Source organism: Streptomyces sp. NPDC033221 (genome assembly GCF_055577005.1).
In genome coordinates this window covers 56,101-171,443 of record NZ_JBVIQN010000016.1, presented here as the reverse complement: position 1 = coordinate 171,443, position 115,343 = coordinate 56,101, and the positions used below count along the sequence as shown (strand labels likewise).

At 73.1% G+C, this 115,343-nt stretch carries 87 protein-coding genes and 2 pseudogenes (2 of these 89 only partly in view); 48 read left to right on the top strand and 41 right to left on the bottom strand.

Translation table 11 applies throughout. The features are described from left to right. Positions 1 to 1,965: the start of an HAD-IC family P-type ATPase gene (locus tag ACZ53K_RS22270; protein WP_468839249.1), read on the bottom strand. Its footprint begins 2,595 nt before the window's first position; 1,965 of the gene's 4,560 nt are visible here — the first part of the coding sequence; it begins with the start codon at positions 1,963 to 1,965; its stop codon lies off the left edge, out of view. A gap of 238 nt (positions 1,966 to 2,203) precedes the next feature. Here ACZ53K_RS22270 and ACZ53K_RS22265 point away from each other — a divergent pair, with 238 nt between their 5' ends. The 7 genes from ACZ53K_RS22265 (at position 2,204) to ACZ53K_RS22235 (ending at position 18,180) form a co-directional block, all read left to right on the top strand. Further along, on the top strand, positions 2,204 to 2,890 hold the full coding sequence (locus tag ACZ53K_RS22265) for a formylglycine-generating enzyme family protein (RefSeq protein WP_468839296.1): 687 nt from the start codon (positions 2,204 to 2,206) through the stop codon (positions 2,888 to 2,890). 120 nt (positions 2,891 to 3,010) lie between these two features. Then, positions 3,011 to 4,258: a GNAT family N-acetyltransferase gene (locus ACZ53K_RS22260; RefSeq protein ID WP_468839246.1), complete on the top strand. Its 1,248-nt coding sequence runs from the start codon at positions 3,011 to 3,013 to the stop codon at positions 4,256 to 4,258. Positions 4,259 to 4,404: 146 nt separating this feature from the next. Then, positions 4,405 to 5,019 carry a hypothetical protein gene (locus ACZ53K_RS22255; RefSeq protein WP_468839243.1) on the top strand — a complete coding sequence of 205 codons (615 nt, stop codon included), beginning with the start codon at positions 4,405 to 4,407 and terminating at the stop codon, positions 5,017 to 5,019. A gap of 304 nt (positions 5,020 to 5,323) precedes the next feature. Next, positions 5,324 to 9,079 (top strand): nSTAND1 domain-containing NTPase, encoded by a 3,756-nt coding sequence (locus ACZ53K_RS22250; protein WP_468839241.1) that lies wholly within the window; start codon positions 5,324 to 5,326, stop codon positions 9,077 to 9,079. 138 nt (positions 9,080 to 9,217) lie between these two features. Continuing rightward, complete coding sequence (locus tag ACZ53K_RS22245) at positions 9,218 to 12,856, top strand: hypothetical protein (RefSeq protein ID WP_468839238.1); 3,639 nt, start codon at positions 9,218 to 9,220, stop codon at positions 12,854 to 12,856. 3 nt (positions 12,857 to 12,859) lie between these two features. Continuing rightward, positions 12,860 to 17,092, top strand: coding sequence for a hypothetical protein (locus tag ACZ53K_RS22240; protein ID WP_468839235.1), 4,233 nt, complete (start codon positions 12,860 to 12,862; stop codon positions 17,090 to 17,092). Between the two features lie 263 nt (positions 17,093 to 17,355). Then, on the top strand, positions 17,356 to 18,180 hold the full coding sequence (locus ACZ53K_RS22235; RefSeq protein WP_468839232.1) for a SigB/SigF/SigG family RNA polymerase sigma factor: 825 nt from the start codon (positions 17,356 to 17,358) through the stop codon (positions 18,178 to 18,180). 147 nt (positions 18,181 to 18,327) lie between these two features. Here the strand turns inward: ACZ53K_RS22235 and ACZ53K_RS22230 are convergent, their stop codons facing one another. Both ACZ53K_RS22230 and ACZ53K_RS22225 read right to left on the bottom strand, forming a co-directional pair. Beyond that, entirely contained in the window at positions 18,328 to 18,588 is a 261-nt protein-coding gene (locus tag ACZ53K_RS22230) for a hypothetical protein (RefSeq protein WP_468839229.1), read from the bottom strand. A 220-nt stretch (positions 18,589 to 18,808) separates the two neighbouring features. After that, positions 18,809 to 19,153: a trypco2 family protein gene (locus ACZ53K_RS22225; RefSeq protein ID WP_468839227.1), complete on the bottom strand. Its 345-nt coding sequence runs from the start codon at positions 19,151 to 19,153 to the stop codon at positions 18,809 to 18,811. A 62-nt stretch (positions 19,154 to 19,215) separates the two neighbouring features. Here ACZ53K_RS22225 and ACZ53K_RS22220 point away from each other — a divergent pair, with 62 nt between their 5' ends. From ACZ53K_RS22220 to ACZ53K_RS22205, 4 genes are all read left to right on the top strand, one after another. Next, entirely contained in the window at positions 19,216 to 23,226 is a 4,011-nt protein-coding gene (locus ACZ53K_RS22220; RefSeq protein WP_468839224.1) for a tetratricopeptide repeat protein, read from the top strand. Further along, a complete protein-coding gene (locus ACZ53K_RS22215) occupies positions 23,223 to 24,374 on the top strand; it encodes a hypothetical protein (protein WP_468839221.1) in 1,152 nt (383 codons plus the stop codon). Before ACZ53K_RS22220 ends, ACZ53K_RS22215 begins: the two co-directional genes overlap by 4 nt. Beyond that, positions 24,371 to 25,651, top strand: coding sequence for a hypothetical protein (locus ACZ53K_RS22210; RefSeq protein WP_468839218.1), 1,281 nt, complete (start codon positions 24,371 to 24,373; stop codon positions 25,649 to 25,651). The genes ACZ53K_RS22215 and ACZ53K_RS22210 overlap by 4 nt, the downstream gene beginning before the upstream one ends. A gap of 286 nt (positions 25,652 to 25,937) precedes the next feature. After that, positions 25,938 to 26,561, top strand: coding sequence for a ScbR family autoregulator-binding transcription factor (locus tag ACZ53K_RS22205; RefSeq protein ID WP_468839215.1), 624 nt, complete (start codon positions 25,938 to 25,940; stop codon positions 26,559 to 26,561). 22 nt (positions 26,562 to 26,583) lie between these two features. On the opposite strand, the gene ACZ53K_RS22200 is transcribed toward ACZ53K_RS22205, so the two are convergent. From ACZ53K_RS22200 to ACZ53K_RS22145, 12 genes and pseudogenes are all read right to left on the bottom strand, one after another. Beyond that, positions 26,584 to 27,456 (bottom strand): carbohydrate ABC transporter permease, encoded by an 873-nt coding sequence (locus tag ACZ53K_RS22200; protein WP_468839212.1) that lies wholly within the window; start codon positions 27,454 to 27,456, stop codon positions 26,584 to 26,586. Then, a complete protein-coding gene (locus tag ACZ53K_RS22195; RefSeq protein ID WP_468839210.1) occupies positions 27,453 to 28,481 on the bottom strand; it encodes a carbohydrate ABC transporter permease in 1,029 nt (342 codons plus the stop codon). The genes ACZ53K_RS22200 and ACZ53K_RS22195 overlap by 4 nt, the downstream gene beginning before the upstream one ends. A gap of 62 nt (positions 28,482 to 28,543) precedes the next feature. Further along, positions 28,544 to 29,863: an extracellular solute-binding protein gene (locus ACZ53K_RS22190; protein ID WP_468839207.1), complete on the bottom strand. Its 1,320-nt coding sequence runs from the start codon at positions 29,861 to 29,863 to the stop codon at positions 28,544 to 28,546. Next, positions 29,860 to 30,846, bottom strand: coding sequence for a GNAT family N-acetyltransferase (locus ACZ53K_RS22185; RefSeq protein ID WP_468839204.1), 987 nt, complete (start codon positions 30,844 to 30,846; stop codon positions 29,860 to 29,862). Before ACZ53K_RS22185 ends, ACZ53K_RS22190 begins: the two co-directional genes overlap by 4 nt. Positions 30,847 to 31,036: 190 nt before the next feature. Then, entirely contained in the window at positions 31,037 to 32,029 is a 993-nt protein-coding gene (locus ACZ53K_RS22180; protein WP_468839201.1) for a zinc-dependent alcohol dehydrogenase family protein, read from the bottom strand. Continuing rightward, the gene (locus tag ACZ53K_RS22175; RefSeq protein ID WP_468839198.1) at positions 32,026 to 32,892 is read right to left on the bottom strand and encodes a carbohydrate ABC transporter permease; all 867 of its coding nucleotides are present in this window, start codon (positions 32,890 to 32,892) and stop codon (positions 32,026 to 32,028) included. The genes ACZ53K_RS22180 and ACZ53K_RS22175 overlap by 4 nt, the downstream gene beginning before the upstream one ends. Next, complete coding sequence (locus ACZ53K_RS22170) at positions 32,889 to 33,884, bottom strand: carbohydrate ABC transporter permease (RefSeq protein ID WP_468839195.1); 996 nt, start codon at positions 33,882 to 33,884, stop codon at positions 32,889 to 32,891. The genes ACZ53K_RS22175 and ACZ53K_RS22170 overlap by 4 nt, the downstream gene beginning before the upstream one ends. Beyond that, a complete protein-coding gene (locus tag ACZ53K_RS22165; protein WP_468839293.1) occupies positions 33,865 to 35,241 on the bottom strand; it encodes an ABC transporter substrate-binding protein in 1,377 nt (458 codons plus the stop codon). The genes ACZ53K_RS22170 and ACZ53K_RS22165 overlap by 20 nt, the downstream gene beginning before the upstream one ends. A 186-nt stretch (positions 35,242 to 35,427) precedes the next feature. After that, the gene (locus ACZ53K_RS22160; RefSeq protein WP_468839192.1) at positions 35,428 to 36,189 is read right to left on the bottom strand and encodes a DeoR/GlpR family DNA-binding transcription regulator; all 762 of its coding nucleotides are present in this window, start codon (positions 36,187 to 36,189) and stop codon (positions 35,428 to 35,430) included. 244 nt (positions 36,190 to 36,433) lie between these two features. Then, positions 36,434 to 36,628 (bottom strand): helix-turn-helix domain-containing protein, encoded by a 195-nt coding sequence (locus ACZ53K_RS22155; RefSeq protein WP_468839189.1) that lies wholly within the window; start codon positions 36,626 to 36,628, stop codon positions 36,434 to 36,436. Between the two features lie 1,196 nt (positions 36,629 to 37,824). Next, positions 37,825 to 39,144, bottom strand: coding sequence for an erythromycin esterase family protein (locus tag ACZ53K_RS22150; RefSeq protein WP_468839186.1), 1,320 nt, complete (start codon positions 39,142 to 39,144; stop codon positions 37,825 to 37,827). Between the two features lie 32 nt (positions 39,145 to 39,176). Beyond that, positions 39,177 to 39,514, bottom strand: a pseudogene (locus tag ACZ53K_RS22145) (SDR family oxidoreductase); the annotation flags it as partial. 153 nt (positions 39,515 to 39,667) lie between these two features. On the opposite strand from ACZ53K_RS22145, the gene ACZ53K_RS22140 reads away from it, so the two are divergent. Continuing rightward, positions 39,668 to 39,895, top strand: coding sequence for a DUF5133 domain-containing protein (locus ACZ53K_RS22140; protein WP_468839183.1), 228 nt, complete (start codon positions 39,668 to 39,670; stop codon positions 39,893 to 39,895). 103 nt (positions 39,896 to 39,998) lie between these two features. Then, the gene (locus ACZ53K_RS22135) at positions 39,999 to 40,157 is read left to right on the top strand and encodes a hypothetical protein (protein WP_167745392.1); all 159 of its coding nucleotides are present in this window, start codon (positions 39,999 to 40,001) and stop codon (positions 40,155 to 40,157) included. Positions 40,158 to 40,262: 105 nt separating this feature from the next. Here the strand turns inward: ACZ53K_RS22135 and ACZ53K_RS22130 are convergent, their stop codons facing one another. Continuing rightward, positions 40,263 to 40,598 carry a hypothetical protein gene (locus tag ACZ53K_RS22130; RefSeq protein ID WP_468839181.1) on the bottom strand — a complete coding sequence of 112 codons (336 nt, stop codon included), beginning with the start codon at positions 40,596 to 40,598 and terminating at the stop codon, positions 40,263 to 40,265. 307 nt (positions 40,599 to 40,905) lie between these two features. Between ACZ53K_RS22130 and ACZ53K_RS22125 the strand changes: the two genes are divergently transcribed. Next, positions 40,906 to 42,783: a sigma-54-dependent Fis family transcriptional regulator gene (locus ACZ53K_RS22125; RefSeq protein WP_468839179.1), complete on the top strand. Its 1,878-nt coding sequence runs from the start codon at positions 40,906 to 40,908 to the stop codon at positions 42,781 to 42,783. Here ACZ53K_RS22125 and ACZ53K_RS22120 read toward each other — a convergent pair. Beyond that, complete coding sequence (locus ACZ53K_RS22120) at positions 42,747 to 43,376, bottom strand: EamA family transporter (RefSeq protein ID WP_468839177.1); 630 nt, start codon at positions 43,374 to 43,376, stop codon at positions 42,747 to 42,749. The genes ACZ53K_RS22125 and ACZ53K_RS22120 overlap by 37 nt on opposite strands. Positions 43,377 to 43,422: 46 nt before the next feature. Between ACZ53K_RS22120 and ACZ53K_RS22115 the strand changes: the two genes are divergently transcribed. The 4 genes from ACZ53K_RS22115 to ACZ53K_RS22100 all read left to right on the top strand — a co-directional run bounded on the left by ACZ53K_RS22115 (position 43,423) and on the right by ACZ53K_RS22100 (position 56,936). Next, a complete protein-coding gene (locus ACZ53K_RS22115) occupies positions 43,423 to 44,025 on the top strand; it encodes a LysR substrate-binding domain-containing protein (protein ID WP_468839175.1) in 603 nt (200 codons plus the stop codon). Positions 44,026 to 44,137: 112 nt separating this feature from the next. After that, positions 44,138 to 50,158 (top strand): amino acid adenylation domain-containing protein, encoded by a 6,021-nt coding sequence (locus tag ACZ53K_RS22110; protein ID WP_468839173.1) that lies wholly within the window; start codon positions 44,138 to 44,140, stop codon positions 50,156 to 50,158. 92 nt (positions 50,159 to 50,250) lie between these two features. Beyond that, a complete protein-coding gene (locus tag ACZ53K_RS22105; protein ID WP_468839171.1) occupies positions 50,251 to 55,941 on the top strand; it encodes a condensation domain-containing protein in 5,691 nt (1,896 codons plus the stop codon). After that, complete coding sequence (locus tag ACZ53K_RS22100) at positions 55,938 to 56,936, top strand: 3-oxoacyl-ACP synthase (protein ID WP_468839168.1); 999 nt, start codon at positions 55,938 to 55,940, stop codon at positions 56,934 to 56,936. Before ACZ53K_RS22105 ends, ACZ53K_RS22100 begins: the two co-directional genes overlap by 4 nt. 38 nt (positions 56,937 to 56,974) lie before the next feature. Here ACZ53K_RS22100 and ACZ53K_RS22095 read toward each other — a convergent pair whose 3' ends face one another. After that, positions 56,975 to 58,525 (bottom strand): peptide ligase PGM1-related protein, encoded by a 1,551-nt coding sequence (locus tag ACZ53K_RS22095; RefSeq protein WP_468839165.1) that lies wholly within the window; start codon positions 58,523 to 58,525, stop codon positions 56,975 to 56,977. A 211-nt stretch (positions 58,526 to 58,736) separates the two neighbouring features. Here ACZ53K_RS22095 and ACZ53K_RS22090 point away from each other — a divergent pair, with 211 nt between their 5' ends. Continuing rightward, positions 58,737 to 59,564: an aldo/keto reductase gene (locus ACZ53K_RS22090; RefSeq protein WP_468839291.1), complete on the top strand. Its 828-nt coding sequence runs from the start codon at positions 58,737 to 58,739 to the stop codon at positions 59,562 to 59,564. Between the two features lie 30 nt (positions 59,565 to 59,594). On the opposite strand, the gene ACZ53K_RS22085 is transcribed toward ACZ53K_RS22090, so the two are convergent. Beyond that, complete coding sequence (locus ACZ53K_RS22085) at positions 59,595 to 60,521, bottom strand: ANTAR domain-containing protein (protein WP_468839162.1); 927 nt, start codon at positions 60,519 to 60,521, stop codon at positions 59,595 to 59,597. Positions 60,522 to 60,885: 364 nt separating this feature from the next. Here ACZ53K_RS22085 and ACZ53K_RS22080 point away from each other — a divergent pair, with 364 nt between their 5' ends. Then, a complete protein-coding gene (locus tag ACZ53K_RS22080; RefSeq protein ID WP_468839159.1) occupies positions 60,886 to 61,623 on the top strand; it encodes a dienelactone hydrolase family protein in 738 nt (245 codons plus the stop codon). Positions 61,624 to 61,826: 203 nt separating this feature from the next. Here the strand turns inward: ACZ53K_RS22080 and ACZ53K_RS22075 are convergent, their stop codons facing one another. Further along, positions 61,827 to 62,732 carry an aldo/keto reductase gene (locus ACZ53K_RS22075; protein ID WP_468839156.1) on the bottom strand — a complete coding sequence of 302 codons (906 nt, stop codon included), beginning with the start codon at positions 62,730 to 62,732 and terminating at the stop codon, positions 61,827 to 61,829. A gap of 73 nt (positions 62,733 to 62,805) precedes the next feature. On the opposite strand from ACZ53K_RS22075, the gene ACZ53K_RS22070 reads away from it, so the two are divergent. Further along, on the top strand, positions 62,806 to 63,786 hold the full coding sequence (locus ACZ53K_RS22070) for an ArsR/SmtB family transcription factor (protein WP_468839154.1): 981 nt from the start codon (positions 62,806 to 62,808) through the stop codon (positions 63,784 to 63,786). 109 nt (positions 63,787 to 63,895) lie between these two features. On the opposite strand, the pseudogene ACZ53K_RS22065 reads toward ACZ53K_RS22070, so the two are convergent. After that, positions 63,896 to 64,258, bottom strand: a pseudogene (locus ACZ53K_RS22065) (TetR family transcriptional regulator C-terminal domain-containing protein); the annotation flags it as partial. On the opposite strand from ACZ53K_RS22065, the gene ACZ53K_RS22060 reads away from it, so the two are divergent. The 3 genes from ACZ53K_RS22060 (at position 64,146) to ACZ53K_RS22050 (ending at position 67,035) form a co-directional block, all read left to right on the top strand. Further along, complete coding sequence (locus tag ACZ53K_RS22060; protein ID WP_468839152.1) at positions 64,146 to 64,925, top strand: SDR family NAD(P)-dependent oxidoreductase; 780 nt, start codon at positions 64,146 to 64,148, stop codon at positions 64,923 to 64,925. The pseudogene ACZ53K_RS22065 and the gene ACZ53K_RS22060 sit on opposite strands and share 113 nt — an antisense overlap. Positions 64,926 to 65,067: 142 nt before the next feature. After that, complete coding sequence (locus tag ACZ53K_RS22055; RefSeq protein WP_468839149.1) at positions 65,068 to 65,550, top strand: nitroreductase family deazaflavin-dependent oxidoreductase; 483 nt, start codon at positions 65,068 to 65,070, stop codon at positions 65,548 to 65,550. A 435-nt stretch (positions 65,551 to 65,985) separates the two neighbouring features. Beyond that, positions 65,986 to 67,035 carry a transposase gene (locus tag ACZ53K_RS22050; RefSeq protein ID WP_468839147.1) on the top strand — a complete coding sequence of 350 codons (1,050 nt, stop codon included), beginning with the start codon at positions 65,986 to 65,988 and terminating at the stop codon, positions 67,033 to 67,035. A 107-nt stretch (positions 67,036 to 67,142) separates the two neighbouring features. Here the strand turns inward: ACZ53K_RS22050 and ACZ53K_RS22045 are convergent, their stop codons facing one another. Further along, a complete protein-coding gene (locus tag ACZ53K_RS22045; protein ID WP_468839144.1) occupies positions 67,143 to 69,938 on the bottom strand; it encodes an AAA family ATPase in 2,796 nt (931 codons plus the stop codon). A 194-nt stretch (positions 69,939 to 70,132) separates the two neighbouring features. On the opposite strand from ACZ53K_RS22045, the gene ACZ53K_RS22040 reads away from it, so the two are divergent. The 5 genes from ACZ53K_RS22040 (at position 70,133) to ACZ53K_RS22020 (ending at position 74,701) form a co-directional block, all read left to right on the top strand. Further along, on the top strand, positions 70,133 to 70,894 hold the full coding sequence (locus ACZ53K_RS22040; protein WP_468839141.1) for a hypothetical protein: 762 nt from the start codon (positions 70,133 to 70,135) through the stop codon (positions 70,892 to 70,894). Positions 70,895 to 70,916: 22 nt separating this feature from the next. Beyond that, complete coding sequence (locus ACZ53K_RS22035) at positions 70,917 to 73,388, top strand: CHAT domain-containing protein (protein ID WP_468839138.1); 2,472 nt, start codon at positions 70,917 to 70,919, stop codon at positions 73,386 to 73,388. Next, entirely contained in the window at positions 73,385 to 73,849 is a 465-nt protein-coding gene (locus ACZ53K_RS22030; protein WP_468839135.1) for a hypothetical protein, read from the top strand. The genes ACZ53K_RS22035 and ACZ53K_RS22030 overlap by 4 nt, the downstream gene beginning before the upstream one ends. A gap of 73 nt (positions 73,850 to 73,922) precedes the next feature. Next, a complete protein-coding gene (locus ACZ53K_RS22025; RefSeq protein ID WP_468839132.1) occupies positions 73,923 to 74,324 on the top strand; it encodes a CD225/dispanin family protein in 402 nt (133 codons plus the stop codon). Between the two features lie 2 nt (positions 74,325 to 74,326). Further along, positions 74,327 to 74,701 carry a DUF2752 domain-containing protein gene (locus ACZ53K_RS22020; RefSeq protein WP_468839130.1) on the top strand — a complete coding sequence of 125 codons (375 nt, stop codon included), beginning with the start codon at positions 74,327 to 74,329 and terminating at the stop codon, positions 74,699 to 74,701. Positions 74,702 to 74,748: 47 nt separating this feature from the next. Here ACZ53K_RS22020 and ACZ53K_RS22015 read toward each other — a convergent pair whose 3' ends face one another. Beyond that, a complete protein-coding gene (locus ACZ53K_RS22015; RefSeq protein WP_468839128.1) occupies positions 74,749 to 75,939 on the bottom strand; it encodes a cytochrome P450 family protein in 1,191 nt (396 codons plus the stop codon). Positions 75,940 to 76,280: 341 nt separating this feature from the next. On the opposite strand from ACZ53K_RS22015, the gene ACZ53K_RS22010 reads away from it, so the two are divergent. From ACZ53K_RS22010 to ACZ53K_RS21995, 4 genes are all read left to right on the top strand, one after another. After that, on the top strand, positions 76,281 to 77,438 hold the full coding sequence (locus ACZ53K_RS22010) for an acyltransferase family protein (protein ID WP_468839125.1): 1,158 nt from the start codon (positions 76,281 to 76,283) through the stop codon (positions 77,436 to 77,438). 277 nt (positions 77,439 to 77,715) lie between these two features. Continuing rightward, entirely contained in the window at positions 77,716 to 78,759 is a 1,044-nt protein-coding gene (locus tag ACZ53K_RS22005; RefSeq protein WP_468839122.1) for a polyprenyl synthetase family protein, read from the top strand. Between the two features lie 26 nt (positions 78,760 to 78,785). Beyond that, on the top strand, positions 78,786 to 79,844 hold the full coding sequence (locus ACZ53K_RS22000; protein ID WP_468839119.1) for a terpene synthase family protein: 1,059 nt from the start codon (positions 78,786 to 78,788) through the stop codon (positions 79,842 to 79,844). Between the two features lie 31 nt (positions 79,845 to 79,875). Next, entirely contained in the window at positions 79,876 to 81,222 is a 1,347-nt protein-coding gene (locus ACZ53K_RS21995) for a cytochrome P450 (RefSeq protein ID WP_468839117.1), read from the top strand. 1 nt (position 81,223) lies between these two features. On the opposite strand, the gene ACZ53K_RS21990 is transcribed toward ACZ53K_RS21995, so the two are convergent. Beyond that, on the bottom strand, positions 81,224 to 82,291 hold the full coding sequence (locus ACZ53K_RS21990; RefSeq protein WP_468839114.1) for a type I phosphomannose isomerase catalytic subunit: 1,068 nt from the start codon (positions 82,289 to 82,291) through the stop codon (positions 81,224 to 81,226). A gap of 192 nt (positions 82,292 to 82,483) precedes the next feature. Here ACZ53K_RS21990 and ACZ53K_RS21985 point away from each other — a divergent pair, with 192 nt between their 5' ends. Next, positions 82,484 to 82,657 carry a CsbD family protein gene (locus tag ACZ53K_RS21985; RefSeq protein WP_365846780.1) on the top strand — a complete coding sequence of 58 codons (174 nt, stop codon included), beginning with the start codon at positions 82,484 to 82,486 and terminating at the stop codon, positions 82,655 to 82,657. Positions 82,658 to 82,855: 198 nt separating this feature from the next. Here ACZ53K_RS21985 and ACZ53K_RS21980 read toward each other — a convergent pair whose 3' ends face one another. Next, positions 82,856 to 83,515, bottom strand: a complete 660-nt coding sequence (locus ACZ53K_RS21980; RefSeq protein ID WP_468839110.1) for a response regulator — start codon at positions 83,513 to 83,515, stop codon at positions 82,856 to 82,858. Positions 83,516 to 83,671: 156 nt separating this feature from the next. Here ACZ53K_RS21980 and ACZ53K_RS21975 point away from each other — a divergent pair, with 156 nt between their 5' ends. Next, complete coding sequence (locus ACZ53K_RS21975; RefSeq protein WP_468839107.1) at positions 83,672 to 84,637, top strand: ABC transporter ATP-binding protein; 966 nt, start codon at positions 83,672 to 83,674, stop codon at positions 84,635 to 84,637. 3 nt (positions 84,638 to 84,640) lie between these two features. Continuing rightward, the gene (locus ACZ53K_RS21970) at positions 84,641 to 85,438 is read left to right on the top strand and encodes an ABC transporter permease (RefSeq protein ID WP_468839104.1); all 798 of its coding nucleotides are present in this window, start codon (positions 84,641 to 84,643) and stop codon (positions 85,436 to 85,438) included. A 43-nt stretch (positions 85,439 to 85,481) separates the two neighbouring features. Here ACZ53K_RS21970 and ACZ53K_RS21965 read toward each other — a convergent pair whose 3' ends face one another. Next, a complete protein-coding gene (locus tag ACZ53K_RS21965) occupies positions 85,482 to 87,113 on the bottom strand; it encodes a sensor histidine kinase (protein ID WP_468839101.1) in 1,632 nt (543 codons plus the stop codon). A gap of 98 nt (positions 87,114 to 87,211) precedes the next feature. After that, positions 87,212 to 87,598, bottom strand: coding sequence for a VOC family protein (locus tag ACZ53K_RS21960; RefSeq protein WP_468839098.1), 387 nt, complete (start codon positions 87,596 to 87,598; stop codon positions 87,212 to 87,214). Between the two features lie 346 nt (positions 87,599 to 87,944). Between ACZ53K_RS21960 and ACZ53K_RS21955 the strand changes: the two genes are divergently transcribed. Then, complete coding sequence (locus ACZ53K_RS21955) at positions 87,945 to 88,619, top strand: hypothetical protein (protein WP_468839096.1); 675 nt, start codon at positions 87,945 to 87,947, stop codon at positions 88,617 to 88,619. A gap of 116 nt (positions 88,620 to 88,735) precedes the next feature. On the opposite strand, the gene ACZ53K_RS21950 is transcribed toward ACZ53K_RS21955, so the two are convergent. The 4 genes from ACZ53K_RS21950 to ACZ53K_RS21935 form a co-directional block, all read right to left on the bottom strand. Beyond that, positions 88,736 to 89,152, bottom strand: coding sequence for an SRPBCC family protein (locus tag ACZ53K_RS21950; RefSeq protein WP_468839093.1), 417 nt, complete (start codon positions 89,150 to 89,152; stop codon positions 88,736 to 88,738). A gap of 227 nt (positions 89,153 to 89,379) precedes the next feature. Beyond that, positions 89,380 to 90,750 (bottom strand): hypothetical protein, encoded by a 1,371-nt coding sequence (locus ACZ53K_RS21945; RefSeq protein ID WP_468839090.1) that lies wholly within the window; start codon positions 90,748 to 90,750, stop codon positions 89,380 to 89,382. Positions 90,751 to 91,243: 493 nt separating this feature from the next. Then, complete coding sequence (locus ACZ53K_RS21940; protein WP_468839087.1) at positions 91,244 to 91,954, bottom strand: ribonuclease H family protein; 711 nt, start codon at positions 91,952 to 91,954, stop codon at positions 91,244 to 91,246. Positions 91,955 to 92,051: 97 nt separating this feature from the next. Further along, entirely contained in the window at positions 92,052 to 93,053 is a 1,002-nt protein-coding gene (locus ACZ53K_RS21935) for an esterase/lipase family protein (protein ID WP_468839084.1), read from the bottom strand. Positions 93,054 to 93,412: 359 nt separating this feature from the next. Here ACZ53K_RS21935 and ACZ53K_RS21930 point away from each other — a divergent pair, with 359 nt between their 5' ends. Then, entirely contained in the window at positions 93,413 to 94,621 is a 1,209-nt protein-coding gene (locus ACZ53K_RS21930) for a PucR-like N-terminal domain-containing protein (RefSeq protein ID WP_468839082.1), read from the top strand. A 114-nt stretch (positions 94,622 to 94,735) separates the two neighbouring features. Here ACZ53K_RS21930 and ACZ53K_RS21925 read toward each other — a convergent pair whose 3' ends face one another. The 5 genes from ACZ53K_RS21925 to ACZ53K_RS21905 form a co-directional block, all read right to left on the bottom strand. Next, positions 94,736 to 95,065, bottom strand: coding sequence for a DUF3140 domain-containing protein (locus ACZ53K_RS21925; RefSeq protein WP_468839079.1), 330 nt, complete (start codon positions 95,063 to 95,065; stop codon positions 94,736 to 94,738). A gap of 73 nt (positions 95,066 to 95,138) precedes the next feature. Further along, complete coding sequence (locus ACZ53K_RS21920; protein ID WP_468839076.1) at positions 95,139 to 96,104, bottom strand: endonuclease/exonuclease/phosphatase family protein; 966 nt, start codon at positions 96,102 to 96,104, stop codon at positions 95,139 to 95,141. Beyond that, positions 96,101 to 96,391 (bottom strand): hypothetical protein, encoded by a 291-nt coding sequence (locus ACZ53K_RS21915; RefSeq protein WP_468839073.1) that lies wholly within the window; start codon positions 96,389 to 96,391, stop codon positions 96,101 to 96,103. Before ACZ53K_RS21915 ends, ACZ53K_RS21920 begins: the two co-directional genes overlap by 4 nt. A 74-nt stretch (positions 96,392 to 96,465) precedes the next feature. Beyond that, a complete protein-coding gene (locus tag ACZ53K_RS21910) occupies positions 96,466 to 97,788 on the bottom strand; it encodes an ABC transporter ATP-binding protein (RefSeq protein ID WP_468839070.1) in 1,323 nt (440 codons plus the stop codon). A gap of 99 nt (positions 97,789 to 97,887) precedes the next feature. Next, a complete protein-coding gene (locus ACZ53K_RS21905) occupies positions 97,888 to 99,621 on the bottom strand; it encodes an ABC transporter permease (protein WP_468839067.1) in 1,734 nt (577 codons plus the stop codon). Between the two features lie 484 nt (positions 99,622 to 100,105). On the opposite strand from ACZ53K_RS21905, the gene ACZ53K_RS21900 reads away from it, so the two are divergent. Then, positions 100,106 to 100,291 carry a hypothetical protein gene (locus tag ACZ53K_RS21900; protein ID WP_468839064.1) on the top strand — a complete coding sequence of 62 codons (186 nt, stop codon included), beginning with the start codon at positions 100,106 to 100,108 and terminating at the stop codon, positions 100,289 to 100,291. A gap of 58 nt (positions 100,292 to 100,349) precedes the next feature. Here ACZ53K_RS21900 and ACZ53K_RS21895 read toward each other — a convergent pair whose 3' ends face one another. The 3 genes from ACZ53K_RS21895 to ACZ53K_RS21885 form a co-directional block, all read right to left on the bottom strand. Continuing rightward, positions 100,350 to 101,405 carry a chitinase gene (locus ACZ53K_RS21895; RefSeq protein WP_468839061.1) on the bottom strand — a complete coding sequence of 352 codons (1,056 nt, stop codon included), beginning with the start codon at positions 101,403 to 101,405 and terminating at the stop codon, positions 100,350 to 100,352. A 213-nt stretch (positions 101,406 to 101,618) separates the two neighbouring features. Then, positions 101,619 to 102,911, bottom strand: coding sequence for an MFS transporter (locus ACZ53K_RS21890; protein WP_468839058.1), 1,293 nt, complete (start codon positions 102,909 to 102,911; stop codon positions 101,619 to 101,621). Further along, a complete protein-coding gene (locus tag ACZ53K_RS21885; RefSeq protein WP_468839055.1) occupies positions 102,908 to 103,549 on the bottom strand; it encodes a helix-turn-helix domain-containing protein in 642 nt (213 codons plus the stop codon). The genes ACZ53K_RS21890 and ACZ53K_RS21885 overlap by 4 nt, the downstream gene beginning before the upstream one ends. A 247-nt stretch (positions 103,550 to 103,796) precedes the next feature. Between ACZ53K_RS21885 and ACZ53K_RS21880 the strand changes: the two genes are divergently transcribed. Beyond that, positions 103,797 to 106,142 carry a HelD family protein gene (locus tag ACZ53K_RS21880; RefSeq protein ID WP_468839287.1) on the top strand — a complete coding sequence of 782 codons (2,346 nt, stop codon included), beginning with the start codon at positions 103,797 to 103,799 and terminating at the stop codon, positions 106,140 to 106,142. Between the two features lie 190 nt (positions 106,143 to 106,332). After that, on the top strand, positions 106,333 to 107,346 hold the full coding sequence (locus ACZ53K_RS21875) for an alpha/beta fold hydrolase (protein ID WP_468839052.1): 1,014 nt from the start codon (positions 106,333 to 106,335) through the stop codon (positions 107,344 to 107,346). Between the two features lie 31 nt (positions 107,347 to 107,377). Here ACZ53K_RS21875 and ACZ53K_RS21870 read toward each other — a convergent pair whose 3' ends face one another. Beyond that, positions 107,378 to 108,184 (bottom strand): SDR family oxidoreductase, encoded by an 807-nt coding sequence (locus tag ACZ53K_RS21870; protein WP_468839049.1) that lies wholly within the window; start codon positions 108,182 to 108,184, stop codon positions 107,378 to 107,380. Between the two features lie 220 nt (positions 108,185 to 108,404). On the opposite strand from ACZ53K_RS21870, the gene ACZ53K_RS21865 reads away from it, so the two are divergent. The 7 genes from ACZ53K_RS21865 (at position 108,405) to ACZ53K_RS21835 (ending at position 115,258) form a co-directional block, all read left to right on the top strand. Further along, positions 108,405 to 109,136 carry a methyltransferase domain-containing protein gene (locus ACZ53K_RS21865; RefSeq protein WP_468839046.1) on the top strand — a complete coding sequence of 244 codons (732 nt, stop codon included), beginning with the start codon at positions 108,405 to 108,407 and terminating at the stop codon, positions 109,134 to 109,136. A 227-nt stretch (positions 109,137 to 109,363) separates the two neighbouring features. Next, a complete protein-coding gene (locus tag ACZ53K_RS21860) occupies positions 109,364 to 110,563 on the top strand; it encodes an AAA family ATPase (protein ID WP_468839043.1) in 1,200 nt (399 codons plus the stop codon). A gap of 20 nt (positions 110,564 to 110,583) precedes the next feature. Further along, positions 110,584 to 112,203 (top strand): VWA domain-containing protein, encoded by a 1,620-nt coding sequence (locus ACZ53K_RS21855; RefSeq protein ID WP_468839040.1) that lies wholly within the window; start codon positions 110,584 to 110,586, stop codon positions 112,201 to 112,203. 248 nt (positions 112,204 to 112,451) lie between these two features. After that, positions 112,452 to 113,309, top strand: coding sequence for a hypothetical protein (locus ACZ53K_RS21850; RefSeq protein ID WP_468839037.1), 858 nt, complete (start codon positions 112,452 to 112,454; stop codon positions 113,307 to 113,309). Positions 113,310 to 113,407: 98 nt separating this feature from the next. Next, positions 113,408 to 113,905, top strand: coding sequence for a DUF2975 domain-containing protein (locus tag ACZ53K_RS21845; RefSeq protein WP_468839034.1), 498 nt, complete (start codon positions 113,408 to 113,410; stop codon positions 113,903 to 113,905). Beyond that, positions 113,905 to 114,144 carry a helix-turn-helix domain-containing protein gene (locus ACZ53K_RS21840; protein WP_468839031.1) on the top strand — a complete coding sequence of 80 codons (240 nt, stop codon included), beginning with the start codon at positions 113,905 to 113,907 and terminating at the stop codon, positions 114,142 to 114,144. Before ACZ53K_RS21845 ends, ACZ53K_RS21840 begins: the two co-directional genes overlap by 1 nt. 289 nt (positions 114,145 to 114,433) lie before the next feature. Then, on the top strand, positions 114,434 to 115,258 hold the full coding sequence (locus ACZ53K_RS21835; RefSeq protein ID WP_468839028.1) for a YhjD/YihY/BrkB family envelope integrity protein: 825 nt from the start codon (positions 114,434 to 114,436) through the stop codon (positions 115,256 to 115,258). Here ACZ53K_RS21835 and ACZ53K_RS21830 read toward each other — a convergent pair. Then, positions 115,250 to 115,343 carry the 3' end of a DUF2252 domain-containing protein gene (locus ACZ53K_RS21830; RefSeq protein ID WP_468839025.1) on the bottom strand. It continues 1,310 nt past the right edge of the window, so only the last 94 of its 1,404 coding nucleotides appear in the window; the start codon falls outside the window, past its right edge; the stop codon is at positions 115,250 to 115,252. The two genes, ACZ53K_RS21835 and ACZ53K_RS21830, sit on opposite strands and share 9 nt — an antisense overlap.

Below are 115,343 nucleotides of genomic sequence, written 5' to 3'. Positions count from 1 at the left end.
ATGCCAGGGCGTGCTCTGCGCGGGCGGTACCGGCGGCCGGGCCAGCAACTGCCGGGCGCGCCAGGCACCGAGGCAGAAGGCGGCGGACCCGGCGGTGTGCCCGGCCGCCGCCGCGCGCCGGGTGGCGTGGAACGGGCGGGCCTGTACGGCGGCCACGGCCCCCACCCCGCTGCCGCCCGCCGCCAGCATCGCGCTCTCCCGGTCCACCTGCGCCGCCACGGCCACCGCGTCCACGATCAGCCCGGCCGCGTTCAGGTCGCCACCGACCAGCAGATGCGCGCCCCAGGCGGGTGCCTGCCCCTTGTGGTGCACCCCGATGCCGCAGTCGGACGTGCCCAGCGCGCGGCGGTTGCCGGAGACGAGCAGTACGACCGCGCCGTTGCCCTGGAGTTCCCGTACGGAGGCGACCAGCCGTTTACCGCCGGGCAGCACGGCGTCGGCGTATCCGCACTCCGGGTCCGGCCGGTCGGAGGCCAGGACGATCCGGGTCCCGGCGCGGCGCGCGGCCGACGCCACGGCCTGTGCGCCGGGGGCCGTCTGCGCGACCAGGCCCGCCACTGCCCGGAGCCGGCCGTGCTGCGCCAGGCCCAGCAGGTGGTCGCACTTCTTCCGCCGCAACCGCCGTACGGCGTCCTCTCCGGCGGCGTCCTGGCCGCTGTCTTCGGCGCCCGGGAGGTCCGCCAGCGGGCCGAGCGTCCAGCCGTCCGCGGCCCGCCGTGTCTCCAGCGGATCGTCGGCATCGAACAGGTCGAACAAGTGGCCGGTGGCGGTGTCCGGATCGGTGCCCGGCAGCAGCTCCAGGTCGGACAGGTCGTACCGGTCGGCGCGCAGCGCCGTCTCGTCCAGCACCACGCAGTTCACCTGCCCGAGCCGGCGCAGCACACCCCGGTCCATGGCCACCACGCCGCGCAGCGCCAGGGACCGTCCCAGGTTCGTCGCGAACCCCTCACGCCCGGCCTCCGGCGCCTTCGGCACACCGGCCAGCGCGACGGCCAGCCCTCGGCGCGGCCCGGTGAACGGCACGGCCGCCGCCCCGGCCGCCAGCCCCACGGCCGCCGACCGCTCGGCATAGCGGTCCACCGAGTCCTTCGGCGCCGGCAGCGGCCGCTCGACCACGATCGGTTCGGCGGCGGCGTCCTGCGGACCGCGCACCATCCGCGGCTCCACCGCTTCCCATGCCTTCCGGTACGCGTCGGCCTCCCGCCACTGGGCGACCCGCTGCACCACGTCCAGCACCAGCCCGCCGCCCCGCGTCGCCACTCCCTGCGCCAGCGCGCTGACCGCCGGCAGCAGCGACTCGGCCCGCTCCGGACCGGCCAGACCCCGCTCCGCCCACGCACGCAGCCGGGGATGGTGCTGGAAGAGCCCCGCCAGTGATCCGACCTCGGCGGGCAAGGGGGCCCATGGGGCGAGACGTGTCAGTGTGGCGATGCCCAGTCCGACCGCGTCGGCGGCCAGTCCCGTCATGGACTGGCGGGTCCGCGGCCCCTCGCACGGGTGGTGCGGCTCCTGGCACCACTCACCGTGCTCGTCGCAGCCGGGGTCCGCGCCGGTGTCCGTGCCCGTACCGGTGCCGGTACCTGTGCCCGTGCCGCCCGCTTCGGCCTTCGCCACCAGAGCGACCAGTTCCGCCTGGCGCGGCGCCTGCGGCCCCAGCGCGATCGCCACCCGCCCGGACGGCCCGTTCACCCGGGCCCACTCCACCCCCGGCTGCCGCTCCAGCGCCCGTTCCACCCGCCGCGCGACCCGCTCGCCGTCCGCCGTCTGCACCCCGTGCACCGCGATGTAGCAGCGCCCCGGCCGTGACCAGACGGCCCGGCCCGGCACTCCCGCCAGCTGCCAGGCCAGCTCCAAGGCTCCCCGGGCACCCGTCCGCACCCCTTCCACGACCGGGCCGGGCAGCGGCAGCGGCGGCTTGGGCACGCGCAGTCCCGACAGCCCGGGTACCCCTGACAACAGCGACATCGGAGGCCTCACCTCGAAGGTTCCCCGGCGGACCGCACAGGGGTTCCCGGATGGGTAACCCTCCCGCCGCCAACTACACCTGGCCTGTCCCCGTGTCGGCAGCATGACCGGAACCGGCGGTTCATGAAGATCACGTGACGGTTGTACGGCGCGGCCCGTACGCCCGTACGGATTCGCCGGAAGGGCGGTCCCGGCGCCGCCGCCGGACCGGTAGAAAGAGCCCGTGACGAGCCCAGGAATGACACCGCGCCAGATGACGGCCGCCCCTGAGCCCTTGACCGCGATACCGGCGGGGGAGGTCGTCCTCCGGGACGAGGCTGCGAAGACCAGCCGGCGGACCGAGGTCGCGGCCTTCCGGCTGGCGCCGTACCCGGTGACCCGCGAGCTGTACCTCGCCGTGCTGGGCGAGGCGCCCGAGAGCCCGGCGGGCCCCCGTACGCCAGTGACCGACGTCTCCTGGAAGGACGCCGTGCGCTTCTGCAACCGGCTCTCGCGGGCGTCGGGGCTCGACCCCTGCTATTCGACCGGCGAGGACCCCGACGCGCAGGACGTGACCTGCGACCGGTCGGCCGACGGTTACCGACTCCCGACCGAGGCGGAGTGGGAGTACGCCTGCCGGGCCGGTTCCCCCGATGTTCGCTACGGGGAATTGGACGCGATCGCCTGGTACCGGGAGAACTCCGGCGGCCGGGTGCACGACGTCGCGGCCAGGACGCCGAACGCCTGGGGCCTGTACGACATGATCGGCAATGTGTGGGAGTGGTGCTGGGACGTCTACGACCCCCGGGTCTACGGCCCGTACCGCACGTTCCGTGGCGGCGGGTGGCAGGACCCGCCGCGCGGCTGCCGCGCTTCCTGCCGCCGGAAGAGCCACCCGACCCTGCGCATAGACGATCTGGGGTTCCGGCTGGCCCGGTCGGGCTGAGAGCCTGTCTTTGAAGCGCGCCGGGGCGCCGCCTGCCGGGGCCGCGGCCGTGGCCGGTACCCGAGGTACCGGCCCGGAAATCCGATAGTGCGACCGCCCGGCGTCCGCTAGACAGACGTGGTGACCGCTTCGTACGCACTCCGTCCCGTCACCGACGACGAGTTCGGCGACTGGGCCAGGATGATCGCCGACACCTACGGCGCCGACCGCTCCGACGAGGAGATCGCCGCCCAGCGCGCCGCCACCGAGCTGGACCGCACCCTCGCCGCGTTCGACGGAACGACGCCCGTGGGCGGCGCGTCCGTCTACCACCGGCTGCTGACGGTTCCCGGAGCCGTCCTGCCGACGGCGGGCATCGCCTCGGTCGGCGTGGCTCCCACCCACCGGCGCCGCGGCATCCTCACCGCGATGATGCGGCGCCAGCTGACCGGCCTGCACCAGCAGGGCGCCGAGCCGATCGCCGTACTGCGCCCCCTGGAGGCCGCGATTTACGGGCGCTACGGCTACGGCCCGGCCACGCAGGGCATCCACATGCGCTGCCACAAGGCAAGCATGGTCTTCCGCCCCGGCACCGACTTCGGCGACGGCACGGTCCGGCTCCTCAGCCGTTCCGAAGCCCTTCCGCTGCTGGCGGAGATCTACGACCAGGTCCGGCAGGCCACGGTCGGCTGGCCCGACCGGACCGCCGCCCACTGGCGGGTCCGCCTCTTCGACGCGCCGTCCGCCCGCCCGGGCGCCACCGCGCTGCGCTTCGCCGTCCACCAGGAAGCCGACGGCCGCACCAGCGGCTACGCCCTGTACCGGCACCACAGCGCCCAGGACGCCTGCAACGACGACAGCGCCGTACGGGTCGCGGAACTCGCCGCGGTCTCGCGGCAGGCGTACGCCGCCCTCTGGCGCTACCTCGCGGGCATCGACCTGGTGCAGTGGATCGGGTACGAAGGCGCGGTGGACGAATCGCTTCCGCACCTGCTGACGGACGGCCGGGCCACCCGCCCGGCCGTCGTGGACCGGCTGTGGGTGCGGCTGGTCGACGTGGACCGGGCCCTGGCCGGCCGCCGCTACGCCGTCCCCGTCGACCTCGTCCTGGACGTCGAGGACACCTTCTGCCCCTGGAACATCGGCCGCCACCGCCTGCAGGCCGACGGTGACTCGGTCACCTGCGAGCGTACGGACGCCCCGGCCGACCTGCGGATGACCTCCGCCGAACTGGGCGCGGCCTTCCTCGGGGGCACCACCCTGGCGTCCCGCGCGGCCGCGGGCCTGGTCGAGGAGGTGCGGCCGGGCGCGCTGGCCCGCGCGAGTCTCGCGTTCCGGGGGGAGCGGGAGCCGTTCTACCCCGGCGGCTGGGCGTTCCCGCTGTACTGACGCCTCTGCCCACGCCCACACGGCCGCCCGCCGGTATCCGTACCCCCTTCCTCCGCTTCGCCCCGCGCGTCCTAAGATCGGTCGGTCCGGAAACACCGCGCGGGCCGGCGCAGGCCCGCGCGCAACGGGGAATCGGTGGAAGAGCAGTGCAGCGCGACAAGTGGATACGTACGGCGGCGATGGTGGCTCTCATGGTCTCGGCGGCCAGCGCCTGCGGATCGTCGGAGGACCCGGCGCTCACCAAGGGCACACCGGTCCCGAGCCCGACGGCGCCGCCGCCCGGGAAGGCCTCCCCGCAGCACCCGGCACCCGGCAAGGACGCGCCGGTGCTGGATCAGATCAAGTACGACCTGGAGAGCCGGGTGCTCCAGATGGGCGGCGCGGTCCCCAAGCCGACCAGTAGCACCTGTGACACCCGAGAGGTCGGTGACAAGCCCCAGACCTTCACCTGCACGGTGAAGTACATGGGAGTCGACGTGCCCTTCCGCGTCGAGACCAAGGGCGGCTACATCCTGATGCAGTACACGGCCACACCGACCAAGGGCGGCGTGCTGACCGCCGAGGGCATGCGGGCCCGGGCGTGGAAGCAGTACGGGATGTACGGGGGCAAGGCGGCCAGTTCGCTGCGCTGCGACAAGGCCCCCGAGGTCCAGCTCGTACCGATCGACAAGCCCAGCGGCTTCCGCTGCTACGTCGGCCAGGGCGGCCTGAAGGGCTCCTACGACGCGGTCGTCACGGCCAACGGGATGCGGCTGACGTGAGCCGGGCGGGCGGTGCCGCGCCCGGCCCGCCGGGGTGCCCGGAGGTGCCGGGCACCCTACCCCCGTAAAGGTGCCCGTCCACCCACCGGCCGCACAGTGGTGCGATCGTGCGCCGTCCCTGTCCGGTCCGAGACGCGGGCATGGCGGGACGGCGCGTGTACTGCCCACTTCACCGCACGGGCGATTGATTGGCAGCCCGTTTCCGTGCACGTAATCAATGGCGCGCACGGCCGGAACCGTCCTTGTGGCACCCCGCCGGGCTTCGTACCGTGGCGGTTTGCCGGTCGGTTCGGCGGAGGGCCGCATGGGGCGTCGCGAAAAGCCTGTGGATCCCGGTGCGGGCCCGGTACAGCGGTTCGCTTACGCGCTGCGCAAGCTGCGTCTGGAGGCGGGCAGTCCGACCTACCGGGTCATGGCGGAACGGGTGACCTACTCGGCCGCCGTACTGTCCCAGGCGGCGGCGGGGGAGAAGCTGCCGTCCCTCCCGGTCACCCTGGCGTACGTGGCGGCGTGCGGCGGGGACGCCGAGCAGTGGCGGCGGCGCTGGCACGAGACCGTACGGGAGGACGCGGCCCGCGCCCTCGCACCGGACGCGGACGGAGCCGTTCCGCCCTACCGCGGCCTGGCCCGCTTCGAACCGGGCGACCACGCGCGGTACTTCGGCCGCCGCCGGCTCACCGACGACCTGGTACGGCGGGTGCGCGAGCGCCGGGTCGTCGCGGTGTTCGGCCCGTCCGGCAGCGGAAAGTCCTCCCTGCTGCGCGCCGGGCTCATCGCCCGCCTCCGGCAGCCCGCCGCCGAACCGTCCCCCGGCCTTCCCCGGCCCGCCGCGATCCGCGTCCTCACCCCCGGCGCCCACCCCGCGCGCGACGCCGGGCGGCTGTTCACCCCCGCCGCGGCGCCGGGGGACACCTGGCTGGTGGTGGACCAGTTCGAGGAGATCTTCACGCTCTGCGCCGACCCCGACGAACGGAACGCCTTCATCGGCCGGATCGTGGCGGCCCACGACCCCGCCGCCCGGCTGCGGGTGGTGCTGGGCGTACGGGCGGACTTCTACGGGAGGTGCCTGGCCCACCGGGAACTGGCCGGTGTGATCCAGGAGGCGAGCCTGCCCATCGGGCCGATGTCACCGCAGGAACTGCGGGAGGCGATCGTCAAGCCCGCGGCCGCCGAGGGACTGATCGTCGAACGCGCCCTGACCGCCCGCCTCATCGAGGAGATGGCCGACGAGCCCGGCAGCCTGCCCCTGCTCTCGCACGTCCTGCTGGAGACCTGGCGCCGCCGCCGCGGCCGCACCCTGACCCTCCAGGCGTACGAGTCGGCGGGCGGCGTCCACGGCGCGGTCGCCCAGACCGCCGAACACCTCTACGCCCGGCTCACGCCGCGGCAGGCCGGGACGGCCCGCCGGATGCTGCTGCGCCTGATCACACCGGGCGAGGGAACCCCGGACACCCGCCGTCCCGCCGCCCGGGACGAGCTGGACGCCGGCGACCCGGCCGCGGCCCAGGTGGTCGAGCAACTGGCCCTGGCCCGGCTGATCACGGTGGACCAGGACACCGTGGACCTGGCACACGAAGCGCTGATCACCTCCTGGCCCCGGCTGCGCGGCTGGATCGAGGAGGACCGCGGCCGCCTGATCGTGCACCGCCGGCTGACCGAGGCGGCCGGGCTGTGGGACGAACTCGACCGCGACCCCGGGGCGTTGTACCGGGGCACCCGCCTGGACGTGGCCGAGGAGACGTTCGACCAGGCAGCACCGGCCGCCGCGGCGCCCGGCCCCGCGCCCGCCGCCACACCCGACGAACTCACCCCACTGGAACGCGCCTTCCTCACCGCCAGCTCCGTGGCATGCGACCGCGAGCAGCGCGCGACCGCCCGCACCACCCGGCGCCTGCGCCAGTTCGCCACCACCCTGTCCGTCCTCCTCGTCCTCGCCCTGACCGCTGGGCTGCTCGCCTGGGACCAGTTCCGCACCAGCGAACAGCAGCGCGACGCGGCGCTCGCCGCCCAGCGGATCTCCCTGTCCCGCCAGCTCGCCGCCCAGTCGTCCGCCCTCATCGAGGACCGGCCGGACCTGGCCTCCCTCCTCGCGGTGCACGCGTACCGGACCGCCCGTACCCCGGAGGCAGTCGCCGGCCTGTTCACCGCCGCGGACGTGCCGCTGCGGCGCCGGCTCGACGCGCACGCCGGCGGGGTGCGGGCGGTCGCGTTCGGCCCGGACGGCCGCACCCTCGCCACCAGCGGCGGACGCGACAACGCCGTACGCCTGTGGAACGTGGCCACCGGCACGGCCCGCGCCACCCTCGCCGGGCCCGCCGGACCCCTCGTCGCGCTGGCCTTCGGCGCCGGCGGACGCACGCTGGCCGGCAGCACCCGCGACGGCAGCTGGCGGGTGTGGGACGTGGCCACCGGCCGCACCCGCGCGACGTTCACCGGGCACGGCGGCCCGGTGGCGACCACGGCGTTCAGCCGGGACGGGCGGATCCTGGCCACCGGCGGCACCGACGGCACGGTACGCCTGTGGAACGCCGCCACCGGCGCGCTCTCCGCGACGCTCCGCGGTCACACCAAGGAGGTCGTCTCGGTGGCCTTCGCCCCCGACGGCCGTTCGGTGGCCACCGGCAGTCTCGACGGGACCGTCCGCCTGTGGGACGTGGCCACCGGCACCGCCGGGGCCCGGCTCGTCTGGCCCGCGGGCAGCAACAGAGCGGTGGCGTTCGGCCCGGACGGGCGCACCCTGGCCGTCTACGGGAAGAACGACGCCGCGGTCCGGCTGTGGGACGTGACCGCGGGCAAGGCCCGCTCCACCCTCGCCGGACCCGCCGGATACGTGATCACGATGGCCTTCGCCCCCTCCGGCCGCATCCTGGGCGGCGGCAGCGACGACGGCATCGTACGGCTGTGGGACGTGGCCACCGGCGCGATGCTCGGGACCCTGCCCGGACACGCCCGCCGCGTCAGCTCGGTGGCATTCAGCCCGGACGGGCACACGATGGCCAGTGGCAGCGACGACGGTACGGTCCGGCTGTGGAACACCGCCCTCGGCGACGTGCTCACCACGCTGAAAGGCCACGCCGGGCCGGTGGGCACGGTGGCGTTCGGCCGGGGCGGCCGCACCCTGGCCAGCGGCGGCGACGACGGCACCGTACGCGTCTGGGACCTGGCCACCCGCGGCAGCCGGACCCTTGGCGCCGGACCCGCCGACGGCGGCCGGCGCGACCGCGTGCGCGCGCTGGCCTTCGGCCCCGACGGCCGTACCCTCGCCGCCACCGGCAGACGCGGCGGCCTGCGGATCTGGGACGTGGCCACCGGCGAACTCCGCGCCACCCTGCCGCGGTTCAAGGGCGAGGCGGTGGCCTTCAGTCCGGACGGCCGGACCCTGGCCGGTACCAGCGGGAGCGGAGCGCTGCGGCTGTGGGACACCGTCACCCGTAAGACCCGCACCCTCGCCACCTCCCGTACCGACCGGACCACCTCGGTCGCCTTCAGCCGGGACGGCCGGACCCTGGCGAGCGGCAGTCTGCACGGCCCCATACGGCTCTGGGACGTGGCGACGGGCCGGGTCCGCACCGTCCTGACCGGCCCCCGCGGCGACGCCGGGGCGGTCGCATTCAGCCCGGACGGCCACACCCTGGCCGGTGGCGGCGCCGACGGGTCGGTACGGCTGTGGGACGTGGCCACCGGCACGGTCCGCACCACCATCACCGGGCACACCATCGGCACCCTGGGCGCGGTGGCCTTCACCCCCGACGGCCGGACGCTGGCCGCCAGTGGACGCGACACCGGATCCGTACGGCTGTGGGACGTCGCCACCGGGCAGTCCCGCGCCACCTACACGGGACAGACCGGCCTCGTGCGGTCGGTGGCGTTCAGCCCGGACGGCCGCAACCTGGCCAGCGGCAGCTCCGACGGAGCGGTACGCCTGCGGGAGGTGAGCCTGCCCGGCCCCGCCGAGTCGGCCAAGCGGATCTGCCGCGCCGTCAACCGCGAACTCACCCCCGCCGAGCACGCCAGATATCTGCCGGACGAGGCGCCGGGCAAAGCCTGCGGGAGCTTCTAGGAGACAACCCCGAACAAACTTACCCCTGTTGGAGTGCTGCATACCGTCTGGTGCGGGGGCGCCGTTGGAGATAGGAGGTAGGCGGGGCTGCGCGTGCGGAGGGGAGAGCCCAGCCGACGCGCGGGACGAGGGGGCGTCATGAGCACTCCGGCACCGCTGCGGCTGCTGCGCGGGACCGACCTGCTGGACCTGTCGTTCGGCTTCGCCGGGCTGACGGTCGAAGGCACCGGCGGGGACCGGCGGCTGGTCCGCGCCGACGCGCAGGCGGACGGCTGGATCGCCGTCACCTTCGGACCGCAGCACACGGTGGAGCAGGCCTTCAGCGACGAAGTGCCGGGGGAACCCCGTGACCTGCCCGTGGGCTCCATGATCAGCGGCCGGAGCGTTCTCGTCTTCGAGGTCGGCCCGCGGGACGCGGTGCCGTTCACCGAGGACGGGCTGCTCGACGCCATGCGCAGGCTCCCGCTGCGGGTCGTGGACGCCGCACGCGAACCGGCCCCGGCGCCCGCGGCCCTGACACTCCGCCCGCCGCCCCCGGCGCGGGACGGCCTGGACGCCGCGGCCCGCGCCATGCACCTGGTACGGCTGCTGCGCACGACATCCGAACTCACCGCCCGCCACGGCCAGGAGACCTCGCGCGCCCTCGCGGAAGCGGCGGGTGCGGTGGCCGAGGGAACGGGATTCCGGGCGCCTGCCGTGGCGGCCGGGCCACAGGACCCGCTCGCCGACCCGGCCCGCCCCCGTACCGGCATCGAACTGCCCTACCGGCTGTATCTGTCACCCTCCCAGAAGGGGAAGTGGATCCACCGGGGCAGCATCCCGGCGCCCGGGCCCGGCGCCCGCGTCGCACTGTGGCACACCCGGCTCGACGCCGGGACGGTCCGCGCGGTCTGGAACCGGGAACGCGGCGGCGACCCCGGCGCGCCGTACGCCTTCCGGCAGGCGCTGGACCCGGACGACCGGCGGGTCATCGTCGACCTCACCACCGGCGCCGGCCTGCTCAGGCCCGACGGCACGCCGTACGTTCCGCAACCCGTCGCCGTACGGCTGCTGATGCTCTCGACGGCCGGCGGCTGGCTGGACGGCCTCGGCACCTGGCCGGAGCGGCCGCGCGGCGTCTCGCTCTCCGAATGGCGCCACCGCGCCGCCATGGGCCGCGATCACTACGTCCGGGTGATGCGGGAGGGGTTCCTGTGCCCCTTCGGGCACAAGGCGGTGTATGTCCGCGTCACCGAGCGGAAGTTCGACGACTTGCGGGGCGCCTATCTGATCCAGCGCGAATTCGTCGTGGTGCGGCAGCCGCTGAAGACGTACGACCCGAAGACCGCGCTGCCCGCCGGCCCGGAACCCACGAGCGACCTGGCGAACGTGCTGTTCCCCTTCACCAGCGTGCGCCTCGACACCGTGGAGACACCGAACCTCGTACCGCCCGCCGACCGGCGCAAATTCTTCCCCGCGACCCCCGCCGAGCAGCCGTTCCACTTCAAGGTCACCGCGGTCGACCACGGCGGGAACACGGTGGAGTTCCGTACGCCGCTGCTCTTCCTCGACGAGACCCTGGCCACGGGCGCCGGCCTGGCCGCGGCCGTCGCCGAGTACAACGCGCTGGACCGCGACCCGCCGACCGCCGCGGCCGCCGTCGCGGCGGTGGAGCACCCGCCGGAGGCCAGCGCCGACCTCCTCGGCCAGTCGGTGGCGCTCGCGCCCGGCCTCCGGCCCGACGACACCCGGCTCGACGTGACCCGGATGGTGTGGGGCATGGCCGCGCCGCCCGCCCTGGCCGACCCCGCGCCGGGCGATCCGGCCGTGTCGAAGAACGCCCAGTTCCTGCCGCAACTGCGCTGGGCGCAGGCCGCCGTTCCCGCCGTCGGCCGGCTGAGCGGCACGGACGCCACCGTGCCCGTAGCCTATGCGCGGCGGTACGCCCTGTCCGGCTTCGACACCGTCGGCGGCCCGGTGCGCAAGGCCAACGCGGGACAGGTCTTCCTGAGCCTGCTCACCCCGGCCGGCCAGCCGCTGCGGATGGACTTCGACCGGCAGCGCGACCGGTCCGGCGGCCTCGCCGCGCCCAGCATGATCGTCTCCGGCCTGTCCCGGCTGACCGGCCCGGTCTCCGGCGTCCCGCCGGTCGGCGGGCAGGACCCGCTCGCCCTCATCGCCGACGGGACCTTCCGGCCGGAGGAGTTCTTCCGCCCGCTGGACGTCCTCGACGCGGTCGGCCCGAGCTTGCTGGGCGTGGTCCCGCTGGCCGAGGTGATCAAGGGCGTGGACGGGCTGGGCAAGGCGCTGAAGGTGCCGAACTTCTTCACCGAGACCGTCAGCGCGGTCACCGGCTTCCTCTCCGACCTCGGCCGCGCCCGGCAGCTGCTCGCCCATGAACTCGACCGCTACCCGCCCGCCGCCCGCCAGGTCGCCGACACGGCGGAGAAGTTCGCCACCGTCGTCGGCGACTTCGTCGCCCAGGGGCTCGCCGGCCGCACCGGCCCGATCACCATGCGGGAGGTCGACGACGCCTTCAACGCCTTCGCCGCCGCACTGACCAGCCTGCTGAACACCCTGCCCGCCGGGGCCGATCCGGGCGTACGGACCCTGCTGACCCGCGTCCAGCAGCAGATCGCGACCTGGACCAGGGCCGCCGGAGAGGTCATCGCGCTGCGCGACGCCGTACAGCAGGCCGCCCGCGGCTTCCGGCTGCCGGAGACCCTCAACGCGCGCCTGGAGTGGAACCCGGACATCCAGCCCGTCCTCCTGGACGGCTCGCCGGTCTTCCTGCCGGACGCCGGCGGGCGGCTGTCCCTCGTCGTCGACCTGCGGGGCTCCCTGCGCCGGGACCTCAGCGTCGGCGCCGACATCAGCTGCAGCCTGGAGAACTTCTCCCTGATCCTGGTACCGAAGTTCAACGCCCTGCGGCTGAGCTTCGCCCATGTCCGCTTCGTCGCGCGCGCCGGACGCAAACCCGACATCGACGTCGTCCTCAAGAGCGTCGACTTCATCGGCCCGCTCTCCTTCGTCCAGACGCTGCGCAAGCTCATCCCGGTGGACGGCTTCAGCGACCCGCCCGGCATCCAGGTCACGCCCTCCGGCATCGTCGCCCGGTACGGGCTGCCGCTGCCGAACCTGGCCATCGGCGTGTTCAGCCTGGAGAACCTGCGGCTGGACGCCTACCTCGACCTGCCCTTCATCGGCAGGTCACTGGAGATCGGCTTCTCCTTCTGCAGCCGGCAGGCCCCCTTCCGGCTCACCGTCTCCCTGCTCGGCGGCGGCGGCTTCTTCGGCATCGTGCTGACGCCCCAGCGGGTGGCCGTCCTGGAGGCGGGCCTCGAATTCGGTGCCGCCGTCTCCCTCAACTTCGGGGTGGCCAGCGGCAGTCTGTCCGTCATGGCGGGAATCTACTTCCGGCTGGAACTGCAGACCGGCGAATCCCGGCTGACCGGTTACTTCCGGGCCCGCGGCGAGGTCGACGTCCTCGGCATCGTCTCCGCCTCCATCGAAATCTACCTCGACCTCACCTTCGAGACCGCGACCGGCACCGTCTACGGGCGGGCCAGAATCTCCGTCAGCGTGCACATCGGCTTCTGGTCGCAGTCGGTCACCATCGAGTGCGAGAAGCGCTTCGTGGGCGGCGGCCCCGCCCCTGCCCGGCTCGCGGGAGCCGTCGAGGAGCCGCCCCGGCCGCCCACCTTCGCCGAAATGATGGCGCCCTACACCGACCCGGTCACCGGCGCCCGGCACGACCCCGTCACCGAGTACTGCACCGCCTTCGCGGAAGTGAGCTGAACCATGCCCGAGACGATCCGGTGGACCGTACTGCCCGACGGCCCGGGCGCCGACGGCACGCTCCGGCTGACGGTGCTGGTCAGCCCCCGCCTCACCGGCGGCACCCGCCTCGACGCCTTCCGCCGCTTCCGGGACTGGCCGGAGACCCTGCGCACGTACGCGCCCGCGCTGCACATCGAGTTCCTGGCGCCCGGCGCCACCGGGCCGGGCGTGCTCGTCCCCACCACGGCCCAGACCGGACGCTTCCCGCCGGCCGACAGCACGCTGTGGGGTGGACTGTTCAAGCCCGACACGGTAGTCCACGCGCCCACCGGCGCCTTCGCGGCCGCCGCCGCACAGCTCCCCGTTCTGCGTTCGTTCCCCGCCGGGGCGGTGCACGACCAGGTCACGGCGCTGTACGAGGCAGCGGTGAGCGCGACGGCAGGCCGCCGGGCGAACCCGCCGACGGGCGGCGGTGAACCGAACCTCGCGTCGGCGCGCCCCTTGGCGACACCGGGACCGGCCGCCGACTGGAACCACCCCGAGGGCCACGACCTCACCGACGTACTGACCAGCACCATCCGGGCCTTCGCCGGCCAGGTCGGCACCGGTTACCCGCGGCTCGACGACCTGATCGACGCCGCGCGCGCCGGACGGCAGGGCGCCACCGCGGACCCGAACCCCTACCGCCCCCGGCACATCGACCGCGCCGCGCGCGACTACACGAAGGACGGCGCGCTGCTCGGCCTCGCCGAGATGTACCGGTTCTACGACAGGACCCCACGCCCGCCGGCCTCCGCGGCCGTACCGTCCCCGGCTGCACCCGAAGCCGAACCGCCCCCGGAGAAGCCGGACCTCGACTTCCACACCGCATGCGCCCTCCTCGCCGATTACCCCGAACTCCTGCGCCGCTTCGGCCTCGCCCTCGACCTGCTCGTCACACCCCCGGCCGGGCTCGCCGACCGGTGGCAGGCCCGCGTGACCTTCACGGCCGCACAGGAACACCTGAACACCGACGCCACCCTGCGTCCCTGGACGGCACTGCGCCACGTCCCCGGCCGGCGCTTCGAGCCGCACGCCGCCGACGACGGCTTCCACGGCCACCGCATGCTCAAGCTGGGCGCCGACACCGTGCACACCACCGACCTGGACCTGGACGGCGCGGCGATGAAGTTCGTCGAGTTCTCCCGCGTCATCGACCAGTACCTCAGCGGTACGGGCGAACCGGGCACGGCCGTCGCCCCGGACCCCACCGCCGTACCGGCCCTGCACGGCGCCGGCCTCACCGTCGTCCACGACGACCGCGACCGGGCCCTCGCCGACCAGATGGAGGCCGACGCACGGCACACGGCGGGCGTCGGCCCCGACGGACAGCCCGTCGCCGCCGCGGTCCTGGACGCCGCACACCTCGTACGCGGCCTGCGGATCGACGTCGGCGTGGCGGACGGGCGCACCGGGCGCGTCACCGCCTGGCACCCCTTGTGCGCGCGGACGGGGGAGTACGCGATCAGGCGGCCGGGCGCCCCGGCCGTCCCCCTCACCGCCGCGCCCGACGAAGGACACGTCAAGGCGACCGCCGTCACCCGCGACCGCACCGCCGACCACCAGCTCTACGTCCACCAGGCGCTGTTCGGCTGGCACGGCTGGAGCCTGGCCGCACCGCCGCCCGGCCGGACCCTCGGCGCCGACAACCGGCCGCGGGTACCCGCCCCGGAGATCTCCGACCGCTTCCCGCTCGCCGCCACCTTCCGGCCCACCCCCGGCACGCTGCCCGCCCTGCGCTACGGCCGTACGTACCGGATGCGCGCCCGCCTGGTCGACCTCGCGGGCAACAGCCTCGGCCCCGGAGCACCTGCCGTGGAGGGCACCGCCACCGAACCCGTCACCTACGCCCGCTGGGAACCCGTACCACCGCCCGTGATCGTGCCCCGGTGGCCGTTCCTGGAAGGCGAGTCGGAACCGCACCTGGTCATCCGCAGCACCGTCGACGCGTCCGGACGCCCGCTGTCCCCCGGGGAATGGGCCGACCTCCGCAACCCGCAGGTCCCCGACCACGGGAAGAACTCACCCGCCGACGGCCTCGACCGCCGCTACCGCGCCTACGACGAACGGCACATCGGCCCGCCCAAGACCTCGCTCCAGATGGCCGAGCAGCACGGTGTGTACGACGCCGCCTTCGGACCCGGCAAACCGGAAGCGCTGCGCCGCCAGTACTTCGCCGCGGCGTCCCGCGAAGCGGGCAGCTACCTCGACACGGTGGTCAGCCTCCCCGAGGACCCGCGCATCACCCGCGACCTGAAGGCCGCCGGAGAGATCCACGTCGCCAAGCACAGCCCGCACGACACCTCGCCCCTGACCGAACTGCCCGTGGCACGCGGCGACGGCCTGCACACGGGCGAGTACGTCGTCCACGACGCCGAACGGCTCCCGCTGCCGTACCTGCCCGACGTCCCGGCGCGTGGCATCGCGCTGCGCGGACTGCCGGGCACGGGCACACAGCCCCACCGCACCTACGACTTCACCGGAACCTGGCCCCAGGCCAGGCCGCTGCGCCTGCGCATCGTGGAGGGAGACCGCCCGCCGGACCCGCCGATCGGCGGTGTCCTGACCGTGTACGTACCGAAGGCGGAAGTCGTGACCGTCCGCATGAGCTGCCGCATCGCGGAGGAGGACCTCCCGCTCTTCCGCGTCTGGCGGCTGCTGACCGCCTCGCCCCTGTGGAACGACCCGCTGCGCCTGACCCCGGAGCAGCGGCGGGAACTCACGGCGGCGTCGGCGGCCGGGGAGAACTGGATGATCACCCCGTGGACCGACATCACCCTCGTGCACGCCGTCGAGAAGCCGCTGGCCCCGCCGGCCCTGGCGGACCTGCGATTCCGGCGGACGGCGGGGGAGACCTCCGCCCTCGTCACCGGCACCCTGTCCCTGCACGCCGCGAGCACCGGCCGGATCGACCTCGACGCGACCTGGGAGGAGTGGCTCGACGACGTCAAGGAAGCCGCGCCGCGCCGCGTCACCGGCTACGACCACGTGGGCGACCTCACCACGAGCCCCCGCAGGGACACCTTCACCTTCGGCGACGTACGGCACGAGTTCCGCGACACCCGGCACCGCAACGTCACCTACACCCCGACCGCGACCACCCGCTTCCGTGAGTACTTCCACCCGGCGATCACCGACCGGCCCGAACTGATCACCAGCCGGGGCGCCGCCTCCCCGGGCCCCGCCGGACGCGGCTGGCCGGTCCCGGCCACCCGCCGCCCCGAGCCGCCCGAAGTGAGCCACACCGTCCCCACCTTCACCTGGGAACGCACGGTGGACACCGACGCGCGCCGGGTGACCAGGACCCGCCGGACCGCGGGGGTACGCGTCCACCTCCGCCGCCCCTGGTTCACCTCTGGGGACGACGAACTCCTCGCCATCGTCCTCGACCCGGGCAGCAGGCTCCCCGCCGAACTCGTCACCCGCTGCGGCATCGACCCCGTCTGGGCGGACGACTCCGTCCTGCCGCGCCTGCGCCCCGCCAACTTCCCGAACGCCGCGGCCACCGCCACCGACCGGCTGCTCGCCGAGACCGTCGGCGGCACGCCCGCCGCGGTCACGGTCGCCGCGTACGCGCCGGAGTACGACGAGCAACTGGGGCTCTGGGCCTGCGACATCGACGTGGACCTCGGCGACCTCGCCGACAGTCCCGCCTACTTCCCCTACCTGCGGCCCGCGTTCGCCCGCTACCAGCCGTACGCCGTCGACCCCCTCCACCTGTCGAAGGTCGTCACCGGGGAGTTCGTCCAGCTGATGCCCGGGCGCACGGTCACCGCCGCGATGACGGCCGACGGCCGGATCAGCGTCGAACTGAGCGGCCCGGCCGCCGCCAACGACACCGGCGAGTTCGCCGGTCCGGGACGCGCGGGCATGGCGGCGAGCCGCCGCGTCACCGTCACCGTGCAGCAGCGGGCCCGCTCCGGGAACGACCTGGACTGGACGGCGACCGACGTCACGGCCGAACTGACCTGCACCCCCGTCGGCACCGGCTTCGTCTGGACCGGTGAACTGACCCCGCCGCCCGGCCGGTTCCCGTCCCCCAGCCTCCACCGCCTCCTCGTCGAGGAGTCCGAGACCTACTTCACCGACCGCACGACGGCCACCGGCACCCTCACCGCCGACGGCGTCACCCGCCCGGTGGCCCGGCGGCTCGTCCACGCGGACTTCTTCGGGCTGACGACGACGGTGTTCGGGCGGGTCGTGCTGGAGTTGTAGGGGCCCGTCGCCCGCCCCTTGCCCCCGTCGCGCCGGTCCCCGTTCCGGCGTGCGGGGCGCTTACCCGCGCCCTTGCCCCAAGGGCAAGAAGCCGGGAGAAAAAATTCGGGTCCCGGAGTGTGAGGCACCGACGCCGGGACACAAGAGCGTCAGTGCTTCGGAACCGCAGGCACCCCGTCCCAGAGGGGCCAGTCTGCCGTCTTCCGGTGAGTGGCCACTCACCTGCCTGCGAACCGCCCACCAGCGTCTAAGGAGAGCCGGCGATGGCCACCACCATGATCGCGCGCCGCCACGGGCGCCGTCACGACGACCCCGACACCACCGAGGAGATGCGGCTGCTCGTCACCCTGCCGGACGGCCCCAAGAAGGAGCGGCTGCGCCAGCGTGTGATCACCGCCTGGCTGCCGCTGGCACACCGCCAGGCCGTGCGGCTGCGCGAGCGCGGGGAACAGCTCGACGACCTCAAGCAGGTCGCCGCCCTCGGTCTGGTCAAGGCGGTCGACCGCTTCGACCCCGAGCGCGCCGACGCCTTCGAGCAGTTCGCCATCCCCACCATCACGGGTGAACTCAAGCGGCACTTCCGTGACCACACCTGGGACGTGCACGTGCCCCGGCGCACCCAGGAACTGCGCAACAAGGTCCGCAAGGCCGTACGTGAGCTGAGTACGACCCTGGACGGGCGGTCACCCACCGTCGCGCAGATCGCCGAGCACGCCCGGCTCGCGGAGGACGACGTGGTGCTCGGTCTGGAGGCGCTGGAGACCTACCGGTCCCTGTCGCTGGACGTGGCCCTGGACCGCAGCGGCGACAACGACGATTACACCCTCATGGACACCCTTGGTTCGGCCGACGGCCGCTTCGGGCTCATAGAGGACCGCGAAGCGGTCAGGCCCGCCCTGGCCCGGCTGCCCGAGCGGGAACGCCGCATCCTCTACCTGCGGTTCTTCAAGGACATGACGCAGAGCGCCATCGCCGCCGAACTGGGCCTTTCCCAGATGCACGTCTCGCGCCTGATCAGCCGGGCCCTGGCCCGCGTGCGGGCCGAGGTCGACCGGAACGCGGAGGAGGAGTACCGGGCCGCGGCCTGACCGCCGGGCACGGATCCGGACGTGGTGCGGGCACGCCGTCGACGGACGGCGTGCCCGGCCGCACGGCGCAGCCCTTCGCGCCGGATGGGCGACGAAGGGCTGCGGGCCGGTGCGGCGGGGAACGTGGTGGAACCGGGCGGCGAGCGGTCAGCGCACCCAGTGGTGGTAGAAGTGCTTGTGCTTCTTCAGATCGCTGACCTTCGTGTACGAGGAGGCGCCGGCCTCACCGATGCTCACGCCGTCCGCCCCGCCCGCGTTCAGGCCCTCCGCATAGGCGGCGTGGTGATGCTTGTAGGTGTGGTGGTGAAGGTGCTTGCCACCACCGTCGGCGGTGGCTGCTGCCGCGGGAGTGGCGGCGAGGAACCCGGCGGCGATGATGCCGACGGCGGTTATCGCGGTGCGACGCATGAGTCTCTCCTCAGGGAGGGGGAATGTTGAGACGACTCTCACCCGGCGGCGGACGCGCCGCACGCGGAGGCTGGCGAACGGGTTGCGCGCGGGCCCGGATTACCGCCACGTACGGTGACGGTCCGGCCTGTCGGGGGCTCCGCGCGCGGTTTCGGCACCGGCACCGACATCGGCTTCAGCCCCGGTCTCGGCGGGCGGCCGCCCCTGGTGCGCGGCGCCGCTACGAAGGCCCGCCCACGCTGATGCCCGGCCCCTCCGGCGGCGCGTCCCGGTCGTGCGGCTTCAGCTCGATCTCGATGCGGTGGGTGCTCTCGCGGGACAGCGCCCCGCCGGCCTCCGCGGTGACCACCCCGATCCGCAGACCGCCCCTCCCCGAGCCCTCCCGGCGGACCTGCACGGCGAACTCCACGCTGACGCGGTCCACCAGGAATCGGAGCCTGCTGCGCTCGCCCTCGCGCTGCGCCGTTTCCAGCTCCTCGCGGATGCGGCCGATGACGTCGGCCAGCCCGGCGGTCTCCGCGCCCTCGTCCCCGCCCCGTCCGCCCGGCCCGCCGAACCCGCCCATCACGGCCCTTTCGTCACACGGAGGGGAGCGGTTGTCACTCCCCGCAGCTATTGTTCCGGAGTATGAGGGAGCTCGGGGGAACTTCCCACTACTACTCAGGCGACGGATGCTGGCGGGTCCGGCTGTTCCAGGGGGAGCGCCGGGAGGCCCCGCCGCTCGGCGCGGGCGTCCTGCTGCCCGGCGGCCTGGTGCTCACCTGCGCCCATGTCGTCCTGGCCGCCCGCCGACCGGCGGCGGCCGGTGGCCGGCCCACCGATCCGCCGGTCCCCTTGGGCGGTGTGTACGCGGAATTCCCCGGCGCCCGCCCGGCGGTGCCCCGGCCCGTGGCGGCGCAGGTGCTCGTCCGCCATCTCCGGCCGCCCACCGCGCAGTTCAGCGCCGACATCGCGCTGCTGAGGCTGGCCGAGGAGCCGCCGGTGGAGCCCGCCGTGCTGCACCGGCAGATCCCGGCGCTGGGCGAGCGGGTGCACACCGTCGGCTATCCCAAGGACCTGCCGGGCGGCGAGCACATCTCCGCCCGGCTCATGGGGCGCGGCGGGCCGGGCCGCTGTCCCGAGTGGGTGCAGCTCGACCCGGAATCGGCGCCCTACGTGGTCCGGCACGGCTTCAGCGGCAGCGGGGTCGTGCACAGCCGTACGGGCGGCGTGATCGGCATCCTGGTGCACCAGTACGGCACGGTGCAGGTCCCCGTCCCCTCCAGCCACGCGTACATGATCCCGACCGAGACGGTCCTGGGGCACCTGGCCGACGAACGGATCAGGCTCCGCGCCACCGGGGCCCGTGCCGTGTCCGGGTCCATCCAGCTGGTCACCGGCGCGGCCGGCGCGGACCGGGCGCTCGGGCTGCGCCGCTGGATCGCCCGCTGGCTCGGCGACGGGGGCCCTGCCGCGGGCCCTGCCACGGGCCGGGGCACCGGCAGAGGGACCGGGGCGGGCCGGGCCACGGGTACCGGAAGAGGCGCCGGTACGGGCGCCGACCGGCATGCCCCGGCGTGGCGGGGGACACCGGCGTATCCGGACGCGGGCCGGGGCGTGCCCGGCCCGGCGCGTGGCCACCCGGACGACCGGGGGCGCCCGGACGGCGTGGCGGAGCCCGTGGAACTGGCCTTCGTCGCCGACGAGGACCAGGACGCCCGGGCCGCCCTGCACTCGGCGCTCATCCTCGCCGACCGCGAGCGCAATCCGCGGCCGTTGCGGCGCGGCGGTGCCACGAAGCCGCAGGCGGGCTCGATCGACCTCGCCCTGGACGCGACGGGCTGGACGGCGGAGAAGCTGGCCCGTCGTACCGCGACCCGGGCCGGCCTGCCCGACCGGGCACCACCGGCCGACACCGTCGGCGCCCTGACCGCGCGGATCGCCGAGCAGGCGCCGCCCCTGTCCGCCGCCTTCCTCTCCGTCGACCGGACCCGGTCCGCCGACGAGCCGGTCATGGCGCTGCTGCACGCGCTGCTGGCGCGCGGCCACAGCCGGCTCCTGCTCGTCTTCCGGGACCGGCGCTCGGCGCTGCTGGACCGCGTCGTCGGCGAACTCCTCGACGAGCGGTGGGCCGACCGTCATGAGAAGGCCGTCGCCGCACGGCTGACCGTACTGGCGGGTCTGGAGCGGCAGCGCCGACGGCCGCGGTCCGGCGGGGCGGCGGCCGACGACGGGTACGTACCGGTGCAGCCGCGGCTCGCGGGCAGGCTGGCGGCGCTGCGCGAGGGCGGGCTCCTGGGCAACAGCGCGAGCGCCGCGTACCACCTGTTCCGTATCGGCATCGACGTCGAGGACGCCTTGCGGCGCCTCGACCGGCCGCCCGCTCCGCGAGGCTATGTCGTCCTCCCGCCGGGTGCCGGGCTGACCGACCTGCCGCATGTCACCGTCGGCGACCCGGACACCCTCGTCGAGCCGGAACCACCGCCGGGACCGGCCCCGCCCGCGGCGCCCGGCTCCGACCCGGCGCCTGGATCCGACCCGATGCCCGGCTCCGACCCGGTGCCCGGCGCGGACCACCCGCCGGTTGCCGTACCGCAGACCGCCCCCGCGCGGCGGAACGGTCTCGTCCGCGGTCAGGAGCTGCACCAGCAGTACCGGGTCGTCGGCCGCCTCGGCCAGGGCAGCTACGGGCAGGTCTACCTCGCCCGCGACCGGATGCTCGCCGACCGGCCGGTGGCTCTGAAAGGGGTGCACGACCCCGATGACGAGCAGGCGGTGAAGAACGCCGGGCGGGAGCGCCTGCGGCTGGTCGGCCTCAACCACCCGTCGATCATCAAGGTCTTCAACTACGCCAGGGAACCGGGGCCTTCGGATCACAACCTCAGCTTCATCGTGATGGAGTTCGCCGACGGCGCGCCCCTGCAATGGGTCGCCGACCAGATCGAGAAGCGCGTGGAGCCCTTCCACGACCACCGGGTGTACGAATTCATCGCGGCCTACGGGCTGCTCGTGCTGGACGCGCTGACCTATCTCCACGAGGAGCGCGGGCTGGTCTACGGCGACCTCTCCCTGACGAACGTGATCCACTGCGGCGCCGGCATCAAGCTCGTCGACGTCGCCGGCGTACGCCCGATCGGCACCTCGGGGCCTGTCACCTACCCGGCGCCCGAACTGCACGGCTCCACCGGCATGACCGTCGCGGCCGACCTGTACGCCGCCGGGGCCGTGCTGGAGGAACTGCTCGCCCGGGTGCCCGAAGCGCCTCCGGGGCTCGGCACCCAGTCGCTGCAGAGTGTGCTGGGCCGGGCCACGTCCGACTTCCCGGAGGAGCGGTTCGCCGACGCCCGGGAGATGTCCGTCCAACTGCGCGGTGTCCTGAGGGAGCTGCGTTCCCTGCGGCTCGGCGAGGAGGCGGCCTTCGAACCCTCGACGCTGTTCGCCCCGGCTTCCGCCGCCCTCGACGGCGAACTGGGCAAGGCTCCGCCGCTCGGCCAGTGGCGGGACGGCGGCAACGTCAAGCGGGCGCTGACGGCACGTCCGCCGGACCCCGCCGAGGTCGCCCTCGGCCTGCCGGTCCCGCGGCCGAGCGTCGCCGACGGCAACTGGACCGAACTGCACCGCACCTCCTACGACGATCCGGTCGGCCTGCTCCAGCTCAGCGACGCGTGGAAGGAGACCCCGGAGAAGGCGCTGCTGCACTGCCGGCTGCACCTGGAGATCGCCCGCGACCACCCGGAGGAGGCCGTCGCGGAACGGGCCGCCGCCGGGGCCGAGCTGGCCCGGGCCCGTACCGCCGTCGGGGAACTCGCCGCGTACGACTGGCGGCTGCACTGGCACGAGGGACTGCTGCACCTCGTGCACGACCGGGTGGCCGGGGCACGGGAGTGCTTCGACCGGGTCTACGAAGCGATACCGGGGGAGTACGCGCCGAAACTGGCCCTCGGCTACTGCCACGAGGCCGGCGGCAACCCCAAGGAGGCCGTGGCCCTGTACGGAGCGGTCTGGCACCGCAACCACGCCCTCGGCGGCGCCGCCTTCGGCCTGGCCCGCATCCACCTCGCCACCGGCAAGCCGCAGCTCGCCCTCGACTGCCTGGAAGCCGTCCCCGCCGACTCGCGGCACCGCACCGCCGCCCGTACGGCCATGGTCCGCATCCTCGCCGCCCCGCCCGCCGACGGTGGCCCGCCCACGGTGGCCGCGGCCCGGCAGGCCTGGGTGGCGCTGCACCGGCTCACCCGCAAGGAGGGTCTGACCGACCGGCACGCCCAGGACCGGCTGCGCGCCGACCTCCAGGAACTGCTGCTCCTGCTCGTCACGGCCGCGCCCGCCGGTGCGGACCCCGGCCCGCTGGGCGCGCTCTGCGCGGAGCCCGACATCCAGGCCGAGAAGATCTCCGCCCCGCCGACGGAGCACGTACTGCGGGAAGAACTCGCCGCCTGCTACCGGCGGCTCTTCGACCAGCTGCCGCCCGCCGAACGGGCCCGTGACCGGCTGCTGGCCCAGGCACTGCTCGACAACTCCACCCACACCCGCCCCTTCGGCTTCTGGCATCGGCGCGGCTACCCGTACCCCCGCCGGCTGGACCGCTGGAAGCGCGCCCGGGCGAACGGCGGGAGCCTCCGGACGCACGGCGACACCGCCACCGAGGGGCCGGGATGAACCGCCACGACCGCCCCCGGCCGGGCCCGGAGAAGCCCGGCCCGCAGCCCGCGCCACCCCGGGCACGGCGGCGTCCAATCCGGGCGCTGTGGCGCTGGTCGGCGGGCCGCGGCCCGGCGGGCGAGCTGAAGCCCACCGGGAAGTTCCTGTTCAGCCGCATGGTGATGCTGCCCGCCGTCATGTTCACGGTGCTCGCGCTCGCCGGGACGGCCTACTTCGACGTCCACCGCCGTACGGAGGAGCTGCGCGACCGGTACGCCCCCGCGCTGGTCGACCTGGCGCACGCCCGGGTCTCGCTGACCCTCGCCCAGCAGGAGGCCGAGCAGCGGCTCGGCACCGGCGACCGCGGACCCCTGCCGCAGACCGGCCTCGTCGGGCTCGGCGAGAGATACCCGTCGCTGGTGACCGAGGCGTCGCAGAGCCTCAACAATGCCGTGCAGACCCAGGCCCTGAGCAGGGCGCAGGAGCAGGTGGTCCGCGTGGTGTCGGGCCTGGTGACCGCCTACGACGGCTGGATCGGCTGGGCCGGCAGCCACCACGCCAGCCGGCCGCTGCGCAGGGCGGGCATGGACTACGCGACGGACCTGCTGCGCACCGGCCCGACCGCTGTACTCCACCGCATCACCGGCCTGGAGAAGGAACTGCGCACCGCCGTGGCCGACCTGTCGGACCGGCGCACCACGCTCGCCGTCACGGCGTCGGCCGTGCTGCCGGCCGCGCTGCTCCTCGTCTTCGTCTTCGTCGGCCTGCTCGACTACGTACGGGCCCGCCTGCGGGTGCGCAGTCCGCTGCTGGTGCTGTACGCGCTGCCCGTCCTGGTGGTGCCGGTGGTGCTGTCGTCCGGCGTCGCCGCGCAGCAGCGGGCCCAGCGGGACGTGGAGCGCTCCGCGTCCCGGCTCGGGCAGATCACCGTGCCCCGCCCGTCCGGCGACGGCACGGAGGAGGCCGCCACATCGCGCGGACCGGACGCCGCGATCGAGGGGGAGGACGCCGCACTGGCCGGGAAGCTGCGCGGCACCCACCCGGGCGGCTGGGAGCTGGCGTCCGCGCTGGCCCTGGCCGTCGGTACGGCGGGCGCCGTGGCGTGCGGCTTCACGCTCCGCCGGTACGGCCGGGAGCACTGGAAGATCGACTGGGGGAAGGCATGAGAAGAGCGCGCCGGTGGCTGCGTCCCGCCCTGGCCTGCTGCCTGCTGGTCACGGCCGCTGTGCTGCCGGTGGGCTGTTCCTCGGCGGAGGACCGGACGGTGGTGGTCCTGGGACCGTGGACGGACGGGGAGGAGCGACCGTTCGTCGAGATGCTCAGGGAGATCGGCGAGCGGACGGGACGGACGTACGAGTACGAGGGCACCCGCTCCCTGCGGGAGACCCTGGCGGCCCAGCTGCGCACGAAAACACCGCCCGACGTGGCGGTCCTCAACGGTCTGGGCGAGCTGGCCGAGTACGCGCGAAACGGCGACGCCAAGGCGCTGCCGGAGGACGTGGCGGGCTCGGCGATCGGGCCGTGGGCGCAGCGGATCACGCTGGAGGACGAGACGGGGCAGCGGAAGCAGCACTCGTACTGGCTGCCGGTCCGGGTGGACCTGAAGAGCATCGTCTGGAGCCGTCCCGGCGACCTCAAGGCGGCCGAGAACCCCAGCTGGTGCCTGGGCATGGCGTCGGGCGCCACCTCCGGCTGGCCGGGGACGGACTGGATCGAGGACCTGCTGCTGCAGAAGTACGGCCCGGCCGTGTACGAGGACTGGGCCACCGGCGGCCTGCCGTGGACCAGCGACGAGGTGCGGCGGTCCTGGCAGGCGTGGCGGGACGTGCTCGCGAAGGACGGCCCCGGAGCGGCCGAGAAGGCGATATCCACCGAGTTCGAGAGCCTGGGCGGCGGCCGGTACGGGCTGCTGAACAGCGGCCGGTGCACCCTGGAGCACCAGGGCTCCTTCATCCGCCGGCACTACGGCGACGATGTGCTGCCCGCCCCCACCCGCACCTTCGTCCCCGGACTGCCCGCCGACCTCAAGGCGTTCGAGGTCTCCGGCGACATGGCAGCCGTCTTCCGGCCGAGCGACGCCGCCTGGGACCTGCTGCGGGAACTGGTCTCGGGTCCGGCCCGCGCCGTATGGGCCGGTCTGGCGAAACCGGCGGAGCGGCCGCTGTTCCCCGACGGGAGCACGGGCAGCGGACGGCTGTCGGCGAGCACCACCGAGGTGCGCACACTCTTCCGGGCGGCGGACAAGCTCTGTTTCGACGCGTCCGACGCCATGCCGTCGACCCTGCGGGGAGCGTTCCAGCGGGCCGTACTGGAATTCCTCCAGGACCCGCGGGACGCCGGGCTCCTCACGGGACTGCTGCGTCAGCTGGAGGCCGAACGGCTGACGCAGAAGCGGGCCGGGGCCTTCGCGCTGGATCACCTCTGCGGTGATCTCGGCGACTGACGGTGACCGATGACGCCCTGGCTCGTGCTGTCAGCGGCTTTCGGTGGCTGACAGTGACGGACGGCGGTTGACGGCGGCCGAGGCCGCCGCGCGGAGCGGCCGTCTGCGCGTCCTGCGCAGTTGGACCGCGGTGCCGCCGGTTCCGGACGGCCGCGCGAACCGGGCGCCGGGCCGCCGGCCGCGGCCGGCCGGGGTCCCCCGTAGTGATCCACATAGTGGACCGGGCCGGTACCGATGCGGCAGGGCTCGCGTTTTCTTCGTACCATTCACGTGTTTGCCGAGGGAAATGGTGCGGTCAGTGCAGGAGCGGGCGGTCAAGACCCGGGAGGCTATTCTCCGGGCGGCTTCCGAGGTGTTCGACGAGTTCGGATTCAGCGGCGCGAGTGTCAGCAAGATCATGAAGCGGGCGGGGGTCACCCAGGGCGGGATGTACTTCCACTTCCCGTCCAAGGAGGCCCTGGCACATGCCGTGATGATCGAGCAGGGCGAAGGGCTGGAGATGCCACCCGGGGAGGACGGCCTGCAGCGGCTGGTCGACATCACGCTCTACCTCGCCTCGGAGCTCCAGACCAACCCGGCGCTGCGGGCCGGGGTGCGCCTGGCGATCGAGCAGGGTGAGTTCGGCGTCCAGGACGACGCCCCCTACCAGTACTGGGTACAGGAGTTCGCCGGGCAGCTGCGCGCCGCCCGGAGCAGGGGCGAGCTGCTGCCGGACGTGGACGTGGACGACCTGGCCTGGGTGCTGGTCAGCTCGTACTCCGGCACCCAGCTCCTGTCACAGATCTCCACCGGCCGGGCCGACCTGCACCAGCGGATCGTCACCCTGTGGCGCTACCTGCTACCGGGGGTCGCCGCCCCCGACGTCAGGACTCTGCTCACCTTCGCGGAGCAGGGCGGCACGGCCGCCTGACGCCGGATTCCCGGGTGCTGTCCTAGGTGAGGCCGCTGAGCATGACGCCCCGGATGTAGTACTTCTGCAGCAGGAGGAACAGGAGCAGCACCGGCAGCACGCTCAGCATGAGCCCCGCCATCATGACGGGCACCATACGGTTGGGGTCCAGGTAACTCTGCAGGGTCTGGATGCCCACCGGCAGCGTCATCAGACGCGGGTTCGCGGTGGAGACCAGCAGGGCCCAGATGTACTCGTTCCAGGCGCCCACGAAGGTGAGCAGGGCCAGCGTCACCGCCACCGGTCTGGTCTGCGGTACGACGACGCGCCACCACACCGTGAACTCCCCGGCGCCGTCGATCCGGGCCGCCTCCAGCATCTCGTCCGGTACCGAGACGATGAACTGCCGCATCAGGAAGATCCCGAACCCGGACACCAGGAACGGCATGACCAGGGCGGCCAGGCTGACCGTCAGCCCCGCGCCGCCGTCGCCGAGCAGGCCGTTGCCGCCCGCCAGCGGCCAGTGCACGAGGATCAGGAAGTGCGGGATGAAGAAGACGAACGGCGGGAACATCATCGTCGCGAGCACCAGCCGGAAGATCAGGTCGCGGCCGGGGAAGCGCAGCTTGGCCAGGGCGTAGCCCGCCAGCGAGGACGTCAGCAGCACCGAACCGGTGATCACGGCGGTGGCGACGACGCTGTTGCGGAACAGCAGCGGCAGGTCCAGCCGGACGAACGCCTCCCGGTAATTGTCCAGCTCGAAGGCGTCCGGCAGAAAGCGGTACGGGAGCCTGCCGTACTCGCCGGGCCCCTTGAACGAGGTCAGCAGCATGTCCAGGAACGGTACGACCGTCACCACCGCACCCGCGCCCACCAGCAGGTACGACAGCCACGGAAAGCGCCTGCGCCGTCTCACGCGTCCGCTCCCTTCCGCCGGAACAGCCACAGCTGCGCCAGAGTGATCACCAGGATCAGCACGAACAGCACCAGGGCCGCCGCGCTCGCCGCCCCCCAGTCCCCGTACTTGAACGCCCGCTGGTACATCTCCAGGGCGGCGACATTGGCCGCGTCGCCCGGCCCGCCCTCACCGGTCATCACGATGATCAGCGCGAACGACTGGAGCCCGGTGATGAACTGGGTCACGCACACGAACAGCAGGGACGGCCGCAGCAGCGGCAGCGTGATGCGGGTGAAGACGGTGAACTGCCCGGCCCCGTCCAGCTCCGCCGCCTCGTAGTAGGAGCGGGGGATCGCCTTAAGGCCCGCGGTGAGGACCAGGATCGCGGACCCGAGGGAGGCCCACGCCTGGACCACCACGATCGAGGGCAGCGCCGTCGCCGGGTCCTGGAGGAAGGCCACGGAGCGCAGGCCGAGCGCGTTGAGCACGCCGTTGACCAGGCCGCCCGGCTCGTACATGTACTTCCACACGTTGCCGACCGCGACCACGGTCGTGACGATCGGCAGGAAGTACAGCGTGCGCCACAGGCCCTGGAAGCGCAGGTTGGTGATGCAGTGGGCGACCAGGACGGCGCCGGACAGCGCCAGGACCACGGTGCCCAGCGCGTACAGCAGCGTGTTGCTCAGGACCGGCGTCAGGAAGGACGAGCCGCGGGCGAAGAGGGCGGCGAAGTTGCCGGTGCCCGCCGGCCGGATGTCGGCGAGGTCGAAGCCGGCCCAGCGGGACAGTGACAGCAGCACCGCGAACAGCAGCGGCAGGACGAGGAAGACGGTGAAGAACAGCAGGCTGGGGGTGAGGAAGAGGTAGGCGATGACGGTCTGCCGAAGGCGGCGCCGGCGCCGGTGCGCCGAGGCGCGGGCGCCGCTCTCCGCCGTACGGACGCCGCGCCCGCCGTCCTCGTGGCCGCGGCCCCCGGCGGTCGTGCCGCCTCTCCCGCCGTCCCTGTCCCCGTCTCCGTCCGTGCTTCCGACCGTTGTCGCCATGCAGCACCAGCCTTTCGGGACGGACGGGCCGGGGAGGGCCCGTGGGGGCGCGGGTCGTACGGTCAGCGGGAGAGTTCCTGGTCGACCTGGTGTACGGCGTTGCGTACGGCGCCGTCCGGCGAGAGGCGGCCGGTCCACAGCTCCTCGATGTTCTTGCGCAGCAGCGCCTTGGCCTTCTGCGCGCGCGGCCCGTTCGGCTCCGGCGTGGCGTAGTCCAGCGCGTCGACGAACGGGCCGAGGTTGGGGTCGCCGCCGGCGGCCAGCAGCGCCCGCATGTCGCGGGTACGGCCGGTCATCGTGCCGACCGACATCTGCAGGACGCTCATCCGGGTGGCGCGCACCGCGGCGGCCCGGCCCGCCTCCGGCCCGGCCGGCACCACCGTGTCGTTCAGCCACCGCAGGAACTCCCACGCCTCGCGCGGATGCCGGCTCCGGGCGTTGACGCCGAGCAGGAAGCCGGTGGTGACCGTGCCCCGGTTGCCGGGTGCGAGTCCCGGCACCGGCGCCACCGTGACATCGCGGTAGTCCCGGCCCATCGTCTGCCTGAGGCTGCCGGTCCACCAGGCGCCGCTGACCGCCATCGCCACCCGGCCCGCGGGGAAAGCTTTCATCAGGTCGATGCCGGGGTCGCTGGCGCCCCGGTCGATCAGCCGCCGCTCCAGTGCGAAGACGGCGCGGCCGGCGGGGGAGCCGAGGGCGCTGTGCGTGCCGTCCGCGTGGAGGAACGATCCGCCACGGGAGGCCAGCAGCGCCAGCGTCTGGTTCACCACGGTCGAGTCGTCGGTCCGCGACAGCCCGAAGCCCTGCACGAGCGTGTTGCCGTGCCGGTCCCGCCGCGCGGTCCGGTACGCGGTCTCCTCCAGCTCCCGCCAGGTGCGCGGCGGCCCGTCCGCCCCGGCCGCGCGCAGCAGCCGCTCGTTGCAGTACAGCGCGTACGACTGCACCTCCGTGGGGTAGCCCATGATCCGGCCGTCCACCGAGGCCGCCCGGACCGCCGGCCGGGCGAAGCCGCGCCCGATCCGGGCCGCGTCCTCGGGCGGCGCCGGGCGGATCACCCCGGCCTGCGCCAGCTGCCCGGCCCACAGGCTGTACGGGTGGATGATGTCCGCGCCCTGCCCGGCGGCCTGCCGGACCATCAGGGTGGTCAGCAGATCCTGGAAACGGACCGCCGTCGTCCGTACGTGCACCCGGTCGTGCCCGGCGTTCCAGGCGTCGACCGCCCGTTGCAGTGCCGACTTCAGCGGCTCCGTCGCGTAGTGCGACAGAAGGGTGAGCACCACCGGGTCGCCGGGGCGGCCGCTGCCGCTCCGGCCGGGGGCGCCGCAGCCCGCCGCGGTCACCGCCGCTCCCGCCAGCCCCGCCAGTACCCGGCGCCGCCTCATGGCCGTACCTCCCGCCGTAAGACCTGGAACGTACGGGTCGTCACGAACCCCGCCGACCTGTACAGCCGCCCGGCCGGACTCCGCTCGCCCGTCCACAGGAACCATGCCCCGTGCGCGCCCGCCGCCCGCATCCGCTCCAGCGTCAGGTGCAGCAGTACCTTGCCCAGCCCGGTGCCGCGCTGATCCGCCCGCACCCCGAACGGCCCGAACCGCTCGGTCAGCCCCTCGTACGCCCCGTGCATCGCCCAGCCCGCGACCCGGCCCGCCGGATCGTGCGCCGTCACGACGCGGTCCATGGGCGCCCCGCCGTCCAGCGCCCGGCGGATCGTCTGCGGCCAGTCGGGACCGAACTCGTCCCCGGCCAGCCGCAGCAGCCCCACCAGGTCGTCGTCCCGCGGCGTGCCGAAGCGGTAGCCCTCGGCGGCCAGCGCGGCGGCCCGCTCCCGTACCGCGTCGGGCATCCGGTGGCCGGCCAGGGCGCGGTCCATCGCCACGGCTTCGGCACGCGGCCGGAAGTCCAGCTCCGCCAGCAGCCGGGCGGCGTCCGGATAGGCGTCCCGGTCCAGGCCGGGCAGGAAGTAGTGCGGTGTGTACGAGGCGAAGTCCACCCGGGTACGGCCGAGCCCGGCGAGCCGGTCGAGCACGTCGGTGAGCAGCCGCCGCCCGAGTCCGCCCCGGCGGACGGCCGGGTCCACGAAGAAGAACGGAATCCAGCCCTGCTCCGGCTCCAGGTCGTCCCCGGCCACCGGAACCAGGCGGCGCACCCCGTACGCGGCCCCGGCCACCGCGCCGTCCCGCACGGCGACGCGCAGACCCGCCGGATCGAAGTTCGGGTCGAGCAGCACCTGCCGGCGGAAGCGTTCCCGCGTCACGGGGTCGTACGGGGCGCTCCGGCCCCACGCGGCGACCAGCGGAGCGACGTCCCCGGGGGCGAAGTCCCGGACACGCACCGGGCCGCCCGCGTGCGGAGTCGCGTGGTCCATCGGCGTCCTCTCGTCCGCGTCCCGTACGGGTCGGCAGGTCCCATGGTTCCCGCCGTGGGACCAGGCTCCAGCACCTTGCGCGCCACGGGCTCCACGACGTGCGCACCGACGGCGATCGGCCCCCGTCAATCCCCCGGTTGGCCCGCTCCGGGGCCCCGGCGAGGGGCCCCGCGCGGCGGACGGCCCCGGCTCAGGGGGTGACCTGGATCTTCCGTCCCTGCCCGGCCTTGAAGCGGTCCAGCGCCTCCGCGTACCGGTCGAGGGGCAGCCGGTCGCTGATGAAGACCTCCGGGTCCAGGACGCCGGCGGCGAAGAGTTCGGCGGCCCGTTCGTAGCTGTGCAGGACCGCCATCGAACCGGTGATGGTGATCTCCTGGTTGTAGATCCGGTACGGCTCGATCACGGCGCGCGCCGCGTAGTCGGAGACGCCGAACTGGAGGAACGTACCGCCCTTGCCGACGCGGCCCAGCGCGTCCTGGATGGCGCGCTCGTTGCCGGTGGCGTCGATGACCACGTCCCAGCCGCGCGGCCGGTCCAGCTCGTCGGCGGAGGCCGCCGCGTTGCCGCAGCCCAGCTGCCGGGCGGTGGCCAGCCGCTGCGGGTTGACGTCGACCATGTCGACGCCCGCCGCGCCGGTGCGCTTGGCCAGTTCGAGCATCATCAGGCCCATCGTGCCGGAGCCGTAGATCAGGACGTGGGTGCCGAGCTGCTGGGAGCGCAGGATGTCGTACCCCCGTACGGCGCAGGACAGCGGCTCGATGAGCGCGGCGTCCTCGGTCCGTACGTGTTCGGGCAGCTTGACGCAGTTCGCGGCCGGCGCGACGGCGAACTCGGCGGCCCCGCCGGCCGTGGTCACCCCGATGGCGGCCCACCGTTCGCACAGGTTGTTGCGGCCGATGCGGCAGTAGTGGCACGCGTAGCAGTACAGGGAGGGGTCGACGGCGACCCGGTCGCCCTCGGCCGGCCCGGTGACCTCGCCACCGGTGGCGACGACGGTGCCCGCGAACTCGTGGCCGGGCACGACGGGCAGCGTCGGCGCGAACTCGCCCTGCAGGATGTGCAGATCGGTCCCGCACAGCCCGCAGCCCGCGACGTCGACGACGACCTCCCGCGGCCCGGGCGCCGGATCGTCGACGGTGGTGACCTCGACCCGGCCCGGGGCGCTGATGACTGCGGCCTTCATTTCACGGCTCCTAGCGAGAGGCCCTGGACGAGCTTGTCCTGGGCGGCGAATCCGGCGGCGAGCACCGGCAGGGAGATGACGGTGGCGGCGGCGCACACCTTGGCCAGGAACAGGCCCTGGCTGGTCACGAACCCGGTCAGGAAGACCGGTGAGGTCCCGGCGACGATGCCGGTGAGCACCCGGGCGAACAGCAGCTCGTTCCAGCTGAAGATGAACGAGATCAGCGCGGTGGCCGCGATGCCGGGCAGCGCGACCGGCGCGACGATGCGCACCAGCGTCGTCGGCAGCCCGGCGCCGTCGATGGAGGCCGCCTCCAGCATCTCCACCGGCACCTCGGCCAGGAAGGACCGCATCATCCACACCGCGATCGGCAGGTTCATCGAGGTGTAGAGGATGACGAGCAGCCAGATGCTGTCCAGCATCCGGGTGTTCTGGGCGATCAGGTAGACCGGCAGCAGCCCGGCCACCAGCGGCAGCATCTTGGTGGACAGGAAGAAGAACAGCACGTCGCTCCACTTGCGCACCGGCTTGATGGAGAGCGCGTACGCCGCCGGAACGGCGAGCGCCAGCACCAGCAGGGTGGAGACGACCGACGCCGTCAGCGAGTTGATCAGCGGCGGCCAGGGACTGATGCCGGTGCCCGCGCCGAAGAACTCGCGGTAGCCGTGCAGCGTCAGCCCGGCGCCGACGCTCGGCGGGTTGGTGGCCGCGTCCGCCTCGCTGTGGAAGGAGGTGAGCACCATCCACGCCACCGGCAGGAAGAAGGCGATGCCGCAGAGCCAGGCGGCCAGGCCCAGCAGGCTCCCGGTGCGCCGCCGTCGCCGTACGGCGGGCGCGGCGGCCCGTACCGTGCTCGCGCTCATCGGGTGACCTCCTCACGGAGCAGGGACGAGACGGTGCGCAGCGCGAAGGTCGCCACCACCAGGGAACAGATCACGACCACGACGCCTTGCGCGGAGGCCCGCCCGTAATCGTGGGCCTGGTAGAAGGTCTGGTAGATGGTGTACGGGAGGTTGGCGGTGTCCAGTCCGCCCGAGGTGATGGTGAACACCGCGTCGAAGTTCTGCACCACGTAGACGGCGCCGAGCAGGGCGGCCAGCTCCAGGTAGCGGCGCAGGTGGGGGAGGGTGAGGTAGCGGAACACGTCGAAGGCGGAGGCGCCGTCGACCCGGGCCGCCTCGACCGCGTCGGCGGGCCGGCTCTGCAGCCCGGCCAGCAGGATCAGCATCATGAAGGGCGTCCACTGCCAGATCAGCGCCACCTCGACTGCCGCCAGCGGCGAGGCCGTCATCCAGTCCGGCTGCGGCGGGTCCGAGCTGCCGAACAGCTTCCATATCCAGGTCAGCGAGCCGTTGATCAGCCCGTACGAGGCGTTGTACAGCGCGTGCTTCCACAGCAGCGCGGCGGCGACCGGCACGACCAGGAACGGGGTGATCAGCATCGTACGGACGACGCCGCGTCCCCGGAACTTGCGGTCCAGCAGCAGCGCGAGGCCCAGCCCCAGGACGAGGCTGACCAGCACGACGATCACGGTCAGCAGGACCGTGGTCCAGATGGCCGAGCGCATCGCCGGGTCGGTGAAGACGGCCTTGTAGTTGTCGAGGGCCGCGAAGCCCTTGTTGTCGGGGGCCAGCGCGTTCCACCGGGTGAAGGAGATGACGACGGTCGCCACGAAGGGCAGCTGGGTCACCACGACCAGGAAGACCAGGGCGGGCAGCAGCGGGGCGCGGCGGGCCCAGCCCGCGGCGCGCCGGGCGGTACCCGCGCCGCCGCGGGGCCGTATGCCGGTGCCGGGCCGCGGCGCGCCGCTCCGGCCGCCCGGCTCGTCGCGCGTCTCAACGCTCTGCGTAGGCACGGGCCACCTCTTCCGCCAGTCGCTGGCTCTTGTCGAGCGCCTCGGAGACGCTCTGCCGTCCCGCGATCGCCGAACTGACCTCGTGGGAGACCTTGGTGCCCAGGTCGGAGAACTCGGGGATGCCGACGAACTGGATGCCGGGCGCGGGCCGCGGCTGCACCCCGGGGTCGTCGGGCCGGGCCGAGCCGATCGCGTTCTTCGTCGCCGCGGCGAACGCTCCGGAGTGCCGCAGGTAGTCGCGGTCGCGGTAGGTGGAAGCGCGCTTCCCGGCCGGCACCTTCGACCAGCCCAGCCGCTCGCCCACCAGCCGCTCGTAGCCCTTGCCGGAGGCCCAGGAGATGAACTTCCAGGCCGCGTCCTGGTGGCTGCTCGCCTTCTGCACGCCCCACGCCCAGGTGTAGAGCCAGCCCGAACTCGCCGTCCGCTCGACCGGCGCGGGCGCGTAGCCGACCTTCCCGGCGACCTTGGAGTCGCCGCTCTCCAGCGATCCGGCTCCGGCGGTCGCGTCGTACCACATGGCGACCTTGCCCTGCTGCATGTCGTTCAGGCACTCGGTGTACCCGGCCTGCGGGGCGCCCGCCTGCCCGTGCCTGCGCAGCAGGTCGACGTAGAAGCGGGTGGCGGCGGTGAACTCCGGGCTGTTCATCCGGGCCTGCCAGTCCTTGGTGAACCAGGTGCCGCCGAAGGTGTTCACCACCGAGGTCAGCGGCGCCGCGAGCTGCCCCCAGCCGGGCTGGCCGCGCAGGCAGATGCCCTTCATGGCCGGGCGTGCGCCGTCCAGCTTCGCCGCGAGCGCCGCGACCTGCTTCCAGGTCGGCTTGGCGGGCATCGTCAGCCCCAGGTCCCGCAGCACGTCCTTGCGGTACATCAGGAACGACGACTCCCCGTAGAACGGCTGCGCGTACACCTTCCCGTCGGCGGCGGTCAGCGACTTCCGTACGGGGGCGAGCAGGTCGGCCTCGTCGTACCCGGTGTCCCGCGCGGCCCGGTCGCCGAGCGGGGTCAGCCAGCCGTTGCGGGCGTAGATGGGCGTCTCGTAGTTGCTGAGGCTGGCCACGTCGTACTGGCCGGCCTGACTGGAGAAGTCCTGGCTCATCTTGTCGCGCAGGTCGTCCTCGGGCAGCACGGTGTAGTTCACCTTGATGCCGGTGCTCTTGGTGAAGTGCTCGGCCGTCAGCCGTTGCAGGTCGGCCATCTGCGGGTTGTTCACCATGAGGACGTTGATGGTGTCCCGGCCCTCGTTGCCGAGGGCGCCGGCGCCCCGGTAACAGCCCCCGAGGGCCAGGGAGACGGTCACCACGGCGGCTGCCAGGCCCAGCGGCCCCCGCCGTCCGGTACGCGGGACGGACCGCCGCAGGCGAACGGTCCTCCCGGGAGATCGTGCTCGCACGGCTCGACACCTCTCTGCTGGGAACTGTGGGGACACGCCGGAAACACACCGGCCGGAGCGGCCTGGGCGCGGGTGGTACGGGCAGCGGGCACGGCGGACCGCACGCCCGTACAGGACGGCGTGCGCTCCCCGCGCGCGGTGCGCGCTGCCGTGTCAGACCCGTAGAACCTGCGGGCCCAACAGGGTGTAGCGGTGGGCCTCCGGGGCGGACAGCCCGGTGTCCGTGACGATCGTGTCCAGATCACGTACGGCCGCGAACCGGCAGAAGCTGCTCGCGCCGAACTTGCTGTGCACCCCGATCAGCACCCGCCGCCGCGACGACCGCACGGCCTGCGCCTTCACATCGGCGACGGCCGGGTCCGGGGTGGTCAGACCGTGTTCCCGAGACACCCCGTTCGCCCCGAGGAACGCCAGGTCGATGACGAACCCGGCGAGCATGTCCCGCGCCCAGGACCCCACCGCCGCCTGCGTCCCGGACCGCACCCGCCCGCCGAGCAGCAGCACGGTGGCCGTGTCGGACGCGGACACCAGCGACGCGGTGCGCAGCGAGGAGGTGACCACCGTCAGCGGCCGGTCGGTGGGCAGCAGCATCGCCAGCAGCTCCGGCGTGTACCCTTCGTCGACGAACACGGTCTCGGCCTCACCGACGAGCTGGACGGCGGCCGCCGCGATCCGCCGCTTCTCCGCCACCTGCTGGGTCTCGCGCCGGGCCAGCGTCGTCTCGAAACCCGCGCTCTCCACCGGATACGCGGCCCCGTGGGTACGCCGGACCAGGCCGCGCCGCTCCAGCTCGCTCAGGTCCCGCCGTACGGTCTCGCGCGCCACCCCGAACTCCCCGGCGACGTCCGTGACATCCACCCGGCCGGCCTGGCGGGCCAGGACGAGGATGCGGTGCTGGCGTTCCTCGGCTCTCACGGCGCACTCCTGCTCGGTTCCCTAGGTTCCACGGCGTTCCGTTCGGTCATCGTCCTGCCCGTTTCTGCCCGGCACCAGGTTTATAGCAAGCAGAAGGGCGCGTTCCGCTGCCCGTCATGGCGGGAAACCCGCCCGCTTCGGCCCGCTTGTGCCGCGCCGTTCCGGGCCCCACCGCCGCGGACCGGCCCGTTCGGCTCCCCTGCGGGCCCGTTCTCCGGTACGCGGACGCGTCGCCGCCCGGACCTCAGCCCAGGACCAGCCGCTCCGTGCCGAAATCCGCGACGACCTCCAGCCGTCCGTCCAGTGCTGCCACGTAAGCGGCGAGCGTGCGCATTTCGACGGTGCCCGGCTCGCCCTCCTCGATCGCCGCCACACGGGCGGCCGGGACCCCCATCCGTTCGGCGAGCTGCTCCTGCGTCAGCCCCCGGTGGCGGCGCACCGAAGCCAGCCGCCACCCCCCGGTTGCGCGCCACGAGCAGGGCCGCACCGCCGTGCCGCTCCTCCTCCCGTCCGGGGTACCAGTCGTGGAGGAACGCCCGGCTTCCGCAGAACGCCTCGTCCTCCGCGCCGGGCTCCCGGCCCTGCGACTCCCGCCGGGCCAGGCGCTCACGGGCCAGCGGCAGGGCGTACTCGTACCACTCCCACCACTGCGCGCGGTCCGCGGCCACGCCGAGCAGCACCACGGCCTCGGCGGGCTCCGCGCTCCCGGCGGCCTCCCCGGTCTCGATGGCGCACAGCACCCGCAGATCCCGCCCTGTCAGCGCGCCGAGCCGCAGTTCGTACAGCTCCACCTCCGGCGGGCGGTCACCCAGCGGCTCATGGACCGCACGCTCCAGCCGCTCGGTGCCGGCGGCCATGTCGCAGGCCGCGGCCCGGGCCCCGGCGACCGCGCGGTCCGCGGCGGCGCACGAAGCCTCGTCCGCACCGGCCGCCGCATCCGCTTCGCGGCACGCCTCGTGGGCGTTCTGCTGGGCGCGCCCGACCCGCTGGACCGCCTCCACCCCCGCTCTGCGGGACCGGAAGAGGTCGACCTGGTTCTGTACCCGCCGGCTGATCCCGACAAGAGCGGCCTCCCGTTCGCGGATGACGGCGCGCGACTCGCCGAGCAGCGTCTGCTGGTGGCGCACCGCCGACCAGCGCTCTTCGGCCTCTCGCGCGAGGCCGTCCCGCCGCGACGAGGCGGCCTGCGCCCCGAGGTCGGCCAGCCGCCGTGCCTGCTTCGCCAAATCGGCCAGACGATGGTCGAGCCGACGGCGGGCCACCGCCGCCTCGGCCACCGCCTGCCGTACCTTCAGCAGCAGGGTGAGCTGGCGCTGATACCAGTGGTCCAGGGCCTCCCGCGGCTCGCCCGCCCGCAGGGCGGCTCCGACCGGCACCACCAGCGGAGGCCCCAGCCGCAGGCCCTGCTCCAGGAGCGCGGTGACCGCCTCCCCGACGAGCCGGGCCGCCCGGACGTCGTCGCGGCGCAGGCCGTTCAGCCGGCTCCGCGCCTCCCGTGCCACCACCAGCCGGTACGCCATGACGACCGCACCTCCCGACGAGCGCCGCGCGGGTCACCGGCTTCCACTGTGCCGCCCGCGCCCGGCCGCTGTCCCGCCGACCGGCGAGGTGCGGCGGACGGGCGGACGGCGGCGGTCAGAGCCCGAGGTCGTCGACCACGGTGGAGGCCGGGACCGTCAGGATGCCGTCGAAGGCCTCGGCCACGGAGGTGTGCAGATATCCGCTCTGCATACGGATACGGTCCGGGCCGTCGGAGCCGTCGGAGGTCCGCAGTTCCCGCAGTCCGGTCAGACTGATGTCCGACCCCAGCCCGGCCGCCGCGACGGCGGCTTCCACGCTGCCGGGCTCCGGTGTCCCGAGCGGGGTGTCCTCGACACGGAAGCCGAAGGTGGTGTTCTCGTCGAGGTGCATCTCGGCGGTACGGCCGCCCACGCTGGTCATGGCGAGGGCGAAGTAGTCCCCGCCCAGGGCGTGGCTCAGGTGCAGGCCCATGGGGAGCGAGGTCAGACGGCCGTCGAACGAGATCGTCGTCCGCTGGATGTGGGCGTTGTGCGCGGGGAGCACCACCCGCGTACCGGGGGCGGTGCGGTCCAGGAGCCACCGGACCGAGTCGGCCATGAACACCTCACGGGCCGAGGTGTCGGCCGGTGTGGCGTCGCCCGCGTACAGCGCGGCCATGGCGCGGAACTGGTGGTCGGTGTGGCACGCCGCCTCGGCGCGGCGCAGCGCGATGTCGTACGCGCGCCGACCGCCGCGCTCGACGTACAGGGGTTCCATGGCCCGCAGCCGGGTGCGCAGGCGCAGCAGCGTCGCGCTGAGGGTGTCCTGCTCGCCGGCGCTCAGCCGGGCCCAGGCCGGCGCGGCCAGCGCCATGGACGCGCCGCCGAACAGCTCGGCGGTCTTCATGGCGTCCTGGACGAGCGGCAGGCCGCCCGGATCGACCTCGCGGAGGTACTCGGCGACCGGTGCCAGGGCCGGGAGCAGCGAGCCCCCGGCCTCGGGGATGTCGACACCGGCGAACCGTACGGGCAGGACCGCGGTCCGGTTGTAGCGGCGCAGCCAGTGCAGCGGACCCGACAGCCCGATGGGGATGTTCGCCGCGGTCTGCCGCGCGAAGTCCTCCTCGGCGCCCTCGCCTTGTACCCACGCGTCCAGCGCGAAGCCCTCGCTGAAGCCGAACTCGAAGGCCAGCGCGGTGAAACCGCAGCGCTGGACGAGGAAGCGCAGTACGCGTTCGCGGGCCAGGCCGAACTCCTCGATGAAATGGGAGTTCTCGCCGAGCGCGACGACACGGGCGTCCCCGATGAGCGTCCGCAGGGGCTCCAGGTCGTCGAGCGGTTCCTCGGGGTCGAGGGTGTCGAGCACGGTGGCCCGCTCGCGGAGCCCGCCGGCGAACCGGCCGACGGCGTCGCCGTTTCCGTGGTCACGGCGCTGTTCGTGGCTGGTCTCGGGCATCTGGGGCGCTCGTTTCTCGTCGGCCGGCGGCATCAGGGCAGGATCGCGTCCACGTACCGCCGTCGACGCGCAGCGCGCCGCCGGTGGACGCCGACGCCTGGGCGAACTCCCGCTGGGCAGCGTCCCACGGAAGATCGCGGTCGACCAACTGATATACGAAGTCCTCGACGCCACCGGTGTGCGCCGGTCCGACGATCACGGAGTTGACGGTGACGCCGGTGCCGGCGGCCTCCTTGGCGAAGCTGCGCGAAACGGCCGGCAGGGATGTCTTGGACATGCCGTAATGAATCATCTCGGCCGGGACCACGACCGCCGAGTCGCCGGCGATGTTCTGTACGCGCCCCCAGCCGTGCTCCTTCATGCTTGGCATCGCGGGTGCGGCGCGCCCGGTGTGCGGGACGCGCGGGACACGGTGGGTGCCATGGGGCGTGTGATGTATCTCCTTTTCGTGCGCATGACAACCCGCGGGACGGGTAGCCGCCGCTGTGAAGTGAAGGCGATCATGTGATGGAAGGGGGAAAGGATGTTGTTGGCGCACCCGGTGGTGTTGGGTAACCTCGTCGGGCAGTACGAGACATTGCGGGTGCTGCGCGCTGAGGACGGCAGTCCTGAGCTGCGCAGGCGGATGGACGATCTCGCCTACTCGCTGTGTATTTCCACCGGAACGAAGGATGTTGATGCGGCACTGGTCGCGGCCAGGCACCGGCTGCCCGGCACGGGCGTGCGGGAGGACTCTCTCCTGGCCGCCTGAAACGCGCTCCGTCCGCGGTTCCGGCGTCGTTGTAGATTCCGCATCCCCACTCCCGCCGCGGGCGGGGGACGGTGCGGCTGAATGGTTCGAGGACTGACCCCACATGACCGCTGCCCGCCTGCCCGCCGGCCCACCGATCTACGAAAGCCTCATCGAGGAGCACGGCGACGTGCTGGCCCAGGTACGCCAGCTGGCCAAGGAGACGGAGCGCGAGGCCAACGAGCTGCTGGACTGGAGCGAACTCCGCGCCGGGCGGGACTGACGGTCCCGGCGGGGACGGACGGTCTCCGGCCGGGGGCTGATGCTCCCCGGCCGAACCGGCGGTCGGTTTCTCCCGTACGTCAGCGTGCCCTGACGCGGGGCCCGCTCAGGCCCTGCCGCCCTCGTGCGGCGGCACCGGCCGGGGCAGCAGACGGCGGGTCAGGTCGTTCAGCGCCTCCACGGTCGCCAGGCTGGTCTGCACATGCTGCTGGGACTGGGCGAGGCAGGTGCTGGCGCCGGCCACGGTGTCGTGCGCGCTGTCCCGGATCTGGCCGATCAGATTCTCCAGTATGTCCAGCGACGCGAAGAGGTCGGCCAGCGCGGACCGGTTCGCCTCGGCCAGCCTCAGCGCGTACTGGTCCAGGGGCCTGCTCGTGTCGAGGGTGATCGGGCTTCCGTTCCAGCACAGCGTCACGGTCGGCTCCTGCGGACTGATCGGCATCGGCGGTCCTCGGGTGGATGTCGGGGTGCGGCGGGCCGCCGCGGCTGTCCCCGGCCGTCCCCCGTCGTCGTACGGCTCCCGGAAGGGTTCTGCCCGCATTCGGAATTACAGCACGCCACCGGCAGGGCGTGATGTCTCACTCTGAGACGGTGCGCAGGCAACTGCCCTGATCCGGGCGGACTTTCGCCGCGCGGCGGTGGAGTGCCGTACCCGGTGGCGGGATTGGGGCCGCTCGCGGGGATCGCGGTTCGGTGCCCGGGGCATGTCTGCAGTCATGGATTTCCGGGATTGCCCCGACCGGGCTGTCATGCGGGCACGCGAACGGATGCTGAGCGGCGCCCCGGAGGCGCCGGCAGCGACGGCGGCAGTGGCGCGCGGCGCGTACCCACGGGCCCGCGAAGCGGTCCTCTCCTCCTGGAGACGCTGCCGCCTGCACGAGGTCGACGCCGACCGGCTGCACGTTCCGCACGCGGACCGGCACATCGACTGGGACAGCCGCCTGCTGTCCGCCGCGGCGCCGGTCCTCGACCGCGTCGAGCAGCTCCTCGCCGACTGCACGGCCGGCGTGGTCCTCGCGGACGCCGCGGCCCGGGTCCTGGCCTGCCGGGGCGGTGACTCCGCGGTCGTCCGGCTGATGGACCGGGTGCACCTGGCCCCGGGGTTCAGCTACGCCGAGGAGGCCGTCGGCACCAACGGCATCGGGACCGCGCTCGCCGACCGGCGCCTGACCACCGTCTTCGGCCCTGAACACTTCGCCGAGCCGCTCCAGCGCGCCGCCTGCGCCGGCATCCCTGTACGCAACCCGCTCACCGGACGGCAGGAAGGCGTCGTCAACCTGACGTGTCTGCGGCAGGACGCCTCCCCGCTGATGTCCGCGGTGGTACGGCAGGCCGCCGCCGACATCGAGGAGCGGCTGCTGGACCGGTACTCCGGCAACGAGCGCGCGGCCCTGGACGCGTTCCTCGCCGCGGGCCGGCGCTCCAGCGGCCCGGTGCTCCTGGTGACGCCCACCCTGCGCACGGCCAACACCGAGGCGGTCCGCCTCCTGGAGCCACCTGATCTGCGTCAGTTGGGCGCACTGGCCGCCGACCTGCTGGCCGCGCCGGTGGGCAGCCGCAGGCAGCGCGTCGACACGTCGCTGCGGTTGCCTTCCGGCACCGACGTACGGGCCCGTTGCACCCTGGTCGGCCCGCCCGGCCGGCCGATCGGCTGCGTCGTCGGCATGACGATGCCGGAGGGCCGGGAGACTCCCGCCACGGCGGGCCCGGCGCCCGGTGAGGGGACCGGGCCGCAATCATCCCCGGTGCCGCTCCCGGTGCCCCTGCCGGGCCTGGCCGGCACCTCACCGTCCTGGCGCTCCGCGAGCCGGGACGTCGCGTCCGCCTGCCGGCAGCGGCTGCCGACCCGGGTGGTGGGCGAGGCGGGGGTGGGCAAGCTCGCGCTGGTCCGCGCCGCCCACCAATGGGTACGGCCCGGGAACCGGCTGCACGTCGTGGACCTGTCCCTCCAGAGCGCCCCGCATCTACTGCCGCGCGTCGAGGAGGCGTTCCGGGACGAGGACGGCACGGTCGTGCTCCAGCACCTGGAAGCGGCGGGCGGCGAGCTGATGTGCCGGCTGGAGGCGCTGCTCGCGGGCGCGCGGCGCAACCGCGGCACCGGCCCGTGGGTGGTCGGCCTCCACACGCTCCCCGGTCAGGGGCCGGTCCCGCCGGCCGCCCCGGCGGGTGCCGCGCCCACGGCCCTGGACAGCGCCGTCTTCCCGTGCACGGTGGCGGTGGCGCCGCTGCGCTACCGGCCCGAGGACATCCGTGACCTCGTCCCCACGCTGCTGGCCCGGCACGGCCGCGGCGGCACCGTGTCCTGCGCGCCCGCGGCGATGCAGGTCCTCACCCGCTTCGACTGGCCGGGGAACGTACGGCATTTGAGCCAGGTCCTCCAGCAGGCCGCGCGCGAGCGCCGGCAGACCGATCTGCAGCCGCACGATCTCGCGCCGGAGTGCCACAGTTCCTGCCGCCGCACCCTCACGCCCTGGGAGACCGCCGAACGCGACGCGATCGTACGGGCGTTGCACGATGCCGCGGGCAACCGTGACGCGGCGGCCCGGCAACTCGGCATCTCCCGGGCCACCATCTACCGGAAGATCCGGATTTATGGTGTCACCGTGGCGCCCGCGCGGGCCCGGTGAGGCGCCCGCCGCCGGTTCTCTCGCTGTCCGGACCCGTCCGGCCGCCGGGTGGCGACCGCGCCAGCCGACGCGGCCGCGACGCGGCCGATCGCGGCCCACTGCGCCGCCGTCAGCCACTCCCGCAGGAGCAGCAGCCCGGCGAGGCCCGCCACCACTGGCTCCAAAGCCTGCAGGACCCCCACGACCCGGACCGGCAACCGTCGCAGCGCCGTCAGTTCCAGGGAGTAGGGCACCACCGAGGAGAGGACCGCCACACCGAGCGCCACGGCGAGGACCGACGGCTGTGGCCGCGCCCCGCCGCTCTCCAGAAGACCGCACGGAACGGTGAGCACGGCCGCCCACGCCACCGCGAGCGCCAGCGGCCCGCCCCCGGGCAGGCGGCCGCCCACCCGCCGGCTCAGCAGGAGATACGTACCCATGGACACCGCGGAGGCGAGCGCGAAGGCCAGGCCGGACAGGGGCAGCGAACCGGCCCGGCCGGGGGCGGTGAACAGCAGCAGCCCCGCGACCGCCAGCACGCCCCACAGGGCGTCGCGCCACCGCCGCGCGGAACCGAGCGCGAGGGTCAGCGGGCCCATCAGCTGCAACGTCACGGCAACTCCCAGCGGCCCCCTGCGCGTCGGCGGCTTCGCGACCAGCGTGGGGTCCCTCCTGGCGCCCGCCGCGCAGACACTGCTGGACGGCCCCCGGCCGGTCAGGGCGCTGCTCACCGAGACCGACACCGACAAGTGTTACCGCCAGATGCTCTCGGGCGAGATCGACATGGCCGTGCTGACGCCGCTGCCCGGCAGGCCGCCCCCGGACGACGCGCGGTTCGACCAGCAGCCGCTGCTCGACGAGTTCCAGGACCTCGCGGTGCCGGCCGGGCACCCGTTCGCCGGACGGGACCACATCGAGCTGGCCGACGCCGCCACGGAGGACTGGATCTCCGCCCACCACGACCAGAACCGGCTGACCCGCGCCCTGTGCACGGCGGCGGGCTTCGCGCCGCGGATGACCCACCATGCGGACGCTTGGCACGCCGTCCTCGCCATGGTCGCCCACGGCCTCGGCGTCTGCCTCGTACCGCGCCTGGTTCCCTGCACGGCACACACGGGAGTGGTGCGGGTGCCCGTGCACGGTGACCCCCGGCCGCTGCGGCGCGTACTGACCTGCGTACGGCGCGGCAGCCGGCAGCAGGAGAGCATCGCCCGCGGGCCGGCGGCGCTGCACGTCCGCGCCGCCCGGGCCCTGGACGAGTGACCCGGACCTCCCCATGGCGTCCGGGATCTGCACAGTTGGACGTTCCCTTTCGCGGCACGGAGCTGGATAACATGACCGGCATGTCGTGCTGAGCGGAGCGGGGGCCGCGCACATGGGAAAGCCTGAATTAGCTGACATATGGCCGCTGACAGCCATGCAGAAGGGCATGTTCTTTCATGCCGGCTATGATCCGCAGGCCACCGACATCTATCGCAGCCAATCGGCCCTGGATTTCACCGGGCCGCTCGATCCGGGCCTGCTGCGCTCCACTCTCCAGCAGCTCACCCGCAGGCACGCGCCGCTGCGCGCCGGCTTCCGTGCCCTGGAGTCCGGGGAAACCGTGCAGTGCGTGCTGCGCGAGGTGGACATTCCCTGGACGGAAATCGACCTGGGCGAGGCGGACGAATCCACGGTGCAACAGGTGGCGGACCGGGAATGGGTGCGCCGTTTCGACCTCGCCGAATCCCCGCTGATACGGGCGACCGTGATACGGCGCGCCGCCTGCCGGTACCGCATTCTGCTGGGACTGCACCATATTCTCTGCGACGGCTGGTCCCTCGCGATCCTCCTGGACGAATGGGCGACGCTGTACGAACACGCGGGGGACGGCACCTGTCTGCCGCCCGTGACGCCGTATGCCACGTACATGTCCTGGCTGGCCGCCCAGGACCGGGACGCCGCCTTCGCGGCCTGGCGGCAGGTGCTCTCGGGCGCCCGGCCCACCCTGGTGGCGGGCGGACAGGGCACCCGCGCGCCGGCGGACCCCGTCGAGATCCCGGTCGGTGTGGGCGCGGCGCTGAGCGCCGGACTGGACCGCCGGGCGCGCGGGCTCGGCGTGACGGTGAGCACCCTGGTGCGCGCCGCGTGGGGCATCCTGCTGGGCAGGCTGACCGGGCGTGACGACGTGGTGTTCGGTACGACGACGTCCGGCCGTCCGCCGGAGGTGCCGGGCGTCGAGACGATGGTCGGGATGTTCATCAACACGCTGCCGGTGCGGGTGCGTTGGGGCACCCAGGAGCCGATGGACGACTTCCTGCACCGGCTGGTCGGCGAACAGGGCGCGCTGCTCGCCCACGAGCATGTCGGCCTGGGCGAGCTGCACCAACTCACCGGCGTACGGGAACTGTTCGACACGCTGGTGGTCTGTCAGAACCTGCCACGGGAACTGCCGGCCCGCGACCTCGGCGGCGGCGTCCGGCTCGAAGCGGTCACCGGCCGGGCCGCGGCCCACTACCCCCTCGTACTCAACGCGCTGTCCGACGACTTCCTGCTCACCTATCGGCCGGACCTGCTCGGCCGGGCCGCGGCCGAGGCCGTGGCGGGCCGCCTGGTGCGGGTGCTGGAACAGCTCGTGGGGGACGTCCCGGTCCGGCCGTCGCAGATCGACGTCCTGCTGGACGGTGAGCGGGAGCGGCTGACGACGGGGGTGAACACCGGGCCGCCCGGTGTGGCGGGGGAGACGGTGACCGGCGCGTTCGCGCGGGTGGTGGAGCGCTGCCGGGACCGGGTGGCGATCGTCCACGGGGGCACCGCCCTGACGTACGGGGAACTGGACGACCGGGCGGACGCCGTCGCCCGGTTCCTGCGGTCCCGCGGGGTGACGGCGGGGGACCGGGTGGCGGTACGGCTGCCCCGGTCCCAGGAGCTGCCGGCCGTACTGCTCGGTGTCGTGAAGGCGGGCGCGGCGTATGTGCCCGTCGACCCGGGCGGCCCGGCGCGGCGCACCGGCCTGATGACCGGGAACGCGGCACCGGCCGCCGAGGTCACCGAGGACGTGCTGCGGGACGCCCTCACCTTTCCGGGCGCGGGACCCGTGCCGGTCGCGGTGTCGGCGGGCTCGGCGTTCTCGGTGATGTACACGTCCGGGTCCACCGGGGAGCCGAAGGGGGTGACGACGACCCATGGCGGCGTCGCGGCGCTGGCCGCGGACCCCTGCTGGGGCGGGTGCGCCACCGGCCGGATGCTCTTCCACGCCCCGCACACCTTCGACGCCTCCTTCCTGGAGCTCTGGGTGCCGCTGCTGAACGGCGGCAGTGTCGTCGTGGCGCCGGACGGCATCGCCGACTCCGATTTGCTGACTGCCCTGGTCGCCGACGCGGGGCTGACGTCCGTCCACCTGACGGCCGGTCTGTTCCGGGCGCTGGCGCAGGAGACACCCGAATGCCTGGCCGGTCTGCGGCATGTGCTCACCGGCGGTGACGTGGTGCCCGCCGAAGCCGTGGCACGCGTCGTCCGCGCCTGCCCGGACCTGGAGATCCGTCATCTGTACGGGCCGACGGAGATCTCCCTGTGCGCGACCGTGCACACCCTCCGGGCGGGCTCCCCGGCGCCGGACACGCTGCCGCTGGGCGGCCCGCGCGCCGGTGTCCGCCTGTACGCCCTGGACGGCACGCTGCGACCGGTTCCGACCGGTGCCCCGGGCGAGCTGTACATCGCCGGCCCCGGCGTCGCGCGGGGCTACCTGCACCGGCCCGCCCGCACCGCCGAACGCTTCGTCGCCTGCCCCTACGGCGGCCGCATGTACCGTACGGGCGACCTCGTCCGCTGGAACCGGGACGGGCACCTGGAGTTCCTCGGCCGCACCGACCACCAGGTCAAGATCCGCGGCTACCGCGTCGAACCGGACGAGACGGCCGCCGTCCTGGCCCGCTGCCCGGAGGTTGCCCAGGCGGCGGTGGCCGTACGGGAGGACACCCCCGGGCACAAGCGGCTCGTCGCGTACCTCGTGCCCGTGCACCCGGGAACGCCGGTCGTCGACGCCGTCCGGCGGTTCGCGGCCGACCGCCTCCCGGAGTACCTGCGGCCGTCGGCGACCGTCGTCATGGAACGGTTCCCGCTGACCCCGAACGGCAAGGTCGACCGGGCCGCGCTGCCCGCCCCCGACCCGGCCACGGCCACCACCGGCGGCCCGGCACCCACCCTCCAGGAGGACATCCTCTGCTCGCTGTTCGCCCAGGTGCTGGAGGCACCCCGGGTCCGCGCCGACGACAGCTTCGTCCGGCTCGGCGGCGATTCGCTGCTGGCGACCCGCCTGGTGAGCCGCATCCGGACGGTGCTCGGCGTGGAGATCTCCAACCGGATGCTCTTCGAGTGCCCGACCCCTGCCCTGCTCGCCCGGCGGCTGGACCGGCTCGGCGCGGCGCGGCCGGCGGTGGCCAGGGCCGCCCGGCCCGCGCCACTGCCGATGTCCTCCGCACAGCAGCGGATGTGGTTCCTCGACCGGCTGGAGGGCCCGGACAGCGTCAACAACATCACGCGCTGTCTGCGGCTCAGCGGCGCGCTGGACGCGGACGCGCTGGCGGCCGCCTGGCGGGACACGGCCGGGCGGCACGAGACGCTGCGCACGGTGTACGGGGAGGCAGGCGGAATCCCGTACCAGGAGGTCCTGGCCGACGTCGCCGTACAGATACCGACGGTGGACGTGTCCGCGGACGGTCTCCAGGACGCGCTCGCCGCCGAGGCGGCCCGGAAGTTCGACCTGGAAGCCGCGCCGCCGTGGCGCGTCACCCTGTTCGCGACCGGCCCCGGCGAGCACGTCCTGCTCGTGGTGCTGCACCACATCGCCGCCGACGGCTGGTCGCTGGGCGTCCTCACCCGGGACCTGTCGGCCGCGTACACGGCGCGCGCCGCGGGCCATGCGCCGGACTGGGCGCCCCTGCCCGTGCAGTACGCGGACTTCACACTGTGGCAGCGGGAACTGCTGAAGGACGAGGACAATCCGGAGAGCCTGTTCGGCAGCCAACTGGCGTACTGGACCGCGGCCCTCAAGGACCTGCCATACGGCCTGGACCTGCCCGCCGACCGGCCCCACCCCGCGGTCGCGACCCACCAGGGCCGTACGCTGGCGGCCAGCACGCCCGCCCGGACCCACCGGCAACTGCTGGAGACGGCCCGCAACTGCGGCGCGACCCTGTCCATGGTGACGCAGGCGGCGACGGCGGCGCTGTTCTCCCGGCTCGGCGCGGGCGACGACATCCCGTTCGGCGCGCCGGTCGCCGGCCGGGTCGACGAGGCCCTCGACGACCTGGTGGGCTGCTTCCTCAACACGCTGGTGCTCCGCACGGACGTCAGCGGCGATCCGCCCTTCACCGAGCTGGTCGGACGGGTACGCGAAGCCGACTTGGCCGCCTACACCCATCAGGACCTGCCCTTCGACCGCCTGGTGGAGGTACTGAACCCCGACCGGTCGCTGTCCCGGCAGTCGCTGTTCCAGCTCGGGTTCGCCTTCCAGAACGCCCCCGGCGCCGCCTTCTCCTTCGCCGGGCTGACCGCGGCGCCCGAGCCGTTCGCGATCGCGTCGACGCGGTTCGACCTGTCGGTCATCATGTACGAGGTCCACGACGCGGACGGCGCTCCGGCGGGCCTCGCCTGCCATCTGGAGTACGCCACCGACCTGTTCGACGAGGCCACCGTACGGACCGTCGCCGACCGCCTGGTGCGGGTGCTGGAGCAGGTGGCCGACGATCCGCGGGTACGGGTCGGCGACCTCGGCATCCTGGACGAGGCCGAACGGCACCTGGTGGTGGCGGGGTGGAACGACACCGCGCGGCCGGTCCCGGAGGGCGGCCTGGCAGACCTCTTCCGGGCGCAGGCGGCGCGGACCCCGGACGCGGTGGCGGTGCGCTGCGGCCCGGAAGCCGTGTCGTACGCCGAACTGGACGCGTGCTCCAACCGGCTGGCACGGTACCTGGCCGGTCGCGGAGTGGGCCGGGAAAGCCGCGTCGGACTGTGCCTGCCGCGCGGGGTGGACATGATCACGGGCCTGCTGGCGGTGTGGAAGGCCGGTGGCGCGTACGTACCACTGGACCCGGAGCAGCCCGCGGAACGGCTTGCCCGCCTGGTCGCCGACAGCGGCGCGACCGTCGTCGCCAGTACGGCCGTCACGCTGACCGGTCTGCCGCCGGGACCGGCGCTCGCCGTGGCACTGGACGAGGCGGCTGCTGCCATCGGAGCCGAGTCCGCCGCGCCGCTGGAAACCCGCATCGCGCCGGGTCAGTTGGCGTACGTGGGCTATCCGCCGGGAGCGGACGGTGAACAGCCCGGCGTGGCGGTGCCGCACGACGGCGTGGTGAACCTCGCCATGGCGCTGCGGCCGGTGCTGGGCGCGGGCGAGGGCGTGACCGGGCTGCAGCTCGCGCCGTTCGACTCCGGCGCGGCGTTGACGGACGTGGCGGTCACCCTGGCCGCCGGCGGCACCCTGGTGCTCGCCTCCGAACGGGAGCGGAGCGACCCAAAAGCGCTGGCCGCACTGGTCGAAGCGCACGGCGTGAGCACGGCGTGCCTGCCCCCGCCCCTGCTGGAGACGCTGGACCCGGCGGACCTGCCCGGGATACGGAACGTGGTCGTCGCCGGCGAGCGGCTGACCGCCGGCCCGGCCAGCCGGTGGGCGGGCCGGGCACAGGTGTGGAACATCCACGGCGCCGTCGAATCCACCATGGCCGGCACGGCCGCGCGGGTGGCCCCGGACACCGGCCCCCGGGACCGGCCGCCGCCGATCGGCCGCCCGGTCGGCAACGTCCGCGCGTTCGTGCTCGACCGTCACCTGCGGCCGGTCCCGGCCGGGGTGACCGGTGAGCTGTACGTCACCGGCCCCGGCCTGGCCCGCGGCTACCTGAACCGGCCCGGCGCGACCGCTGCACGGTTCGTGGCCTGCCCGTACGGCGGACGCATGTACCGCACCGGCGACCCGGTGCGCTGGACCGCCGACGGGGAACTGGAACTCCTGAACCGGACGGGCGGCCCGGTCGCGCGCCGCTCGCCGAGCGCCGGGCCGGACGCGGCCGGGACACGGCCCCCGACGCCGGACGGCACGGTCGGACGGGCCGCGCCGCCCGCCCCGGACCGCGACCGTCCGACGGCCGACCGCGGCCCGCGCACCGCGACCGAACGCGCCGTGCACCGCGTCTGGTGCGAGGTGCTGGGACGCCCGGGGTTCGGGATGCGGGAGAAGTTCTTCGACACCGGCGGGAACTCGCTGAAACTCCTCGCCGTACGCAATGAACTCGCCCGGTACTGCGGCGCCGACCTGCCGGTCGCGCTGTTCTTCGAGCACTCGACCATCGAGGCGATGGCGGAGACGGTCGACCGGCGCCGGCTGGTCCCCGTCGACGACGACCACAGTCACGAGCTGTAGGGGCGACCCCGACCCGTCGGACACCCCTGACCCAGGCCGCTCCGGCCCCCCACCACAGCGGTCGCCGACCGCCGGAACATCGGAGAAGACACATGAGCACGGGCGACGTCGCGATCATCGGGGCTGCCGGGATCTTTCCCGACGCGGCGGACCTGGAGACGTTCCACGGCAATCTGCGGGCCGGCCGCGACAGCGTCGGCCGGCCGGGCCCCGAACGGCTGCGGCCCGGCGACGACCCGGGCGAACGCTACCTCGCCATGGGCTACCTGGACCGCGTCGACCTGTTCGACCACGAGCTGTTCGGCATCCCGCGGCGCGAGGCCGAGCTGATGGACCCGCACCAGCGGCTGCTGCTCCAGCTCACCCACCAGGCCGTCGAATCCGCCGGCTACGCACCGGCCGCACTGCGCGGCTCGGCCACCGCGGTACTCCTCGCGTCCGTGGAGACCGGCCCCGAGTGGACGGAGGACGAGGACCGGGACGTGGTGGGCCTGCTCGGCACCTCGACGGCCGCGCTCGCCGCCCGCCTCAGCTACCTCTTCGACCTCCAGGGCCCGGCGCTGGTGGTCGACACCGCGTGCAGCAGCGGACTGACCGCACTGAGCCTCGCGGTCCGCCACCTGCGCGACGGCGAGACCCCGATGGCCATTGTCGGCGGCGTCAACCTGCTGCCCCCGCCGGTGCGGCGGGCCGACTGGACCCCGCTGCCCGGCCTGGAGTCCAGCGACGAACGATGCCGTCCCTTCGACGCCGACGCCAACGGCATGACCGCGGGCGAGGGCGGCGGCGTCGTCGTACTGAAGCCGCTGTCCGGCGCGGTGGCCGACGGCGACAACGTCCTGGCCGTACTGAAGGGCGTCGCCGTCAACCACAACGGCTTCCGCGCCGCCACCATGGCCGCGCCCAGCCAGGTCGCCCAGGCGGACGTGCTGACCGGGGCGTGGCGGGACGGGGGAGTCGAGGCGCACACCATCGGCTACGTCGAATGCCACGGATCGGGCACCCCGCTCGGCGACGTCGTCGAGGTGGACGCGCTGCGCCGGGCGTTCGCCGACGCGGGCGTGACCGGCCGGCAGTGCGCGATCAGCTCCGTCAAGGCCAACATCGGGCACCTGGGCAACGCGGCGGGCATCGCCGGCCTCTTCAAGGTCATGGCGGCGCTGCGGTACGGCACCCACTACCCGGCCGTCAACTTCACCGCCCCCAACCCGCTGATCGACTTCACCGGACCGGTGTACGTCAACGACGCGCCACGGCCCTGGGAGGCCAATGGCAACTCCGTACGCCGCGCCGGGCTGAGCAGTTGGGGCATGACCGGCACCAATGTGCACGCCGTACTGGAACAGGCCCCCGCCGCCCCGGCCACCGGGACCGCCGTACCGGGCGCGGAGCTGGTCAAGGTGTCCGCCCGGTCGGCCGCCGCCCTTGACCGCTACCGCACGCGGGTCGCCGCGTTCGCCGAAGGCACCGACCAGCCGCTGCGCGCCGTCGCCCACGCCCTGAACCGCGGCCGCGACGACCACCCGTACCGGCTGGCCGTGACCGCCGGGACGACCGGCGAACTGGCCGCACGGCTGCGGGCGGCGGCCATCCCCGAAACGCCGGCCGCCGACGCCCCGCGGCCCGTCCTGCTGTTCTCCGGGGACGCTCTTCTCGACGACGCGGTCTGGGCGCGGCTGCGCGCCCAGTTCCCCGTCCCCGTCGAGTGCGAGGAACTCGACGCCGCGGCACCGGATCCGGCAGGCCGGACCGTCGTACGGCAGTACGCGCTCTACCGGGTGGCCGAATCACTGGGGCTGGCGGACGTCGGCCTGATCGGCTCCGGAGCGGGCAACCTGGCCGTGCGCGCCGTACGAGGCAAGCTCCCGCTCGCCGAAGCCGTCGCCGAGGCCTGCGAGCGGCCCCTGTCCGCGGTCCCTGACCGGGAGCGGCTGGAGCCGGTGGTGGCCGGGCTGGTCCGCGACGGCGCGCTGCTCGTGGAACTCGCCCCCGGCGGCGTACTCACCCGCGAGATCGCCGAACTGGCCCCGGAGCTCCCCGCCGTGGACCTCGCCGGGGACGGCACCCGGGGCAGCGTCCTGGAACGCCTCGGCCACCTGTACGCGCTGGGCGCCACCGTCAACTGGGAGCGTTACTACCGCGACACCACCGTCCGGCGCATCGAGGCACCCACGTATCCCTTCGAGCCGACCCGGTGCCGGTTCGGCAGGCCCGGCACTGGGCGGCCCGCCACCAACGGGAGCGCGGCCGCCCCGCCCGCGGCGGGCGCGGTGGCGCCACCCGGCCTCGCGGAGGCCGAACGGCGCGTCGCCGCGGTGTGGGCGGACCTGCTCGACCAGCCCGACGCCGGACCCGACTCGGACTACTTCATGCTCGGCGGCACCTCACTCGTCGGCGTCGGACTGCTCCGCCGCCTCCAGCAGGACTTCGGCGTGGAAGCCACCTTCGCCGACCTCTACGCCCACACCACCGTCCGCGCCCTCGCCGGACGGCTGCTCGCGCTCACCGAGGAAGCCGGAAACACCGCAGCCGGGGCGGCGGGACAGGCCGAGGAGCAGGCCGACCGGCCGATCCCCCGCATCGGACGCGACGGCCGGCTGCCGCTCTCCTTCGGCCAGGAGCCCCTGTGGTACCTCGACCAGGTCAACCCGGGCAGCCCGCTCTACAACGTCCCCGCGCCCATGCACCTGACCGGCCCGCTGGACGTGGCCGCCCTCCAGGACGCGCTCACCGACATGGCCGACCGCCACGAAGTGCTGCGCAGTGCCTTCCTCACCGACGAGAACAGCGCCCCGTACGTGGCGTTCACCGCCCCCGAACCGCTGCTGGCCGTCCTCGACGTCAGCCGGATACCGGAGGAGCAGCGCGGACCCCGCGTCCGCACCCTCATCGGGGACGCGGTGGCGCAGCCCTTCGACCTCACCCGGGACACCCTGCTGCGGGTGCTGCTGATCAAGCGCGCCGAGGAGGACCACGTCCTCGTCCTGACGTTCCACCACACCGTCTTCGACGGCGGGTCCACCGCACTGTTCTCCCGCGACCTCGCCGAGTTCTACCGGGCGCGGAGCACCGGAACCCCCGCCCGGCTGCCCGAACTGCCCGTCCAATACCAGGACTACGCGGCCTGGCACCGCGCCCTGCCGGACGGGCGGCGGTGGCGGCGCAGCCTGGAATTCTGGCGCGCCGAACTCGACGGCCTCACCCGCCCGGAACTGCCGCTGGACCGCCCGCGCCCGGACGTCCAGTCGTACGACGGCGAGGTGCTGCCCTTCCTCGTCGACGCCACGACCGCCGGACAGGTACGGGAGTACAGCCGCCACCACGGCGTCACCACCTTCGTCACCATGCTCGCCGTGCTCGACGCGCTGGTCCACCTGTGGTCCGGCCACCGCGACATCGTCATCGGCGTCGCCACCTCCGGCCGGGTCCACCCCGACGTCCAGGACGTCCTCGGCTATTTCAACAACCTCCCGCCGTTCCGTACGGACACCACGGCCGACCTCACCTTCGACGAGCTGGTCCGGCGGTGCGCGGGCACCGTCGCGGGCGTGCTGGACCACGAGGAGATCCCGGTCGGCCACATCGTCACGGCCGGCGGCGCCCGGCGTGACCTGGCCAGGCACCCGCTGTACGACGTGACGTACACCTACCAGAACGTGCCGCAGCACGAGGGCGGCATGGCCGGCGTGGAGATCACCCGGTACGCCGACACCGACGTCGGCGGCGTGGTGCCCGGCACCGCCAAGTTCGACCTGTCCTTCGGGATCGTGGACGCCGGAGCCGGGCCGATGATCGGCGAACTCGACTACGCGACCGCGCTCTTCGACCGGGCCACCGCCGACCGCCTGATCCAGTGGTTCCCCGAGCTGGTCGCGGCGGCCGTGGCGGACCCCGGCAGGACGATCGGCGAACTCGGACGGCAGCAGCCGGCACGGCCCGCGGGGGAGCCGGCCGCGGAACGCGGTGCCGCCGCGGAGCTGGACGGCGGGCCCGCGCGGCGGGCCGAGCCGCGCCCCCTGGCACAGCCGGTACCGGAACCCGTCACAGAGACACCCCGCGACGCACCGGACATCCTGCGCCAACTCTTCGGCGAACTCGTCGGAACGGGCCCGGCCGGCGCCGACGACGACTTCTTCACCATCGGCGGCGACTCGGTCATGTCGATCCAACTGGTGGCCCGCGCCCGCCGCGCCGGAGTGATGATCGCGCAACGCGACGTCTTCGAACGGCGGACACCGGCGGCGATCGCGGCGGTGGCCACAGCCGCCCCCGCCCGCCCGGCGGCCGACGACGCCGCCGGCCGCGGCATCCCGCTGACCCCGGTGATGCGCGAATTCGCCGAACGGGCGGGCATACCGCACCGGTTCACCCAGTCCGTGACCCTGGCCGTCCCCGCCGGCACCGACCCCGCCACCCTGACGGCCGCCCACCGCGCGGTGCTGGACCGGCACGACATGCTCCGGGCCCGGCTGACGGGTGACGAGGGCACCGACCCGGCCACCTGGTCGCTGACCGTGCGCGAGCCCGCGGCGCACGGCACGGTCACCGAAGCCCGCCGTATCGACGCGACGGGACTCGGCGGGCGGGAACTGGACGATCTCGTACAACAGGAGAGCCGGGCGGCGTACGGACGGCTCGATCCCCGGGCCGGCGTCATGACCCAGCTCGTCCTGCTGGACCGGGGGACGGCGGAGGAAGGCAGGCTGCTCTTCGCCGCCCACCACCTCGCGACCGACGTACTGTCCTGGAAGGCCGTGCTGCACGACCTGGAAACCGCGTACGACGCGCTCGCCGCGGGCCGCAGCGCGGCGCTCCCGCCGGTGCCGACCTCCTTCGGCCGGTGGGCACGGACCCTCGCGGAGTTCGCCGGCACCCCGGCGTGGCAGGCCGAACTCCCGGTGTGGCAGCGGATCCTCGCCCCCGGTGAGCCACTGCTCGGCGGGCGGCCCCTCGACCCGGACCGCGACGGTCCCGCGCACGCCGGGCGGGTGTCCGTGGAGCTGCCGGTCCCGGTGACCGCCGGGCTGCTCACCGCCGTACCGGCGGCCTTCTACTCCGGTACCGGCGACCTGCTGCTGGCCACCCTGGCAGCGGCGGTGGCCGAATGGCGGGCGGCACGCGGCGACGGCACCGGGCCGGTGCTGGTCGACGTGGAGGGACACGGCAGGGAACCGCTGACCGACGACATGGACCTGTCCCGCACGGTGGGCTGGTTCACCTGCGCCTATCCCGTACGGCTGGACCCCGGCACGCTCGACCTGGCCGAGGTACGCGCCGGCGGGCCCGCCGCGGGCCACCTCGTCAAGCGCATCAAGGAACAGCTCGGCGTCGTCCCCGGCAACGGCCTGGGCTACGGAGCCCTGCGCTACCTCGACCCCGGCACCGGCAGCGCACTGGCCGGACTGGCCACCCCGTCGATCGGCTTCAACTACCTCGGCGCCCTCGTCGGCAGCGGCGGACCCGGCCCGGACGGTGGCTGGCGGCTGCTCCACCTCGGCGGCGAAGTCGCGGAAAGCACGCTCCCCGGCCACGCGCTGGAAGCATCCGGGACGGTGGTCGAAGGACCGGCCGGGCCCGAACTGCACCTGGCTGTCGCGTCCTCACGCAACCTCGTCGACGAAAGCGCGGCCCGCGAACTGTGCGAGGGCTGGGCAACCCTGCTGACCGGGCTCGCGGTGTACGCGGACCGGCCCGGCGCCGGCGGGCACGTGCCGTCGGACTTCCCGCTGGTCGCCCTCAGCCAGCACCAGATCGAACAGCTGGAAGCGGGGATCGGGGAATGAACATCGCCCTGCACACCACGGCCACCCACCTGCCGGGCCGCACCGGCCTGGCGGAACTGCCGGAACTGGCCGCGCTCAGCGACCCGGAACGGGCCGCCTGCCTGGCCCTCGGCATCGAGCGGGTGGCCGTCGGCGACGGCCTGACCGCGGTGGATCTAGCGGCTCGCGCCGGGCGGCAGGCCCTCGCCACGGCGGGGCTCGCACCGGACCGGCTGGACGGCCTGATCATGATCGAACCCCGGGCGCCGGAGGCGTTCTCCACCTCCGAGACCACCCGGCTGCAGACGCTCCTCGGCGCGGACCGGGCCTGGGCGTTCTCGGTCGGCGGCCTGGGCTGCGCCTCGGTGGTGCCCGCCCTGCTCGCCGCGGCCGGGCGGCTCGCCACCGACCCGTCCGCCACCCACCTCCTCATCGTCCACGGCAGCACACCGGTCACCTCCCGCCGCTACCGGCACCCGGTGACCGTCAACGGCGACAGCGGCCAGGCGGTGCTGGTCTCCCGGGACGGGCCGCTGCACGTCCGGGACATCCTGCTGGAGACCAGCGGCGAGTTCTGGGACCTGTTCCGGGTCGACTACCGGGACCGGGCACCGGACCAGTGGCGCGAGGAGTGCACCGACCTGCCCACATACGCCTTCCGGCTCGCGGTGGAGTCCAGGAAGCGGATCGCGGCGCTGACCCGGCGGCTGCTGGAACGCAACGGCGTGGACCGGGACGCGGTCTCCTGCTACATCGGACAGAACCTGTCGTCCGCCGCGCTGCGGATCGTCGCCGAGTCGCTGGACGTGAAGCTCTCCGACGCCTGCGCCGACAATCTGCGGGAGAACGGCCACCTCGGCCCCAACGACGCCCTGTTCAACCTCGCCACCGCCATGGACCGCGGCCAGCTGCCCGAAGGCGGGCTGGCCGTCGTACTCAACATGAGCCCGGCGGCGGCGTGGAGCGCGATGCTCGTCGAGCACGGCGCCGGGGAGGGCGGTGCCGTCTGCCTCTGAGGACTGCCTGGGCTGTCCGTGGACGGCCCGGGGCCCGTTCAAAGGGCGGCAGCATCCGGCGCCCCCAGCGAATCCAACAGCGCGAGGAACCGGCGGAACCCCTCATGAGCCGCCTCGGGCGTACGGTCGACGGCGACTGCGCCGACCTTCCCGAACGCGGGCAGCGCGCCCAGCATGTGGAGGATGACTCCACGGCGGTCTTCGTGCCGGTAGAGCAGCCCCCGGAGGGCGGCAGCGTCGAGGACCTGTCCCGGGGTGAGCGAACGGTAAGCGGCCTTGTGCAGGCGGTCGGAGGCGACGTAACAGCACGGCTCCCCCTCCGGCGTCAGAAACTCCCCGGTCCCCGGGACGTAGCTCCCCCCGGTCGCGCCGTGGAGGAACATGAGCGGCGCCGTACCGCCGCCCATCCGCAGATTGATCTCCACGGCGCGGTGCCGGAACCCGGCCGCCCCGCGAACCGACACGAAGTCGACACTGGCGAAACCGACCATGCCCTCGGCGGCGAGGGCACGGCCTGCCCGGTGGGCGAGTTCCCGCAGCTCCGGCCGGTGGTCCGCGCGGGCGGGGGCGGAGCAGCCGACGTACGTCTGGCGCAGGGCGGCGTCGAAGAGCTGGTCCTGGGTGGAGATGACCCGTACGTCGCCGGAAGGGGCCACGTGCACCTGGGCGGACGGGGAGCGGACCTCGGGCCCGTCGAGGTACTCCTCCACGACCCCGCCCATGGCGTCCAGTTTGCCCGCGTAGTGCTCCCAGGTGTCCGGAGGAGTCGCGAACTCGATGCGCTCCGGAAGAACGCCGCGGATCCAGCTCGCGGCACCACCGCCCCGAGGCGCCCCCCGGAAGGTGAACATCGCGTTCCCGCCGGCACCGAAGCCGTCATTCAGCTTGATCATGGCGCGGTCCACGTCGGGATGCGCCGCCCGCAGCCCGGCGAGGGCGTTGACCAGGTCCCCGCGGTCCCGCACACCTTCGATACCCCGGGGCACCGGCACACCGGCGGCCCGGAACAGGGCGCGTGCGCCGCTCTTGGTCCCCAGGGCGGACAGGTCCGGGTCGCACGCGTAGAGCGGCACCCCGAGCCGCACGGCGAGCGTCCGCTCGTAGCGTGAGCCGTTGAAGGCGAGAAGGCAGGCGTCCTCCGGGTCCGGCACCCGGCTCCTGATCCGTTTCACCACGTCCGGCCGCTGGAGCACCTTCCGGGTGAGCGGGGCGGGGCGGCCGTCCCCGCAGTCGACGAAGAAGAGCCTGCGCCGCGCGTCCGCGACGGGCAGCGAACGGACCAGCCCGAGCGCGTAATCGACCAGCGGCCCGGGCAACGGCCGGCTGGTGACGTAGACGAGACGCCGGCGGGGATCACGGAGCAGATGCAGAAAGGCGAGCAGGCGCTCCTCGTAGTGCACGACCCCCGGAATCTTGTCCATCCCGGCCTGGTCGAGCGTGAAACTGGGCACGATCACCACGACTCCGGGCGAACCCTCACCCCCGGCCACACCATCCGGCCCGAACGGACCGGACAACCGCTTCCGCAGCTTCCGGAACGCGGCCGCCTCCTCCGCCATGTCCACTTCGCTCGCCCCGTCCGGTGTCACGATGGCAGCCCTCCAGCCGTGTCGGCGCCGTGACCTGAAGCGCCAGCATGGCAAACGGCCCGCGGTACGCGACCGCCACACGCGCGGCGCCCGGCAGATACCAAACGCGGCCACTGAACCGCAGCGGGAGTGCACGCGCCTCACGGAAAACTCAACTGCCTTGCTATCGTGCCTTCTTGAATGAGGGGGAAGGTGACGCGTGGCATGGTCAGTGTTTCTCAACGGTGGGGACCCGGGAGCGCGGCGGCTCGGTTTCGGGGCCATGCAGCTGCCGACGGAACCGGCGCCTGAGCGCGCGGCCGCTGTCGCGGTCGTCCGGCGGGCCGTCGGGCTGGGTGTCCCGCTGATCGACACCGCTCACCTGTACGGCGCGGGAGCCAACGAGGAACTGCTGGCCGAGGCCCTGCACCCGTACCCCGACGGGCTGGTCGTCACCACCAAGGTCGGCGTCGCCCGGTCTGGGCCGGACGGCGAGTGGCGGCTCGACGGGCGTCCGGCCGTCCTGCGCGACCAGGTCGAGCAGGCGCTGCGCCGGCTGCGTCTGGAGCGGATCGAGCTGCTGCAACTGCACCGTATCGATCCGCGAACACCCCTCGACGATCAGCTCGGCACGCTGCGGGACCTGCGGGCCGAGGGCAAGATCGGCCGGATCGGGCTGTCCGAGGTCACCGTCACCGAACTCGGCCGGGCCCGCGAGACCGTCGACATCGCGAGCGTACAGAACCGCTACAACGTGCTCGACCGCGAGCACGAGCCCGTGCTCGCGGTCTGCGAGGCGGCGGGGATCGCGTTTCTGCCGTGGCGTCCCGTCGCCTGGGGAAAGACGGGGGAGCGGGCCGAGGTCGCCGCTGTGGCGGCCGAGCCGGCGGCCACCCCCGCGCAGGTCGCGCTCGCCTGGCTGCTCGCCCGTTCGCCGGTCGTCCTGCCGATCCCGGGCACCGCCCGCATCGGTCACCTGGAGGAGAACCTCGCCGCGGAAGGCCTCGGTCTGAGCCAAGCCCACCGCGACAGACTCGCCCGGCTGGCGGAGCCTGGGTGAGGGCCGGGACCCTGCCGACGAGTGCCGGGGCTACTGGCCCGTGCGTCCCGACGGACCGGCCCGCAGGGCCCTGCCGCGGCGGTGGAGATCTTCCAGGGCACCCAGCACGACCGTGTGCCGGTGCCATTCCAGCCACCGGCCGGCCTGGGCGGCCATGCCGTCAAGGGCGGTGGCCTGGGTCCGTGTGAGGTCCTGGTTCGTTCGCAGGAGGTGGAGGGAGAACACCCCGACGGTACGGCCCGCGGACGAGAGCATCGGGATGCTGTGCGCGGTACGGCTGCCCACCGTCAGGATCATTTCGCGGGCCGGCTCGCTGAGCGCCGGATCGGTGGCGACGTCGGAGACGACCCGGACCCGGCGCCGGGCGGCGAGGGAACAGGAGGTGCCGTCCTCGACCACGGCGAAGAAGTCCAGGAACTCCTCGCTGAGCCCGCTGTGGTGCTCCATCCGCAGCCCGACCGAAGGTTCCAGCGTCTGCAGGTCACCCATCGGCGCTTCGGTGCACGCCAGTGCCTGGTGGAGCACCTGCTTCAACACGGTGCCGCGGTTGACCTTGTCCGGCCGGTGACCGGGCAGGAAGCGCAGCGGGGGAGCCGCCCGGCCGTTCCGGCCGGGGAACCACAGACCTCGCTCGTCGTCGGGGCGGGGGACGGAGACCACGGCGGACGCGAGGTTGCGCAGCTTCAGGTTGTGCTGCTGCGAGCAGCTCTTCATCAGCTCGAACGCGGTCTCCGTGTCCGGCAGCCGGTAGCGCTCCTGGAGCAGGCCCTGCGCCTGGGAGATCAGCGGATGCGCGAGCAGTTTGCCCCGAAGATCCCGTACCTCCCGGCGAAGCCGGTCGATCTCCGCCTGCGCGCCGTCCGCCGGCCCGCCGTTCCGGGCGCCATTGGCCCCCGGAAGTGCCGCGGACGTACCGGGATCGTGCGCCGCCGCCGGCGGATCCAGTGGCTCTTGCATGATGAATTCTCCCTGATCGGACCGTGAACGGGGCACCGCGAGCGGTCGGCAGGCTGGTCGCTGGGGCGGCGCCGCGTCCTCTGCGAACCTAAGCCATCCGCGCGCGGCGCCCCACTGGGCACGGGCCTTCCGGGACTTCTGTGGTAAGGGTCACTTGGCTGTGCGGGGCCTACTGGGCGGAGAGGTCGTCGTGTGCGTGGGTGACGCCGTGGCCTGGGCAGGTGATCCGACAGCGCTGCCGTGGGAACGGGGATTGTGACGGCTCTTGTGAGCCCTCGCCGTATTTCAGGGGGACACCCGCGCTGTTCTGCCAGTGGCAGAACAGCGGCCGGACCGGGCTCGATGATCACTACAGTCCAGTCTCATGACGACGATTACGACACGTACGGTCGAGTACCCGGCCGACGGTTTGACGATGATCGGGCACCTCGCTCTCCCGGCCGGTGCCGACCGCCGGCCCGCGGTGCTGCTCGGACCAGAGGGCACGGGGCTCAGCGACGTCGAGCGCCGCCGGGCCGATGCTCTCGCCGAGCTGGGATACGTAGCGCTGGCCTTCGACCTGCACGGCGGGCGCTATTTGGCAGACCCCGAGGAGATGCTGGCCCGTTGCATGCCACTGCTCGCTGATCCCGACCGGATGCGGGGCATCGGCCATGCGGCGCTCGACGTGTTGCGCACCGAACCGCGGGCCGACCCCGACCGGATCGCCGCCGTCGGTTACGGCACCGGGGGTGCCATCGGGCTGGAACTCGGGCGTGATGGCGTCAACCTGCGCGCGATCGGGACAGTCAACGCACTGACCACGGGCCGACCGGGAGAGGCGGCGCACATCCGCTGCCCGGTGTGGGCCGGGGTCGGGTCGGAAGACCCGATCATGCCGCCCGCGCAACGGAACGCGTTCACCGCGGAGATGCAGGCCGCGGGCGTCGACTGGCGCCTCGCGGTCTACGGCGGCGCCTTGCACGCCTTCCACCACCCGCCGGTCGACCACACCGTGCGTCCCGGCGTCGGCTACCACCCACGGCACGCGCAGCGCGCCTGGCGCGACGTCGTCGACCTGCTCGCCGAGTGCTTGCCCGTGACGGAGGATCTGGGGGCATGACCCAGGTAAGCATGCTGGCGCCGGGCCTGTCGGCGTCGGGCACTGACCGTCCCCTCCCCTCTATCTCGGTCACACCCCATGGTGTCCAGGTGCAGCCCCGTCTCCCGGCAAAGCGTGCGTTGGAGCGTCCGCGCGCCGCGTGCAGCACCACCTGCGCACGTACCCGCAGCCGGTGCTCGTCTTGTGCCCGTAAGCCATCTCTTTCAGGTTGCGTGGTGAAGCGGATCCAGGGCGGCCAGTTCGTCCTCGGAAAGGCGCAAGGACCCGGCCGCCATGTTCTGGGCGAGGTGATCGAGGTCACCAGTGCCGGGAATGGCCAGAACGTGTGAGCCGCGGTGCAGCGTCCACGCCAGCCGGACCTGGGCGGTGCTCACCGCCCGGGCGCGGGCAATGGCGCGCACCTGGCTGTTGTCCTCGGTGGATGCGCCGGCCGTGCGTCCGCTGCCGGCGATCGAGTAGAAGGGCACGAACGCGACGCGCTGTTCACCGCACAGGCGCAGCAGTTCCTCTTGCTCGGGTGATGCGCCGATGCCGTACATGTTCTGGACACAGACCACCGGTGCGATGGCCTGGGCCTCGGCGAGGTGGCGGGGGCGGATGTTGGACAGGCCCAGGTGGCGGATGAGTCCGGCGTCGCGCAGTTCGGCGAGCGCGGCGAAACGGTCGGTGAGGGAATCGGTGCCGACGATGCGCAGGTTGACCACGTCGAGGTGGTCACGGCCGAGCCGGCGCAGGTTCTCCTCGACCTGGCCGCGCAGCTGCCCGGGGGTGGCGTGGGGCAGCCAGGCGCCTGAGGGATCGCGGCCGGGGCCGACCTTGGTGGCGATGACAAGGCCGTCAGGGTAAGGAGCGAGGGCGTGGTTGATCAGCTCGTTGGCACAGCGCAGCCGCGAGAAGTAGAACGCGGCGGTGTCGATGTGGTTCACGCCGAGCTCGACCGCCCGGCGCAGCACCTTGATCGCCTGGTCGCGGTCGCGCGGGACGGCGTCGGGCGCGAACGCCTCGCCGTGCTGGGGCAGGCGCATCGTGCCGAAGCCGATCCGGTTGACCGTGCGGTCGCCGAGCTTCCAGGTGCCCGCTGCCGCCGCGGTGGTCGTCTGTGAGGTCATGGCGGGATGATCGGCGTTCGGTAGCCTGACGGGCCATTGTTTAACGCATATCTGAATCCGTTGGGCGGGTGTCATGACGAAGCTGGCGTTCTCGGCGAACGATCTCGCGCAGGTGCGGTTCGCCGTCTCGCCGATGTGGGAGGTCGCGCCCAGCTTCCGGCTGTTGACGTCGAAGACGGCTCATCCGGTTCACCGGTCCTGGGTCGAGCAGGTGCGGCCGCGTGTGGTGGCCGCCGGCCTGGACCGGGGATGGCTTGCCGAACTGATCGGGCCCTCCGGCTACGTGCCCGACTTCCTCACCCCGGCCCCCGCAGGGCCGGCTCCCACGCCGGCAGCGGAATGGGATGCGATCTTGGCCTCGCCTGCCGAGCGGGTCCGCCAGGACCTCGACCACCTCGCCCGCCACCAGGGACATCTCGGCCCACGCCTCTTGAGTCTCCACGCCGACCCGTCCGCTTGCCTGACCAAGGTCAGGCAAGAAATGGAAATGTACTGGCAGCTGGCTCTCGCCCCGTACTGGGCGCGGATCAGGACCGCGTTGGACGCCGACATCTTCCACCGGGCCCGCACAGTCGCCGAGCACGGCGCGGTCCGTCTCTTCGACGGCCTGCACGCCTCGGTGAGTTGGGACGACAACGCGCTCAGACTGGTCCGCCGCAAACGAAGCATGCCCCGCCAGTCCGCGGGCGCGGGGCTGCTGCTGATTCCGTCCGCGTTCACGGGACCCGGTCTGCGCACCAGGGTAAGACCGCCGGACCCGCCGCAACTCGCTTATCCGGCCCGTGGTGTCGGCACGCTATGGGAGACGCGGCCTGCCATCGGAGCCTGCGCGCTTGCTCCCGTCCTCGGCCGCTCGCGAACTCTGCTGCTTACCTCACTGGAGGCCCCGGCCTCGACCACCGAACTGGCCCGCCGCACCGGGCTCTCCGCGGCCGGGGTGTCCCAATGCCTCACAGCGCTGCGCAACGCTGGTCTGGTCAGCGCCCATCGCGCCGGCCGTTCCGTTCTTTACGCCCGCACCGCTGCCGCTGAAACCCTCCTCGAAGCCTCCTGATGATCAGAACGCCTCGGCGAGCACGCCAGAGCCTCGACGGCCGACGATGTCAACGTGGGTGCGGTTCCTCGCCCCCAAGGCCGCGACACGCCTCTCCGGGCGCCTGCTGTCAGACGGGTGGCCAGTTTCGCAATGCCGCGTCGGCCACCTGCTGGAGTTCGGAGCGGTCGGCGCCGCCGGCGGCCTGGACGGCGATGCCGTTCGCCACGGTCATGAGGTAGCGGGAGAGCATCTCCGGGTTCGCGTCCGGGGGCAGGTCGCCCTCATCGACGGCCTGCTGGAACCGGTGGCGGAGGCGGGTGCGGCCGTCCTCGCGCCAGGTGGTCAGGGCGTTCTGGGCCACCCGTCCGGAGTCGCCGATGGCCAGTGAGCCCTGCACGCCCAGGCATCCGGCGGGGCAGTCGGGGCGGGTGGTCGTGTTGACCGAGCCGGTGAGGAACGAAATCGGCCTGGCCACCGCCACGCGGCTGGCGTCCGAGGGTGCCCATGTATTCATCACCGGCCGGCGCAAGGACGCGCTCGACAGTGCCGTCGAGTCGATCGGTTCCGCGGTCACCGCGGTGCCGGGCGACATGGCGGAGCCGGCCGATCTGGACCGGCTGTACGACGCGATCCATGACCGGGGCCGGGGCCTGGACGTGCTCTTCGCCAACGCGGGCATCGCCACACTCGCACCGCTGGCGCAGGCCACCCAGGAAAAGTTCGACCAGATCTTCGGTGTCAACGTCCGGGGCACACTGCTGACCGTGCGGAAGGCGCTGCCGCTGCTCAACGACGGCGCCTCGGTGATCTTGAACGACTCCATCCGCGCCGACGACGGCCGGGAGACCTTCGGCCTGTACGCGGCGTCGAAGGCCGCGGTCCGCCCCCTCGCGCGGACCTGGGCCAACGAGCTGAAGGGCAGGGGTATCCGGGTCAACACGGTCGCGCCGGGCGCGATCGACACCCCCGGGGCCGACCTCGTCATCGGCCAGGTGAACGCGGCCGCCGTCAAGGCGGAACTCGCGGCGGGAGTGCCGATCGGCCGGATAGGGCGCCCGCAGGAGGTCGCCGCCGCCGTGGCCTTCCTCGCCTCCGCCGACAGCAGCTTCATGCTCGGCACCACCCTGCACGTCAACGGCGGCGAGAATCAGTTCTGACCCCGCCATGCCGAGCCCCGGCCTGTCGCGGGCGATTCCCCGCCCGCGACATTCCGCCCGGCCGAACGGCGGTCTCCCCTTCGCGAGGGGCTTGTGCTGGACTGTCCCGGGATGGTTCCTACGCGACAATGGGGTGAATGCGGTGCCTCTTGAGGGCGAGTACGAGCCGAGTCCGGCGCAGTGGGTGCGCGATCAGGTCGAGCTGTATGAGAGTTCGGGTGGCACACAGGGCACCACGCTCTGGGACACGGGCCTGCCGGTCGTCATCGTCACGATGCGCGGCGCGAAGAGCGGCAGGATCCGCAAGATTCCGCTGATGCGCGTGGAGCACGAGGGGCGGTACGCGGCGGTGGCCTCGAAGGGCGGCTTCCCGCGCCACCCGGTCTGGTACTTCAACCTCAAGGCCGACCCGCGGGTGGATGTCCAAGACGGCCCCGTACGCCAGGGCATGACGGCCCGTGAGGTCACCGGGGACGAGAAGGCCCAGTGGTGGCAGCGCGCGGTGGCCGCGTTTCCGCCGTACGCCGAATACAAGGAGAAGACCACCCGCGAGATCCCCGTCTTCGTACTCGAACCCGAGCACGTGGCCGGGCCGGCGAAGGACCCGGCGCCGACGGGGGACTGAGCTTCGCTTTTATCCCCGCTCCGTGATCGTCTGCGGTTGGCGGCGCATGGGCGGAGACATGGAACGGCCATCGCGGGACTCTCCAGGTAGGTGAAGACCGGGAGGGCGCGATGGCCGTCGCTGTCAGTGTGCTCGGGGCCGGCTCGGCCCGCCAGAGCCGCATCAGCTTAAGGTGTTTCCGGCAGGGGTGGCATGCCTGTCTGGCCCGGCGGGCGGACGCGTTGTTCGAGCTGACCGACGCTCTGCTGGCGACCGGCCCGGTCATCTCGCTGCCGTATCTGTCGCTGGACGGGCTGCACCGGCGGGGCCATGGCAGCACCTACGCGGCCCAGGGCCGCGTGGACGCCGAAGCAGCACGCGGCCTGCTCGCGGGCTCGCTGCCCGGCGCCGCCCATCCGGTGTTCGCGGTGGATGTGAGCGTGTGGGCCCGCAGCGATGCCGAGTGCTCGCCCGGCCGCGGCTACTACTACCACCCCTGGCAGGCACTCGGCGGGGCAGCCGATCGTGGCCGGCTGGGCCTACTCCTGGCTGGCCGGCCTGGAACTGGCCACCAACTCGTGGACCGCGCCGGTGGACGCCCGGCGGCTGGTCCCGGAAGAGAACCCCAGTGCCGTGGCCGCCGGCCAGATCCGCGGACTGCTGCAGCTGCGTCCCGACCCCGGCTCGCGCACGGCACTGTTCGTCTTCGACGGCGGCTACGACTCCGTGCACCTGGCCCTCGGCCTTGCCGGAGTCCCGGCCCAGATCCTCGTCCGGGTCCGCTGCAACCGGTCCTTCTACGGCGACCCGCCGCCTCGCCACAGGCCCGGCGTGGGACGTCCCCGCCGCCACGGTGCGAAGTTCGCCTGCGCGGATCCCACTGCCTGGCCGGCGCCGGATGCCGTGCACACGTGCGCGGACGAGCAGTACGGCGCGGTGACCGTGCAGCTGTGGCACCGCCTGCACGCCAAGACCCAGCAGCACGACGGACATGGCAGCCGCGGTCCCCGCCCGGTCATCGCGGGCACCCTGGTCCGGCTTTGCGTGGACCGGCTGCCCGGCCGCAGCCGAGCCCCGAAGACCCTGTGGCTGTGGTGGACCGGGCCACCCGGCCACACCCCCGGTCCCGACCTGCTCTGGCGGGCCTACACGCGGCGCTTCGACATCGAGCACACCTTCCGCTTCGCGCGGCAGACGCTGAACTGGACCCTGCCTCGCCCCCGCACCCCCGCCCAGGCGGACCGCTGGACCTGGCTGGTCCTTGCTGCCTACACCCAACTCCGCCTCGCGCGGCCCCTGGCGGCCGATCACCGGCTGCCCTGGGAGAAACCCCTGCCGCCACAGCGGCTGACACCCAACCGGGTCCGGCGGCAATTTCGCTCGCTTCAGGCGGCAGCGGGCTCCCCCGCCGGCCCGCCGAAACCCTGCGGGCGCTCACCCGGACGCCCTCAAGGCACCTACCGAGGCCCCGCACCCCGCCATCCAGCAGTCAAAACCACCGCATGACCAGCGACCCTTTACCGGCAAGGATAAAAGCGAAGCTGAGCTTCGGTCCCCACTCGCCCGGTCCGGCAAGGCGCCGCGCGGCTGGGGGCGGGAGCCCGGCGACCGTGTCAGTCGACCAGCTCGCCGGACGCCATCAGCCGCGTCAGCTCGGTACGGGAGCGGATGCCCAGTTTGCGGTAGACACGGGTGAGATGGGCCTCGACCGTCTTGCGGGAGACGAAGAGGGAGACCGCCGCCTCGGTGTTGTTCAGGCCGCGGGCCACCGCGCGGGCCACCTGGAACTCCTGCGGCGTCAGCTGCTCCCATACGCCGTCCGGCGCGGCCGGTGCGGTCAGTGGGGCGCCGGTGGCGGCCAGTTCCCCGGCGGCGCGCCGGGCCCATGGCACGGCGCCCAGGCTCTCGAAGCGCGCCAGCGCCGAGGTGAGCGGGGCGCGGGCGGCGGCGGGATGGCGGTAGCGGCGCAGCAGTTCCGCCTCGCACAGCAGCGTACGGGCCTGCTCGAACGGCTCCCGGACGCGCTCGTGCGCCGCGAGCGCAGCGGCGAACGCAGCCCGCGCCGTCTCGTGCGACGCGGCCAGCAGGCCCCGGCAGCGGGCCGCGGCAGCCTCGGCGGCCGCCAGCCTGGTGGTTCGCGCCCGCTCCTCCAGCCACTCCGCGACCTCCGTGGCGCGCGCGGTGTTGCCCGTCCGCAGCTGCGCCTCGGCGAGATCGGCGGCGCAGGGTGCGACCAGCGGATTGCCCACTCCTTGCGCGGTGAGCAGCGCGAAACTCTGCTCCAGTTGGTCGGCGGCGGCGCAGTGGTCCCCGTGCGCGAGCGCCGCCAGGCCCAGCGCGGCGGTCAGGTGCATCTCCAGGCAGCCGATGCCGTACCCGCCGACCTCCCGCCGGGCCCGGCTCACCTGTTCCTCGCACCGCACCCGGTCGCCGCGCAGGGCGTCCAGCCGGGCCAGACAGGCCAGGCTGTAGCCGACGCAGGAGATCTGACCCAGCTCCTCGGACCAGCGCAGCGCCTCGGTTGCGTCGCCGTATCCGGCGTTCCAGTGGCCGACGCGGGCTTCCAGATCGCTGCGTACGGCCAGGGTGAACGGCAGTACGCCGGGCGCGCTGTGCCGGCGGGCCGACTCCACGGCGGAGTTGAGCAGCCGGCGGCTGCGGTCGCGGTCCTCGACCCAGTTCCAGGCCTGCCCGGCCAGTGCGTACAGCTGCTGGTTGCGTACGGGATCGCCGGTGCAGTGCCCGTCGGCGGCGCCCAGCATCGCCACGCCCCGGCCGATCTGTCCGGAGAGCGTGAGCGCCGACCCGAGCAGGGCCATGCTCAGCCAGCGGTCCGGCCCCGACTCCGAGGCCAGTTGGAAGGAGTCCTCGGCGATCCGTACGGCGGAGGCCACCCGGCCGTCCATGCTGGCGGGTACAACCGCCTCGGCGAGCAGGACACATGCCCGTACGGGATCGGTGCGGCGGATGTTGCTCGCGGCCTCGATGAGGAGTTCGTAGGCGCGGGCGGGCTCGCCGTTCCAGGTGTGGATACGCCCCAGCAGCAGCTCGATGTCGGCGCGTACGGCGGGTTCCGTTGTCGTGCGCAGTGCTTCCTGGCACCACTGGGAGCTGGATGCCGAGCCGCCCAGGAAGGCGTCCGACGCGGCGCGGTGCAGCAGGTCCGCGCGCGCCGCCCGGTCTCCGGTCAGTTCCGCGGCGCGCCGCCAGGCCAGCGCGGACTCCTCGAACGCGCTGCGCCGACGGGCCTCTTCCGCCGCTTCGGTCAGAGCGGCGGCGGCCCGTTCGTCGGGCCCGGTGGCGGCGGCCGCCCGGTACCACGCGTGCAGCGGCCCACGCGTGACCTCGGCGAGAGCGCCGAACGCGGCGAGCCGGTGGGCCAGCGGCGCCCGCCCGAGCACCAGCGGACGCAGCACGGGGTGGCGGAAGTCCAGCCCGTCACCGTTCGAGGTCACGAGGCCGTCCTCCTCGGCCGGGCAGAGGGCCTTCAGTGACAGCCCGAGCACCTCCAGCGCCTCGCACAGCCCGGACAGCGCCGTCGACCGGTGTGCGGCGAGCACGGTGAGCGCCTGCCGGGTGTCCTCGGGAAGCGCGCTGATCCGGGCCGACCAGGCGCGTTCCAGGTGGCGCCCCAGGGACGGCGGATTGTGCATCGGCTCCTCGCCGCGCGCCTGCTCCGGGGTGAGGGAGTGGGCGGCCTCCAGCAGGGCCAGCGGATTGCCGCCGCTGACCTTGACCAAATCCGCCACCACCGCCGGCGCCGCCACGATGCCCGCCTGCCGCAGCAGCTGCCCGCACTCGCTCCGCGACAGCCCGGTGACCTCGACGGACGGCAGACCGTGCGGCGACCCCGGCTCACCGTGCTCCTCGCGCGAGGTGAACGCGAGCGCCACCCGCTCGCCCGCCACCCGCCGCGCGACGAACAGCAGCACCCGCTGGGAGGACGGATCGACCCACTGGAGATCGTCGACGAGCACGGCCACCGGCTTCTTCTCGCCGAGCGCGGCCAGCACGTTCAACGCGCCCATGCAGGCCGCGTACGGGTTGGCCAGCGGCTCGCCCGACAGGGCCAGACATGATTCCAGCGCCGCGCGCTGCACCCCGGGGAGTTCCCTGAATTCTGAACCAAACGGGAGCAACAGGTCGGCGAGGGCCGCGAAGGGCAGGACGGTCTCCGATTCGATGCCCCGCGCCCACAGCGCGGCGTCCCCGGCCTGCTCGGCGGCGTACTCCAGCAGCGCCGTCTTGCCCACCCCGGGCTCGCCCCACAGCAGCAGGGCCGCGCCCCCGTCCGCGCCCGCGGCCAGCAGGTCGTCGATCAGGCGGCGTTCGCGCCCGCGGCCGACGAGGCCGGGGCCCGCCGGGCGGGGGAGCCGGGACCAGCCGGAAGTCCGTTGCCTGCCGTCCATGTCGCCCCCCGGGCGCTCGCATGTGCCCTGTACGCCCGTACTCCGGCGCCGGGACCATCATGCTCCCCAGCAGGGCGCCCCTGAAGGGCCTCGCACATTCTGCGGGCACATATGGGGACCTCCCCGAAGCGGCGCCGCGACGGAGGGCGTTGAGTGGCAGTACGCGCGGACAAGGAGAACACGGGGGGCACGTCATGACAGGCTCCGCAGGGCCCGGTCCTCGGCTGGATTCGGTCGAGCTCAAGGTCACGTTCTCCGGCGCGCGGGCGGAGGTGGCCGCCAAGGCTCTGGCACCGGACGACGGGGGCGTCTGGTGCCAGGTCTTCTTCTGCGAAGGCCCCCGCCACCGTCACCCGAACGAACTCCCGCTGCTGGAGGCCGGGGTGATCCTGCGCCTGCGGTCACGCCAGGGCAGGACGGGCGACACCACCGCCAAACTCCGGCCCTGCCGCCGGGCCCGTATCCCCGGCCACTGGCTGGACTTCCGCCGGCACGAGGACGACGAACTGCGCCTGGAGAGCGACTGGGCGGGGGAGCGTCAGGTGCTCTCGGCGTCGCTGACCCGTACACGTGACCGCCGCGACATCGACGCGGTGACCGCCGGGGAGCGGCCGCTGCACACCGCATTCTCCCGCGCGCAGGAGCGCTTCCTGGACGACTGCGCCGACCTCGCCGTCGACTTCGGACAGCTGACCGTGTACGGGCCGGTGCGCGCCCAGCGCTGGCGCGACGTCCGCCGCCGGCACCACGAGCTGACCGTGGAGCGCTGGTCGCTGACTCCGCGCACCGGGCCGCCGCTGGACTGGCTGGAGGTCTCCGAACGGGTGGAGCCGGAGGGCGCCGAGGTGGTACGGGCGTCGCTGCTGGCCCTGCTCCGGCAGCTGGGCCTGGAGCCGGACCTCGAACAGGAGAGCAAGACCCGGCGCGTCCTGGAGGCGCTGACCAGAGACGCGTGAGGGCGCGTGGGAGGTGGGCAGCATGGGGGGACTGCCGTTCCGCCTGGATGTGTTCGAGGTCCGGGACGAGTGGGTGATCATGTGTACGTCACCGCTCGGCCGGGCCAGCACCAAGGTGCGTCCGCCGTACGCGCCCGACGCGCTGCCGCTGATGCTCGCCGAGATCAGGATGGCCCTGATCCGGTCGGCCAGCCCGGTCATCACCCGCCGCGCCTCCCTGGTGGAGAAGAGCGTCCGGGACTTCGGCGAGCGGCTCTCCGACACCGTGCTGACCGGGGACATCCGGCTGCTCTTCGACCGCTGCCGCGAACACGCCCGGCGGCAGGGCGAACCGCTGCGCGTCGTACTGGGCCTGGACGGCCCGCAGGTCTCGGGCATCCCCTGGGAGTTCGCCATCGACCCGTACGCGCGGGACAGTTACCTCGGCCTGCGGGTGCCCGTCGTCCGCTCCCCGCAGCTCATGGACGCCCCGGCGCCGGTCCGCATCACGCCGCCGCTGCGCGTGCTGGGCGTGATCTCCCGGCCCACCGACCTGCCCGCACTCCAGGCCGACCGCGAACGCGACGAGATCACCCAGGCGTTGCAGCGGCTGAGCACCGACGTCGCCGTCGACTGGCTGCACGGCGACGGCTGGAGCGAGCTGGCCGAGGCGGTCCGCACCCGCGCCCCGCACGTCCTGCACTTCGTCGGCCACGGCGGGTTCGACCCCGAGACCGAGTCCGGCTACCTGGAACTGTCCGCCGAGGACGGCACCGCGATGCATGTCTCCGGCACGGACCTGGGCCGCCTGATGCATGACAGCCCGCAGCTGCGGCTGGTCGTGCTGAACGCCTGCGAGTCGGCGACCAGCGGCGCCGAGGGCGTCTTCAGCAGCACCGCCGCGAAGATCATGCGGGAGGGCGTGCCCGCGGTGGTGGCGATGCAGTACGAGATCACCGACCCGGCCGCGCTCGCTTTCGCTTCGTCCTTCTACACCGGCATGGCCCGCGGGCTGCCGGTCGACCGGGCGATGACGCTGGCGCGCGAGAGCGTGAAGATGACGCTGCCCGGCAGCCTGGAGTGGGCCACGCCGGTGCTGTTCCTGCGCTCCGACGAGACGCAGCTGTTCGTCGTACCGGAGGCGGACGGGCCGGCGCGGGCGGGTACGGGCAAGGAGCCGGCGGGGGAGGAAGGGGCGCCCGGCCCGGGCGGTCAGGCGCCCCCGGCCGGCGCGGGGCAGTCGGCCGTACCGCCGTCCGCCGAGGCACAGGAGGCACCGGCGCAACAGGAGTACGTGGGTGACGTGGCGTCCGAGCGGACCGTGCCCCAGCGGGCGCCCGGTCCGGGACCGGCGTCGGGCCATGGCGCCCCTGCCGGACCGGCCGTGCAGCCCCCGCCTGCGTACCCGCCGAACCAGCCGCCCCGGGAGCAGCCCTGGATGGCCGGCGTACGGGAGAAGTTCGCGCGCTACATACGCGCCGAATCACCCACCCAGCCACCCGGCCCCGCGCCCACCACCCGGGGCGCCCACCCCTACCCGCCGCCCACCACACCACCCGCGTCCACCGCGTCCGCCGCCCCGTCCGGCCGGACACCCCCGGTCTTCACCCCGCCTCCCACCGACCGCCCCCGTACGCCCGGACTGCTCCCCGGCCTCGGCCCGTGCACCCAAACCGCCCTCGGCCCCCGCGAGCTGTTCGCCGCCGCCTGCGCGGACGGCTCGCTGCGGGTCTTCCGGCTGGACCGGGCAGAAATGCTGGCGGAGTGCGCCCTCCGCCAGCACGGCCCGGTCCTGCGCCTCGCGTGGAGCCCCTGGCCGCGCAACATCGCCACGCTCCACGAGAGCGGCACCACCGTCGTCTGGGACATCGAGACGGAGGTGCCCGTACGGATCCTGCCGGGGCACGCCGGGCAGACCACCGCGCTGGCCTTCAGCGGCGACGGCCGCTGGCTGGCCACGGCGGTCGGCGACCGGATCCGGGTGCACGACGCCGACGGCCGCACCGTACGCAGCCTGGTCGTCGCCCCGGCGCCGCTGGTGCCCTGCCTGGCCTTCGCGCCCGGCGACCGGCAGCTGCTGGCGGGCACCGCCGACGGCGCCGTACGCCGGCTCGACGTCCACGGGCGGACCACCGCGCAGTGGCCGCACCCGCAGCCGGTCTGCGCCTTCGCCGTATGCGCCGACCGGCTCGCCACCGGCAGCCCCGACGGCCGGATCCGTGCCTGGTCCTGGAGCGGGCGGCTGCTGCACCGCGTCCACCAAGGCGGCCCCGTACGGCAGTTGGCGTTCGCTGCGGACGGTACGGCGCTCGCCGCGGCGAGCGACGACGGCATCCTGGTCCGCTGGGACCGCGACGGCGTCCCGCGGGACCGCGTCGAGCAGGCCGGGCGCCCGGTCGGTGTCGCCTTCACCGGCCGGGACGGCGCGGTACTGACCGCGTCCGACGACGGCCTCGTGCAGCTCCACCCCCGCACCACCGCCCCCACGGGGCCGGACACCGAAGAGGCCCCATGACCGAGATCGAGATCTTCTGGCCCGCCGCGTACCCGCTCGACGCGGTGCACGCCACCGACACCCTGCTGCGCGAGTCCGGCATCCAGGCCACCTACCGGCGCGCGCCGATGCGCCGCGGCCCGGAGACGTACGCACTCGTGCTGCTGGCCGGGCACACGCTCCAGCCCTTCCTGCGGGCCGTGTTCGAACGGATCGGCGCGGACGCGTACTCCGGACTGCGCACCTTCGTCAGCGGCCTGATCGGACGCAAGCCCGCCGCGGACGCCCCCGGCGGGGTGGTCTTCGAATGCGTGGGCACCCGTGCCCAGTTCGTCTTCACCCACGGCCTGCCGGACGCCGCCTACCAACAGGCCCTGACGCTCGACCCCGGCAGCACGCCGGGCCGGTGGGCCTGGCAGGACGACCGGCAGTGCTGGATCCGCTTCGAGGAACGGGCCGAGGCCGCCGGTCCCGCCGGCTGACCCGGCCCACCGTACGACCGACATCACCGGCAGCCCCCACGGGCCGACGTACCGACTGGACAAGGAGGCCGTCATGGCCTATCCGCAAGGCCCGCCCGGCGAGGACTGGGGCGGCAACACCCCCTGGACCGGCCAGTCCCAGCCACCGCCCACCGGGCCCCCGCCACCCCAGCAGCCGCCGCAGTACCAGACTCCGTACCAGCCCCAGTACGGGCCCGGCTACCAGCAGTACGCCAAACCGCCCCAGAGCTATCTGATCCCGGCGATCCTGGTGACGCTCTTCTGCTTCCTGCCCACCGGCATCGCGGCGATCATCTTCGCGACCCAGGTCAATGCCAAGTCCGGTGCCGGTGACTGGGCCGGAGCGGAGGCGGCGTCGAAGAAGGCGAAGCTGTGGACGTTCATCAGCCTCGGGGTCGGCATCTTCGCCGGGCTCATCGTCCTGCTCTCCAGTGCCGCGGGCGGCGGCTACTGACCGTGCCCGCACCGCACCTCATGCGGCGCCGGACGCTCGAAGCCTGGTCCGGCGCCCTCCTGTTCGCCGCCCTGACCGTGCTCGTGGCCTTCCGCGACCCCGAAGCCCCGGGCCACTACCCCAGTTGCCCCTTCCGTTCCCTGACCGGCCTCCTCTGCCCCGGCTGCGGCACCCTGCGGGCGCTGCGCGACCTCACCCGGGGCGAGGTGACCGCGGCCCTGGCGCACAACGCGCTCTTCGTGGCCGCCCTGCCCCTGGCCCTGTTCTCCTGGCTGCGCGCGGTCCGGGGCCGGCCGCCGGTGCTGACCTCGGCGTGGGCGGGCGTGGCGGCCGTGGGCGTGCTGCTTGCCTGGGGTGTGGTGCGCAACTGTGTGTGACCGGGCGGACGTTCCGGGCGCCCGGGGCGCCCGGGTGTGAGCACCGTTCAGGCGTAGCGCACGGGCAGGCGACGGAGTCCACGCAGCCACGACGGCCGCGAATGCCAGACGAGGTCGGCCGGGTCGGTGTCCAGGGCGATGCGGGGACAGCGTTCGAAGACGGTCTTGAGGGCGATCGCAGTCTCCAGGCGGGCGAGGGGGCCTCCGAGACAGTGGTGCACGCCGTGGCTGAGCCCGAGGTGACCCCGGGCGTCGCGCCGGATGTCGAACCGGTCCGGGGCCGGGAAGCGCCGGGGGTCGCGGGACGTCGCGGCGAGGACGACGACCACCTGGTGTCCGGCGGGGATGGTGGTGCCGGCCACGTCCATGGGCTCCGCCGTGTAACGAAGGGGCGAGTGCATCACTGAACCGTCGTACCGCATGATTTCCTCGATCGCGCCGTCGAGCAGGGACCAGTCGGCGCGCAGCGCGTCGAGCTGGCCGGGGTGGCGCAGCAGGGCCAGGACACCGTTGGCGATGAGATGGAGGGTGGTCTCGTGCCCGGCGAAGAACAGGAGGAAGGCCATGCTGAGCAGTTCCTCCGCCGAGAGCCGGTCACCCTCGTCGGCCATCGTACGGGCCAGCGCGCTGAGCAGGTCGTCGCCCGAGCTTTCCCGGCGCTTGGCGTCGACGAGCCCGGTGAGGAACTCCGCTGTGGACCGGGCCGCGGCCAGCCGCGATTCCGGGTCGGTCGGACAGGCGCACTCCGTGGCCCAGCCGTGGAAGGTCTCACGGTCGGCGTCCGGAATACCGAGAAGCTCGCAGATGACCGTCGTCGTCAAGGGCAGGGCGAGACTGGCGATGAGGTCGGACCGGCCGAGCGGCAGGGCCTTGTCCAGAAGGTCGTCGGTGACCTCCTGGATGCGCGGGCGCATCGCTTTGACACGGCGGGCGGTGAAATCCGTGGCGACCAGCTTGCGGAGGCGGGTGTGTTCGGGCGGGTCCATCTGATGCATGGCCCGGAGAAAGACGCCCACCCCGCTGTCCCCGGGTGAACAGTGGGACGGGTCGTTGCTCAGACGCGGATCGGCCAAGGCGGCGCGGGCCTCCTCGTAACCCACGATCGCCCAGACCTCGCCGTAATCGGCGATGGTGACCCGGTGTACCGGACCCTGTTCCCGCAGGAGCCCGTAGGCCGCATACGGATCGTTGGCGAAGTCTCGTGCCGATGCAAGTGATTCGATGCTCGGTGCGGACATGAGCGCTGGTTCCTTCTGTTCATGGCGGTGTGCACGGCAGCGCAGCCGCCGGGGCGGCAAGGACCATGGGTCACAGTAGGGGCGATCACGGCTGCCGAGCGGTGCGGCACGTCAGGCACCGCTGTCGATTGCGGCCGCCCGCTCGTCGCGGGAGCGGTGGGGGGAGCGGCCGCGGGCCGCTCACGTGCGGGTCCTCGGCATCCGGCGTAATCCATCGGCACCCGATCCGGTGAGCCGTCGCGCGAGTCGCGCGGTGCGTTCGGCATGCGATCTGAACACTAAATGCAGGTCTCCGGCCTTCCGCCCGCACCATACGGATATCGGTGTCCCCTAGGAGCAGAATGTCGCTGCCGTCGGCCGCCTACCCGCGGCTACCCTCTCTCGCTGGATTGAGATGGTTCGCATCTTTCACCGTGTTCATCTGCCATATTGTGGTGTATGACGCTGTCGTCCGAGGGGGGCTGCCGAGCAAGCCGCTCTTTTTGATGGGTACCTCCAGCGTCTCGTTGTTCTTCATTCTCAGCGGATTCGTGCTGACGTACGCGTGGCGGAGTTCGGACACGGCCCGGATGTTCTGGCGCCGTCGCCTGGCCCGGGTCTACCCGAGCCACCTGGCCGTCTGGGCGATCGTCATGCTGCTCTTCTGGGGCCTCGGTGTTCCTCGGGCCGACATGAATCCGGGGTCCAGTGCGTCGGCATTCGGCGACCTGGCCAACGCCTTGCTGGTGAACACCCTCGTCCCTTTGCGTGAGTTCCCTGCCGCCGGTAACGCGGTTGCCTGGTCGCTCACCTGCGACCTCTTATTCTATTTGCTGTTCCCCGCACTCTTTCCGCTGATCGCGCGGATTCCCGGCAAGTGGCTCATCACCGCGGCTGCCGTCACGGTGGTTCTCGCGTGGCTGGTGCCGCTGTTGCTCTCGCTGAACCTGGGCGGCGGCTCTCCGGGAAGCCGATTCGCGGCGGTCGGCATGTCCGAGCTCCAGTTCGCCCTCGTATACATGTTCCCGTTGAGCCGGCTGCCGGAATTTCTGCTGGGCATGATTCTCGCCAGAATGCACGTTGCCGGATGGGCCCCCGGTTTCCGGGTCGTGTCCGCGGTCTGCCTGCTGGGCGCGGTGCTGCTCATCGGGCCGATGCTGCTCCCCGTACTCTTCATGCTCACCGCCGCGACGGTGATCCCGGTCGCCCTGCTGATCCTGGCCACGGCGGCCATGGACGCACGCAGCGGGAGGTCGCTGCTGGGGACCCCGACGATGGTGTATCTCGGCGATCTGTCGTACGGGTTCTACCTGATCCACCTCCCGGTGATCCTGTGTGTCCTGCACTACTCCGGCGGCACCTGGGGGCCGGTCTGGACCGCCTCCGTGTCACTCGCCGTGGCGTTTCCTGCCGCGGTGCTGCTTCACACCCTCGTTGAACGCCCGTGTATGCGTCGGTTCTCTGTCAGGAGGACGAAGATGGCTGCCGTTCCCACTCTTCCGGTGGGGGAAGAGGCCTGAGCGACCGGGACATGTTCCGAGCCGATCGCCGCGACCGCGCTCTCTCGAATGCCCGCAGGCAGCGGACACGAATGGCCTGTCTTGTGGTGCCCGTGGCCCCGATCTGCGGTGGGGTGGTCGCGCGAGATCAACTCTGGAGTACCAGGTAACAGGTCACCGGTGCGCAGCCGGTGCCCGGCCACCTGCCAGGGTTCCCGCCCGCGCGCGAGTTTGAGCCGTGGCCCCCGCGATATCGCGAAAGGGCGGCGGCGCCACATGAAATGAAGGGGTAGGCGAAATGACGCCAGTAACCGTCGAGCAGTCGGCCCGTGATGCCCATCAAGTGCTGCTGGAGGCGGGAAAGGAGACGGGGCCGGCGATGCGGGCGGCGATCGGGCTGCTGCCCGAGCGGGTTCGCCAGCTGGCAGAACTGCACTTCGTCTGGCCCAGTACCGACGAGCTCGTCGGCCGGGAAGGCGGGGGGAAAGCGGTGCGGCCGGCCTTGGTGCTGCTGGCCTGCGACGCCGTCGGGGGCGCCCGCTCCGCCGCGGTGCCCGCCGCGGTGGCGGTGGAGTTGGTCCACAACGGGTCCCTGCTGCACGACGACATCATCGACCGCGACCAGCTGCGGCGAGGACGGCCCGCCCTGTGGGCGACACAGGGGCGCCCCGCAGGGATCCTGGCCGGCGACGCGCTGTTCTTCCTGGCGGTCCAGGTCCTCAACGGGTCCCCGCCCCCGCTGGACACCGCGGGCATGCGCTGCCTGATCAACTGGGTACAGCAGCTGCTCGAAGGGGAGTGGGCCGACACCCTGCTCGAACGGAAGTCCGACGTGTCGGTCGCCGAGTGCTCGGCGGTCGCCGCGGCCAAGACGGCTTCCCTCACCGCGGCCGCATGCGAGCTGGGGGCTCTGGCCGGCGGCGCCGGAGCCGAGCGTACGGCCCATCTGCGGGCGTTCGGCACCCACCTGGGGCTGGCCTACCAGATGGCCGACGACCTGCTGGGCATCTGGGGCGACCCGCGGCGCACCGGCAAGCCGGTCGGCTCCGACCTGACCTGGCGCAAGAAGTCCCTGCCCGTCGCCGCCGCGCTGGCCTCCGGAACCGCGGCAGGAGAAACGCTTGCCCACCTCTACTGCAACGGGTCCGAGCCGTTGACCGCCGACGAGGTCCAGCAGGCCGCCGAGCTCGTCGAGGAGGCGAACGGGTGCACCTGGACCGTCCGGGAGGCGGAGCGCCACATCCACTCCGCCCTGGAACATCTGGCCGCGGCCCGCCCGGATCCGGTGCCCGCCGCCGAGCTGGCCTCACTGGCCCATCTGATCACAAACCGCGATCGCTGACGGTCCCCGCAAGCACTGGAGCAACCGTGATCGACCTGCCCGCCTTCCACTGCCCCCTCCCCATCGCCGTGCGCCCGGACGTGCTGGAGTTCGACAACCGGCCCAACCAGTGGATCGACACCTGCCCGGTCCCCGTCGACCCCACCGCCCGCGCCCGCATCCGGACCACCCACTCCGGGGCGTTCGTGGCCTGCGCCAGCCCCGACGGGGTACCCGAGCGGCTGGAGTGGGGCGGGCGCTGGTTCCTGATCGGCTTCACCGTCGACGACTGGATCGAGTCGCTCACCACCGTCGAAGAGGCCGTCGCGGTGGGCTGCACGCTTCAGCGCGTGGTGGACACCGGCGCGGACCCGGTACGGGCCGACCTGCCGTTCGGCGGACACTTCGCGGAGATGGTCCGGGACTGCCGGTCCTTCGCCACCGATACGCAGTACAGCCGGTTCGCCGCCGCCTACCGTGCGTACCACCAGGGAATTCCGCTGGAGGCGGCGTACCGGATCACGGGCCGTACGGTGCCGCTCGCCGACCACCTGAGCCTGCGCAGCTGGCTGTGCGGGGCCCCGATCGTCTGTGCCGCCCTGGAGATCTACAACGACATGGAGATCCCGGCGCACGAGCACGACCACCCCGCCATGAGCGCACTGCGTGAGTCCGCCGGACTCCTCCTGGGCTGGGCCAACGACATCTGCTCGCTGGGCAAGGACATCGAGGACGGCGGCGGCGCCAACAATCTCGTCGCCGCGCTGATGGACCACCACGGCCTGGACGTTTCCGAGGCGACCGCGGAGGCCATCGCCGTCTGGAACCACACCATGGGCATCGTTCTGCGCCTGCGCGACCAGGCGGCGGCCGGTGCGGGCCCGGCGCTCGAACGGTTCCTGCGGGATCTCGACAACACCATCGCGAACACCATCCAGTGGCACGCCAACAACCCTCGTTACGGCGACCTGCCCCCGATGGCGGTCGTCGCCGAACCGCCCGCGGGCCCCGGCCCCCGCCCGTCCGCGCCACTCGATGCCTGGTGGCAGCGTCTGACCTCGGCCCTCGGTGCGGAACCCGCGCTGGCAGCGCAGAGAGCCGTATGAACCGCCTCCACAGCCACAGGAGCCCGACCACGTGAGTGCGACGACAGCATCTTTCACCACCGCCACCGCCCCCGGCGCGCTGCCTCTCATCGGACACGCCTGGCAGCTCGCCTACCGGCCCATGGAGTTCATGCGCTCCCTGCACACTTATGGTGATCTCGTCGAGATCAGGATCGGCACCACGCCGTACTACGTGCCGTGCCACCCTGAACTGCTGCATCACGTGTCGACCAATGACCGTGTCTACGACAAGGGCGGCCCCATCTATGACCACATCCGGCAGTTCGTCAGCGGTGTCGGCACCTGTCCGCACGCCGAACACCGGAGCCAGCGCCGCCTGATCCAGCCCGCCTTCCGCCCCGACCGGCTCGCACACTACGCCCGGACGATGCAGGAGGAGATCGCCGGGCTGACCGGGGCGTGGCACGAGGGGCAGGCCGTGGACCCCTTCCCCGTCTTCCACGCGCTCAGCCACCGCATCACCGCCCGCACCGTCGTCTCCGCCCGTGCCGACCAGGCCGCGGCCGACGTGATCAGCCGCTCGTCCGTCGTGCTGTTCGACGAACTGTCCCGGCAGATCCTCACGCCGTCCTTCCTGCGGCGTCTGCCGACCCCCGGCAACCGCCGCTACCGGCACGCCGTACGCGCACTCCGCCAGGCGGGCCAGCACATCATCGCTGACTATCGCAGGGCCCCGGCACAGGACGCGGACCTGCTGGAACTGCTGCTCCGCGCCCAGGCGGACGCCGACGGGGAGACCGGGACGGCCAACGAGGAGATCCATGCCGAGATGCTCAGCATGCTCCTGGGCGGAACCAACTCCGCCCCCGTCCTCACCTGGGCCATGGTCTGCCTGGACCAGTACCCGCAGATCCGCGAGCGCCTCCACGCCGAGGTCGACGCCGTCCTGGCCGGCCGGCCCGCCCATTACGACGACCTGCCGCATCTCCCTTACACCCACCGGTTCCTGAACGAGACCATGCGCATGCACCCCCCGGGGTGGATGACCACGCGTACCGTGACCTGCCCGGCCGAACTCGCCGGGCTCGACCTCCCCGCCGGCGCCGCTCTGATCATCAGTCCGCCGGCGGTGCAGCTCCGCCCCGACGTCTTCCCCGAACCCGACCGCTTCGACCCGGACCGCTGGGACCGGCAGCACGCTCCCGCACCGCCTCGCGGATCGTTCCTCCCTTTCGGAGCCGGGCCTCGCCAGTGCATCGGCGACACATTCGCCATGGTCGAGATGGTGCTGACCGTCGCGACCATCGCCGCTCGTTGGGAACTCACCATCACCCCCGGCAGTGACATCAGCCATCCCCCGTTCCAGCTGGCCCACCTGCCTCGTCACCTCGGCCTTCGCGTCACCACCCGCGACTGACCTATGCCAACCCCTCGCCCAGCGCGGTGATCACCTCGGGGGAGTGACCCGCCGCGCGGAGCGGGGCGCGGACGTCCCGTTCCAGGTCGGGCAGGTAGCCGAGCAGCACGTCGGCGGGGCCGTGGATACGGACACCGGAGGCCGAGGCGGCAGGCAGCAGGAGCGTCTCGGCCGGGCCGAGGGTTTCCCGTACCGCACCGCACGTCACCTCCGTCGCGGCGCCGATGTTGCTGAGCACCACACACGTCTCGAACGCCGGCACGGCGGCCCCCGGGGCCCGTACCCGCCAGTTCTCCAGCGCGAAGTACGGCCCGGCACACAGCATCCGGCGCTGCGCCCCGCCCTCCGCCGGCAGCCGCAGCCCGGGGTGGAAGTCCGGGCGGTGCTCCGGCTTCCACTCGCACAGCAGCGCCTCGACGTTGGCCCGCCACTGCTCGTCGCCGATCGGGGCGCCGTCCTCCATACGGTGGCGCATCGCGTGCTGTTGCAGGTCGGAGGTCTGCTCGATCTCGTAGACGAGGGTGTCGGGGCCGAAGCTGTGCGGCGTGCCGCCCGGTACGTACAGGGTCTGGCCCGCGCGGACGGGCAGACGCCGCAGCACGGCGTCGAAGTCCTGGTCGAGCAGCGCCTGCCGCAGCCGGTCGTGGTCCACGCCGGGCCGTACGCCGGCCAACGCCGTGGTGCCGGGCGGCGCGTACAGGATGTGCCAGGCCTCCGTCTTGCCGTTCGGCTCGCCCGCCCGCTCGCGGGCCGCCGTGTCGTCGGGGTGCAGATGCACCGGAAGGGGGCCGTGCGCGTCGATGAACTTGGTCAGCAGCGGGAACCGGGGCCCGCGCCAGCCGCGCCCGACCAGTTCGTCGGGGTGGCTGTGGGCCAGCTCCCGCAGGGTGCGTCCGGCCAGGCTCCCGTTCAGGACGTGGGAGTGTTCCCCCTCGACATCGCTGACCTCCCAGGTCTCCGCGACCGGCCCGCCGGGCAGCCCGGTGCGGCCGAGCCGTTCGGCGATGGCCCGGCCGCCGAAGACATGCTGCTTCACCGGGGTGGTCAGCCGTATCGGGTACCAGTTCACCGTTCGAGTACACCCCTTTTCCCGCCGCTCCGGATTCATTACGCCGACCACTGGCGCGCCCCGGACCCGGCCGTACGGTCCGGACGGGAGCACGGTGATTCGGCCCTCGGGAAATCCGCCGGTTTACCCGTCCGGCGCACGGGCACGCGATGAACTGTCAAGGAAACGGCTCGACCGAAAAGGAGCGCGACCATGACCGCCGACAAGAAGGCTTCCAGCAAGGCCGAGCGAGCCAAGGGCGCGGTGAAGGAGAACGTCGGCCGTGCGGTCGGCAACGAACGCATGACGGCGGAGGGCCGCGCGGAACGCGCCAAGGGTGACGTGCGCGAAGCCGGCGAGAAGGCCAAGGACGCCTTCAAGCGGTGACGCCCTCGGTGTGACCCTGTCCGCCCTTTCGGTGCGGGGTCGCGCTGTGCCCCTTCGTGCCCTCTGCACAACCCTCTGAGAAAGCGCGCCTCTTCGCGTGCACACCAGAGTTCCGGGCGGTGGTCCGGCGGAATTCCCACCGGGGCGCCGCCCGGCCCATTTGCGCGAAAGATATCCGCGGAACTCAAAGACAGGCTCTCAGCGGGCGCGGACGACCAGTCCCGCCTCATAGGCCGTTATGGCGGCCTCCACCCTGTTCCGTACGCCGAGTTTGCCGAAGACCGTGCTGACGTGGGCTTTGACCGTGCCTTCGACCAGCTCCAGACGACGCCCTATCTCGGCGTTGGACAGCCCGGCGCCGAGCAGCGACAGCACCTCGCGCTCGCGTGCGGTGAGCTGCCCCTCGGGCAGCCGCGCGGGAATCGGCCCGGCCGGACGGCCCTCGCGCAGCCCCGCCACCACCCGGGCGGCAACCCTCGGCGACAGATAGGCCCCGCCCGCCGCCACCGCGTGGACCCCGGCCAGCAGCTCCCGCGGATCGTCCGCCTTGAGCAGGAAGCCGTCGGCGCCCGCCCGCAGGGCACGGGCGATGAACCCGTCCTCGCCGAAGGTGGTGAGCATGACCACGGCCGTGCCGGGCAGGTCGCGGTGGATGCGGGCGGTCGCGTCGATCCCGTCCAGCCCCGGCATCTGGATGTCCAGCAGGGCCACCTCCGGCCGCAGCCGGATCGCGGCGTCGACCGCCTCGTGCCCGTCGGCCGCCTCGGCGACGACCTCGATCGCGCCGTCCCTGTCCAGGATGGCGCGCACCCCGGCACGGACCATCGCCTCGTCGTCAGCCAGCAGTACCCGGACCATCGGCGCAGTCTAGCGACGGGCCCAGAAGCCCCGGCACGACGATCGTCGGGGACCCCTGACGAAAGTAAGGGCAAGGATCACCTCCGTGCGGCCGACGCGGGCCGGGACCGGTGCTCCCTACGGTCGAAGCATCGCAGGAACTCCGGAAGGACGCACGTGATCACCCTCAGAGGGCTCACCAAACGCTACGGCGGCACCGCAGCCGTCGACGATCTGACACTGGACGTCACCGAGGGCCGGGTGACCGGCTTCCTCGGCCCCAACGGCGCCGGGAAGTCGACCACGATGCGGATGATCCTCGGCCTGGACCGGCCGACCGCGGGCACGGCGCTCATCGACGGCAGGCCGTACGCCGCGCTGCGCCACCCGGTCCGCGAGGTGGGCACCCTGCTGGACGCCAAGGCGCTGCACCCGGCCCGCTCGGCGCGCAGTCATCTCGTGGCCCAGGCCCGCAGCAGCGGCATCCCCGTGCGCCGGGTGGACGAGGTGCTGGAGACGGTCGGGCTGGCCACGGTGGCGCGCCGCCGGGCCGGGGCGTTCTCCCTCGGCATGTACCAGCGGCTCGGCGTCGCGGGCGCGCTGCTCGGCGATCCGAAGGTGCTGGTCCTCGACGAACCCGTCAACGGCCTCGACCCCGACGGGGTGCGCTGGATACGGGAGCTGGTGCGGGACCAGGCCGCACAGGGGCGGACGGTGTTCCTGTCCAGCCACCTGATGAGCGAGATGCAGCTGACGGCCGACCACTTGGTCGTCATCGGCCGGGGCCGGCTGCTCGCCGACGCGCCCCTGCGCGAACTGCTGGCCGGCGGCGCGGCGGGCCCGGTCCGGGTGTGCGTTCCCGATCGGGAGGACCGGCGCAGGCTGGCCGGTCACCTGACGGCGTACGACGGCGTACGGGTTTCGGCGGACGGCGCGGAGGGCCTCGTTGTCCGGGGCCGTACCGCCCGGGAGATCGGGGACCTCGCCCACCGGCTCGGCGTACGGATGCACGAACTGCGCGGTATGGGCGCCTCGCTGGAGGAGACGTACATGGAACTGACCGCGCGCAGCGTGGAGTACGGGACGGCAAGCGCGGCGCACACCGCCGCTGACGGCGCTCCGGCGCGGAAGACGGGGGTGTGAGTGATGCCCGCTCCCGTGCCATCCGAAGCGCCCGGCCGCATCCCGGTGCGCTCCGGCGGCGGGGGTTTCGCCGGGGCGGTCGCCGCCGAGTGGACCAAGCTGTGGTCCCTGCGGGCCCCGTACGTGTGCCTCCTGGCCGGGACCGCGGTGACAGCGGTCTTCACCTTCTACTACGGCTCGATCGCACGGATCGACGACAAGCCGGTCCAGCCCGTCGGCAACGCGCCGGCCGCCTCCGTCGCACTCGTCCAGTTCGCGGTCATCGTCCTGGCGATGACCGCCGTGACGAGCGAGTACGCGACCGGCAGCGTACGCACCTCGCTGCTGTGGGTGCCCGTACGGCATCGCCTGCAGCTGGCCAAGTCGCTGGTGGCCGCCGCGGTGTCCGGCGTCGCCGGGGTGCTGTGGGGCGTGCTGGGCGTGGCGGTGGCCTGGACGCCCTTCCGCGGTCACGCCGCCTTCCGGATGCCCGAGGTGCTCGCCCAACTGGCGGCGATGGGCCTGTACTGCGCGCTGATCGCGGTACTGACGGTGGGCGCGGCCTTCGCCGTGCGCCATGCCGCGGCGGCTCTGGCGCTGCTGGCTTTCCTCGTTGCCGCCCTGCCCAACCTGCTCCTCGGGCTCGGCGGACCCGTACTGCCGGCGATCAATGACTACCTGCCGCAAACCGCGGGCGACCACTTCATGCGAGGCGACGGGGCCGCTCCCTACCCCGCGCCTGTCGCGCTGCTGATCATGCTGGCGTGGACGGCCGCCGCGCACCTGGCCGGCCGGGCGGTGCTCGGCAGGCGCGACGCCTGAGAGCACGCAGCCCAGTTTCGTCAGAGCACCCCGCCCGGCCCCGTCAGCCACCGTCCGGCTCGGCCGGCAGCACGTCCTTCGCGACCAGTCGCGAGCCGGAGTAGCAGAGGCGGTACACATCGACCTCGCCTAGCAGGTTGCCGTTCGACCGGTAGAAGTCGCAGACGGCGCCGGCCGGGGCGGGCTGTGCCTTCAGGGTGTCGGACGGGTACGGGTACGGCTGCTCCGGCAGGATGTCCGCGAACCCGGCCCGGTCCTGTCCCGTCCGCAGGGCCGCGTAGTCCGCCGGCCGCAGTACGCAGGAGCCCAGCTGGTGGGCGAGGAGGGCGGCGGACCCGAGCATGACCAGCCCGGCCCCCGCGGGCAGGGCGAACGCCGAGGCGAACCGCAGCCGGGCACGGCGCCGGGCCGCGGCGAGCCGCCGCACCGACTCCGGCTCCGGTGCGGCCCCGCCCGCCGGTTCCGGCCTGCCGTCCGCCGCCGCGACGGCCCGCGGACGGTGGTCCGTACCCACCCGGTCCGGCAGGACCGCGACCACCTCGAACCCGCCGTCACACGGTCCGGCCCGCAGCGTTCCCCCGATCAGCGACACCCGTTCCCGCAGACCGGCCAGCCCACGATTGCCCCGTACCGGGTCCACCGCGATCCCGGCGGGCGGCGCGGAGTTGCCGACCCTTATCTCCGTGCTGCCCTCCGCGCGGACGAACGTGACGCGCACCTCGTTGCCGGGCGCGTGCTTGACGGCGTTGGTGAGCGCTTCTTGCACCACCCGGTACGCCGCCCGGTCGACCAATGGCGGAAGGGTCGGCATCGTGCCCGCACGGTGCAGTTCCACCGTCACACCGGAGGCCCGCAGCCGGGCGACGAGGTCGTCCACCGACTCCCGCGGTCCCGCCGCCGGTGCACCGTCCGTGCCCGTGCGTTCCGTGCCCATGCGTTCCGTGCCCGCGCGTTCCGTACCTCCGCGCAGGACGCCGATCGTCTCCCGCAGCTCCTCCACCGCGTCCGACATCGCCGCACGCAACTCCTCGAGGTCTTGACGGTCCTGTCCGTTCAGCGTCGGCGAGAGTTCCAGGGCACCCGCGCGCAGCGCCACGAGGCTGAGGGCATGTCCCAGGGAGTCGTGCATGTCGGCCGCGATGCGCGTCCGTTCCCGGAACCTCGCCCGCTCGGCGATCAGTTGCTGCTGCTGTTCCAGGACGCGGGCCCGGTCCCATCCGCCGCGCACCAGCGCCTGCCGCGCACGCCAGTACCGGCCGGCCAGCCATGGCAGCACCATCGCCGCGGGAAGCATGGTCAGCGTGTAGAACCACCACACGGCGCCGGCCCGCAGCGCGGCACACAGCAGGAGGTCGGCGGCCAGGCAGCCGCCGAACACCAGCAGGGCCCGGCCCGTACGTTCCGACCGGGCTCCGAGGACGTACGCCGACGCGGCCAGCGCGGGCAGATATCCGTTCCCCGGTGTGAGGGAACTCGTCAGCCCCAGTGCGCACAGCCCATGGACGACGGCCACGGCAGCCCCCGGCCACCTGCGGCCGCCCGCCACCGCCGCGGCCAGCACGAGCAGCGGCAGCACCAGGCCCAGGGCGACCGAAGTCCTCGGGTGGTCCCGGTAGTCCAGCACGGCGGCCGCCGACAGTACGGCCCACAACGCCGCGTCACGGACGGCCGGCACCGTTTTCACCGTCACCCCTGGCCCGGAGTCGCGGAGGGCGCCATCACCGGTGCGCTCACCTGCTGACGGATCACCGGGACAGGCCCCGCCCGGATCGCCTACGCCTCCGCGTCCTGCGGGTACCAGCGCAGTTCCACCGTGTTGCCGTCCGGGTCCACGACGTACAGGGACTCCGCGTCGCCCCGGGCGCCGTACCGCCGGCCGGGGCCGTCGACGACCGTGAAGGTGCCGGAGTCGATGACCCGTTGCCAGTCCAGCGGCTCGACGACCAGGCAGATGTGGTCGACGTTGGACTCGCCGCGCTCGCCTTCGACGAGGTCGATGATCGTCGTCGGGCTCACCCGGACGGAGGGGAACGGAGCCTTGCCCGCGCGCCACTCCTCGACGCGGACCGGTTCGAGGCCGAGCGGGCCGCAGTAGAAGCCGAGGGCGCGTTCGGCGTCCGCGACGTTGAGGACCAGGTGGTCGAAGGCGATGACGCGCATGGGAATCGTCCGTCTCCTGAGAGGTGAACCGGTTCGTACGGTGGTGTCCGCCGTCGGCCGGTGGGGCTGGGGTGAACGATAGCGGTCGCATTCGGTCGCATTGATCATCTGTGTGATCAGATAGGGGTCGGCCGTCGGTCCGCGTGCGAAGTCCCGGCTCGGGGCCGCCCATTGATCCAGACCAATCGGGACGTTCTGGAATCAACTACAACTTTACCGGCTCTTGGTATTATTGAACACTCTTTTTACACCAGCCTCTCAAGCAACAGGCGGCAGCCGTAGACCAGTTGACGGGTCAACGACCTGCCGCGTCCACGAGGCAAGGCGAGAGGCAGGAATCGAGAACATGACGAAGAACCGCACCGTGCGGCACGGAGGGCGCGCACTGGTGCTCGCGGCGGCCGCCGCGGGCCTGGCCGCGGCGATGACCGTACCCGCCGCGGCGGCCGACGGCCCGGACCGCAAGCAGCTGATAGCCGACTGCGCTTCCGGTGAAGGCAAATGCACCTTCAACGAGCCGGTGCTCGGCAAGGCGTACCTGGGCGACTTCCGGCAGGTGTCCAACTCGCTCTACAACTGCAGCACCTCGCCCGCCACCCAGTCGATGGGCTGGTCGGACACGGTGGGCTCCAGCGACTCGGCCGGCGTCTCCGTCACCGCGGGCGGGAACCTCGCGGGCATCATCGACCTCAGCGTCACGGCGACGTACAGCCACACCTGGAGCAGCTCGCACACCGAGGACAGCTCGCTGAACATGACGGTCAAGCCAGGCGAGGTGGGCTGGATCTCGCGCGCCCAGGTGATGCAGACCGTCTCGGGCACCTGGCAGACCCACTACGACAGCCCCAAGTGGGGGCACTACTACTGGTACGTGCCGGCCACCGTCACCGGCCCCGCCGCCAACGGCACGGACGGCGTCAGCAACGCGGTGGTGGTCAAGACCCGCAAGATGACGGCCTCCGAGAAGGCATCCTGCTCCGCCGGCGCGCACCAGGGCGAAACCTTCCAGCTCAAGCGCTGAGGTCCGGCCGCGTACGAGGTGCGCGGCCGCAGCCGCCGAGAGCGGCAGTCGCAGGGCACCGCGTCCGGCCGTGGACGCGGTGCCCCCGCATCCGCGCCCCCGTGATCGCGCCCGCGTCAGCCCGCGGCGCCGTCGTCCATGCGCAGCCGTACCAGCTCGTCCAGACGCTCCAGGCTGCGGTCCAGCTCGTCGTGGACCCTACCGGCGCCCGGGTCGTGCTGCTCGTCGAAGAAGGACAGGTGGACCGTCACCTCGCTGGCGCCGCTGCCGATACCGGAGACCTGGAGCCAGCCGGCGTAGCTGCCGCTGTCCCTGGTGCCCCACTCCAGCCGCATCTGCTCCCGCTGGGCGCGGAAGAGACCGGCCTCGTCCTCGCCCGTACGGTCCTCGTGCACGGTCACGGCCGGCAGGCCCTCCGCCTGGACGTGCAGCCCCTGCGGCATCCAGCTGTCGAGTTGCCCCACGATGCTCGCCTGGTCGTACACGTGTTCAGGCAGCGCGGGCATCGTGCGGGAACGCTCGTATTCGCTCATGCCAAACCCATCCTCGTCGGAAGCCTTCCGTGCCCCCTCCGTATCCGTGTGCCCGCAGACGGGGACCGAAGGCGCACAACCACCCGTTCGCTGTGACCGGGTCCGCCCTTCAGCCTCACGGCGCCGGGGGTGGGGGCCGGGCCGGGCAGGGGAAAGCCCTCCGCGCGGACGGCTGACCGCGCGGAGGGCGCCGGCCCCTGCGGGCCGGTGTGCGTCATGGAAGGGTGTCAGTCGTCGGAGAGGGGGACGTTGTAGACGACGCGGCCGTTCAGCTCGGGGCGGGGGCGTACGTGCTTGCGGTACGGGGATTCGTTGGAGACCCAGAGCCGCTCGGTGGCGGGCCAGTACGAGAGGTTCTCAGCGGCCGCCGGGGTACGGCTCCACACGCGCACGGGGCCGCCGGAGTCACCCCGGTACAGGCAGTACGGCTCGCCGAACACCCGGCGGGCGTCCGGGCACATCGCGGAGAAGTAGAAGCGTCCGTCCTGCTGGACGACGCCCTGCGGACCGGCCAGCGGGACGCGGTACCCGGCGCCGGCCCGCACCAGACCGCGGTTGTCGGCGCGCAGGAGGTGGGAGGACGGGCTCAGCGGCCACCGCACCACACGGGAGGTCGGCGAGCTGGTCTCGACGGTCACCAGCGACGGCGCGAACGCCGAACCGTGGTCGATGGAGGCACCGCTGAAGCACGGCGTCTCGTTCGGCCTGCTCCCGCACCCGTTGCGGCCGACGAAGCTGTACTGGGCGATCTGCGGCAGCGCGGCCGACTGCCAGTTGGCGCTCACCGAGCCGCGGCCGACCCCCACGCGCCCCGAGGACGTGTTGGTGGCCCACAGGTGGCGTACGTCGAAGACGCGCAGCCGCTCGCTGCTGTACAGGAACAGGTAGGGGCCGTACCAGGAGAGGGTGTCGCCGTGCCCCTTCAGGGCGGTGAACCCGCCGCCCCTGCTCTGCGGGGTGACGAGCAGGGCGCTGCGGTACCGGGGGCGGCCGCGGTCGGTGACGTCGGTGAAGGACACCTTCATGAAGTGGTCGACCTGCTTGGCGCCGCGCCACGGGCGGTTGCTGCTGTTGCGCGGGGCGCTGGGGTGGGTGTAGCTGGACGCCCAGCTCGCGGCGACGATGCTGCGCCCCTGCCAGCGGCCGGACCGCGGCTCGGCCTCGCCGGACCCCGTCAGTCCCTGCGGCACGTAGTCCCAGCCCAGGTCGTCCGAGGACCCGCGCTGCCAGCAGAATCCGTCCGCCTCGCCGAGCGGCACCTTGGTGGGGCAGCGCGACAGGTGCACCGCCGGGTGGGCGCGGGTGTTCAGCCAGGAGGTGAGGGACACCGGCCGCAACTGGCGGTGGCGCCGTTCGAGCGCGAGGACGCGGCCACGGTCCGAGTCGTCGTACCGGAGCTGGAAGCCCTGGTGGCTGATGGGCGTGATGACGCCCCTGGATCTGCCGCCGGGCATGGCGCCCTGCGGGACCTGCTCGTGACGGAAGGCCCGCTGCTCACCCTCGTGGGTGTAGCGCGACGCGTCCGCGGCGGCCGGCGGCGGCTCCTGGGACGTCGCCGCCGGGGCGCCGACCGTGAGGGCGGCCGCCAATGACCCCACAGCGGCCACCAGGGCTGTACACCGAGAAAACTTCAATTCTACCAGCCACTCTTTCCGCAATTCCGTCCCCGGACCGCGTGCACGGCGGGTGCCGGGGCACGGCGCGGTGCATGTGCGAGGCGGGGGGAGGTGGTTGCAGCGTCATGGGGCTCCCCGAATGGCAGCTCCCTGATCACGCAGAAAGGATTCCACCGAAGGGCCGCCTTGGTGGAGTACGTCGACGTCAACAGGCGCGTACTTCACCCGTACGAGCTATGAGTGGTGACGATGACGCTGGTGCTGAAACGTTTTCGTCGGAAAATAGGATGAGCATTCAAAAAGGTAAAAGGAATGCGGAGGGGGCTGTCCGGGGGGCGTTTTTCCGGCGCCCACGGAAATGCCCGACGCGGAAATGCCCGTCGAGGGAAGGGCCGTCGCGGAGGTGTCCGTCGAGGGTGCGGCGAAGGCCGTCGGTGCCGCCCCGCCGGACTTCCGCGGGGCGACACCGAAAGCGCTATCCGGCCGCTCCGGCGCCCGTCGCGCACGCGGGGTGGCCCCAGCCGTCCGGGTTCTTCGCGATCGTCTCGCCCTTGCCGTACGACTGCCCGCAACGGCACTGCCCGGGGAAGCGCGCCTTGACGGACCCCCGAGGCCGGGAACCGCCGCCCGGCCGCGCGGACGGGACCCGGGCGGCTCCCGGCTGCCGCGCGCGCCCGCCGGAGGGGGCAGCGGCGGGCTCGGGCGCGGGGAGCGCGGAGCCCAGGGCGCTGCCGATGGCCTGCTGGGTGCGCGCGGTCGCGCTGGCCGCGCCGTCCGCCGCCGCGTTCAGGGGGTCGCCGTCGACCTGGTGGGCCGGTACGTACACGAACTCCACGGTCCGCCCGGTGAGCAGCTCGTCGATGCCGACGATCAGGTCACGGTTGGCCACCGGCTTGCCCGCCGCGGTCTTCCAGCCCTTCTTCCGCCACCCCGGCAGCCACGTGGTGACCGCCTTCATCGCGTACTGCGAGTCCATCCGCACCTGGAGCGGTACGGCGGCGTCGGTGGCCGCCAACAGCTCCCGCAGCGCGGTCAGTTCCGCCACGTTGTTGGTCGCGGTCCCCAGCGGGCCTGCCTCCCAGCGCTCCACCGTCCCCGCGGCGTCCCCGATGACCCATGCCCAGGCCGCGGGCCCGGGGTTCCCTTTCGACGCCCCGTCGCACGCGGCTGTGATCTGTTCTGCCATCCCTCGATACTGCCAGTACCGGAGGCCCGCGCCGACCACGGGCCCGTCGGGCCCCCGGAGCCCCGGCAGGCGCGCGGCCCGCCGGGGACGTACCGGCTCAGCAGATGGGGCGCTGGGCGTGTGCCGGGTCGAGCGCGTTCTGGACGAGGCGGGTCGCCGTCCGGTCGTAGGTGATGTTGATGTGGGCGGTGGTGTTGAGGAGACAGTGGCCCTGGAGGGTCTCGTTCTTGACGTTGCGGGCCGGCGGCAGGAAGGCCGAGGTGTACGGGGTGACGACCTCGTCGTACCAGGTGGAGATCACCGTGTAGTCGACGGCCGGATCGGTCTCGCCGCCCACGTTCAGTTCCTTCAGGAAGCGCGAGCCGGTGATCTGCTGTTCGCACGCGGGACAGGCCGCGCCGACGACGCGGTCCGCGCCGGGAACGACCCGGACCAGCAGACCGAGGCCGATGAGCGAAGTGCCGTGGTTGGACGGGACGAGGGCGACGAGCCGGCCGACCTTCGCCGCTCCGCCCAGGTTCTTGATGTAGTGCCGCGGCATCATGCCGCCCTGCGAGTGCCCGACGATGTCGACCTTGTCCACGCCGGTCGCCGCCCGCACCCGGTCGACGAACGCGGCGAGCTGCCCCGCCGACGCGGCGATGTCGCCGGTGCCCAGGACGGGCCCGGTGGTCCCGCCATAGTTGAGGGCGAAGACGCAGTATCCGGCGTCCTTGAGCTTGGGGGAGAGGGCGGCGAAGTTGGCGTACCGGTTCTCGAAGGTGCCGTGGACGAGGACGACCGGGCGGGGGTGTGCCCGGCCGGGGGTGCACGACCAGTCGTTGGCGCCGGTGGGGAGGGCGGTCGGCCTGGTGGCGGAGTAGAGGAAGGCGGACAGGAAGTTGCCCTGCGGGGGGCCGACGGGGTCGGCGGCCGTCGACCTGCCCGCGGCGGCCGCCGCGGGTGCGGCCCGGCCGTCCGGTGCCTCGGACGCCGTCCCCGCCGTGGCCGGTGCCGCGGTCGCTCCGGCCAGCATCAGACCGGCCGCCACCGCGAGCCCGGTCAGTGCGGTGACCGGCCGTCGCCGGCGTCTTGCGCGCATGGTCCCGTTGCTGCGCATCAGTTGTTCTCCTCATGCCGTGGTTCGGTACGGGCGCCACAAGGGCGGACGCCACGGCACCGGACCGGCGTCCCGGGACCGCGTGCTACGGGGCGGTGTCCGGGGAGCTACCGGTGCGTAACGTCGGGACCACGCTCGCGCCGTACGGCCCGTCACACCAGAGGGCACGGTGAAGGGAGGGGAAAGGTGTCACCCACGTGACACTTCCGCGGGCCGCCGGGTCAGCCGCCGCAGCCCCCGGCGGCCGGCTGAGCGGCGGCCGCCCGCGCACAAGGCTGGACCGGCGGGGCCGGAAGAGGGCACGATCCCGGCCCGGGGACCTGTGCGTCCCGTTGCCCACGGTCCGGAGGAGGCCCGCGATGCACAACCCGCCGGGTGACACGTTCGCGCGCGGCCCCTGGCACGAATTGCCCGGGTCCTTCGGCGCGTTGCTCCGCCCCCGGATCGACGCCATCGCGTCGGCCATGGTCGAGGCCATCCGCCAGGAGGTGCCCGCCTACCGGCGGCCGCTCGACTCCTCCATGGGGCGGGACCTGGTCGATTCGGTGTGCCGTGCGATGCGCCAGTTCGCGGAGCTGACGGAGGCCCCGGAGAGTCCGCAGGACCATCACGTACGGCACTTCCGCCACCTGGGGCGCGTCGAGTTCCTCAACGGGCGCACCACGGACGGCCTCCAGGCCGCCTTCCGCGTCGGCGCGCGGGTGGGCAGCCGCCGCTACGCGGAGATCGCGCGTACGGCCTCGCTGCCCACCGAGATCGTCCTGCCGTTGCACGAAGCCGTCCTGACGCACATCAACGCCCTGTCCAACGAGGCGGTCCAGGGCTTCGTCGCCGCCCAGGCCCGCGCGGAGGGCGAGGTGCAGCGCGGCCGGCGGGCCCTGGCGCAGGCGCTGCTGGAACAGCCGCGCGGTACGCCCCGCGAACCGCTCGAAGCCCTCGCGGCGCGCGCCCGCTGGCCGCTGCCCGCCAGGGTCGCCTGTCTCGTCGTACGCGGTGCGGCGGGCAGCCGCCGCACCGTCCCGGTGCCGGACGCGCTGGCGCTGCCGCGCGGCGCGGACCTCGTGGTGATCCTTCCGCAACCGGCCGACGGCAGCGGTCAAGCGGCGACGGACGACGTACGCGACGCGGTCCGCGGCCGCACCGCCGCGCTCGGCCCGGCCGTCCCGCCGCACGACGCCTGGGTGTCCCTCGTCTGCGTACGGCTGGCGCTGAACCACCACCGGGACACGGGCGCGCCGGACGGCGGCCTCCTGGTCGTCGGCGACCGGCTGGCCGATGTCCACCTGCTCGGCGGCGCGCACATCGGGCGCCTGCTGGGCGACCGGATGCTCGGCGTGCTCGACGGGCTGCCCGCGGGCCGGGCGGCACGGCTGGCGGAGACCCTCGACGCGCTCCTCATGTCCTGGGGCCGCACCGCCCCCGAGGTCGCCCAGGCCCTCGGAATCCACCCGCAGACGGCACGCAAACGCCTGCGGCACCTGGACGCGCTCTTCGACGGCCGGCTCGCCGACCCTGAATTCCGCTTCGGGGCCCTGCTGGCCCTGCGTACGCGCGCACTGCGGCGGTGAGCGGAGACCGGCCGCCCGTACAGCGCCGCGCCCGGTACGGGACGGCCGCGCGCCCGCAGGGGAACGCGCGGCCGTCCGTCCCGTACCGGGCGGTGCATACGGCTCGAACGGCCCTCACTCCTTCAGCGGGTCGTGGCCGATGTCCATCAGGCCGTGGCGCCAGTCCGCGCCCCCGGCCTTCGGGTCGGTGCCCTCCGGGTGCTGACTGCCGATGATCTCGACGACGCGGCGCATGGCCTCGGCGTCGCTCTCGGTGAGGTCGGTGCGGCGCTTGCCCAGGATCTCCAGCACCTGCCGCCCGAGGGGCCGCCCGGCCCGGTCGGGGACCTCCTCGCTGTTCTCGCCCGCCGCCTCGACGCTCAGCCACTCCCGCAGCTCGCGTGAGGTCATGTTGACGGCCTTGTGGAACTCGTCCCACAGCCCGTCTCCGACCTGCGCTGTCATGGACGCCTCCTGGAGATCGTTTCGAACGTACGCACACTGGGTGTCCAGCGACCCGCCCGGACAAACCCGGCCATCACCCGCGCAGCCCCACCAGCACCGGCCGGTGATCGCTGCCGAGGCGGTCCGGGAGCACGACGGCCCCGGTCGCGCTCAGCCCGCGCACCAGGACGTGGTCGATACGGACCAGCGGGAACGCCGCGGGCCAGGTGAAACCGGGGCCCCGCCCGGCATCGTGCTGGGCGGAGGCCAGCTGCCGCGCCAGCGGCGCCAGTCCCCGGTCGCGCAGGCTGCCGTTGAGGTCGCCCAGCAACACCACGCGCGCGGCCCGGTCGGCGCGCACCCGGCCGGCCAGCTCGGCCGCGCTGTGGTCCCGGGCCCCTATGGTGAAGCCCGCGTCGGCCCGTACCCGTACGGACGGCAGACGCACGGCGTAGAAGGCGGTGTCGCCTCCGGGGGTGCGGACCAGGGCCCGTATCGCGTGCGGCCAGGCGCCGCCCAGGTCCAGGTCTGCCACCTCGCCCACCGGGTAACGGGACCACAGACCCAGGGTGTTCGCCGTCGCGTGGTGGGGGTAGGCCGCGGCGAGCGCCCGCTCGTACGCGGGCAGGGCGGACGCCGGGACCTTCTCCAGCGCCACCACGTCGGCGCCCGTGCCGATCACCTGCCGGGCGACGTCTGCCGGGTCGGTGCGCCCGCCGCCGACGTTGTACGTCAGGACGTGGAAGTCGGCCCGCGCGTCGCTCCCTCCCGGGAGGTAGCCCGGCAGGAACACCCCGGCCCACACCACCGCGGGCACCAGCGCCGCGGCCACCCCCACCACGGAACGGCGCAGCGCCGCCCACCCGAGCAGGACCGGGACCGCGGCGCCGAACCAGGGCAGCGCCGTCTCGGCCAGACTCCCCAGGTGGCCCGGGGTGTTGGGCAGCAGGCCGGGGAAGGCCAGCAGCACGGCGAGGAGCAGGGACGGCACGGCGATACGCAGGCCGGGCCGCCGCCGGAAACCGGTGGCGGCCCGGGCCGGTCCCCGCCCCCGGCTCACCAACGCCTGCCGTCCGTACGGCGCGCGAGGCAGCGCCGGCCCGCGACGGCGTACGCCACCGAGGCGCAGCCGGCCCCCAGGAGCCCCGCGCAGATCAGCCGGGTGGCGGCCGGCGGGGACAGGGCGACGGCGGTCACCACCGCCGCCGGCAGGACGGCCACGAGGAACAGGACACGGAGGCCCTCCGCCACACCCACGGGGCTGCTTCCGGGCGGATTCGGTACGGTCTCGCGCCGACGCGAGGCGCGTTGCCCCAACGGGCGGTGCTGCATGGGACGTTCATTCATGGTGCTCTCCTCTGGGACGAGCCGGAGGCCGCTCACGGGTGACAGCCCCGCCGGGCCGGGACGCTGCCGGGTGCCTACGCGGCGTTCATGGGGCGGTGCTCGGCGGGCAGCAGCAGGACGCGGTCGTCGGCGTCGTACTCGTACAGCTCGGCGTACCGGCCCCAGGTGACCGCGGTGGCCAGCTGCCGGCGCGCGGCGTGCTCGGGGAGGTGGCCGCGGAGCCGGCCGATCAGGTACGGCTCGCGCAGCCGGCCGCTGCCGGAGGCCAGCAGGAGTGTGCGGATGGTGGCGATCAGCGGGACGTTGGCGAGCGTGGCGGCGGCGAAGAGGTGCTTGCGGGGGAGGATGTCGGCGCGCGCGAAGCCGCGGCCGGTGGCCGTGAGGTGCAGCCGGTTGGCGGCGACCTTGGCGTAGCCGAGCAGCTGGGCGGCCTCGACCAGCGGCATCAGGTCGTCGACCGCGTAGGACAGCGCGTCGGCCAGCGCCGCCAGGTCCGTGGAGCCGCCGCGGGTGTCCAGGAACTCCAGCAGACCGGTCAGGGACTCCACGGTGGCGTCCGGCAGCGGTCCGGCGGCCCGCAGCGGGTCCTGTCCGGCCGGACCGGGGGCGGCCGGGCCGGGGACGGCCGTGGTGCGGTGGCCGGTCAGGGCTTCGTAGGCGTCCTCGACCAGTGTCTCGAAGCCGTGGTCGCGGCGGTCGCGGGGCCGTGGCAGATCGACGCGCAGTTCGGCCTTGACCCGGCCCGGATCGGTGTCGAGCACCAGGATGCGGTCGGCGAGCTGGACGGCTTCCTCGATGGAGTGGGTGACCAGCAGGGCGGTGCGGGTGGGGGAGTCGGGGTGGGCGAGCAGCTCCAGGAGTTCGTTGCGGAGGGTCTGCGCGGTCAGGACGTCCAGGGCGGAGAACGGCTCGTCCATCAGCAGCACGTCCGGCTCGACGACCAGGGCGCGGGCGAAGCCGACCCGCTGCCGCATACCGCCGGACAGTTCCTTGGGATAGGCGTTCTCGAAGCCGTCCAGGCCGACCATGTCGATGGCGCGCAGCGCCCGCCCCCGCCGCTCGGTGGCGTGCACGCCCCGGGCCTGGAGCCCGAGTTCGACGTTCTGCTGCACCGTCAGCCAGGGCATCAGGGCGAAGGACTGGAAGAGCATCGCGGTGCCGGGGTTCGGCCCGGTGACCGGCTCCCCGCGGTAGTGGACGGTGCCGCTGGACGGCGCGAGCAGCCCGGCGAGGTGACGCAGCAGCGTCGACTTGCCCGAGCCGGACTTGCCGAGCAGGGCGACGACCTGCCCCTCGTACAGGTCGAAGGAGACGTTGTCGAGGACCGGCAGGACACCGCCGGAGGGGCCGGGGAAGTCCTTGCAGAGGGTGCGGACGCTGATGACGGAGGTGCGCATGGTGGTGCTCCGGGGTGGTGAGGTGGTCGACGGCACTGCGGCTTCGCGGCTGGTGGTCCAGCGGCTCGGCGGGCCGGTGCCACGGGATGACGGGGGCCGTTACAGCGCGCAGCGCTTCATCGCGAAGCGGTACAGCCGCCGCCAGAACAGCCGGTTGATGACGACGACGTAGACGCTCATCAGGACGGCGCCGAGGAAGTTGCGGGCGAAGTCGCCGTCGGCGGTGGCCTGCTGGATGTACGCGCCGATGCCGGCCGCGGTGAGCGTGGTGGTGCCGTAACTGACGGTCTCCGCCTGGATCGAGGCGTTCCAGGCGCCGCCCGACGCGGTCAGCGCCCCGGTGACGTACGAGGGGAAGACGGCCGGCAGGATCAGCTTCCGCCAGCGCAGCCAGCCGCGCAGACCCAGGTCGGCAGCGGCCTCGCGGAGGTCGCCGGGGATGGCGCCGGCCCCCGCGATGACGTTGAACAGCACGTACCACTGGGCGCCCAGCGCCATCAGGGCGATGCAGCCCCAGTTCAGCGAGATGCCGGAGGCGCCCAGGACGATCACTGCGAGCGGGAAGACGAAGTTGGTCGGGAAAGAGGCCAGTACCTGCACGACCGGCTGGGCGAACCGGTTGACTTTCGGGTTCATCCCGATCCATACGCCGATGGGCACCCACACCACGGTCGAGAAGGCGACCAGCAGCAGCACCCGGCCGTAGGTGATCAGTGCCAGCACGGCGTCGTGGCCGATCTCGGGCAGCGGCACGTGGGCGAGGACGTAGGAGAACGCCTGCCACCCGATCGCCGCGACGGCCACGGCGTAGAGCACGGAGAAGACGAGGTCGGCCTGCCTGCGGCGGGCGGCGTCGTGGTGCAGCCGTCCGCGGCCGGTGCCCAGCACCCGCATCGCGCGGTCGAGCCGTTCACCGGCCGGGCGCAGGGCGCGCGCCAGGCGGCCGGGCAGCGTCGAGCGGCGCAGCAGCTGGAGGAACCAGCTGCGCGGCTGCTCGGCGATCTCGCACTCCTCGGTACGGAACCGCTCGGCCCAGGCGGTCAGTGGCCGCCAGAAGAAGAAGTTGACCGACACCACCGTCACGATCATGACGAGGACGGCCAGGGCGACCCGGGAGCCCTCCCCGTCGTCCAGCGCCTGGGCCACGTACGAGCCGATGCCCGGCAGGGCGTTGTCCCGGTTGTTGACGCTGATCGTCTCGGAGGCGCTGAGCGCGAACCAGGCGGCACCGAAGCTGATCATGCCGTTCCAGACCTGGGCGATCATGCCGCTGGGCACGTCCAGCTTCCAGAACCGCTGCCACCGGGTGAGCCCCATCAGCCGGGCCGCCTCGTCCAGCTCCCTGGGCTGGGTGGTCAGCGACTGGTAGAAGGCCAGCGCCATGTTCCACACCAGCGCCGTGAAGACGGCGAAGACCGAGGCGCATTCCAGACCCAGCGTGGAGTGCGGGAACAGGGCGACGAAGCCGGTGACGGTGATGCTGAGGAAGGTCAGGACCGGTACGGACTGCAGGATGTCGATCGCCGGGACGATCACCTTGGCGGCCCGCCGGGAGCGTGCCGCCCACGTGCCGAACACGAAGGTGAAGAGCACCGCGGGCACCAGCCCGGCGAACATCCGCAGAACGGAACGCGCCGCGTAGTACGGCAGCCGTCCGGGATCGGTGGAGACGGCCGGCGGATTTCCGGGGTGGAAAGGCTGGCCGGTGGTGGCCCCGACACGGGCCACCAGATAGAAGAGTGCGAGGACACCGCAGAGAATCAGGATGTCGACGGGACGCATTCGGGCAGCGCGTATCGCGCCGCCGGACGGGAACTGGCGGAGTTTCGTCATGGAGGTACCCGGAAGAATTCATGCGGGCAGGCCGGCGCGGCGGCGAAGAACTCGCCCCGCGGGCGCGCTGCCCGGCAGACGGAAGCCGCGGGCCGTACGGCCCGGTCAGCAGGAACGTCGGCGAGCGGGACTGGGAGGATCGCCGTACAGCACAACGACCACCTCCTCGAATTCTTCGGCACAAGATTGCGCGGCCTCGTCCGGCCGGCACCGGAAAGAATGATGGCACGCCATTGCGGCCCGGTCAAAAACTTTCCGGAGTTTTCCGGAAGCTGAAAGCCTCTTCAGAATTACCGGCGCCCGGCGGGTCGGCGCGGGGCGCCGAAGCGGAATCCGAATTTTCTGAAGGCGAGTTCAGGATTCTTCTGAAGGTGCGTTCAGAATTCATCGAAGAGGCGGTCGGGGAACGCCGGTGGGGGTTCCGCTCTCCCGCCCCGGGCCCCGGGGCGCCGGCGCACTCCGGGGAGATGGGACAATGGTGGCGATGATTAAGGAAGACCACCGCAGCGAGAACCAGACCGACCCGGCAGCCGCCTCCCAGGACACCGAGGCGGACACCGTACGGCGGCAGGCCCGGCTGACCCTGGCCGGCCAGGCCCGGGACGCCGACGAGCTGAAGATGCTCCTGGAGATGCTGGGCCTGCACCCCTCCCAGGAGGGCGAGAGCTGAGCCCGTACGAGGGCGGGCCCGGCCGCCCGGCCGGACCCGCCCTCGTACCCGCTCGGGATCAGCGTCCCTGGAGCGCCTTGACGTTGTTCCCGAACGACCACGCCTTCGAGCCGTCCCAGTTCAGCGACCAGGTCATCAGACCTTTCAGCCCGCCGCGATAGGTGTTCCACGCCTGGCCCACCAGCCCCGGTGACATATGGCCGCCGCCCGCCCCCGGCTGCGCCGGCAGGCCGGGGACCTGCTTGTCGTACGGGACCTTGATGGTCGTGCCCTGGATCACCAGGCCCTTGTTCAGGCAGTCCGTCTGCTTCGTGAAGCCCTGGACGGTGCCGGCGGAGTACGCGTCGCCGGAGCAGCCGTACATACTGCCGTTGTAGTACTGCATGTTCAGCCACCAGAGCCGGCCGTTGTCCGCGTACTTCTTCACGATGGGCAGGTACGCGCCCCAGATCGAGCCGTACGTCACGCTCCCCCCGGTGACGTACGCGGTCTCCGGCGCCATCGTCAGGCCGAAGTCGGACGGCATCGCGGCGAGCACACCGTCGATGATCCGGATCAGGTTGGCCTGCGAGGCCGACAGCGTGTTGATGTTGCCGCTGCCGGTGAGGCCGGTCTCGATGTCGATGTCGATGCCGTCGAAGTTGTACTTCTTCAGGATCGGCACGACCGTCTCGACGAACCGGTCGGCGACCTTGCTGGAGCTGAGGTCGATGCCGGCCGCGGCGCCGCCGATGGACATCAGGATCGTCTGGCCCGCCGCCTTGGCCTCGCACATCTCGGCCGGAGTCGCGACCTTCACCGTCGCGTCCATGCCGTCCTCCCACAGGACCGTGCCGTCCGGGCGGATGACGGGGAAGGCGGCGTTGAGCACGTTGTAGCCGTGCTCGCGGATACGGGGGTCGGTGATCGGGGTCCAGCCGAACGGCGGGTGGACGCCGTTGGCCGCGCCGTCCCAGTTCTCCCAGTAGCCCTGGAGCACCTTGCCCGCGGGCCTGGACTTGACCGGGCAGGTGGTCTCCCGTGGCGCGGCGCCCGGCGCCGCGGCGGTCAGCAGCGAGACGGCGCAGGCCGTCGCCAGGCCGGTTCCGAGCAGGCGGAACGCCCGACCGAACATGATGTGCTCCTTTCCGGCCGTGGCCGGCGGTGACTGGGGAGGGGTACCGGTGGAGCGTGGGGAGGTGACGCGCGGATGGGGCGGCGTACGGGGAAGGGGTACGCGGTGCCGGTGGTGCGCGGCGCAGGGATGCGTGGTGCCGGTGGTGCGCGGGGGGTGATGGGGGTGCTGCGCGTTGCGTTGCCCGAACCGTAGGGTGGCCCGCCGGGGCCGTCAATAGGTCTGGACCAACTCGGTGGCGTGCGGCTCCTGACGGGACGTCGGCAGGTCGCGGGCCCGCCGGAGCGGCGAACAGAACAGGAACACGGCGGCCAGCGGAATGCCCGCCGTGGTGATCCACATGGCCGCGCGCAGTCCGAGCACGGAGCCCAGCGCGCCCCCGAGCAGCGCGCCGAGCGGGATCGTGCCGTAACCGAGGAAGGTCGAACCGGCGGTGACGCGGCCGAGGAGGTGCGGTGGACAGTAGCGCTGCTGGAAACCCGCCTTGATCACGTTGCCGGCCACCACGCCCGCGGCGACGCAGCAGCCGCCCGCGATGAAGAACACGACCCCGGCGCCGTCGGTGGTCAGCGGGATCAGCAGCGCGAACAGCGCCAGCCCGAACTCGAACAGCAGCGTCGCGCGGGCCGTCCCCACCCGCGCGGCGGCCCGGCGGGCGAGGAAGGCGCCGACCACACCTCCGGCGCCGGTCGTCGCGACCAGACCGCCGACCACCGCGGGGGACAGGCCGACGTCCTGGACGAGGAAGATCACCAGGACGGCCTGGTACCCCATCAGGGCCAGGTTGGAGGCGGCGCCGAACAGGGCCAGCGTACGGAGCCAGGGGTCACCGGCGATCAGCCGCAGCCCTTCGCCGACCTCTCCGACGAGCGCTCCCGGGCGCCGCTCCGTCCGCTCGGCGCGGGGCTCGCGGTGCCGGATGACGGACAGGCACAGCAGCGCGACGAGGAAGGTCGCGGCCTGCGCGAACATCCCGTTCACCGCCCCCGCCGCCTGCGTGATCAGACCGCCGGAGCCCTGCCCGGCGACCTGCGCGGCGGACGCACTGCCGTGCAGCTTGGCGTTGCCCTCGGCCTGGTCGTCAGGGGCGAGGATGCTGGGCAGATAGGCGGTGTAGGCGGTCTGGAAGAACACCGTCGCCGTACCCGTCAGCAGGGCGACGGTCAGCAGCAGGCCCGTACTCAGCAGGCCGCACCACGCGGCCACCGGCACACCGGCGAACAGCACGCACGAGACCGCGGCGGCGGTCAGCATGACCGGCCGGCGCCGCAGCCGGTCCACCCAGGCGCCCACCGGCAGACCGATGACCAGCCAGGGCAGCCAGGCGGCGGCGCTCAGCATCCCCACCTCGAAGGGCCCGGCGTGCAAGGTGGACACGGCGACCAGCGGCATCGCCACGCCGGTCACCGAGGCGCCGAACTTGCCGGCGGTCTCGCCGCACCACAGCAGCCGGAAGTCGCGGTGGCGCCGCAGCAGACCGGCCTGCCGTTCCGCGTTCCGGCTCACGCGTCGCCCCGCTCTCTGCGCGGGAAGGACTGGAGCTGTACGACGACGGGGAGCGCGTCCGGCGCGGCCACGGCATCCGGGGCCGGAGTGTGCCGGGCGATCACCTCGAAAAGATCCGCGTTCAGTGCCGCGAGCTGTCCGGGCGTCAGCCGCAGATCGTGCCGGTCCGCCACGGTCCCGGCCTGCCGCCAGGTCTCGTCCCAGTCCTCGTTGACGTAATCGGTGACCCGGGAGAAGTACTGCTGCACCAGTTCGTGCAGATAGACCGAGAGGGCGCCCCGGGAATCGGGATCGTCACGGAAATCGGCGGTGTTCAGGTCGTTGGTGACGTCGACCCGTTTCCACCAGCGCTCGCGTCTGGTGCCGCGCCCGGTCTCCTCCTCGATGAATCCGTGCTCGGCGAGGTGGCGCAGATGCCAGCTGACGGTACCGGTGTTCTCCCCGAGGCGTGCGGAGAGCCGGGCGGACGTGGCGGGCCCGTCGAGGGTGAGCAGTTCGAAGATGCGCATCCGCAGTGGGTGGGCCAGCCCGCGCAGGCTGCGGGCGTCCAGGCGGCGGGCGGGGCGGGGATGCGTGGGACGGGTGGCGGCGGTGTGGTCGGAGGGCTGGTCGGGGGTGTGTTCAGGCTGGGCGGACATGGCGGCAGCCTAAGGTGCAGAGAAGTCTCTGCATAGGGGTTGCAGAGACTTCTCTGCAATCTGTCTCGCCTTTGCAGGTGTGTGGCTCCCGCACCCCACCCGCACAACAAAAAGCCCCGGTCCGTATTGACGGCCGGGGTGAATCTCTGCGTATATTGGGCGTTTGCATGTCTTGCTAATTCTTACATGCATGACTCGCCACTAGAGAACACGGTATCGGAGCGGAGCTGAATTGTCAAACGAGGAATTGCGGCGCGAGCAGGAATTCACCGACCTGCTCTACGAGCGCCTCGCCGAACTGCGGGCCGGAACCGAGGCCGCCGTTCAGCGCGCGCTGCCGCTGGAGGGGAACAACTTCCAGGCGCGGCTGGAGCGCGATGTGACGGTGGCCGAGCAGTCCGGGCTGCTGGCCGCCCTCGACGCCGGGGAGAACGGCCTGTGCTTCGGCCGCCTCGCGTTCCGTGACGGCGCCGACCACCACATCGGCCGGATCGGCATCCGCCGCGACGACGCCGACCGCACGCCCATGGTCATCGACTGGCGGGCCGATGTCGCCCGCCCCTTCTACCTCGCCACCGGCCACACCCCCATGGGGCTGCGCCGCCGGCGCCACCTCACCACCCAGGGACGGCGCGTCACCGCCCTGCACGACGAGATCCTGGACCTCACCGACACCGAACGCACCGGCCACGAGGGCTCCGACGCGGACGCCGTACTGCTGGCGGCCCTCGACGCCGCCCGCACCGGCCGGATGCACGACATCGTGCAGACCATCCAGGCCGAACAGGACCGGATCATCCGCGCCCCGCACCACGGCGTCATGGTCGTGGAGGGCGGCCCGGGCACCGGCAAGACCGCCGTGGCCCTGCACCGCGCCGCGTACCTGCTGTACGCGCACCGCGAGCACCTCGCCCGCCGCGCCGTGCTGATCGTCGGCCCCAACCCGGCCTTCCTCGGCTACATCGAGGAGGTGCTGCCCTCGCTCGGCGAGACGGGCGTCCTGCTCGCCACGCCCGCCGAACTGTTCCCCGGCGTGACCGCGACCGGCACCGACACCGTGCGCGCCGCCGAGGTCAAGGGCGGCGCCGCGATGGCGGACGCGCTGGCACGGTACGTACGCGACCGGCAGGCCCTGCCCGACCCCGTCCGCGCCATCGACCACGAGGACGGCGAACTGCTGCTGGACGCCGAGATCGCGGCCGCCGCCCGGGAGCACGCGCGCGCCACCGGGCTGCCGCACAACCTCGCCCGCCCGTACTTCGCCTTCCACGTCATCGACGCGCTCACCGCGCAACTGGCCGACCGGATCGGCGCCGACCCGTACGGCGGGCCGAACCTCCTCGGCCCGGACGACATCGCCCAGCTCGGCAAGGCGGTCGCGGCCAGCCCCGACGTCCACGCCGCCATCCAGGAACTGTGGCCCGAACTCACCCCGCAGCAACTGGTCGCCGACTTCCTCGCCGACCCCGTCCACCTCCCGGACGCCGACGCGGACGCGATCCGCCGGACCAACGGCCACCACGGCCCCTGGCCGGAGGACGACGACTGGACGCCCGCGGACATCCCGCTGCTGGACGAGGCGGCCGAACTCCTCGGTGAGGACGACTCCGCGGCCCGCGCGGCCGAGGAGGCGGAGCGCCAGGAGCGGATCAAGTACGCCCAGGGCGTGCTCGACCTCTCCTACGGCTCCCGCACGCAGGAGTTCGAGGACAAGGACGACGAGGACTCCGAAGTGCTGGCCGCGCACGACCTGATCGACGCGGACCGGCTCGCGGACCGGCACGAGGAGGCCGACCACCGCAGCGCCGCCGAACGGGCCGCGGCCGACCGCACCTGGGCCTTCGGCCACATCATCGTGGACGAGGCACAGGAGCTGTCCGCGATGATGTGGCGGCTGCTGATGCGCCGCTGCCCGACCCGCTCCATGACGCTGGTCGGCGACCCGGCGCAGACCGCGGAGCCGGGCGGCTGCGGCACCTGGGAGTCGATCCTCGCGCCGTACGTGGACGACCGCTGGGACCTGGTCCGGCTGGGCGTCAACTACCGTACGCCCAGCGAGATCATGGACGTCGCGGCCGAGGTGCCCCGTGCGACGAACGCCTTGTTCGAGCCGCCGCGTTCGATCCGTTCCACCGGCGTACGGCCCTGGGCCCTCGGCACCGCCGCGAGCGACCTGCCGCGGACGGTCGCCGACGCGGTGGTACGGGAGACGGCAGGCGTCGCGGCGTCGCGTCCGGCGGACGCGGCGGAGAGCGGCAGCGACGGTACGGGGGAGGGCCGGCTCGCGGTCATCGCCCCGCGGTCCCACCACCCGGCGCTGTCCGCCGCGCTGTTCGCCGCCCTGCCGGACGTGTCCACCGGCGCGGCCCTCGACCTGACCTGCCCGGTCGTGCTGCTCGACCCCCGGCAGGCCAAGGGCCTGGAGTTCGACACCGTGCTCGTCGTCGAACCGGCCGGGTTCGGTACGAGCGACCTGTACGTGGCCCTCACCAGGGCGACACAGCGGCTGGGCGTGGTGCACGCCGAGGCGCTGCCGACGGCGCTGCGGTCCCTGGCGGACGCGGAGCCCGCGGCGGCCGGTCCGGGACGCTGACCGCACGGTCCGCGCGCCTCGCCGTCCGTACGGTACGGGCGCCGCACACCCCGTGCGGCGCCCCCGCACCGCCCGCGGACGCTTTGCCGAACCGGCAAAGAAGCTGGGGAGAAGGCGCGCCCGCCGAGGATGATTCCGGTGGCGGCCGATGGAAGCCGACGCCGCCGGACCACCGAGCGAGGAGCCCGCGATGCACCAGCGCACCGATGACCCCACCTTTGCCGAGGCCGGCAGCACCACCCACCGGGCCGCACACCGGCTGGTGGAAGTCCCCGGCGGCCGTATCCACCTGGTCGAGCAGGGCACCGGCCCGCTGGTCCTGCTGCTTCACGGATTCCCCCAGACCTGGCACTCCTGGCGCCGGCAGCTTCCGGCCCTGGCCGCCGCGGGCTTCCGCGCCGTCGCCGTCGACGTGCGCGGCTACGGGCGCTCCTCGAAGCCCGCCGACGTTGCGGCGTACCGGATGACGGCGCACGTGGCCGACAACGTCGCGGTCGTACACGCCCTGGGGGAGCGGACCGCGACCGTCGTCGGCCACGACTGGGGCGCCACCATCGCCGCGAACACCGCACTGATCGAGCCCGACATCTTCACCGCCGTCGGTCTCCTCGGCGTGCCCTACGCGCCCCGCAACGGCGTTCGTCCGTCGGACGCCTTCGCCATGATGAGCGGCGACGAGGAGGTCTACGTCAGCTACTTTCAGCAGCCGGGCCGCGCGGAAGCGGAGATCGAGCCCGACGTACGCGGCTGGCTGGCGGGCTGCTACGCCAGCCTGTCCGCCGACACCATGGGCCCCGAAGCCGTCCCGGGCTGCTTTTTCGTCCCACCGGGCAAGAAGATGTCCGACCGGTTCGTCCGCGGTGTCCGCCCCGGCTGGCTCTCCGAGGCCGCATTCGACGAACTGGCCGAGGAGTTCGAACGGACGGGCCTCACCGGCGGGCTCAACCGCTACCGCAATGTCGACCGGGACTGGGAGGACCTCGCCGCCTGGGACGGCGCGCCGATCACCCAGCCCTCGCTCTACATCGGCGGCGACCGCGACGCTTCCACGACCTGGCTGGCCGACGCCATCGAGGCGTTCCCCACCACGCTCCCGGGCCTGTCCGCCAGTCACGTACTCAAGGACTGCGGGCACTGGATCCAGCAGGAGCGGCCCGAAGAGGTCAACCGCATCCTCACCGAGTGGCTCCGCTCGCTGACCTGACGGCTCCCACGGCGGCCGCGCCGCCAGGGCGCTACTGGGCGCTCGCGGCCGGTCGTACGACGAGTTCGTTCACGTCGACGTCGTCGGGCTGGGCGACCGCGAAGGCGATGGCGTTCGCGACCGCGGACGCCGGGAGGGCCACCGCGCGGTAGGCCCGCATCGCCTGCCGGGCCAGCGGATCGCCGATGCCGTCCGCCAGTTCGGACTCGGTGACGCCGGGGGAGACGACGGTGACGCGGATGTCGCCCCCGGACTCCTGGCGCAGCCCCTCGGACAGGGCACGCACCGCGAACTTCGTGGCGCAGTAGACCGCGGCGGTGGGCGACACCTCGTACGCGCCGACCGAGGCGATGTTCACGAAGTGCCCGCCGCCCTGGTCGCGCATCACGGGCAGCGCGGCGGCGATCCCGTGCAGCACGCCGCGGACGTTCACGTCGAGCATCCGGTCCCACTCCTGGGTCCGCAGCGCCTCCAGGGGTGACAGCGGCATCACACCGGCGTTGTTGACCAGGACGTCCACCCGTCCGTACGTGGCGCGCGCCGCTTCGACGAAGGACCGCACGTCCGCGGCGTCGGTGACATCCAGGCTCCGGTACGCCGCCGAGCCGCCGTCGTCGGTGAGCTGCCCGGCCAGCTCCTCCAGCCGGTCGGTACGGCGGGCACCGAGGAAGACCCGGTGCCCGTCCGCGGCCAGCCGCCGCGCGGCGGCCGCACCGATGCCGCTGCTCGCCCCGGTGATCAGGACGACCTTGCCGGGGGCGGCGGCGTCCGCGCTGCCGTGACCGCCGACGCCCGTAGCCGGGCCGGTGTTCGTCCGCGCGGGAGTGTTCGCTTGCATGCTGTGCTGCCTTTCGGGGGGCCGTGTGTCTGCCCTCCAAAGGCTGGCCCACGGCAGCCGCCGTCACCAGGACGGACCGTGCCTGGGGGCCTGGCACCCACCCTTGGCCCGCCGCGCCTCCCCGTACTGGCAGGGCTGAACGTCCGCACGCCCCGCTTGCCACACCGGTGCACCGGAGATAACCAGAGGCAGGAACGTACCGTCGGAGCCGGGAGGGCGTATGGATGTGTCGGAGCGATACCGTGCGGCGTGGGAGAGCTACTGGCGCGACACGCCGGACGCTCCGGGCGCGGCCATCTTCGACTGCGCCGCCGAGCTGGGCGCCGGACGCCACCTGCCGTTGCTGGCCCCCTTCGCTGACGCCTCGCTGCCCGTGGTCGACCTGGGCTGCGGCACCGGCACCCAGACCCGTTACCTGGCCCGGCACTTCCCCCGGGCCATCGGCGTGGACCTCGCCGAGGCCGCCGTCGCCCACGCCCGGCGGGCCGACCCCGGCGGCACCGCCCGGTTCGAGCAGCTGAACGCTGCCGACCAGGATGCCGTACGGCGCCTGCACGAGCGCGTCGGCGACGCCAACGTCTACCTGCGCGCGGTGATCCACCAGAGCGAACCGGACGCCCGCCCGGCGGTCGCCGCCGCGGTCGCGACCCTGATCGGCGGCCGCGGCCGCGCGTTCGTCGTCGAATTGCTCTCCCGCGCCAAGGAGGTCCTGGCGCACGCGGCCGGGGGCGCGGACGGTCCGCCGCCCAAGCTGGCCAGTATCTTCGCGCACGGCCTGACCCCCGCCGACGCGGACGACGCCGCCGTACCGGGCTTCTTCCGCGATCTCGGCCTGCCGGTGCTGGCGAGCGGCGAGATCGACCTGGTGATGACCGAGCACCGTGCCGACGGGGTACGGATCGACCTGCCGGCCCAGTGGATGGTCCTCGGCCCCCGGGAGCCGGTGTCCTGACACGGACTCGGAACGGACGCCGCGTCCGCGCCGGCGGCCGGGCGGCGCTGGCGGAGGGGCCCGGAAGCGCTGTCCGGTTCCCGGGATATCTTGCTCGGGCGGCGGGCCGTCTCCGGGTACGGCCCGGCGCGCTCACTGCCACCCCCAGCTGCTTGCCGCCGTGCCGTAGCCAGGGGAGAAGAACCGTTTCACCAGCCCGACGGGGCGTTGCAGGCATGGAGTTGCACATGGGCGCACAGGACGCGCAGGACACGGCCGGCAGACTGCGGGCGATCAGCGACGAGCTGTCGGACCGCTTCTACGAACGGGCCGACGTGGTACGGACACTGGTGGTGACGCTGCTGGCCGGGCAGCACTCGCTGGTGCTCGGCCCGCCCGGAACGGCCAAGTCCGAGCTGGCCCGGGAACTCACGGGCCGGATCGAGGGGGCGGCGTACTGGGAGATCCTCCTGTCGAAATTCACCGCGCCGACCAGGATGTTCGGCCCCATCGACGTCGCCGCGCTGGCCCGGGGCGAGTACCGCCAGGTCTACGACGGCCGCGCCACGACCGCCCATGTCGCGTTCATCGACGAGATCTTCAAATGTTCCACGGCGGCGCTGAACGAGACGCTGGGCTACCTCAACGAGCGGATCTACCACCCCGAGAGCGGCGGCGAACCGATCCACTGCCCCCTGATCGGGGCCATCACGGCCAGCAACGAACTGCCCGCCGGCGAGGACTGCGCCGCGATCTACGACCGGCTGCTGGTACGGATCGAGGTCGGATACCTGGAAGACCCCTCGAACTTCGCCGCGCTGGTCCGTTCTGCCGTCAGCCGTCCCGCGGCACCCGTACGGACCAGCATCGAACTGGCCGCCCTGCAGCACGCCGTGACCCGGGACGTCCCGGCCGTGGCCGTACCCGACACGATCGTGGACGCGGTGTGCACCCTGCGGGCCGCCCTGCGCCGCAAGGAACTGATCGCCTCCGACCGCCGCTGGCGGCAGGCGGTGGGCCTGCTCCAGGCGTCCGCGTACCTCGACGGCCGCCCCGCGGTCGCCGAAACCGACCTGTCGGTGCTGACCCACGTGCTGTGGGACTCCCCGGCCGAACGCCCGACCGTGGAACGCGAAGTACTCCAACTGGTCAACCCCGACGCCAAGGAAGCGCTCGACCTGGCCGACACCATCGAGGAGCTGGAGACCCAGCTCGACGCCATGGCCGGACAGTCCCGCGAGGCACTGAGCGAGTGGGTCATCAAGAACGCCCACAGCAAGCTCGCCAGGACCGGGCAGCGGCTGGAGAAGCTGCGCGACGAGGCGGCGGGCGCAGGCCGCTCCACCGCCGCCATCGACCGGGTCATCGGCCGCCAGCGCGCCGTACGCGCCCGTGTCCTCACCGAGGCCCTCGGCGTGGACGCGAGCACGGTACAGGCCCAGCTCTGAACGCCCGGGGGAACAGCGCCATGGGCGAGACACCGCACCAGCTCGACGAGCAGGCGAGCCGGGCCGGGAAGTGGCTGAGCCTGTCCACCGCCGCTCCCGAACGGCACACCACGGCCGTCATCGCGGACCCGGCCGACCGCATCACATGGCGCGACACCTACGAGCAGTCGGCCGGACTGCGCGAGCTGGCCGAGGAACTGGACGCCCGCCACGACCACACCGCCGACCTCCTGGCCGACACGTTCCTGGCCGCGTACCAGACCGGCACGCGGATCCGCGAGCGCGCGGAGATGGACCCTTCCCGGCTGGTCAACCACCAGGTCATCACTTCCCTGGTGGAGTCACCGGACTTCGCCGAACTGCACCGGGAGACGGCCGGCGACCCGTACGCCGCAGCCATGGCCGTACTCGCCCAGTCCGCCGAGCTGCGCCGGATGCTGGAGCGCCACCGGCACGCCCAGGAACGGGCCGAGCAGGCGAAGCAGGCCCGGCAGGGCGCCGAAGGCGCGGCAACCGCCGTGGGCGAGGCACTGCGGCAGGCCGCCGACGCGGCCGACGGGAACGGCACCGTGCCGACCCCGGCCGCCGACGCCGTCCAGCAGGCGATCCAAGCCGCCGAGACCGCCGAGGCCGCCGCGCGGCAAGCCGCCCAGGGCGCCGCACAGGCCCTCGCTGCGGCGGCCCCCGGCACCCGCACCGCCGCCCGGAACGCGGTGGCGCAGGCCACCGAGAGCGTGCGGGAGGAAGCCGCGCTGATGCGCGCATGGGGAGTCGACGCCGGCGAGCTGGAACGGATGCCGTTCGACCAGCGCGCCCGGCTCGCCGAGCGGCTGCGCACCAGCCGGCTCGCACAGTGGGCCGAACTGATCGGCCGCTTCCGGCAGATGGCCGCCGGTGAGCGCGCCCGCAAGGTGGAGAACACCGCCGGGGAACTGGTCGGCGTCACGCTCGGCGACGACCTCTCCCGCGTCATCCCCTCCGAACTGGCCAACCTCGGCCTGCCCGAACTGCGCGCGGTGTTCGCCGCCCGCTACGCCGCCGGAGAGCTGATGCTCTACGACAGCCAGGGCGAGCAGACCACCGGCCAGGGCGCCATCATCGCGTGCGTGGACACCTCGCACTCCATGTACACCGAAGGGCCCGGCGGAGGCACCCGGGAGGCATGGGCCAAGGCGTGCGCCCTGGCGCTGCTGGACCAGGCCCGCCACGCTGGGCGCGACTTCGTCGGCATCCTGTTCTCCGCCGCCGACAAGATCCGGGTCTTCCGCTTCCCGGCCGACGAGCCGGCCGGCCTCACCCGGACCCTCGACTTCGCGGAATCCTTCCTCGGTGGCGGCACCAGCTACCAGGCGCCGCTGACGGTCGCCCGCGAACTGCTGGCGGAGGAGTTCGACGACGCGGCACGCCGACGCGGCGACATCGTGATGCTCACGGACGACGAATGCGACGTCACCGAGGAGTGGATGCGCGGCTGGAACGCCGCCAAACACCTGCTGGGCTTCCGCGTCTTCGGCGTGGCCATCGGCGCCCCACGCGCCGCCGAGGCCGACTCGGTCCTGGACGCCCTGTGCGACAACCTCCGCTCCATCGAGGACTTCACCGACGTCCACGCTGCCGCCGACCTCTTCCGCGTGATCTGACCGGCCCCTGCACGCAAGCTCGGGCCGGCGTGCGATCCTGACGCGCGCCCGCGTTCGGGTGTGCGCGGCCCGTCTGTGCGTACGGGCGCATGGCGCGTAGTCGCCCTTGGGGCAGTGCCTTTTCGGACGGGTGCGTACCGGCTGCCACCGGACGCGCTTCAACGCATGGCCCGCTCGGGCAGGCTCCCCGCCTACATCGTCTGAACACGTGCCGTACGGGGGTGCCGGTGAGGCGCAACAAAGATCTCATGACGGCTCTGCTCAACGCCCGCAAGGCGCTCACCGAGGAGGTTTCGGGGCTGGGCCGGCGGCTGGACGACTCGCGGTGCGAGGCGGCGGGGACGGAGCGGACGCTGTCGCTGCTGCGGCGGGAGGTCTCCGACGTACGGCAGTCGATCGCGGGCCTCCAGCAGTCGCTGGACGCGCTGGCGCGGCATCCGGTGTTCCGTACGGAGTTCACGGAGTGCGCCGAGCGGCAGGAAGTCCCCGGTGAGGTCGAGGCCGAGGCCGAGGACGAGGCTGAGATCGAGGACGAGATCGAGGTCGAGGACGAGGAGTCCGAGTGGGTGGAGCCGGAATTGGTGGACGCAGGGCAGGAGCCGCCCTTCCCTCCGCTCCCGGACACCGAGGACGCCGAGGACGCCGAGGACGTCGAGGACGCCGAGGACGACGTGGCCGACCACGAGGACGGCATCGGCCGGGACACCGCCCCCGGCACCGCTGCGGACCCGGGCACCCAGGAGGACATCGACCACGGCGTGCTGCTGCTGAAGGCGGCCCAGACCGGGACGGTCGCCGTCGTGTGCCACCGCGAGACGTGGGAGTTCTTCGCCGCCTGTGCCGCCGGTGACGAGCACTTCCGCTGTGCGACCGGGCTGGTGGACGAGGGCGACGGCCGGGTACGCGCCGTGCTGTCCGGGCGCTCCGTCATCGGTGCGCTGATCGCCCTGCGCCGTACCCGCGACGAGCGTCACCTCGACGGTACGTGGGCCCTGGCGAGCGCCTTCTACTCCCGTATCGCCGAGGGCCTGCGCACCACGGGCCGGGACGGCACGCGGCCATTGACCGTCGTCTTCGACGACGGCGTGCCGGAACCGGACGCGTAACGATCGCTGCCGCATGCACCCAACTCATGCCCGCTTACCGGCCACTTGGCCGGAGACCATCGATTGTTTTTCGATCGGAATCAATCGACAATCGATACATGCCTCGTTACTGCATCGCCATACTCCGGGCCTGTATCGCCGTGGCCCTCCTGCTCGGCCTCTTCGGCCAGGCCGTCGTCATCCCCGGGACGGCGGCCGATGAGGTCGACCGCTTCCCTCCGTACGCCCCGTTCGCCGTGCCCTACGCCGTGGTGGCCATCGTCGGCGTCGCCTGTGTGCAGGTCGCGCTCGCCGCCGTGTGGATGCTGCTCACCATGGTCGAGCGCGACGCCATCTTCACGCCGCGGGCCTTCCGCTGGGTCGACACCATCATCGCCGCCTCGGTCGTGGCGACGCTGCTGGCGGCCGGGGTGACCGCGCACCTGGCGCTGGCCGAGATCCCCGCTCCCGACGACGGCATGGACGTCATCGGCGCGCTGGGCGCCGCGGTCGCGGGCCTCGGCGTGGGCGCGGCGTTCGCGATGCTCGTCGTCGTGATGCGCGGCCTCCTGCGCAAGGCGACGGATCTGCAGACCGAGATCGCCGAGGTGGTCTGATGGCGATCGTCGTCGAACTCGACGTCCAGCTCGCCCGCCACAACCTGTCCGTCGGCGAGTTCGCCGACGCCGTCGGCATCACGCCCGCCAACATCGCCGTACTGAAGAACGGCCGCGCCAAGGCGGTGCGGTTCACGACGCTCGACGCGATCTGCCGCACACTCGGCTGCCAGCCCGGTGACGTACTGCGGTGGGTTCCCGACGACGTCACGGACGACGGCGGGAACCAAGGGGGGTAAGGGCCGTACCTCGTGTACCTCGTGGTGTCACCGGTGTGCGCGGAAGAACTCCGTGAGGTCGTGGGCGACCGGGCTCGCGACGGCCATCAGATGGATGCCCACCACCGCCTCGGGGTGGGCCTCGCCGAGCCGGGAGGTGATGCCGGCGCCCAGGTCGCCGCCGACAGCCGGCAGCCGCCCCCGCAGGGGCGGCCCCGCCGCCTCCCCTCACCCTCGGCGGGCGACACGCGGCGGAGGGCCGGCTGTGAGGCTGGCCGGGCCGGATTCCCTGCCGCGAGAGGGCTGCGCCATGGCGATCACCGGTCTCGACCGGACGTTGGCGGGACGTGTCGTACGGCAGCTGGTGAGCGTCAACGTCCTGGACCTCGCGACCCGGCTGGCGGCGCAGGCATTCCTGGCCGCGTTGCCGATGCTCATCGCCGTGTCGTCCTTCTGCCCGTACGCGGTACGGCAGGAACTGCTGCGGTCGCTGCGCTCCCTGCTCGGATCGGGCAGCCCCCTCCTGGCGCAGGCCGAGCAGGTTTACGGGTACCGGGAGCAGGCGCTGCACAGTTGGGGAGTGGCCGGCGTGCTGGTCGCCCTGTTGTCCGCCACGGCCTTCACGCGGGTCCTCCAGCGGGTGTGTGAACGTTCCTGGCGCCTGCCGCACGCGGGGGCGCGGATCGTGGCGTGGCGCTGGGCACTGTGGCTCGTGGTCTGGATCGTGGCGCTCCTCTGCCAGGGGCTGCTGCACCGCGCCTTCGGCGCGGGGCCTGCCCTGGGAGTGCCCCTCCAGATGGCCGGTGCCGTCCTGATGTGGTGGTGGTCCCAGCATCTGCTGCTCGCCGGGCGGGTGCCCTGGATGCCGTTGCTGCCGGGAGCACTGCTGACCGGTGTGGGCGTGGTGACGTTCTCGCTGCTGTCCGGGATCTGGCTGCCGCGCACGCTGGCCCGGAGCGTCGAGCGGTACGGGCCGCTCGGCTCCGTCTTCACGCTGCTGTCCTGGCTGATCCTCTTCTTCGCCGTCGTCGTGTCCGGCATCGCCGTCGGCCGGGTGCTGGCCCGTACCGAGGCCGTCCGGCGCCGGTTGGGGATGCCGCCCGAGCCGTCCAACCCGTCCAAGCCGTCAGGCTGACCTCGCGGCCACCCGGCCGTCGCGCGCCGCCTCGGCCAGTGCCCGGTGGTCGCGTTCGTTCTGATCGGCGTAGCTCTCGGCGAAC

Bases quoted from the DNA above. Each gene is read 5' to 3' on its own strand.
- ACZ53K_RS22060 (WP_468839152.1), top strand. From the start codon at position 64,146: ATGGCCAGTGAGCCCTGCACGCCCAGGCATCCGGCGGGGCAGTCGGGG.
- ACZ53K_RS22180 (WP_468839201.1), bottom strand. From the start codon at position 32,029: ATGAAGGCCGCAGTCATCAGCGCCCCGGGCCGGGTCGAGGTCACCACC.
- ACZ53K_RS22035 (WP_468839138.1), top strand. From the start codon at position 70,917: ATGGGGGGACTGCCGTTCCGCCTGGATGTGTTCGAGGTCCGGGACGAG.
- ACZ53K_RS21855 (WP_468839040.1), top strand. From the start codon at position 110,584: ATGGGCGAGACACCGCACCAGCTCGACGAGCAGGCGAGCCGGGCCGGG.
- ACZ53K_RS22075 (WP_468839156.1), bottom strand. From the start codon at position 62,732: ATGACCTCACAGACGACCACCGCGGCGGCAGCGGGCACCTGGAAGCTC.
- ACZ53K_RS22010 (WP_468839125.1), top strand. From the start codon at position 76,281: ATGTCGCTGCCGTCGGCCGCCTACCCGCGGCTACCCTCTCTCGCTGGA.
- ACZ53K_RS22175 (WP_468839198.1), bottom strand. From the start codon at position 32,892: ATGAGCGCGAGCACGGTACGGGCCGCCGCGCCCGCCGTACGGCGACGG.
- ACZ53K_RS22045 (WP_468839144.1), bottom strand. From the start codon at position 69,938: ATGGACGGCAGGCAACGGACTTCCGGCTGGTCCCGGCTCCCCCGCCCG.
- ACZ53K_RS22130 (WP_468839181.1), bottom strand. From the start codon at position 40,598: ATGCCGATCAGTCCGCAGGAGCCGACCGTGACGCTGTGCTGGAACGGA.
- ACZ53K_RS21950 (WP_468839093.1), bottom strand. From the start codon at position 89,152: ATGAGCGAATACGAGCGTTCCCGCACGATGCCCGCGCTGCCTGAACAC.
- ACZ53K_RS22005 (WP_468839122.1), top strand. From the start codon at position 77,716: ATGACGCCAGTAACCGTCGAGCAGTCGGCCCGTGATGCCCATCAAGTG.
- ACZ53K_RS22105 (WP_468839171.1), top strand. From the start codon at position 50,251: ATGAGCACGGGCGACGTCGCGATCATCGGGGCTGCCGGGATCTTTCCC.
- ACZ53K_RS22195 (WP_468839210.1), bottom strand. From the start codon at position 28,481: ATGGCGACAACGGTCGGAAGCACGGACGGAGACGGGGACAGGGACGGC.
- ACZ53K_RS21960 (WP_468839098.1), bottom strand. From the start codon at position 87,598: ATGCGCGTCATCGCCTTCGACCACCTGGTCCTCAACGTCGCGGACGCC.
- ACZ53K_RS21925 (WP_468839079.1), bottom strand. From the start codon at position 95,065: ATGACAGCGCAGGTCGGAGACGGGCTGTGGGACGAGTTCCACAAGGCC.
- ACZ53K_RS21845 (WP_468839034.1), top strand. From the start codon at position 113,408: ATGCCTCGTTACTGCATCGCCATACTCCGGGCCTGTATCGCCGTGGCC.
- ACZ53K_RS21955 (WP_468839096.1), top strand. From the start codon at position 87,945: ATGACGAAGAACCGCACCGTGCGGCACGGAGGGCGCGCACTGGTGCTC.
- ACZ53K_RS21915 (WP_468839073.1), bottom strand. From the start codon at position 96,391: ATGAATGAACGTCCCATGCAGCACCGCCCGTTGGGGCAACGCGCCTCG.
- ACZ53K_RS22225 (WP_468839227.1), bottom strand. From the start codon at position 19,153: ATGGGCGGGTTCGGCGGGCCGGGCGGACGGGGCGGGGACGAGGGCGCG.
- ACZ53K_RS22100 (WP_468839168.1), top strand. From the start codon at position 55,938: ATGAACATCGCCCTGCACACCACGGCCACCCACCTGCCGGGCCGCACC.
- ACZ53K_RS21895 (WP_468839061.1), bottom strand. From the start codon at position 101,405: ATGTTCGGTCGGGCGTTCCGCCTGCTCGGAACCGGCCTGGCGACGGCC.
- ACZ53K_RS22265 (WP_468839296.1), top strand. From the start codon at position 2,204: ATGACACCGCGCCAGATGACGGCCGCCCCTGAGCCCTTGACCGCGATA.
- ACZ53K_RS22185 (WP_468839204.1), bottom strand. From the start codon at position 30,846: ATGGACCACGCGACTCCGCACGCGGGCGGCCCGGTGCGTGTCCGGGAC.
- ACZ53K_RS22030 (WP_468839135.1), top strand. From the start codon at position 73,385: ATGACCGAGATCGAGATCTTCTGGCCCGCCGCGTACCCGCTCGACGCG.
- ACZ53K_RS22210 (WP_468839218.1), top strand. From the start codon at position 24,371: ATGAGAAGAGCGCGCCGGTGGCTGCGTCCCGCCCTGGCCTGCTGCCTG.
- ACZ53K_RS22240 (WP_468839235.1), top strand. From the start codon at position 12,860: ATGCCCGAGACGATCCGGTGGACCGTACTGCCCGACGGCCCGGGCGCC.
- ACZ53K_RS22015 (WP_468839128.1), bottom strand. From the start codon at position 75,939: ATGTCCGCACCGAGCATCGAATCACTTGCATCGGCACGAGACTTCGCC.
- ACZ53K_RS22235 (WP_468839232.1), top strand. From the start codon at position 17,356: ATGGCCACCACCATGATCGCGCGCCGCCACGGGCGCCGTCACGACGAC.
- ACZ53K_RS21905 (WP_468839067.1), bottom strand. From the start codon at position 99,621: ATGACGAAACTCCGCCAGTTCCCGTCCGGCGGCGCGATACGCGCTGCC.
- ACZ53K_RS22220 (WP_468839224.1), top strand. From the start codon at position 19,216: ATGAGGGAGCTCGGGGGAACTTCCCACTACTACTCAGGCGACGGATGC.
- ACZ53K_RS22250 (WP_468839241.1), top strand. From the start codon at position 5,324: ATGGGGCGTCGCGAAAAGCCTGTGGATCCCGGTGCGGGCCCGGTACAG.
- ACZ53K_RS21850 (WP_468839037.1), top strand. From the start codon at position 112,452: ATGACGGCTCTGCTCAACGCCCGCAAGGCGCTCACCGAGGAGGTTTCG.
- ACZ53K_RS22245 (WP_468839238.1), top strand. From the start codon at position 9,218: ATGAGCACTCCGGCACCGCTGCGGCTGCTGCGCGGGACCGACCTGCTG.
- ACZ53K_RS21910 (WP_468839070.1), bottom strand. From the start codon at position 97,788: ATGCGCACCTCCGTCATCAGCGTCCGCACCCTCTGCAAGGACTTCCCC.
- ACZ53K_RS22070 (WP_468839154.1), top strand. From the start codon at position 62,806: ATGACGAAGCTGGCGTTCTCGGCGAACGATCTCGCGCAGGTGCGGTTC.
- ACZ53K_RS21835 (WP_468839028.1), top strand. From the start codon at position 114,434: ATGGCGATCACCGGTCTCGACCGGACGTTGGCGGGACGTGTCGTACGG.
- ACZ53K_RS21900 (WP_468839064.1), top strand. From the start codon at position 100,106: ATGATTAAGGAAGACCACCGCAGCGAGAACCAGACCGACCCGGCAGCC.
- ACZ53K_RS22140 (WP_468839183.1), top strand. From the start codon at position 39,668: ATGTTGTTGGCGCACCCGGTGGTGTTGGGTAACCTCGTCGGGCAGTAC.
- ACZ53K_RS22110 (WP_468839173.1), top strand. From the start codon at position 44,138: ATGGGAAAGCCTGAATTAGCTGACATATGGCCGCTGACAGCCATGCAG.
- ACZ53K_RS21940 (WP_468839087.1), bottom strand. From the start codon at position 91,954: ATGGCAGAACAGATCACAGCCGCGTGCGACGGGGCGTCGAAAGGGAAC.
- ACZ53K_RS22085 (WP_468839162.1), bottom strand. From the start codon at position 60,521: ATGCAAGAGCCACTGGATCCGCCGGCGGCGGCGCACGATCCCGGTACG.
- ACZ53K_RS22205 (WP_468839215.1), top strand. From the start codon at position 25,938: ATGGTGCGGTCAGTGCAGGAGCGGGCGGTCAAGACCCGGGAGGCTATT.
- ACZ53K_RS21875 (WP_468839052.1), top strand. From the start codon at position 106,333: ATGCACCAGCGCACCGATGACCCCACCTTTGCCGAGGCCGGCAGCACC.
- ACZ53K_RS22080 (WP_468839159.1), top strand. From the start codon at position 60,886: ATGACGACGATTACGACACGTACGGTCGAGTACCCGGCCGACGGTTTG.
- ACZ53K_RS21980 (WP_468839110.1), bottom strand. From the start codon at position 83,515: ATGGTCCGGGTACTGCTGGCTGACGACGAGGCGATGGTCCGTGCCGGG.
- ACZ53K_RS22050 (WP_468839147.1), top strand. From the start codon at position 65,986: ATGCCGAGTGCTCGCCCGGCCGCGGCTACTACTACCACCCCTGGCAGG.
- ACZ53K_RS22230 (WP_468839229.1), bottom strand. From the start codon at position 18,588: ATGCGTCGCACCGCGATAACCGCCGTCGGCATCATCGCCGCCGGGTTC.
- ACZ53K_RS21840 (WP_468839031.1), top strand. From the start codon at position 113,905: ATGGCGATCGTCGTCGAACTCGACGTCCAGCTCGCCCGCCACAACCTG.
- ACZ53K_RS22040 (WP_468839141.1), top strand. From the start codon at position 70,133: ATGACAGGCTCCGCAGGGCCCGGTCCTCGGCTGGATTCGGTCGAGCTC.
- ACZ53K_RS22135 (WP_167745392.1), top strand. From the start codon at position 39,999: ATGACCGCTGCCCGCCTGCCCGCCGGCCCACCGATCTACGAAAGCCTC.
- ACZ53K_RS21885 (WP_468839055.1), bottom strand. From the start codon at position 103,549: ATGTCCGCCCAGCCTGAACACACCCCCGACCAGCCCTCCGACCACACC.
- ACZ53K_RS21865 (WP_468839046.1), top strand. From the start codon at position 108,405: ATGGATGTGTCGGAGCGATACCGTGCGGCGTGGGAGAGCTACTGGCGC.
- ACZ53K_RS22190 (WP_468839207.1), bottom strand. From the start codon at position 29,863: ATGAGGCGGCGCCGGGTACTGGCGGGGCTGGCGGGAGCGGCGGTGACC.
- ACZ53K_RS22215 (WP_468839221.1), top strand. From the start codon at position 23,223: ATGAACCGCCACGACCGCCCCCGGCCGGGCCCGGAGAAGCCCGGCCCG.
- ACZ53K_RS21860 (WP_468839043.1), top strand. From the start codon at position 109,364: ATGGGCGCACAGGACGCGCAGGACACGGCCGGCAGACTGCGGGCGATC.
- ACZ53K_RS21970 (WP_468839104.1), top strand. From the start codon at position 84,641: ATGCCCGCTCCCGTGCCATCCGAAGCGCCCGGCCGCATCCCGGTGCGC.
- ACZ53K_RS22125 (WP_468839179.1), top strand. From the start codon at position 40,906: ATGCGGGCACGCGAACGGATGCTGAGCGGCGCCCCGGAGGCGCCGGCA.
- ACZ53K_RS22150 (WP_468839186.1), bottom strand. From the start codon at position 39,144: ATGCCCGAGACCAGCCACGAACAGCGCCGTGACCACGGAAACGGCGAC.
- ACZ53K_RS21870 (WP_468839049.1), bottom strand. From the start codon at position 108,184: ATGCAAGCGAACACTCCCGCGCGGACGAACACCGGCCCGGCTACGGGC.
- ACZ53K_RS21930 (WP_468839082.1), top strand. From the start codon at position 93,413: ATGCACAACCCGCCGGGTGACACGTTCGCGCGCGGCCCCTGGCACGAA.
- ACZ53K_RS21935 (WP_468839084.1), bottom strand. From the start codon at position 93,053: ATGCGCAGCAACGGGACCATGCGCGCAAGACGCCGGCGACGGCCGGTC.
- ACZ53K_RS22025 (WP_468839132.1), top strand. From the start codon at position 73,923: ATGGCCTATCCGCAAGGCCCGCCCGGCGAGGACTGGGGCGGCAACACC.
- ACZ53K_RS21985 (WP_365846780.1), top strand. From the start codon at position 82,484: ATGACCGCCGACAAGAAGGCTTCCAGCAAGGCCGAGCGAGCCAAGGGC.